The sequence below is a fragment of the Ruminococcus hominis genome, from assembly GCF_014287355.1.
In the GTDB taxonomy this organism is placed as follows: domain Bacteria; phylum Bacillota; class Clostridia; order Lachnospirales; family Lachnospiraceae; genus Schaedlerella; species Schaedlerella hominis.
In genome coordinates, this window is record NZ_JACOPE010000001.1 from 1,211,100 (window position 1) to 1,326,442 (window position 115,343).

Consider the following 115,343-nt stretch of genomic DNA (forward strand, 5'->3'; position numbering starts at 1 on the left):
GTCTGCATCAGTATCATCGATTCTTCTATCGCAAAATACTACATGAGAAATGGTGTAGATAACGTATCTATGGTTCGTCCAGATCCAGATGTATCTGATTTCGCTGAGGCAATCAAGATGGCAAAAGAGAACGGAAATGAAGGTCTGTTTATCGCTGATACAATCGAAGAGCTTGCTGAAAAAGCAGGTATCGATGTAGATAACCTTGTAGATACAGTAGAAGAATACAATGACTTCTGCGATGGCGTTGATGAAGAATTCTTCAAAGACAAGAGATACTTAAGACCAATCACAAAGGCTCCATTCTATGGTGCAAGAATCCGTCCAGGCGGATATGGAACAGTTGGTGGAATCCGTATCAACGAAAACTGTGAAGCTTGTAACAAAGACTTCGAGCCAGTTCCAGGACTGTATGCAGCCGGAGCAGATGCTTGTAACATTTATGATGACAGTTATATGTTCTTACTTCCAGGCAATTCTATGGGATTTGCTGTTAACACAGGACGTATCGCTGGTATGAGCGCAGCTGAATATGTTGAAGATGAAGAGTAATCAGTAGATTTTTATCGCAACATTAAATTGAATGAATAATGACAGAATAGAAGATGAGCAGAAGCAGGTAACATAGCTTCTGCTCATCTGGGATAAAAGGGTAATACTGGAGGAATTCAAATGAAAGAAACAATAACAGATATTATGAATCGCAGAAGTGTAAAGAATTATAAACCGGAACAGATTACAGATGAAGAGCTAATGACTGTATTAAAAGCAGGAATGAATGCTCCATCTGGTGGAAACAAGCAGTCGCCAATCTTTATTGCAGTACAGAATCCAGAATGGATCAAGAAACTGTGCAAACTGAATGCAGAGATAGCAGGAGCACCGGAAGGATTTGATGTATTTTACGGAGCACCGACAATTATCTTAGTATTGGCAGAAAAAGGTGTAGGTAATCCGGTAGAAGACGGAAGCCTTTGCCTTGGAAACATGTTCAATGCAGCATATGCACTCGGACTTGGCTCAAGATGGATTAACCGTATCCGTGAGACATTTGAGACAGATCTTGGCAAGGAATTATTAAAAGAGGCTGGATATGAAGGCGAGTACATAGGAGTTGGTTCTTGCATTCTTGGATATCCTGCTGATGGATTTCCGGGACCAATCGAAAGAAAGCCAGATTATTTTAAAATAATAAAATAAAAATGGAGGACAAAGACATGGAACAGAAAAATAAAGAAGTAATTCGGAAATTCTATCAGGAATTTTTTAATGATCATATCGTAGAATCTGCAGATAAATATGTGAGAGAAGATTATATTCAACATAATCCAGGTGTTGATCAGGGAAGAGAAGCATTGAAAACAGCGTTTGCTGACAAATTTGTTGAGCATCCAGATTTCCGTTTGAACATTCATATGATGATTGCAGAGAAGGATATGGTTGCTGTTTATTTGAAAAATGTTGATCCAGAAGGTAATACAAAATGCCGTGTTGTAGATATTTATCGTCTGGAAGATGGAAAACTTGCCGAACATTGGGATGTACTTCAGCCATGTTAAACATAAATAAGAAAAAAATAGCAGTCAGCATTTTCTTCACAGCATTTGCATTTGGATTAAACATTGTAGGAATTTCACCTGTACTTGGAATTGTCAATGAAAAATATCAGCAATATGGAACAAGTGCGATACAGCTTTTACAGACAATTCAGTACCTGCTGATCATGATTGGTTCACTGATGATCGGATGGCTGACAACAAAAATTAGTAAAAAGAAGATTGTACTGATAGGATTGGCAATTATCGGAATCTGTGGATTGATGCCATTTTTCTCAGACAACTTTTGGGTTCTGGTTGTATCCAGAGTATTGATTGGATTTGGATTTGGTATTACAGGTCCGATGAATACAGCAATCGCAGCAGAATTGATTCCGGAAGAAGAACGTGCAGGTTATATGGGACTTCACGTAGTCGGCATGGGAATCGGAACGATGGCAGGAAGTATGCTTGGCGGTACGCTGGCAGGATTCAGTTATCGAAACTATTATCTTGTTTATCTGATTCCATTCATCGCAATGGTTGGTGTTCAGGCATTTCTGGTAGAAACACCACCGACAAAGACAGAAAAGGCATCGGATATGAAGCTGAATAAGATGGTATATCTGATTTCATTCGCATCATTTGCACATACATTGTTTATTAATGCATACAGCACGAACATTGGAATTTACATCGCAGAGAATATATCAAATAATCCTGGACTGGCAGGTATGGTGACATCAGTAAATGCAGCATTTGCACTGGGAACAGGTATGATTTTCTCAAAGATATCTGCAGTGTTAAAAAACTTTACGTTACCATTTTCAATTTTGACTGCAGCAGTCGGATATGGACTGGTATTGACAGTACATGGCATGGCAGGAGTATTGATTGTGAGTGCGCTTTGCGGAGTGTCATTAAGTTGTTTTATGGCAACCGGATCTTATCTGCTTTCAATTTCTGTTGAACAGGAAGCAGTAGCAAAGGCAAGCGGGCTATTTTCCATTATCGGCGGAATCGGTGGACTGATCGCTCCAATCTTTATGGGAAATGCAGCAAGAATCGTATTAGGTGAAAATACAGCGGTGAATCAGTTTGTAATCGCATTCTTCGGAATGTTGAGTTTTGGAGTGATCGCAGCAGTGATCATGATGAAAAAGAAGGAGAATAAGTAAACTATGAAAAAATATGGTTTTGGTGTTGATATCGGAGGAACAACCTGCAAGATAGGTCTCTTTGATATGAGCGGAACAATTTTAGAAAAATGGGAAATTAAAACGAACACAGAAAATCATGGTGCAGCAATCTTAGATGACGTTGCAGCAGCTGTGTTAGGTAAGATGGAAGAGAAAGGCATCGTAAAAGACGATGTACAGGGAATCGGACTTGGTGTTCCGGGACCGGTTGACAGTGAAGGAACTGTTCATAAATGCGTAAACCTTGGATGGGACGTTATCAATGTAGAAAAAGCTTTAAATGAGAAGACAGGTCTCTTTGTAAAAGCAGGAAATGATGCCAATGTAGCAGCTCTCGGTGAGATGTGGCAGGGGGGCGGAAAAGGTCACCAGAATGTAATTATGGTAACACTCGGAACAGGTGTTGGCGGTGGTATCATCGTTGATGGTAAGATTATCGCAGGTTCACACGGAGCTGGTGGAGAACTTGGACACATTCACATGAATGATGATGAGACAGAAGCTTGTGGATGTGGAAATAAAGGATGTCTGGAGCAGTATGCATCAGCAACAGGAATCGTCCGTATGGCAAAGAAACAGCTTGCAAAAGAAACAAGAAATACAAAGCTGAAAGCATTTGAACCTTTAACAGCAAAAGATATTTTTGATGTTGCAAAAGAAGGGGATGAAGTAGCACTTGAATTAGTTAATGGACTTTGCACAATGCTTGGAACAGCACTGGCAAATGTTGCAGCAGTAGCAGATCCTGAGATTTTCGTTATCGGCGGCGGAGTATCCAGAGCTGGAGATATCTTGATTCAGGGAATCCAGAATAAATTTAAAGAGAAAGCATTTCATGCATGTCGTGCAACAGGTATTTCGCTTGCAACACTTGGAAATGATGCGGGAATGTATGGTTGTGTAAGATTATTATTTTAATAGAAACAGGAAAGAAATCTGTCGGGTTTGATTTGGATTCGGCAATTCCGATAAAACCATAAGGTTATGAAAAAGGAGGAAATTATGGCAGTTATTACAATTGATGGGAAAAAAATAGAAGTCCCAGAAGGTAAAAATGTCCTGGATTGTGCGTTAGATGCAGGCATTTATATTCCACATTTGTGTCACCATAAAGATTTGAGCCCACTTGGTTCATGTCGTATGTGTGTAGTAGAAGTAGAAGGGCAGGAGGGTGTAACAACTTCTTGTACATTAAAAGCAAAAGACGGAATGAACATTACTACAAAGAGTGATGAACTTGAACGTCTTCGTATGTTAGCATTAGAGCTTCTTTTAGCAGGTCATCCGGAAGATTGCTCAACATGTCCAAAATATGGTAACTGTGAATTACAGATGCTGATCCAGTATATCGGACCAAAGACAGGTCGTCTGAAATTACGTGCAAAAGGTTTCAAACAGAATGAAGAAAATCCATTGATCATTCATGATATGAACCGTTGTGTACTTTGCGGACGTTGTGTGCGTGCATGTAACGAACTTCGTGGAGTAAAAGTTCTTCAGTATCAGAAGAAAGAACTGGAAACATATGTAGGAACTGTACATAATAAACTGTTAAAAGATGCAGATTGTCGTTTCTGTCAGGCTTGTGTGGAAGTCTGTCCGACAGGTACGATTCGTGATAAACTGATGAATTCAGAAGTGAAGAAAGAGGATGCTGTAGTGCCATGCCGTCATGCATGTCCAGCACATACAGATATCCCTCGTTACATCAGACACGTGAAAAACGGAGAATATGATGAGGCAGCAGCCGTTATTCGTGAGAAAGTTCCATTCCCGAAGGCTCTTGGATATATCTGTAGCCACGTATGTGAATTACAGTGTAAGAGAAAAGAAGTAAGTGATCCAATGGCAATCCGTGACATCAAACGTTATGCAGCAGAGCATGATACAGGTGCTTACTGGAAAGGCAAAGGAAAACAGCTTGCAGATACAGGAAAGAAAGTATGTGTTGTAGGAGCAGGTCCTGCAGGTCTGACAGCAGCATATTACTTAAGAAAACAGGGATATGATGTAACATTGAAAGAAGCCCTTCCAACAGTTGGTGGTATGATGGCTTATGGAATTCCTGCATATCGTCTTCCAAGAGAAATCATTGCTGAGGAAGCAAAAGTAATCGAAGAGCAGGGCGTTAAGATTGAAGTAAATGCAAAAGTTGAGAAACCGGTAGATCTGTTGAATGAATATGATGCAGTATTAATGACAATCGGTGGACATAAAGGTGTTCGTCTTCCAATGGAAGGTAGTGAACTTGACGGAGTTATCCTGAATGCTGACTTCTTACGTAACTGCAGCATGGGTAAAGAAACAGGCATGGGCAAACGTGTTATCGTTCTCGGTGGTGGAAACGTTGCATTTGATTGTGCAAGATCTGCAAAACGTCTTGGAGCAGAGGAGATTCATCTGGCATGTCTGGAAGCAAGAGAAGTTATGACAGCCGATGATGAAGAAATCGAACAGGCAAAAGAAGAGGGAATCTTCGTACATCCTGCACAGACATTTGAGAGAATTACAGGAACAGATCATGTAACAGGTGTTGATTTCATGAATGTGAAATCATTTACATTTGATGAAAACCGCCGTGCAATCATTGAAAAAGAAGAAGGTTCAGAGCATCACATCGATGCAGATACAGTTATCTTTGCAGTGGGTCAGAGACCTGATATCACAGAAGAAGCAGGTCTTGAACTTGGAAGAGCAAACAGTATCGCAGTAAAAGATATTGAACATGATAAGACAACTTCTGTAGAAGGTATCTTCGCAGCAGGAGATGTTATTTACGGAACAAAATCAGTAATCATGGCTATCGAGTCAGGAAGAGAAGCAGCTTCTCAGATTGACAAGTATCTTGGCGGAGATGGAGACATTTCTGAAGTACTTGCTCCTGAGCAGAAAGCAGATCCATATATCGGACAGTGTCCTGGATTCGGATATGAAGAAAGAAAACATACACAGGTTGATCCGGCAGAGAGCAGAAGCGATAACTTTAAACTGTTTGATCACGGAATTTGTGACGCAGATATCTGTGCAGAAGCTGGAAGATGTCTTCAGTGTGACTTACGTCTGCAGATTTCCAGACCAAGTCTCTGGGGCGATTTCGTAGAAAATAAGGAGGCTGAATAAGATGAGTGCATTAGAGAACGCAAAAAATGGAAGCAGTCAGGATGTCCTGAATAAAATCCAGGAAGCAAATCTTTCTGAGTATGGTTTATGTGCACAGCCATTATTCGACCGTCTGATGGCAGCGAAAGAAGAAAGTGCAGAGGAACAGAAAGAATTAGGTATTGTAGCAGCACTGAATAATGCAGATACAGATCATGCATTACTGGCAGTTTTAAAAGAACAGCCGGAGCAGGTGATGGAAGGAATTTCCATTGCTGCTTATGCTCTGGGAACAGAGAAAAAATCATTACAGATTCCGGAAGAAGAAACAGACCTTTTCGAGAGCCTGAAAGAAACAGCAGAGAAATATGGCGTTGAGCTGGTAAGTGGTATTGTGAATGTCCGTGCAGCAAAAGGAAGCGCTGTACTTCATATCGTTACAGTGAAAAATCTTGCCGATCTGTTTGACGGAGCTTACGAAGATGGTGTTTATGTATCAGTAAACGGAGCAGACCTTCAGAAAGTTGCAAAAGATAAAAAAATTGCAGAACTGATTGATACAGATGATGTAAAAGCGTTATACTTTGGATATGAGTATCATACACCGGAAGCTGCTGAGACGACAGTCGGTGAAGCTGGAATCACAAACGGTGTTGTACGAGTTCTGACAAGCAAAGACTGTATCGTACAGGGAGCACAGAAAGAACTTCTTGCTTCCAGAAAGACAAGCTGTGGGAAATGTGTATTCTGCCGTGAAGGACTGATTCAGTTAGAGCATATGCAGAAAGAAATCACAGAAGGAAGAGGAAAGGTTGAATTTATCGATCTGACAAAAGAAATCGGTGAAGCAATGTGCTACTCTACACCATGTTCTATGGGACAGGTATCAGCAAAAGCTGCCTTAAGTGCAACAGAGCTGTTCACAAAAGAATATGAAGAACATATTAAGAAGAAAAACTGCCCGGCAGGAGCTTGTACTTCTTTCGTTAACATTTACATTGATCCATCACTGTGTAATGGTTGTGGAGAATGTATGGATGTATGTCCAAAAGACTGTATCGAAGGAAAAGCAAAATACATTCATATGATCGATGATTTCGATTGTACAAAATGTGGTAAATGTATGGAAGTTTGTGATGAAGATGCTATCGTACAGACAACAGGTAAGTTACCAAAACTTCCAAACAGATTAACAAAGGTTGGTAAATTTAAGAAGAGATAAAAAGATGTTAAAAGGGAACACTGCAAGTGAAAAATGGCAATATTTTAAAGATTATTATTTAAAGACAACAATTGTAATAGCTGCTGCAATTATTTTTGGAATTTATATATTGTATACAACTGTATTTGCATATAAAAGTCCAGTAGTGACGGTGCTTGTGATATCCTCAGAAGAACCGGATTGTGGTGGTCTTGAACAAGAACTTGAAGAGTTTTTGGATGTAGACTATGTTGCGGTAGAATGGATGAGTCAGGATGCATCAAACTTAGCAAGTGTTTTACCAACGCGTTTTGCAGCCGGGGATATTGATATATTGATCTCCCCGGATGCAATTTATAAAAAATATGCACAGGAGGGTGCGATGGAAGATGTGGATGGAGTTTCTGTGCAAACTTCAAAAGTAATAAAATCATATCTTTCGGATACGGACTCTCTGGTCATTGGAGTGGTAAAGAATTCCAATGATGTAGACGAAAAAAGGGCAACCTTCAATTACTTGATTCAACAATAGAGAAATGAGGTCAGATGCAAAAAATGCGTCTGACCTCATTTTCGTTGGTGCATTTCTTTTATTAATACTGATTTGTAATTTCCCACAGACATACATTATGTGGATAGATCGGAGAAGTAACCGTAAGTGTATGTTCAACTTGCATATAAAGTGCTCTTTCTTCCGGTACACATGCAGATAATAAATAGTTCATATCTTCTGGCAAGGGGGAAAGTTTTTCATAGAGAAAGGTCTCTTCATCAATATTTCCATTTATCAGTTCTCCAAGTCGGATATCCAGATAACTTCCGTGAAAACGATCGAGCAGATATCGCTTGATTCGATAAGTTCCGGATGGAATGTTATTCAGATGAAATGTCATCTGAAGCGGTGGCATATGTTCATAGTGCTTATACATATTCCGAAGAGAATGTTCTTCTGCATTGCTTAAAAAAGCAGAGCTTGAAAATGGAACACAATGCCAGGAGATAATCTGGTAATTTTTTTCGTCGATTTGTGTAATACAATAATTGTCGCCCTGCTCGATCAGACGAGTGCCAAGTTTACTTAGAAGCCGGAACGCATAGTATCCTGGTGTCCGAATCTGGTTTCCTGTAATCAGACCGATTCCGTTTATATGGTAGGATTCGGGACTTTCAATGTTGGATAGCGTGTCGGCAAGCATCCAGTAACCGGATAGTGGAGCCTGTTTATGGACTGCAAGTAAATTGTGACAGAGGAATGCAGCCTGATAACAGGAGTTGTTAATATAACTTCCCGGAATCAGGGAGGAATTATATTCCGTGATATACAATGGAATATCATGTCCGAAAATCTGCTTTATTTTTCGTTTCATCCAGGACACCTGAATCGAGAAGATGTTTGGATCCAAAAGCCGGATAAGTTTTTGTGTCTGTTCATGTAATAAATATTGTGCGGTAAACATATGAACGGAAATAAAATCCGGGGTAATCTGATTTTTTACAAATAATTCCAGATAATCGAGAAAGTCTGTCGAAGGCAGACCGGTATTATGTCCGGGACCACCAAATTTGGCAGAAGGAATATAAGTAAGAATCAGATTTTTCATAATTTTATAACCTTCGATATAAGTGTCAAGTGGTTCCGCAGGAGGATTCCACAGTTCGAAAATCCATTGATTGTACCATGTAGGTTCGTAATGGGTGGTCACATATTTTAGGAAAGCTTCTAAAAGCAGATGAAACTTTTTATTCGTACTGTATCCTCGAAAAATCCATTGATTGGAGTTATTTTGCAAATAGTTATAAGAGTTTTTACCAAGTTCGATAAAAGGAATCAGGTTCAAATGTTGTAACAGGTTTAAAGATTGCTCAATGGATGCAAAGTAAAAACCGTTCTGGTCAGCCAACCGGGGAATCATAGCATTGCTGATGAGTCCTTCTATGCGGACATATTTTACAGGAAGTTCCCGGACTGTTCGCGTCAATTGTTCCTGGAAAGAAACAGAGAGCAAAGTTTTGGCAAAACCAATATTTATCATAGAACACAAATTTTGCGAAAAAGCAGTTGTTGTTGAACAATCAACTGTAATATTACGTTCTTCCTTTTCTATATCCGTATTTAGGTAAACATTTCGCTCATTTATCTGTGGGGTTTCTTTATCTTGCAAAGAAATAAGCTGACTGTTTTTACGATATTCTTTTGGTGAACATCCATGTGTGGTCCGAAAATATTTATTGAATGTAGCTGCATTTGCAAATCCATGATTTAAGGCGATATCTGTCACAGATTCATCAGAGTAGCGCAGGTCATGTTCTGCGTGTTGAATACGCAGCAAATTTACATATTCACTAAATTTCATATGGAAACAGTCTTTGAACACCTTAGACAGATACTGGACGGACAAGTGTAAATGTTCGGCCAGTGTAGTGAGGGTGATCGGCTGGTTATAATTTTGACGGATATAGTCCTGAATTTCAAGGGAACGTTCCTTTTGCTTTTCGTTTTTATATTCAATAGAAAGCGGAAGATTTAAAGTGTATTCCCGTTTTAATAAATCCAGCAGTTCAAACAAAAGACTGTAGAGAGAAAGATCATAAACCGGACCATCAGCATGATATCGCCAGGAAATATTACTGATCAGGCGACGCACTGCAAGGTAACTTCGATTTGGTTCTAAGGTTGAATCACAGAATATAATCGAATCGGTGCCTAAGTATTTTTCAATAAAAGATGGCAGCAGACACATATGAAGTATTTCATTCTCTTCATTTGAGGAAAATGAGGCGGATTGGTTCGGATGTATGATTAAAACATCAGAGTGCTGGTAGGTGCGTGCATCATGATGATCGAGAGCTATTTTTATGCTGCCGGATAAAATGCAGAGAATGTCAAATGTATCATGACAGAATGTCAGCGGGGAGTCGACAGCGTATTGTGTTAAACTGGTGAGTGGAAAATTCTGTTTTACATTCATAAAAAATCCCTTTCATTAATTTTCTATATAATCAATTAGAACAAGTTTTACTTCGGACGGTTCGAGATGAACAGAAAAATCAAGAATGCCATCCTCCGATACTGTTTTGGTGTGCAGGTTTATAGCAGGTTGTGCGAGCTGTTTAAATGTCTGGAAATCCTGTTCTGATAAGTGCGTGAGAGAACGGCATTTTGCCCAATAAGGCAATAGATTTCCATGGAATGCATTCAAAGTATAGGTTTTTAAAAGGTAAGTGCCGGGAACTGCCTGTTCAATCTGAATATGTAACGGCTTTGTGCTTGAAGATTCAAACAATTGTTCCGGGGTATCTAATAACTTTTCGTTATGTTTACTGTAAGCTGCCTGTTCGTTAATGTGAACATAATTGGTAAAAAGTGCCTGAAACCGGTAATTGGAGTCGGTTGTGATCAAATAATCAGAAGTATGTCCAATGATTCGAGTTCCGAGTTCTCTGAAAAAGGAATAAACATGATAAACCGGTTTCGGAAGTCCGATGTAATTAAAAAGGCCATTTCCACCAAAAAATAAATTTCCGGAATCGGCATAATAAACACTTAAGTCGGACATGGTAAAAAATCCCATCCCTTTTACCAACTGCATAGTTTCACTCAGAAAAGATGCAAGAAAACAGCTTGAAAATACCATGTCATTTAAATAATTTCTGGAAGTATAGCAAAAGGTAAATTCTGTAATAAGTACCGGAAGTGCCGGAAAATAGTGATCGATCAACTTGGCGGCTTTACGAATCTTATCCGGCATATAATCAGAGTCAGTTGCCAGATGTACGTGAGAATCAGTCATGACCCCGCCATAGGCATTGATACCGATAAAATCCATGCGAACCTGCAGAGCATTGATAAGACGAAACTTATCTTCCCAAAAATCAAAAGATAAAAAAATATTAAAATCAGCTCCGCCTACTTTTGTCTCAGGAAGTATATCTTTGATCATAAAACGTATTTTCTGATAATAGTCAAGGTATTGTCGAAACGTAAGCGTCGATAGATGTTCGTGTTCTTCGATAAAATCGTAGTAAACAGAAAATTTCCAGGATGTTACAGTTTCAATGCCATAACGATTACAACATGCACGAAGAAAATCGGGTAAAATTTGAATGATTTTATCATAGTAGGAAAAGACTTCTTCATCCATAGTCAGAATTTGTGTCTCACGGAATTGTAAGTGAACTTTTGCATGCTTGTATCCAAGTTCGATGAATGGTGTTAAGTCCAGTCGGAGCATCTCATCGAGTAGTTGAAAAATCTGTTCAAAACCATATCGGGTTGCATGATTTATGATATGGACTGTTGTCAGATCAAGTAGTCTGCAAATACGACCATATCGAAAATAAACGGTCTGCTGAATATCTTTTAATTGTGCCTGCATGCGGTTATCATTGAATTGATAAGCGTATCCCATATTCAGAAGATAACGCCAGGAGTCAGGCATATTTTTTGAAGATTTTGGAGAAATTCTAAAAATCGTATCTTCTTGCTTAAGAACAGCGAGTACGGTCGATTCTTGATGCATGTCGGCGGAGAGCAGTGCATCATAATAAGGGGAAAGAGGTAGTTTATTTCTTTCATCCGGCAATAATATGGAATCAGGTTGTTGAAATTGTTCACGGTACTGAGTTGGGGATATTCCATCTAGTTCCAGCATCACCTGGTATAAGGCATCTGCATTTTTGAAATGAAATAGTTCAGCCAGAACTGAATCACTTAATGCAGTATAGCGAAGCCAAAGCTTTATCGATTCCAGTTTTTTTTGTTGAATATAGGTTGAAAATGTACAGTCAAAATTTTTCTGAAACCAGGAAGCAAGATATTGCGGAGTAAGTTCGAGTGCCTGTGCAGTTTCGTTTAATTTGAAAGACTCCTGAATATGAGCGTCAATATAAGTAAGAATGGCTGTCTTTCTTTTCTCTGAATGTCGTAGATTTTTGTCTGAAATCGAAGTAGACGAAAGGGAAGGAAACAAGGAATCTAAAACAATGTATAAATTACTGATAATTTGAAATTCGAACTCTTTTTTGTCTGTGATATACAGGTGAGACAGTTTCAAAAAGGAGTAAAGTGCCCCGGATGAAAATCGTGATGCAAGGTGAACAACCGGGAGAGAAGAAAGTCGGTCTAAAGAAAAAAGGTTCAACAAAAAAGCCGGATTGAGCCGGATAAGCAGGCAAACAGATACATCATCAGGAATTAATTTTATAGAGCTGCCTGTCTGAAAAACAAAAAAATCATGCGGATGAAGTTGAATGCACTGTGTATTTTCAGAATGATAAGTATCTGTATAGCGAATTTCAAGATTGTTTTCCAGAGGGCAGAGAACACAAAAGTCCGGAAGACAAAGAGACGTATCTGTGTAAAAGCGATATAGAGCCAGATCGGTGATCATATAATCTATGTGATTGTTTGAAAGCATAATAAATTCCTCCTCAAAAGTATTTATTGAGAAATAAAAGTTTAAAAATTAACCTTATTATAAAAAAAGAGGAGAAAAAGGTCAATAAACGAAAAGGAAAATATGAATAAAATAAATGATAAATTAAGAAAAAGGGAATACATGTAAAAATAAAAATGGAAAAATAGAAAAAATAGATGAAAATAGCAACAAAATGATGAAAAATAAAATAGAAATCTTGAATGAATGAGAGTTAAACTTTAATCTAGAAAAGTGGATAACGTGATAGGAGGAAAAATCTATGGGTGGAATTTTCAGTTATGACAATCCGATTATGTCTGCAATCAGTAAAATTGCAAATTGTATTTTATTGAATATGTTATTTTTGATCTGTTGTATCCCAATCGTAACGGCAGGTGCATCATTTACGGCAATGTATTATACGATAGAAAAAAACATTAAAAATAACAGAGGATATGTCTGTAGTTCCTTTTTTATATCATTTAAAGAAAACTTAAAAAAAGCCACTCCGGTATGGTTGCTTATACTTGGAATAGAAATTATCTTTTTGAGTGATTATTTTGTTGTAAATCACGTACGTCAGGCAGGAAATATGTTGGGAAATATTTATCCACTGTTTTTGGTTATGATGGTTCTGGTCGCTTTATATGCGGTGTGGTTTTTCGCGAATCTTGCGAGATTTGACAATTCGGTGAAGAATCTTATGAAAAACAGTTTGATCTTGATGATCCGTTTTCCGGGAACAACAGTTTTGATATTTTTTGCTTTGATATTTGCGTGTGTGATCACATATCTGATCCCGATTGCAGGTTTTTTAATGCCGGTCATTGCAGCATGGCTGTTCAGTGCACCGATCGAACATGTATTTTCAAAATGTATGAAATAATATAAGCAAACCTATATGGAACGATAGATGAAAACTCTCGGCAGTGATGAAATCTTAAATCACTGCCGAGAATTTTTTATATAAAAAAGAACCCTGTGGCTTAAGGGTAAGGCCTGCAAGGTTCTTAAAAAATATCTGTTATTCTCCAATCAATCGTGTCAACATCTCATGATGTCTTCGAACCTGTTCTACTTCATTTGGAAGGTATTCGATTCCACGATCCTGCTGATCTCGTTGTCCTTCATATTCGGAATCAATGTATCCGTCAAATCCGTGCTCTTTGAGGATACGGATCGGAGTTTCGTAATCAATGGCAAGATCTTCATAGCATCCCGGTTTTCCAGGAATCTCAGTCATGTTATAGAATTTTCCGTGAATACTCATGATATATGGAAGAATTTCCACAAGGTCATTCGGGTCAGCGGAAGATTCGTGAAGAGCCATACGTTCCAGGTTAGAACCATCGATTCCATGATTTGGATATTTCTCGTTCACAACTTTGATCATATCATCCAGGTCGTATTCTTTACTGTGTGCAAGAATAAAATCAACAGCTTCCGGAATCTCAGCATGACGTTTTACATAATCAATAGCGACCTGAGAAGGAGAGTGCTGGAAGATTCCAAAATCAGGAACCAGTCCTACATGCTTACTTCCTGTACGCTGTGCAAGATCAATAATCTGTTCTGACATACGGAAATCAAGTGCAGCAGCCATACCGCTGGTTGGTTGTTTTCTTGCTCTTGGTCGGATCGGAAGTGGAGCGTGGATCTCTTTTCCAATTCTGACATTGTATTTTTCAGCTGTATCCAGTGCCATCTCGATTACATCAATCGGAACAAGACAAAGCGGGCGCACATTCTGGAAACCAAGGCGCGCAGCAAGCTTGATATCATTTTTCAGACGTTCTGCAGCCTCTCGATGATTCATGATATGATCACGGAACTGGTGTACATCCAGATAAATGTCCATCGTTACCGGTTTCATTTCATAGCGTGCGATATAATTATTCCAATCAAAAATAAATTGTTCAGATGGAAATGGATAATCACGAATAGTCGCTTCGTCAATGATCTCTACTCCGTCAGTGTGTAGATTATCATGAATTTCCCGGACCATATCTTTCCAATCCATTTGTTTAAAGAATTGTGTCTGTTGATAACTGTATAAAGATACACCACGTTTGATACCCATAATTATTTATCTCCTTCCTGTAATTCTAATGTGAAAGAACAGATTGATGCAGTCTTTCCGGAACCGGCACCACTTCCAGGAACCGGTGGATTTTTAAGCCATTCCTCATCCCATGGCATGTATCCATATTGAGAGAGGATGGATTGTTGTAATTTGATGACATGTTTACCAGGTTCAAGTCCACCTTCTTTTGCAACATAGACATAACCTTCGTCGTCATAATTCCAATGTTCCCATACGCAGGTTTTTAGTTCCTCGAAATCTCTTGGCTCTTTTCCATTAATTTCAAATTTCTGTAATTCTCTCGGATACACAACACCATCACATTCAATATAGTATCCATTGTGAAGCGAGAGGAAGCAGCCACGGTAATCAGCAATACGTACTGCAAATTTGAAACCGGTAACTTTTCCATCTTCGACAGTATTTTCCAGACTGTCTTCTCGAATTAAATAAGAATCAAACATATTAAAGACCTCCTGTGTTTTTTGTTAGCTTTATTTTAATAGAAAAAATAGAAGAAAACTTATATAAAAAGACGTATTTTTGAGCAAAATACTGCAAATTTGAGGGAAAATAGAAAAGAAAGAGCAAAAATTGAACCTAAAAATTAATTTATTAGCAAAAATATTAAGAAATATGAAAATGCTTTACGATTTGTGCTGCCTTGTTTCAAAAAAAGTAAAGAAAATGAAAAAAATGAATAAAAATAGATGAATTCTAAGATGAACCTCTCACTTATAATAGAGCCAACAACAAACGAACCGAATAAAGGAGGAAAAAGTTATGAAGTTCAAAAAGTTAGCAGCATTGTTTCTTGTAGCAGCAATGGGTACAACGATGTTAGCCGGATGTGGTTCAAGTGAGGAAGAATCCGGAGGAACAGAGGCAGCCGCAGATTCAGGTGAGACAGATGAAATCACAATTGCATTGATGTGTTTAAGTCCAATGGATGAGAGTGCAACAGATCATGTGGAGGAGGCAATCAACGAGCAGTTGGAAGAAAAAGTGAATGTACATGCTGATATTAAGTGGTTTGACCCAAACACGTATGCAACACAGGTTCCAATGATGATTCAGGCAGGAGAAGATTTGGATCTGATGATGTTTACACCTGTTCCGGCAGCAGGATATCAGTCATTCATGAGTCAGAACCAGTTGATGGACATTACAGAGTACATTGATGAGTATGGAAAAGACATCAAAGATGTAATGGGAGATTATCTGGCTGCAACATCAAAAGATGGAAAGATTTACGGTGTAGGTAATATGACATCACTGTATGCAGCAGAAGCAATCTGTATGAATAAAGATACATTGGACGAACTTGGACTTACAGACAAAGCAGAAAAGATGACAACCTGGAGTGAATATCAGGATATTTTAAAAGAGGTAACATCAAAAACAGAGTTGAATGGTGTTGTAAACAGTGACCAGGAAGGCTCTTGTGTAAGCCCGCAGCCATATATCAACGGAGGAGACTCTTTCGATGATGCTGAATGGGTCGATGTATTGGGAGATAGTTATCAGTATGTATATGCTGATCCGGATACAGACGAAGTAAAATGCTATTTCGCATCTGATGAATGGTATAACAACATTAAGATGGCAAAAGAGATGTATGATGAAGGTCTTATCTATAAAGATGCATCTACTTCACAGGAGTGGGGCGAAAGCTTAATCAAGAATGGTGTTGGATTCTCTGATATCAAACAGATTGAAAATGGAAGCCTTGGAAGTTTTGAAGGAAGTTCAGGACACAAAGGATTACTTAAAGAGGTAACAACAGCAAAAGTAGCAACAAGTGCATTCCAGAAATTTGGATTTGCAGTTCCTGTAACAGCAAAGAGCCCTGAAGCAGCAATTAAAGTATTAAATCTTCTCTATGGAGATCAGGAATTTATCGATACACTGACATGGGGAGTTGAAGATGTTGACTGGGTTAAAAATGACGATGGAACATCGACATATCCAGAAGGTGTAACAGCAGATACAGTTCAGTATCATACAGCTGACTTCTTATATGGAGACAGATTACTTGTAACTCCATGGGAAGGTGATGGAGCAGACATCAGAGATCAGCAGAAAGCAGAGAATGAAAAAGTTGAAAAATCAAAATACTTTGGATTCTGTGTAGATCCTTCTGAAGTAACAAGTGAGATTACAGCTTGTAAAAATGTTGTAGACCAGTATAAACCACAGCTGGCAGCAGGTATTGTAAGTGATGTAGACGCAACATATAAAGAATTCATTTCTGCACTTTCCGCAGCAGGAATGGATAAAATCCTTGAGACTTATCAGTCACAGCTGGATGCATGGCTTGCAGAACAATAAAAGCAGTGTAGTAAATAGAATCGGTACCGGCGGAGTCTTCAGCGGTACCGATTTGTAGATTAGAGGTAACTGTTTTCATGCAAAATCAATGAGTGTAATGAACAGTTACAAATAGAGGAAGTTCAGGAGGGCAAGAAATGGAACAGAAAAAAACAAAGCTTGCATCGTTGGCTCTGCCAGAAAAAGAACATCGGATTATGTTTGAAATCTTGATTGCAGGTATTGTACTGCTTGCATCTGCAGTATTTCCATTTTTGAAATATTCGTATCAAGGGAAAGTATATGGATTATCAGGAATCAGCCTTCTTACCGGAAAAACAGTATGTGGAGGTAAGATTGTTCTGACAACCAGCATTCCAATGGTATTGATCATAATTGCAGGAATTGTTTTTGTAATATCAGCAGTAGCAACAGTAAAAGCAGGACAGAAAAAGACGATGCTGTCAGCCTGTATCGCATCGGTTGTCAGCTTTATTGCAAATCTGTATCTTGCAAGTTCAGCAGTAGATACATTATCCAGAGCAAAGAATGTACATGTAGGAGCAGGCAGTATTATCTGTATGTTGTGCTCCATCATCGTAGTGATCTGGACAATGTATATGTTATGGAAGTTAAAAGTAGCATCCGCACTGGATTTCATGGCAATTCCTGGAATGTTGTATTTTGTAGTTAACAACTATATCCCAATGCTTGGTATCGTGATCGCATTTAAAAAAGTAGACTATAGTGTTGGTATTATGAAGAGCCCATGGGCTGGGTTATCGAACTTTAAACAGTTATTCTCCAGCACATCAGGTAGTTTCCTGAACAGTGATGCATTTCTGATTACAAAAAATACAATATTATATAATGTCGTATTTATTTTACTTGGAACATTGATGGGTGTTGTAGTTGGTATTTGCCTGGCTGATATTTTCAGCAAAGCATGGCAGAAATTTTTCCAGACAAGTATCCTGCTTCCGCAGTTGATCTCATACGTTATCGTTGCATATATCGTATATGCAATGTTTAGTAATGATGCCGGTCTGGTAAATCATATGCTTGGAGAAGGAAACGAGATCAACTTCTATGCAGCACCGAAATACTGGCCGTTCATATTGATATTTATTTATGTATGGAAAATGGTCGGATACAACGCGATTATCTTCCTGTCATCAATCGTTGGAATTGACAGAAGTATTTATGAAGCAGCGAGAGTAGACGGTGCAGGAAAATTCAAACAGATTTTCTACATTACATTACCAATGTTAAAACCGACAGTGATCACACTTGTGATGTTAAATGTAGGACGAATCATGTACTCTGATTTCGGCTTGTTCTATCAGGTTCCGATGGATTCTGGAGCACTGTATTCGGTAACAAATACAATTGATACTTATGTATATCGTTGCCTGATGACTTTAAATAATATTTCAACATCGTCTGCGGCATGTACATATCAGGCAATTGTAGGATTTATCTTAGTTCTTGTTGTGAATACGATCGTACGTAGAAAAGACAAAGAGAACGCATTATTCTAGGAGGTAAGAGTATGGAAGATTCCAGTGTAAAATCAACAGGGGATAAAGCCTATCAGGTTTTGATCTTCGCGATACTGACAATTTTGGCATTATGTGCGCTGCTTCCGTTTCTGCTTCTGGTGTCATCATCATTGACAGAAAATGCAACGCTTTTAAAAGAAGGATATTCATTCCTTCCAAGAGACTTTACATTATATGCATATACATATTTGTTCAAATCAAATGCAACAAAAGTTTTCCAGGCATATGGAATTACATTTTTCATTACCATTGTCGGAACTGCAATCAGCCTTTTGATCGGTCCGATGCTCGGATGGGTATTATCAAGAAAAGATTACAAACGTGCAAAACCATTGACATTCATGGTATTCTTTACAATGTTATTCAATGGTGGAGTTGTTCCTTCTTATATCATGTACACACAGGTATTTCATATGAAGAACTCCATTCTGGCATTGTTAATACCGACATTGTTATTTAATGGATTCTATATTATTTTGTACAAGAACAATTTTGCATCCAACATTCATCCGGCATTGATAGAAGCAGCAAAGATCGATGGAGCTGGAGAGCTTTACATTTATTTCAAGATTGTATTACCACTTTCCTTACCAATTCTGGCAACGATCGGATTGATGGTAGGACTTGGTTATTGGAATGACTGGACAAATGGATTGTATTATATCAGTGATACAAAATTGTATTCATTACAACAGTTTTTGAAGAGTATCATTGATAATATCAATACACTTGCAACGATGGCAACCAGTGCAGATGCAGCAGCCGCTGTAGCAAAGATGCCGGGAACCAGTATTCGTATGGCAATGGCAGTAATTGGTGTTATTCCGATCATGGTATTGTATCCATTCTTCCAGAAAGCATTTATCGCAGGAATTTCTCTGGGTGGAGTAAAAGAATAAATATGGTTTTAGTTGAAAAGCAGGAGTGGTGACATTCCTGCTTTTGTTGATATAATTTTTGCTGTCTAAAAACCAAGAGGACAAGAAAAAGCGTATAATATTTGTTGTAAAAATAGAAATATAATCATGAAAAGGATATTTTTTGCAATATTTCGAACAAAATATTGCATAGATAGAGCGATATGAAAAAAATATAATGGTATCATAGAATTATTGGGAGGTACAAAAGAAGATGGATACAACAAGAAAGCTGATGCAGTTTCATTTTATAGCGCAGGCAGAAACAGCAACACATTATCATCAGAATCCGGAAATGTTTTATGTACTTCGTGGAAATCTGGATATCAAGATTGATGACAAAATGTACAAAATGCAAAGTGGGGATATTGTCCTTATCAATGCAAATAAACGACATACAGTAATTGGAAATGAAGAACTTTTAGGGGCGAGATTTGAGATAGATTTTCATTTATTGGCTGAATATATGGGATCTATGCAGTTGCTTTTCTGGTGTAATACAGTGGCGGATCGAAATCATGCTTATAGTAATCTTAGAAGACTGCTAGATCGAATTTTAACGAGATATTTTGAAAAAGATGACAAGAGTGCATTGTATTTGAATGCGTTATATTTTGAAACATTATATGTATTGACCAGTAACTTTCTGGTAAAAGCAGATGATGTGAGGTTAAATTTAGAGGATTCGCAGGACCGTATGAGAATCCGTCAGATTCAAAATTATGTACAGGCGAACTATCAAAGTCAGATCAGTTTAAATGATCTTGCGGATCGGTTGTATTTGTCAAATGCATATTTGTCCAAATATATAAAAAAGAATTTGGGTATGACATTTATGGAGTATCTGAATAACGTACGTTTATTTCATGCGGTGGACGAATTGATGTATTCAGATAAAAATCTGACACATATCGCGTATGATAATGGATTTCCGACATCGGCATCTTTTACAAAAGCATTCCGCGAGATTTACAATGAATCCCCTAGTGAATATCGGAAGAAAATACAGGATGAAAAGGAAAAAGATGAAAAAGAAAAGATGTTGCAGCAGGAAGAAGAACAACGTATATTGGAGTACTTAAAATTTCGTGCACACAAAGAAAATCCGCAATCGACGAGGAAAAAAGAATACATCATCAATGCAGGAAATGTGAAGGATACATTGACAGATTGCAGTAAAGCAATCAGTATTGGGGATGGTTATTTACTTTTACAGTCAGAAGCACAACATCAAGTTGAAAAAATTCAAAAACAGACAGGGGTAAAATATGCCAGAATCTGGAATATTTTATCAAGAGAATATTGTTTTAGTGAAAAAGAAGGATACAATTTTCGAAGACTGGATCAAGTATTGGATTTTCTTCTGGATCATCATATGAAACCATATCTTGAAGTGGGAAGCAAACCCAGTCTGTTTATGTATACGCCGGAACGTAGCATAAATATAGAAAAATCAAAGATGGATTCCTATGATTTCAAAACTTTTTCTGAAATCATACGGGAACTGTGTGTTCATCTCGTCAACCGATATGGTGTAGAAGAACTGGAAACATGGTACTTTGAATATTGGAATGATCCATCTCTAAACATCACAGAACCGGATGGGGAATATTATCAGAGATTTGATCTGTTATATCAAACAATGAAGAATTATTCAGAAGAAATTTCGGTTGGCGGAGCCGGATTTATATTAGGATATGAAACGCTTGTATGTAAAAAAATTTTTCCTATATGGAAAGCACGTGAAATTCATCCGGATTTTTTGTCAGTCTGTTCATTTCAGTACATAGCGTTGGTTGAAGAGGGAGGACGTCTCGGAAGAAAATCCATCGATTCGGAATATATGTTGAATCAGATTGAAATCATGAAAAATGTTATGGAAGAAACTGGATTTCAAATACCGGAATTTCATATTGATGAGTGGAACTTTACGATTTCAAACAGAAATGTATTAAATGACAGTTGTGAACAGGGAGCATACATTTTGAAAAACTGTATTGAAATGAATGGCGCAGTAGATATGATGGCATATTGGCATGCGTTGGATCTGTATTCGGATTACTATGATACGGATACAGTATTGAATGGAGATTCAGGTCTGATATCAAGGGATGGAATCTGTAAGCCATCTTTTTACGCATTTCAGTTTATGAATCGGTTATTGCCGAAAGTGTTGGAGAAGAATGACCACGCGATTGTTACAACAAATGGAAGAAATCGTTATGTGATTGCATGTCACAATTATAAAAGTTTATCTTCCCGTTATGTTTTTACAGATGAAGATGAAATTCAACTGGAAGATATAGAACAATATGTAGAAGATATTGATCCTATTAAGTTGAATTTTACAATTCAGAATGTAAAAGACGGAAAATATCTGGTGAAGATATATCGCGTGAACAGAGAATGTGGAAGTGTGCAGGACCTTTGGAAAAATCTGGATTATTCCAAAGGACTTATGCGTGATGAGGTAGATTATCTAAAGAGCAGTGCGATTCCAGGTATTGAAATGAAAACGATAGAAGTAGAAAATGGTGAGTTGTGTCTGACAAACAATCTGGAGATGCAGGAAATTCGCCTGATTGATGTTCAATATCGATATGATGTATAAAATTGTATATTGAAAGGGCAGGAAAATAACTGATTTTATTGACCCGTCCTTTTTTTTATGAGAAATAAAGGCAAATATTTACATATTTCAGGTAAAAAATATAAAAGTAAAGAGCACAAAAAACATGTATAGTAAATATATCAAATAAATAACTTGAAACGAGTTGTAAAATAAGTCAAAAGATGGAGGAAGAACATGAGTGAACGAAAAAAAGTATTGGGGTTGAATTTTGGACGTGTAAATGGAAATTGTAAAGGATTTTTAAAAGAAGCGATAAAAAATGCAGAGGCGCAGGGAGCAGAAGTTGAAATTATTGATACAATGAAAAAAGAAATCAAACCATGTATTGGATGTGGAGCCTGTTCCAGAATTCTTCAGAGCGGAAAGGGACAGATTAAATGTTGTCAGAAAGATGACTATGAAGAAATTTCCGATGCGGTATTGGCAGCAGACGCAATTATTGTTGCGGCACCGGTATATGTATTGGCTCCGACTGGACAGTTTAAAAACTTTGTAGACCGCTTTGGGCCTGCTCATGATAAGGCTTATATGTTATTTGAAAATGAGCTGCGTAAGGATACGAACGGCGAGGAATTAAATCCTGATTGTCTGAAGAGACATCTTGTATCTTATATTTCTGTAGGAGGAGCAACGACGCAGAACTGGGTGTCTTACGGAATTCCAGGTATGAATTTATTTGGTATGAGTCTGAATATGAAGGTGGTAGATCAGTTGGATGCATATGGTTCATATGTTCCGGACAATCATCAGAGATTATTAGAAAAGTCCGCAGAGATGGGAAAACATATCGTAGAAGCGTTAGATCAGAAAACAAGTGAGATTGAGTGGACATCAGATCCGGGAACATGTCCGGTATGTCATTGCAACGAAATGACCATGACAGGAACAACAAAAGTAAGCTGCCCGATTTGTGGTATTTACGGAAAACTTGTGGTAGATGGGGACGATGTAAAAGTTGAATTTTCGGAAGAAGAAAAGAGACGTAGCCGCTTGAGATTTACAGGAGTATTAGAACATCAGGTTGAGCAGGGAAGAAAGGACAGATATCCGAGATTTGATGAATATGTAAAGAAATTCCAGGCAATGCAGGATGAAATGTAAAACCAGATGATACTTTTATAAAAATTATTATCTGATAAAAGATGTAACAATTTTATACAAAGAAATTTTAAATTAAAAGAGGCAAGACAAAAATTGTTTGATAATTTTTGTTTTGTCTCTTTTTTAGAAAAAATCATGACAAAATTATGAACTGAGAAAGGATGATTTGGGAGAAGTAGAGTTTGTGAAATAATTATACAATAAATTCATCAATTAAGAGATGGAGGAGAAATATGAAAGTATTAGGAATTTCTTTCGGAAGAAAGAACCAGAGAAGTGATGTCATGGTTAAAGAAGCACTGTTTGCAGCAAAAGCAGCAGGTGCAGAAGTTCAGTTCATCAACACAGTAACATTGAACATCGGACATTGCCGTGCATGTGATTACTGTAGCAGAAACCGTGATAAAGGTGCTACAGAGATTCACTGCTGTATGAAAGATGATTACCATATTCTGGAAGAAGCATGTCTGGAAGCAGATGGTATCATCATCGGAGCTCCAGTTTATGCAGTTGGTATTGTAGGACAGTTCAAAAACTTTGTAGATCGTTTTGGACCATCCCACGACAGAGCAGCATTGATTGAAGAAAACAAGAAACGTATTGCAGAAGGTAAATCAGAAGATGAATTACTTGACCCAAGATACTTCAAAGACAGATATGTTGGTTACATCTCAGTTGGTGGAGCACAGACTCACAACTGGGTATCATTGGGACTTCCAATGTTAGACTTATTCAGCTTCTCATTCTGCATGAAATGTGTAGGACATGTAGATGCTTATGATCAGGGAAGAACAGGACATCCATTATTTGATTCTGCTTTGATGCAGAAATGTTCAGACCTTGGTAAAGCTGTAGCAGAATCTCTTGGAAAACCTTATGATGAGGTTGATACATGGGTTGGAGAAGAGGGCGTATGTCCAGTATGTCACAATCCACTGCTTAGCATGAACGGAACAACACATGTTGAGTGTCCAATTTGCGGTATCTGGGGAACATTGTCTGTAGATGGAGACAAGGTAAATGTAGAATTCTCAGAAGAAGAAAAGAACAGAGCAAGAAATACTACAATTGGTATTTACGAGCACTACAATGAAATTCAGAACATGATCAAGGTATGTGTACCAAAACTGGTTGCAAACAAAGATACACTTCCAAAGATGATGGAGAAATACAAAAACTTTGATAAAGAAATCGAATCTATGTAATAAAAAATTTGCATAGATTGCTGCCATAAAACCGGCAGAGGGTAGGAGATCAAAATGGGTGAAAAAAAATTAAATGAATACGGTATGACACCGTTAACAGGAAAACATTATTTTGTATACGGACTTGGTAACTTTGCATCACAGCTTTCATGGACAATGGTAAGTACATATCTTTCTATTTTCTATACAGATGTATTTGGACTTGGAACTGGTGCAGTAGCACTTTTGATGTTAATTGCAAAAGTATGGGATGGAATTAATGATCCAATGATGGGAACTCTTATGGAGCGTACTCATACAAAACACGGAAGATTCAGACCTTACATTTTTGTGGGAGCCATTTTCCTTGTAATCTTCACAATCCTGACATTTACAGTACCAGGATTCGGAAGCACAGGTAAATTGGTTTATGCTTACATTACATACATTGGCTTAGGTATGTCTTACACAATGACAAATGTACCATACCTTGCATTGCCTGTAGTTATGACACGTGACCCTAAAGAAATCAATAAATTAAATGCAGCTCAGATGATGGGTATGACAATCGGACAGATTGTTTTGAACCTGTTTGTATTAAAACTTGTTCTCTGGTTTGGTAAAGGAGATCAGGCTGCAGGATATCACTCAACAGCTATTTTACTTGCAGTTATTGCACTTCCTATGTTCTGGGCAGTAGCAATCCTTTCAAAAGAAAGAATCACTGTTAAGAAAGAAGACCAGGGTAAAGTAAGTGATGGTCTGAAAATGGTATTCAAAAACAAAAATCTTATGTGTGCAATGTTATACAGTTTCTTTAACATGTTTGGTATATTAGGACGTATTTCAGTAGCAGTTTACTTCTATCTGTATTGCGTACAGAACTTCGTATTCATCACAATTTTCATGATGATGCAGATGATCGTTGGAACAATCATTATGCCATTTACACCAAAGGTAATTGACAAACTTGGAAAACGTAATACAGCAATCCTTTCAATGGTTATTCAGGGCGCTTCATTGATTGTACTGTTTGTAGGTCCTTATGAAAATATCGTATTTGACTTTATTGTATTGATTGTATATGGTCTTGGATATGTTGCAGGTCCATGTGGTGCAGGTATGATGGTTGATGCAATCGATGATTTTGATGATAAATATGAAGCACGTAACGATGGTATGGCATTCTCATTCCAGGGATGTGCTATTAAAATCGCAACAGCTATTGCAAACTCATTGTTCCTGGTTGTTATGGGAGCATTCGGATATGCCGGTGGAGTTGATATGACACCACATATCCAGACAGGTATCAATATTGCAGCAAACCTTCTTCCTGGAATTGTATTCTTCGTAGGAATAATTCCACTTCTGATCTATGACCTGGATAAACCGGGACATATGGAAGCTGTAAGAGAAAGACTTTCAAAACGTGATAGAGAGAAAAAGGCTGCAGAGGCGGCAGCTAAGTAAGGTGGCTATACACGGTCCTTGCGAAAAAAAGATAGTTGAACTTCTAGTTCAACTATCTTTTTTTTGCAAGAACCGTGTATTGGAAGTGGAAGGAAAAATTTTCAGTTATCGAGTTGTTGAATATTGGATAAGATGAAGTTTGCTTGCTCCAAATCTTTCTTTAGTACTAATATCTTATATTGATACATTTGTTCAGAAGGATTTCCGATGCTTCCGGTACGACCTCGAAGTGAGCCATGTATTGCCCATTGTCCGAGTTCATTTTTGACTTTGTAACGATAAGGAATATGCCGGGTATCCAATTCATCATGAATCTGATTAAATATTCGCATGTTTGTTCCAATCCATAAAGTGTCTGAATTAAAAAATGTGAACATGAGAAATCCCTCCTTTTGAAAGAAAATGATATAAGTGTTAAGAGTAGAGTACCATATCTACGGCTCAATTACTACATTATCCGCAAGTATCTCCGGCTTATTTTTCATGCTGTCGGCTTCGGTAAGCTTACGGATTACTTTGCATGGAACTCCGGCGGCAAAGCTATTTGCAGGAATGTCATGGGTTACAACGCTTCCGGCGCCGATGACGCAATTATCTCCGATCGTAATGCCTGGGCATACTGTGACGGAGGCACCGAACCAACAATCGTTTCCGATATGAACCGGTTTGGCATAACATAAAAGCTTCTTTTCGCCAGTAGCGGTTAACAATTCTCTTCGTTCGTTGGCGAGCATCGGATGAATCGGAGTGACGATCGTTACATTCGGTCCAAAGTTACAGTTATCTCCGATGGTCACTTCTGCATCATCCTGAATTGTCAGGTTGAAGTTTCCAAAAAAATGTTTTCCGATTTTCGTGTGTGTTCCATAGTGAAAGAAAATTGGTCCCTGGATTCGGCTTCCTTCACCAAATTCGCCGATAATCTCGGAAAGAATAGAAGCTCTTTTTTCTATTTCATCTTCATATGTATTATTGTAATCTACATTGAGATTGTGAGTTTTTCTTTTTATAGCTACTAATTCTGGATCGCCAGGGCAGAATAAAATGCCTGCATTGATTTTTTCTTCTTCTCTCATAATAAACGCTCCTTTATAAGTCTGATTAAAAATAATATGAAATATCTATTAATAGAATTATACAAGTCAATGAAAAAAATATATAGTAGTTTTCTTGCTGTCTTATATATAAAATCTTATAAAAATTGGATAAGTATAAAGTGAGAGGAGCAAAAAAAACAGCGTTGTAATCTTTGGACGACTTATTATATTACGATTCCGATATTTGCTATGACTGCAAATGCATTTGCTGATGATCGTCAAAAGGCGTATGATGCTGGAATGAATGAACATCTGACAAAACCGCTTGAAACAGAGGCGGTGCTGAAAGCACTTTCTAAATATTGTGTGAAGAATAAGAAAAAGAATCAGAGTTAAAAAGTAAAATTACAATAGCCGAAATAAATCTGGAATACAGAAGTGATTCGGCTATTATAGATTAATAAGACTATGAAATTTGGTTTTGTGAAAAAGTTATTGAACAAATTTTTCCAGTGTATGGAGCAAAACTTCAACATCGATTGGTTTGGCAATATGTGCGTTCATTCCTGCAGCGAAAGCTTTTTTCTTATCTTCATCAAATGCATTGGCAGTCATTGCGATGATAGGAATTGTAGCACGTTGATTTTTCAGGTTTCGGATTAAGCGTGTGGTTTCATAACCATTTAAATTAGGCATTTGGATATCCATTAAGATTAAGCCATAATAATCTTCTGGTTTTTCCTGGAGGAGTGCTAAACATTGGCATCCATCTTCTACACAATCTACTTCAAATCCGTTTTCCTGAAGAATTGTCTCAGCAATCTCAGCATTTAATTTGTTATCTTCAGCCATTAAAATCCGTTTTCCAAGAGCGTGGTTAGTAACAAGATACGGTGAATATGTTTGACTCTCTTCAATCTGTTCCTGGGTGGCAATCAAAAATGGAATTTGAATCGTTGTTTTAGTTCCTTCATTTACTTTACTTTCAATCTGAATGGTTCCACCCATCAAGTCTACCAGAGATTTTACAATCGGAAGTCCAAGTCCGGTTCCGGCAATTTTATTTTCTGTACTGGTATGTTCGCGGGTAAACTCTTCAAAAATATGTGGCAGATATTCTTCACTCATACCGATACCGGTATCTTCAATAATCATTCGATAAGTTGCAACATCACTTCGCTCGGATGGAATTTCAGAAATATCCAGTCTTATATGTCCACCGCGAGGTGTATATTTGATTGAATTACCTACGATATTTAACAGAATCTCACTTGTTTTTGTTTTATCATATACAATGTATGGGTGTTGAATATCCAGGTGCGTAGAATACGTAAGTCCTTTTTCTTTTAAAGCCGGTTCAAAAACGGTTTGGAGAGAATCACGTAATTCCTGAAAGTGTCCGGTATCTAATCTTAAGTCAGCTTTTCCACTTTCAATTCGTGCCATTTCAAGCACATAATTGATTAAAGAAAGCAGTAAAGAACTGGAAGATTTAATCTTACCGATATAATAGGTTACTTTGTCTTTTTCATCAATGTGCTTTTCAAGCAATTCGGAAAATCCAATAATCGCATTCATTGGAGTGCGGATATCATGACTCATATTGAATAAAAAACGTGTCTTTGCTTCATTAGCAGCTTCAGCCTTCTGAGCTGTTTTTTCCATTTCTTCTGCATGGAGAATATCCTTCAGCCGACGCATGCTGGCCTGCCAATAACCAATTGCCAGAAGACTTGCAATGATCAGAGCAAAGAAAAGACCGAGTACTACCTGATGAACGGTTGCCCACCCTTCTTTCGGAACAATTTCAAAATACCAGGTATCATTTGGAACAGCACATGCTACTTCAAGGGTATCCGTAGGAAAATAGCTTTGGCTTTGTGCGATTACAATTTTTTCTCCGGTATTTGTATTTTCCTTCCAGATTTGATATTCATAGCCTGCATTTTCTAATTTGTTCAACTGAATTTCTTCCATGAACTGATTCCAGTCAATGACAAGAATCGAAAATCCCCAGAAATTTTTTTCTCCGTTTGTATCATTTGTGTAGATTGGATCAAAAAGCAGTGAACCGGTGCCACCTTGTACAAGTTCATAAGGTCCTGCAATGGTATATTCTCCGGTTTCTTTAGTAAGGTTAGCTTCTTTTTTTCGTTCTTTGTTTTCAAGCATATCCAAACCAATAGCAGCTTCATTGCTTTCTAATGGATAGACATAGGAAATGACACCATCCGGAGCAAGTTCGTAGGCCTTGATCACATGCTGTTTGTCCTGCATGAGTTCAGAAATAGTAGCAAATTGTTGCGTATCAATGTCTCGCCCGGATTCTACAATCTGCTTGATCAGATTGGATTCGGCCAGATATTTATTCAATTGAGCTTCTATATGGGTGATCGTTGATTCTGCGGTGTAAGCAGCTTTTGATTTTTCTTCCTTTTCCTGTGTCTGGTTTTGATAATCTGTCAAACCGGCAGCAAGAACAAATGTAATGAGAAAAACAAGCGCTGTCTTTATTTCTAAATTTCTTTTATTTACGTTATCTTTCATAAGTAGAAAACCTCATTTGTATTATGTTTGCAGTTACAATTATACGCATTATTTTAATGAAGTAAAGTGAAAAAAATATGAAATTTAATTAGCGTGGGATCATAATAACAACAGTAGTTCCCTTTCCAACTTTACTTCGAATGGAAAGTGTGCCATGGCACATAGAACTCAGACGGGATTATACATTTTTCAGTCCGACATGATTTCGTCCATCGGAAAGTCCATTTATGTTCTTGTATAAAAACTTGCAATATTTATATGAAAGGAAGATAATATCAAAGGTGACATTGTAAGAATAGAGAAAAAGTGAAAGGGATAGATATCAAATGAAACAACAACACATGTTTTCAAATCAGATGATTGCAGCGATTCTTGTTCCGGTAATATTGGAGCAGCTGTTGAATTCGGTTATGGGAACTGCAGATACAATGATGGTAAGTAATGTCGGTTCGGCAGCAATATCGGCGGTGTCGTTAGTTGATTCAATTAATGTTCTGGTAATACAGGCATTTTCTGCTCTGGCAGCAGGTGGAGCAATTATATGTGCACAGTATATTGGACAGAAGAATAAAGAGCGGGCAAATGAGTCAGCACGCCAGGTTTTGTTTATCATCACAGCAATTTCAATTGTAGTCAGTTTAATCTGTCTTATTTTCCAGAAGCCGTTATTAAGAGTGATCTTTGGTTCAGTTGAAGCAGAGGTTATGAGAGCTTCGGAAATATATTTCTTCTACACAGCATTATCATTTCCATTTATTGCGGCGTATGATGCAGCAGCATCCATCTTCCGTGCACAGGATAATACCAAAGGACCGATGATTATTTCGATAATTTCCAATGTAATGAATATTGTGGGAAATGCAATTATGATATGGGGCTTTCATATGGGGGTTGCAGGTGCAGCAATTGCTACGTTAGTTTCACGTATCTTTTGTGCAGTTGTAGTACTGATTCAGTTAAGAAAAGACAGACAGCCAATCGTAGTGAGAGATTATATGAAAATACGTCCAAACTGGAGTATGATACGAAAGATTCTTGGAATCGGAATTCCATCCGGTGTGGAAAACAGTATGTTCCAATTAGGAAAACTGGCAATCCAGTCAACGGTATCAACTCTCGGTACGGCGGCAATAGCAGCACAGGCTATGACTAATATTTTGGAAAATCTCAATGGTATTGCAGCAATCGGAGTTGGCATTGGACTTATGACAATCGTAGGTCAATGTATGGGAGCCGGAAGAAAAGACGAAGCGGTTTATTATATAAAGAAATTGTGTGTGATCGCGGAAGTTATTATTATTGTAAGTTGTCTGACAGTATTTGCGTTGACGAAACCGGTTACAATGTTAGGTGGAATGGAAAGAGTAAGTGCAGATATGTGCTTCCATATGGTGATGTGGATCACAATTGTAAAACCATTTGTCTGGGTTCTGTCATTTATTCCGGCATATGGTTTGCGCGCAGCAGGAGATGTGAAGTTTTCAATGATCACATCCTGCATTACGATGTGGGCATGTCGTTTTTGTCTTTGTGTATTTTTAATTCGTGTCATGGGATTTGGACCAATGGGAGTCTGGATCGGTATGTTTGCGGACTGGACTGTTCGTGGAATTATATTTACATGGAGATTCCATAGCCGGAGATGGCTGGAGCATAGGGTTATTTAATATAAAAAGAAAAACAGCTCCCCGGTGTTTGTGCCGGGGAGCTGTTTTTATAATTATGAGAAAGAGAGCTAAATTATAAAAAATTTTGGACGATTTTACATTCCGTCTTTGAGGATATCATGGTCTCTGAGTACCTTTTCAATAACATTTCCTTTGACAAGCTTCAGAAGCGGCTTTTTGAGTGCATTAAGCGGACCAGGAAGTGGAATTTCCAGTGGAGATTTTCCATCCATAAGTTTTACGCTGCTGTCTAGAAGTTCACGGATATCATAAACACTTCCCCATACTTCAGGGACACCTCTGTCGACTTTGAGAAGTCCATAAACAGCTTCCATAGCAGTACGTACAGAATACTCTGTTGTGAAAACGGTGTCGCGAGGAGTATCAGCAAACTGTCCGAGGAATGCAAAGTTGACACATCCGTCAGGAATGACATCCGGGCGGTCACCTTTTGTACGAGGCATAAAGAAAGCAGTAATGTAAGGCATCATTGTCGGTACACAGATCGCACTATTTTCTGCAAGATCCATAATCTGGTCTTCAGGTACTCCGAGATGATACAGCCATTCAGCAGTGATTTCTTTACCTGTACAATCTTTCATTGGTTTCTTGATATAGTCTCCAGGCACATCTGTAAATAAGCCATATACCCATACACATACCTGGTCTTTATCCTGATCTTTAAACTGTCCTTGTCGATTAATTGTCCAGCTAAGCAGCCAGCTTGAATCCTGACAACTTACGATACCTCCTGTTACAACATTTCCTGTGCGAGGGTCACGTTTGCAAATATCAGTGATATATGGGATGATCTTATCATCGAGAGTTGTAACAGTTGCAGATTCCCAGTTCGTTTTTGAAATGTCAGAACAGAATTTTTCCGGATGTCCAAAGGATGGATCCTGTCTGGCAATATTCTTCCAAAGATTCCATACACCGCTTGTACGGACTTCAGCATCTCCGTTCGTGGCATGATTCTGATCTCCATAAATGGTTCCCTCTGTACAACTTCCGTTCGTAACAAATACGAGATCATTTTCCGTCAAAACGATGCCGCTTTCTTTTCCATTTACCTTACATTCTATAGCAGAAGCAATCTTCTTATCTCCTTCAAATTTAAATACAACGTTTGTAACCTCTGTATTGAACTGGAAGTCAACACCAGCATCCTCCAAATACTTTTGCATAGGAAGAATCAGAGATTCATATTGATTATATTTTGTGAATTTCAATGCACTGAAATCAGGCAGTCCGGCAATGTGATGGATAAATCTCTGGAAGTAGAGTTTCATTTCAAGAGCACTGTGCCAGTTTTCAAATGCAAACATTGTTCTCCAGTATAACCAGAATGTAGAATCGAATACTTCATCATCAAATACATCTTCAATTGTTTTATCGTACAAATCCTCGTCTTTTGTCATAAAGAGTTTCATGATCTCCATGCAGCCCTTCTGACTCAAATTGAATTTACCGTCTGTATGTGCATCTTTACCACGATTGATGGTAGCACGACAAAGTGAGTAGTTTGGATCATGTTTGTTGAGCCAATAATATTCATCCAGTACAGAAACACCAGGTGTTTCAATAGAAGGAATACTGCGGAACAAATCCCACAGACATTCAAAATGATTTTCCATCTCGCGTCCTCCACGCATTACATAACCGCGGGAAGAATCGTAGATTCCATCACATGCACCGCCGGCAATATCCATTGCTTCCAGAATATGGATGTGAGAACCAGGCATTTGTGCATCACGTACAAGGAAGCATGCGGCAGCAAGAGAGGCAAGTCCGCTTCCTACAATATAAGCATGTTTGTCATCTACACCTTCCGGTTTTTCAGGATGAGCAAATGCTTCATAGTTTCCATTAGAATAGTAGATTCCCTTGCTGTTTCGCTTATATTTTCCTCGCTCTGTATTGCGATAATTGTTCTTAATGGAAATGTCATCAGTTTTCTTTTTACTGAACAAAGGTGAAATAGATTGAGATGCATCACCATTTTCAGATTTATTTTTTGCTTTCTGTGCGAGGTATATTGCAGTACCTGTTCCTGCTGCAACTGCTGAGATCATACCAAGTTTTGATTTTTTATTTGCCATAATATAACCACCTTTCTGTGAGCTATCCATTTGTTATGATTATAGTATGAGCATTTTTATTTGTTTTCAATTTACAAAAAGGGAAAAATGATAAAAAACTTATCAAATCATAAATGTCTTTAAAGTGATAATAGAAGGTCATACGGCTGATGCCGCAGTCTTCTGTCAAATATTAGAAAATATGATAAGGTATATACAAAAGATTGATAAATGAAGTATTTAAAGTAGTGCAAAAATGCGAAAAATGTAAATTTTTGAATTCTGTGTTGTATACATCCTGCATTTCTTGATATAATAAATCAGTTAAGGTTCGACTAAATTTTATGGAGGCTAAACTTATGAAACAGAAAAGTGGTTTTAGCGGGCAGATCGGTTTTGTGTTTGCCGCTGCTGGAAGTGCTGTAGGAGTTGGAAATCTCTGGAGGTTCCCATATCTGGCAGCAAAAGATGGGGGAGGACTTTTCCTGATTATTTATTTGATATTGGTAGTTACTTTTGGATTTACATTATTAACGACAGATATTGCCATTGGGCGTAAAACTGGAAAAAGTGCAATTTATGCTTATGAATCGATGCGTTCGAAGTGGAAATTTTTAGGAATTTTGACATTTCTGGTGCCGGTACTGATCATGACATACTATGCAGTTATCGGAGGATGGATTCTGAAGTATATAACAATTTATTTGTTTAGTTCAGGTAAAGAAGCTGTAGCAGATGGATGTTTCACGGGATTTATATCCTCGCCATCTTCGGTGTGGTTCAGTTTGCTGTTTATGTTTTTAACAGCACTGATTGTTTATAATGGAGTTGAAAAGGGAATTGAACGTGTATCAAAATTTATCATGCCAATACTTTTGGTGATGGTAATTGTGATTGCAATTTTTTCATTGACACTCAAAACAACCTTAGATGATGGAACTGTCCGTACAGGCTTACAGGGAATGATGATTTATTTGAAACCAGATTTGACTGGCGTTACAGTAGGGCGTTTTCTTCAGATTACGCTGGATGCGATGAGTCAGTTATTTTTCTCTTTGAGTGTATCAATGGGTATTATGATCACATATGGTTCTTATGTAAAGAAAGATGTTGATCTGAACAAGGCAGTATCCCAGATTGAATTGATGGATACAGGAGTAGCATTTTTAGCAGGTGTTATGATCATTCCAGCTGTATTTGTTTTCTCAGGACTTGACGGAATGTCAGCGGGACCTGGACTTATGTTCGTGTCTCTGCCAAATGTATTCTTTAGCATGGGAAAAATCGGAAGATTTATCGGAATTTTATTCTTTGTACTGGCGGGATTTGCAGCATTGACTTCTTGTATCTCAGTATTAGAGTCTATTACAGCAAACTGCATGGAGCTTTTCCATACGGAAAGAAAAAAGACAACAGGAGTTTTGTCTGTTATCTATTTGACAGCAACAGCAGTTATAGCATTGGGATATAGCATATTCTATGTAGAAGTGGCATTACCAAACGGAAGCACAGGTCAGCTGTTGGATATTATGGACTATATCAGTAACAGTTTCTTGATGCCGTTTATTTCATTGTTGTCGGCAATTCTGATTGGATGGATCATGAAACCATCATGGATTGCAGAAGAGATGGAATTAAATGGAAGCAAATTTAAACGTAAAAAGTTATATAATGCCATGATACGTTATATTATGCCGGTCATTATGTTGATTCTATTCTTACAGTCAACAGGTGTACTGAATTTAATTATTAAATAATAACTTCATATATTTTTAAAACGAACTATATCATTGAATGGATGACATAGTTCGTTTTTGTTATGCATATGACAAAAAGGTCCTGAGTATGGACCTTTTTTAGTTCCGGAAATTTATATTATGGATTACATTTTTTGCATGGCTCATACCCCATTTTAATTACATCAGCTCTTTTTCCGGTGTATTTTTTGCGATTTTTTTTCTTCATCTGTTTTACACTTCCGCAAGTTGGATAGTGGAATTTGTGGTTGTTTGTGTTTAGCACGTAGGTAGTGGAAGAAGATGAATTTTTGGTTGTTGAGCTGCTGTCGGAAGAGGTGTCGGCTTTGCTTTCTCCGGTAGCATAATCAATGGATACGCCAGACTGAACATTGTATACAAATATACAAAAAAGAATACCCTCCCCATTGTCTTCAACAGACATCGCTTCCATAACAACCCCAGACGCAACAAGATTATCTCCGTCATAAACAGGCGTTACCCGATATAATACGTGGTTGCCGGTTTCTTTTATATAATCAGCTGTCATATTTTCAAAAGGAAGCATACCTTGTACATTTAGATATCGTGTTCCGGTAATCAAGTTACGTTCATTGTCATTCTCACCAGTAAGCTGATACCCTATTAAATGACAACGATTATAGAGATATTTTCCATCAACGAAATCATATTTTACAGTATGCCATCCGGAAGGCTTGATTTTGCCGATAGCCCCTCGTTTTTCGGTTGGCATTAAATCTTTTCCGACATTTGCATATGCAACACCGCATCGGCCAAGCTTGTCTAGTGCACTGTACGTTTCAAAGGAAGTGGATACATTTAGTTCACTTTCAGTGAAATAAGGGGTGTTGTTATTAAGAACAACATAAGGGTCTTTAGAGTAAGTCGGAATGCCTGTCAGATCAAAAGAAGTCGAAGCTGCTTTTGCTGCAAACGTCTCGCTACAAACAGAAAGTGAGAGCAGGAGCACTAAAAATAGAGAGAATAATCCTTTGGAACGAAAAATAACTTTTTTCAATCTTTTCATTTTACATAAATCTCCTCTGTTATTTTATCGTGTGAGGAACCGACGAAATCTTCACTGGAAATTAGCTTCCATCCATGCTCAGACAGTGGAATATCAAAATAAAAATCAGCAGGATAGTCCCGGTTCCATTTATATAAGATTATCTTTTTAATTTTTTGCTCAAACGCAGCAACAGAACAGTCTTCAACAAAACATATATCATTGCAGGCAGCTTTACTTAGGAAATGCTCATCAATGTTATAATTTTGAGAATTGTTGATATAATTTTCGGAATCCTTAAATTGCTTTTTTGAATAGTGGTTCATCCAGAAAATTTTTCCAGAAGCCGATTTAAGGATTCTCTCTCTTAGAGTACGATCCTGACTCTGCCTTCTATGATTGAAAAGCATGCCCATATTGTTATCTACGCAAGTTATTAATATCATAATAGTGTATACCTCTTTCTATTGATAATTATATTATAGGGTTTTAGATAAAAATATCAATGCATTGTAAGAAAATGGTAAAAGGGAACAGCTATAGCTTTTCATATACCGAAATTCTATAGCTGTTCCCTTTATAGATGTCTTATAGGTTTATAGGAACCTTATTTTGATTTTACATAAGTGTTCAAATCATGAACACAATATTCGTTATATGGATATTTATCAGTTGTTACATATCCAGCCGGAGCATCAATTAACTGTGGAATACGGTTTACGATGGTAGCACAAGTCATTTCTACAGTCGCAGGTCGATTTACAGAAACAGTTGTTTCAGGTTCGCCGATAAAGGTCCAATCATTTCTGTCAAAGTCATCTGGTGCGAATACTTTGCCTACACATTCGGTTTCGAGAGTGATGCCTTCTTCTGTCTTAGTAGTAACAACAGCACGCATACCCGTCGGATCACCAGCTTTGATTGTAGCATTTAAAGTTGTAGAGAAAAGATCTGCGGTATGGGTAGTAGGATAACACTTCTGCGTCTGTGAAATAATATGAAGGTTCATTTTGCTGCAAAGCCAACCATTTTGATTCCACATATATGCAGGAACATACTGACCACTTTCAATAAGTTCTTTAAGTTCATCTGGTGACATAGTGTTAATATTTGCAATTTCTTTTTCGAAACGTTCTGGCGTAAATCCTGCACCATGACCTTCTGCAAGTGCGATACCATAATCTTCTACGTTATACCAACTGCTACCATGAATTTTTGTGATTTTGAATGAAGAACCGGCAAGATTTGTAACCATAGTACCCCAAACAAGATCACAGTAGCCAACACCAGTCAGTGTACAGTTGCCCTCTTTAGCAAGTTTGTCCAATTTGTGTGTAAGAGCAGGAGAAGAGTTCCATGGATATAGTGCTTCTTCACAGGTTGTAATCGCATTGATACCATGCTTTGCACAAATTGTAAAAATGTCTTCGAGTTCTGCGATGGTGCTTCTAGTAGCAATGATGCAGACATCCGGTTTCAGATTTCCAAGGATTTCATCTGCCTGGCTTGCATCTGCAATCTGAATTCCGGTAGCCGGATAGCCATCACCTGCAATCTCTGCTGCATCTTTACCTAAAATAGCAGGATTCACATCAAATGCGGCAACTAATTCTGCTCCTTTTTCAATTCCGTAACGAATCAAGTATTTTCCCATTTTACCACAACCGTATTGAGCGAATGTAATTTTTCTTTCCATAAGATACCTCCTTGATTAATACGTATTTTTTGAACTGTTTTGATATAATTATTCTATACCTTTCCAAGAGTCAGCGTCAAGGCAGGAAATCATTTCAAAAAAGTTTGTTTATTAATGTTAGCAATAAAAATGACTGCCTGGAAATTCCAAGCAGCCATTTTAAGAAAGAAAGTGTAAACTATTTGCAAAATAGATGTTTGACTAATGAAAGAAGACCGAAATGCTCAGATTTCATATAATCATTTACAAAATTGTCACAATACATATAACGTTCTGTTCGCATCCATTCTGGAAGAGAAAGTGAATCTAAAGAATTTGTATAAGTTACGAATCTCATAACAGTGCCCCCTTTTAATTTATTTCCGTTTCTTTTAGTTACTTATATTGTAGCACAAAAACAAAGAAAAACTATGGGAAATAATTCTAAAAGTAATGGGTAAAATATGTGTTGTCAGCACAAGAAGTGTGCTATATTAAGATTAGAAAAAGAGAACTATAAAAGGAGAGGGTGTATGAGTTTTACAATTGAAGATATGATGCTGACAGCGGAAAATAGGTATGCAATGAAGTTTCTGGCAGGGCAAAATGGCTGGGCTAATTCTATTAGCTGGGTGCATCTTTTGGAAGATACAACGATTATACAGAATTTCTGGGGAAAGGAGCTTGCAGTAACAACAGGGCTGGGATTTCCAGACAAAGAAGATTGGATGCAATTGGCGATACAGTTAAACAGACATCATGCATCAGGGCTGATCATTAATGTAGGGCAGTATATTCATGAGGTACCGGAAGAATTGAAAATGTATTGTGATGAAAATGATCTGCCACTCTTAACTGTGCCATGGGAAGTACATTTGTCAGATATGATAAAAGATTTCAGTATTCGTGTATTTTTGCAAGATAGTACAGATGAACAGATTGCTTCAGCATTAATCGCAGCTATTGAATCTCCGGATAATCAGGAGGCATATCGAAAAGATTTATTACAGTATTTTGATGTGGATGGAAGTTTTCAAGTGCTCTTACTTACTTGTGAAGGACTGGATGCTATGGATACAGTGGAACGAAGAAAATTATCTTATAGAATACAAATGTATCTGGAAGATATTACACATAATGCCAGTTTCTTTTATTACAACTCAGATTTTGTGCTGGTTGCCAATGCAATTACAGAAGAGTTTTTATGTCAGCTTGCAGAAGGAGCATTAAAAAGAGGAAAAAAACGAATGCCTGGGGTGGAGTTATGTGTAGGAATCGGAAGTAAATGCATGGACATATCACAGCTTTCGATAAGTTATCAGAGAGCGAAGGCGGCAACTTACATGGCAATGAGACATAAAAAGCAACTGGTAAAATTTGATGAGTGCGGGTTATATCGTCTTCTTTATATGGTCAAAGACGAGGGTATTTTAAATGAAATCGAAACGGAATGTCTGAAAGAGTTAGAAGAATATGATTATAAACATAATGCAGAGTATGTGGAAACGCTGCAGTCATATCTAAAACATAACGGAAGTATACAAGCGGTGGCGGCAGAGCTGTATACGCATCGGAATACAATATTATATAGAATAGGAAATATCAAGAAAATATTGAACAATGAGCTTAAAACACCGGATGAGAGATTGCCGTATCAGATTGCATTTTATATCAGAAGTATGCAGGAAGAAAAACAGGATTAAGAATTGTTCCGTGCATGATGCCACAGAATGATTGGCTTAGTGCAAATGCTCCACTTTCATGGGGAATCTATCGTAACGTTCCATTTGCATTTATGGGATTAATTATCATTGTTTTATTCTATAAGTGTGTAAAAGAAAATAATGACCAGTCTTTTAGTTGGATGTGGCTGACCATCGTTCTGAGCTTTGCTTTCTATATCCCAGTTGTGCTGTGGGCTGATGTCATTCCGATGATTGGTATGCTGATGATTCCGAAAACATGTGCATATGTATGGACTGTACTGATTGGTTACAAAGCAATGAAAAAAGAAGTCGCTTAAATAGTAGAAAAGCTGCGAACTAAGAAATTAGTGAGCGGCTTTTTTTAGTTGTTTTTTATGAATAGCATATGTTATACTAACACAAAGCATATTTCTTATGAATCTAAGGTGACAATTCACCATCTATTTTCTAATTTCATTTCAGAAGTCTATGCTTTAGATACCAATAGTTATGTAAAGCAGGAGGCGGCTGAAAAAAGAGTAGATAACCTCCTGCAAAAAGGAGGAAAAGTGAATATGTCAAAACGAAAGAATGCACAGAGAAGCAGAAAGTATTCTGTACGGAACCGGACGGTAAAAGCAACAAAGAAGTACAAAGATACCATTTTCCGCATGCTGTTTGAAAACAAGGAAAATCTGTTGTCGCTTTACAACGCAATGAACCACAAGAATTATACCGATGCAGATGCATTACAGGTAGTAACATTGGAAAATTCGATTTATATGGGAATGAAAAATGACTTGGCATTTATTCTGGATATGAATTTATATCTGTATGAACACCAGTCCACATATAATCCAAACATGCCGTTAAGAGACCTGTTTTATATCTCCAATGAATACCAGAAACTGGTTGTTCAGAAGTCGTTGTATTCGTCAGTGTTACAAAAGATTCCGGCACCAAAATTTGTTGTGTTCTATAATGGGACGAAAGAGATTGAAGACATTAGTGAATTCAGACTTTCATCAGCATATGAATGCCAGACAGATGATCCGGATTTGGAATTGCGAGTAACTGTGCTGAATGTTAATGAAGGTCATAATCAGGAACTGATGGAACACTGTCAAACATTAAAGGAATATGCTCAGTATGTAGCGAAAGTCCGTAAATATACTTCCTTAGGAGAGCTGTCATTGGAAGAAGCGGTAGAATGTGCCGTTGAAGAATGTATCAAAGAAGGAATATTAGCGGAATTTCTAATCCAAAATCGAGCTGAGGTGATTAGCATGAGTATATTCGAATATAACAAGGATGAAGAAGAGAAAAAACTGAGGAAGGCTGAATTTGAGGCTGGACGAGAGGCTGGAATCGAGGAGGGCCGAATGGCTGGACTGGAAGAAGGTCGAATGGAACTGCTAAAGCAACAAATCCAAAGAAAACTTTTCAAAGGAAAATCAATAGATGAAATAGCAGAAGAATTAGAAGAATCTGTTACCGTTATACAGAATCTTATAGGTGAGTGTGAAATAAAATAGTTTGAATGTTAGAAGAAGCTGCAAACTAAGAAATTAGCGAGCAGCTTCTTCTTTATATGAGCGCAGTTTTCATTTGAGATTGAAAGTTAATCTGTTTTCTTTTATAATAAGAGAGATAGTCACAACGGAGATAGATTGTGAACGAGCAGAGAAAAGGAGAAAGAATACAAAATGGAAAAGAATGTATTAGCAGTTATTGCAGGACGTGAGATTACAGAAGAGGAGTTGAACGCATTTATCCAGAGACTGCCTAGAGAACAGCAGATGTATGCGACAAACCCACAGTTTAGAGAGCACTGCAAAGAGCAGTTAATCGCGATGAATGTACTTGCACAGTGTGGAGTTGACGAAAAACTAGAGGAGACAGAAGAATTCCAGAAGATCATAGAAGATGCAAAAAGAGACATTTTAGCACAGCTTGTATTAAAGAATACATTAGATGCAGTAACAGTTTCAGATGAAGAAGCAAAAGAATTCTTTGAGAATAATAAGCAGCGTTATGCAAAACCTGCTACAGTAAGTGCAAAACATATTTTGACAGATTCAGAAGAAAAATGTAATGACATTTTAGAAAAAATTACAAGTGGAGAGAAAGAGTTCGAGGAAGCTGCGAAAGAATTTTCTACATGTCCATCAGGAGCACAAGGAGGAGACCTTGGAGAGTTTGGCAGAGGACATATGGTGAAAGAGTTTGAAGAAGCAGCATTTGCAGCAGAGGTTGGACATGTTGTAGGACCGGTTCAGACTCAGTTCGGATATCATTTGATCAAGGTTGAACAGAAGAATGATGCCAAGGAAGCAGATTTTGAAGAAGTCAAAGAACAGATTAAAGCAGAAGCTTTGAAACAGAAACAGGATAAAGCTTATTCGGATAAAGTAAATGAATTAAAAGCAAAATATATTCAGTAAGAATGCAGAGGCATTCTTGAAAAATAAGTATGTTTAAATTCTACTTATTCCCGTAAGATTATGAGAATATAATCAAAAATCAAGATAGTTAGTTAGATTGGAGAAAATATGAAGAAACGAAGTGCGATATTATTGGCTTTATTATTGAGTGTATCTATGATAAGCCCGGCATTAACCTATATGCAGGTCTATGCTGAAGACAGTGTGAATAATGTGATTGTAGAAAGCGAGGAGCCGATAAACATTTCGGGTACGGGTGAAGTAGAAACACAGCCGGAAGAAAGTGATGACAATGTGAACAGCGGGACTGACACAACAGATAGAGAGGATGCCGGACAAATCGAGGAAGATAAAGAAACTGGTGAGAATGCAGGCAATGGTGAGGATGAGAGTACAACTAAGAGTGATGAGTTGACAGGAGTAGAAGAAACGGTTTCAAAACCAGAAACAACTCCAACACCGGAGCCTGTACCAGAACCGGAACCAACACCTGAGCCAAATCCGGAGCCTACACCAGAACCGAATCCAGAACCGGGAGAAGATACAAAAGTTCTCGAAGATGGAACATATAAAGTACAGGTGACATCAAGCAGTGCTATGTTTAAAGTGACAGATTGTGTATTAACGGTAAAAGAGGGATTGATTAGTGCACAATTAACGTTGAGTGGAAAAGGATATGGATATCTGTATTCAGGTACTGCAAAGCAGGCAGCTGTGGCAGAGGCATCACAATGGGCACCATATGTAGTAAATGACAATGGTGGATACATGTATACAATCCAGATAAGTGGGCTGGATACAGAAATTCCGGTTGCAGCTTATTCTATAAAGAATAAAAAATGGTATGACAGAACACTGGTATTCCAGTCAGACTCTTTACAGAAACTGGAAGATGGAGGAAATGGTGACGGTGGAATTTTGCCAAATCCACCACAGCCTTCACAACCGATAACTCCGGTAACACCGACGGAGCCGACAACACCAAATGTTCCTACAGTGCCGTCACTTCCGGAAGCGTCAACACCTGGAACTGGAAATAATGGAAATACAGGAAATACAGACACAAATACGGACTCAAAATACGATTCTAATACAAGTGGTTCTACCTCAAAAGTAGAAAGTACAACAGCCTTGGCAGATGGAACATATACTCCGGATGGATTTAAGTGGTCAGGCGGAACCGGAAAAGTGCAGATTACATGTAATGAGATTACAATTCAAAACGGACAGGCATTTGCAACATTGGTATTTAGTAGTGACCATTATCAATATGTAAAAACAAACGGAAATACATATTATACGACAAAGGGTTCAGGAACTGCGACAGCGGTAATTCCGGTGGCATTAAATCAGAATAACCGCATTATAGCAATGACGGATAAGATGTCAGTGGCACATGAGATTGAGTATCACATTTATGTATATCTGGCAGCCGCTAACGGAAGTAATGCAAATGAAAGTAAAGCAATAGGAAGCGGCAATAATGATAGTAAGACACTCGATGAAGAAGCTCCGGAAATCATGGGGCTGGAATATCAGTCAGAAACAAAAGTAGAACATGCAGAATGTTTCAAGATTTATCATTATGAAAAAGGAATCGTTCTCTTAGAAGTAGATATGACAAAAAATACTGCCAGAGAGTCTGAAAAAGAAGAAGATAAGAAAACATCTGAAGATGCAACAGCAAAGCTTTATCAGGCAAATATTGTAAAGTATTTACTTGTTCCGGAAAATGTAAACATCCCGGTCGGACTTGACCAGGACATGATACTTATAAATATCCCGGCAGACAGAGCTTATGTAGCATCTGAAGAAATTTTGAAAACGATGGAGCAATTAGATTTGCTGGATTTGGTAGCTGCAGTTGGTTCTAAGAAAAAAGACTGTACAATTTCTGAAATCGCAGACAGAATGAGTAAAGGAAAAGATGGTAAATCAGCAGAAGTTGTATATGGAGGAAGCTATGATGCTCCAAAATATAAAACCTTAGTAAAACAAAAAGTAGACCTTGCGATCTTCCCGGCATCAATCCTTCCTCAAAAAGAGAGCGATACAAACAAAGATACGCTTACAGTAAAAGAACAGACAGAACGTTTTAATGAATATACAGAAAAATTTGCAATGCTTGGAATTCCATTTATCGTAGACTGTTCAGCAAATGAAAAGACTGAGCTCGCGAAAAAAGAATGGATAAAAGTATACAAAGTGTTATTCGGATGCGAAGAAGCCATTGGGGACGGGGAATAGTGGCTCTTCTGATACGGGAAGTGTACAAAACGACAGGTGAATGATATGAAAAGAAAATGGTATCAATATATTGTAGTTCTGCTTATATGCATATTTGCTTTAACCGGATGTGGTTCGTCGCAGGAGAAGGAGAAAGAAAATCAAGACTCAGCCCCTGAGATTGCCGGGCTTACCTATGAAAAAACAATGGATCTGACCTATGCAGAAGAATTTGATGTATACTATTACAAAGACGGATATAAGCTGATTAATATTCAAGAAAGCGGAAAATATTTAATCGTGCCGGAAGGAAAAGAAGCTCCGGAAGGATTGGATGAAGACATTAAAATAATCCAGCAGCCATTACAGCATGTCTATATGGCAGCCAGTGCCTCTATGTCCTTGATCGCCTCTATAGATGCGGTGGATTGCGTGAAGTTTTCCGGGTTGGACGAATCAGATTGGTATGTCGATGCTGCCAGACAGGCCATGCAGGATGGAAACATGATATATGCCGGGAAATACAGTGAGCCGGATTATGAAAATTTGGTAGACGGAGATTGTGATCTGGCAATTGAGTCGACGATGATACTGCACACACCAAAAGTACAGGAAATGATAGAAGATCTGGATATTCCGGTGCTGATAGACTATGCAAGTTATGAATCCCATCCGCTTGGAAGAACAGAGTGGGTAAAACTGTATGGAGCTTTGTTTAATAAAGAAACAGAAGCAGAAAACTTCTTCTCTGAGCAGGCAAAAATCATCGAAGATTTGGAAGGCTTTGAAAATACAGAAAAGACGGTGGCATATTTTTATATCAATACAGATGGAACCGTAGTAGTTCGAAAATCTGATGATTACATACCGGCTATGATCGAGATAGCGGGAGGACGATATGCATTTTCGGATTTAAAGAATCCGGATAATAATGCTCCATCAGTAAAACTGACAATGGAAGAATTTTATGCGACAGCAGTAGATGCAGATTATCTGATTTACAATGGAACAATTGTGGGACAAGTAAGCAGTATTAAAGAATTAGAAGCAAAAAACAATTTGTTTTCAGAATTTAAAGCTGTGAAAAACGGAAATGTCTGGTATACAGGAAAAAATCTCTATCAGTCAACGGACACAGTCGGTGAATTGATCCGAGATATTCATTTAATGCTGACAGAAGAAAATCCACAAAATATGACATTTTTACAGAAAATGGAATAATTAAGATAATGGTGAGATAAAAGATTGGTGAGAAAATATGGAAAATCATAGTTTTCAAATGGAAAATTTAAAAAGACGTTCCAGATATACGATGGTGTTTATCACAATGGCAATTCTATTTTTTATAATTGTAGTGTTAAATATCAATACAGGAAACGTACATATTTCGGTGGCGAAAATCTTGAAAATTTTATTTTTAAGAGACGGGGAAGCTGTAGAATATAATATTATATGGAAAATCCGGTTGCCGAGAATATTGATGGCAGCATTGCTCGGAGGAGCATTGTCATTGTCGGGATTTTTGCTGCAGACATTTTTCTCAAATCCAATTGCAGGACCTTTTGTGTTAGGAATATCCTCCGGTGCAAAGATGGCAGTGGCCATGACTATGATTGTTTTTTTGAAATATATAGGCACATTTTCTTCCTATACGCTTGTAATGGCTGCATTTATCGGGGCATTGATTTCGACAGGATTTATTTTGCTGATGTCAAAAAAAATACATCATATGGCTTCGTTACTTGTTGGAGGAATTATGATAGGATATATCTGTTCCGCAATCACAGATTTTGTAGTCACTTTTGCGGATGATTCGGATATCGTAAATCTGCACGGCTGGTCACAGGGAAGCTTTTCGGGAACCAGCTGGAGTAATATTGGGGTGGCTGCAGTGATTGTGGGAATTACGGTAATTTTCACATTTTTCCTGTCAAAGCCAATTGGGGCATACCAGTTGGGAGAAGGATATGCACAGAGCATGGGAGTAAACATTAAACTCTTTCGTGTGGCATTGATTTTATTGTCGAGTATCCTGTCAGCATGTGTGACAGCATTTGCCGGACCAATCTCATTTGTAGGAATTGCGGTTCCGTTTCTCACAAGAAAAGCATTTGGGACAGCAAGGCCACTCATTATTATTCCCGGAACATTTTTTGCGGGAGCGGTATTTTGTATGTTGTGTGATTTGATTGCGAGAATGGTACTGGCACCGACAGAGTTAAATATCAGCACAGTAACGTCTATATTAGGAGCTCCGATTGTAATTTATATGATGCTGAAGCGTGAGAAGGGAAGATAAGAGATGACAGATCATTATATCCGGCTGGATAATCTGGCGGTAGGCTATCAGGGAAAAGCGTTGATCCATGATATTAACATAGGGATTAACAAAGGTGAAATTGTAACATTGATCGGGCCGAATGGTTCGGGAAAGTCCACGATTTTAAAAAGCATTACAAGACAACTAAAGTGGATTGCAGGAAATGTGTTTTATGATGATACGTCTCTTTTACAATTGTCTTACAAGGAAATGGCTTCGAAGATGGCGGTGGTTTTGACAGAAAGAATCAAAACGGAATATATGACCTGTCACGATGTAGTAGCAATGGGACGTTATCCATATACCGGGCGGTTAGGAATTTTAACCGCTAAGGATGAGGAAATCGTCGAAGAAGCAATGGAGACGGTACATGCATTAGAGTTGGGAAATTGTAATTTTAATGAAATCAGCGACGGACAAAGACAACGTATTTTGCTTGCAAGAGCAATTTGCCAGGAGCCGGAAGTGATGATTTTGGACGAACCAACTTCCTTTTTGGATGTGAAACATAAGCTTGAGTTACTCTCGATTTTGGAGCGTATGGTGAGAGAAAAGCATATTACAGTTATTATGTCCTTACATGAAATTGAACTGGCACAGAAGGTTTCGGATAAGGTGATGTGTGTGAAGGGTGAGACGATCACTCATTATGGACAACCGGAGGATGTTTTTACAGAGCCGATTATCCGAGAATTATATGAGATAGAAAATGGATATTTTGATCCATTATTTGGAAGCATGGAATTACCGAAGATAGAAGGAAATCCAAAGATCCTTGTTATATCTTCAGGAGGAAATGGAATACCAATCTACCGGAAACTTCGAAAGGAGCAGATACCTTTTATAGCAGGAATTTTATATCAAAATGATGTGGATTACCAGGTGGCAAAGGTATTGGCGACACAAGTAATTGAAGAAACTCCGTTTGAGGAAATAAGCGAACGGGCGTATGAGGAGGCAATTAAGGCAGTACAAATGTGCGATACAGTGATCGATGCAGGAGTACAGATTGGCAGTGCGAACCGAAAGTTGTTAGATATCATCGAAGAAGCTAAAAGACTGGGGAAAATATGAAGCCCAGTTTTTTTCTAAGTAAAAACAGCTTAATAATAATATAAAGAAAACCTGCTTGAGTAAAGTACTCAGGCAGGTTTTTCTTTTGTAATCCAGAAGAATGTAAAAACAAAAATAATACCTTTTGCAATTGATGTAAGCGAGACTGCCCACCAGATTCCGTCAAGACCGAGTGTGCTCTGTCCAAGGACAATCGCAAGAGGAATACGTGCACTTGTAAATAAAATAGAAATAACACTGCAAAGGTGTGTTTTTCCAAGTCCGGATAATGCACCGATTGTAGTAAGCTCGACACACATAAAAGCTTCACTGAAGCCTACAATAACAAGGTATCCGACTGCGGTAGCAATGGCTTTTGGTTCATGGAAGAAAAGAGAGGCAATTGTGTTTGGAGCGAAAACAAACAACATTGTAATTAATAAGCCCCAGATACCAACCGTAAATAATGAGGCACGATACCCTTTCTTTACTCTGTCCATCTTACCGGCACCATAGTTTTGCCCGATAAATGCATTCAAAGCAGAAGCAAATCCATCAGCGGTATTCCATGAAACAGATTCAATCTGTCCGCCAACTCTTTGCGTAGCAATGGCTTCCGCCCCAAAGGCAGATACCATGCGGGTCAGTATCATAGAAATTGCACAGTAAGCCATTCCTTGAAGTGCAGTTGGAATTCCAATTTTACATATACCTGCAACATGTTCAAAATGCATTTTCGCAATTAACCGAGTCTTTTTCAATACGTTGTCTTTCTTTTGCTTTATAACGCCTAAAATCATAACGCTCATAACAACAAACTGAGCGGTAACTGTTGCAATAGCTGCACCTGCCACACCAAATTTAGGAAATGGTCCCGGTCCGAGAATTAGAACAGGATCTAAGATCATATTCAGTACAAGCCCAACCAAGTTGGCTAAAAAAGGTGTTTTTGAGTCACCTTGTGCAGTATAAATTCCTGTCATGGTTAATGTTAAAAATGAAAAAACAATAAGTCCACAGGCGATTTTAGTATAAGAGATGGCAGCAGTCCATGCTTCCGGATCGGTTAAATGGAAGAATCCTACCAACTGATTCGTAAACAATAAAGAAACAGCAGCATATAATAACCCCATAAAAGTAGATAATTGTATTGCTGTCTGTGCATAAGCATGTGCTTTTTTTCGGTCCCCCCGACCGATACATTGTGCCACCTGTACCTGACCACCCATTCTAGCCATAGAGGCTAATCCCTGTGAGAGCCAGGTGAACATACCACCGACACCGACACCAGCAACGGCCTTAGAGCCGAGCAATCCGATCCATGCCATGTCAGTAAGATTGTATAATGTCCCCAAAAAAGAAGATGCCATAATAGGAATGGCAAGCTTAGTTAATGTTTTTAAAATAGGACCTTTTGTTAAGTTCCCTTGTTCCAAAATTTCACTTCCTTATCATAAGTATTTTCATAGCGATGAATATCTATAGAATTATATCACCTCATCTATGTTTTGTCTAACAGTCTTCGCATGCACTTACATCTTTGATTACCGCTGGGTAGTTCCGTTTCTTAATCTGCACAATTGCTCCTTCTGCTGATTTATCCCACTTCATTTCAACTACTAATGCCGGAAGATTCGATATTTTTGGGGGAATATACAATATCTGCATAAATGCTTTTACATAAGCGTACATTTACTTCTAAATTTGCATGTGCTATGATGATATAGCTATGAAGAAAGAAGGTAATAGATATGGAAACAGAAAGATATTCGATTATATTTAGCAGTTCAACAGGGAATACAAAGGAACTTGCGGATACAATTTACGAGGTACTTCCAAAAGAAAAATGCGATTATTTTGGTGTGAGCAAAGAAGAACCACAGTCTGATAAAGTATATATAGGATTTTGGACAAATCAAGGAAATGCGGATAAAGAGACGTTAGAATTGTTGAAAAAACTCAAAAATAAGAAAATTTTCTTGTTTGGAACAGCTGGGTTTGGTGGCAGTCAGGAGTACTTTCAAAAGGTGCTTGGACAGATTAAAGAAAGCATTGATTCAAGCAACAAAATTATTGGTGAATATATGTGTCAGGGAAAGATGCCACAATCTGTGCGAGAACGCTATGTGAAGATGAAAGAACAGCCAAATTATATGCCAAATCTTGACATGATGATTAAAAATTTTGACAGTGCATTATCACATCCGGATAAAAATGATCTGGATAAGTTAAGAAAAATGGTTGAGGAATAGAAGTTTGTTAATATTTTCCTGAAAACAAAGATAATAGACTTTCTCCATTGTTAAAATTCTCTAGACATGTTATAGTATATCTCGTTACAAATCAGAAAAAATTGGAGGAAAAAACGATGAATTTAAGAGAGAAATACGGTGAATGGGGAATTATTCTGGGAGCAACTGAAGGAGTGGGAAAAGCCTTTGCAGAAAAAATTGCTTCTGAGGGAATGAGTGTTGTTCTTGTAGGAAGAAGAGAAGAGATGCTGCAGGAACTTGGAAAAAATATCAGTGAAACATATGGCGTAGATCATATGGTTATCCGTGCGGATTTTGCACAGTCTGACTGTACAGATAAGATTTTTGAAGCAACAAAAGATCTTGATATGGGATTTATGAGTTATGTTGCCTGTTTCCATACATTTGGAAAATTGCAGGATACTCCATGGGAGAAGCATGAGCAGATGATTAATGTTAACGTTATGACTTTCTTAAAATGCTTCTATCACTATATGGGAATCTTTGCAAAACAGGATCGAGGTGCTGTGATCAACGTATCTTCTTTAACAGCAATCAGCAGTTCGCCATATAATGCACAGTATGGTGCAGGTAAATCTTATATTAAAAAGTTGACAGAAGCTGTAGCAGCAGAATGTGAGAGTACAAATGTTGATGTGGAAGTTATTACTTTAGGTACAACAATAACACCAAGTCTGTTAAGCAACCTTCCGGGTGGACCGGCAGGAGAAGCTGTTATGAAGGCTGCTATGACACCGGAGGCTTGCGTTGAAGAAGCATTTGACAATCTCGGAAAATCTCTTTCTGTTATTGCAGGCGAACATAATAAAGCAAATGTTCATAATTGGCAGGCAAATAAAACAGATGATGAATATATCCGTTATATGGGATCATTTTATTCTAATAACTAATAAGATTTAAAGTGTTGGGCATTTATCAGATTAGCTGTTTTTCCTATTTGGAAAAGCAGCTAGTTTGCGCTTTTACTTTCTATTTTTATTTAAGACGATAAGAGCTGCTATTACAAGAATTAAAAAATTATAAGTAAATGATATGTTAAGAAGTAAGAAACATAATAACAAAAAGATAAGAAGAGGAGAAAAGAAAGATGAGTACAAAAGTAGAACATGCATTGGAATTGCATAACAGAGGATGTAATTGTGCACAGGCGGTAGCTTGTTCTTTTTGTAAAGAATTTGGTATTGATGAAGATGAAATGTTTCGTATAGCAGAAGGCTTTGGCCTTGGTATGGGATGCATGGAGATGTGTGGTGCACTTTCAGGAATGGCAATGATCATAGGGCTTGATAATAGCAAGGGAAGTACGGAAGAAGGTTCTAAAACGAAGGGGACTACATATAAAAAGATAAGAGAACAGGTAGAACGATTCGTTGGGAAAAATGGATCATGCATCTGTCGTGAACTGAAGGGTGTTGATACTGGAAAGGTATTGTGCAGTTGTTCTCAGTGTATTGAAGATGCAGTGAAATTGACGGAGAAGTACCTGGCTGAAAGATAAAAATATTTATCTCAGTCGAGAAGACTCCCACATCTTCAGGTGGTGAGTAATAGTAAATTTATCATCACATATACATAATCATAGATGACATAATCAAAAAGGTGTGGTATACTTTATCCTATTAAACTGATAAATTATGGAGGAAGAAAGATGAATATTGTATGTTTAGATCTCGAAGGAGTGCTTGTACCGGAAATCTGGATTGCATTCGCAGAAGAAAGTGGTATTCCGGAGCTCAAAAGAACTACAAGAGATGAACCTGATTATGATAAGCTCATGAACTGGAGAATTCAGATATTAAAAGAACATGGACTTGGATTAAAAGAAATACAAGAGACGATTGCAAAGATTGATCCAATGCCGGGAGCAAAAGAGTTCCTGGATGAGCTTCGTTCTATCACACAGGTTATTATTATAAGTGATACATTTACACAGTTTGCAAGTCCACTTATGGAAAAACTGGGATGGCCGACTATTTTCTGTAATTCACTTGAAGTTGCAGAAACTGGAGAAATCACAGGATTTAAAATGAGATGTGAACAGTCAAAGCTTACAACAGTGAAAGCACTGCAGTCTATCGGGTATGATACGATAGCAAGTGGAGACAGCCACAACGATTTGGGGATGATTCAGGCAAGTAAGGCTGGTTTTCTTTTTAGAAGTACAGATGCTATTAAGAAAGAGTATCCGGAACTTCCGGCATACGAGGAATATAGTGAGTTGCTTGCGGCAATTAAAGAGGCGTTGTAAAAATCCATATTTGACAATTGAAAAGTAATGAAACGACTACAATCTTCGAAATATGAATAGATGTAGTCGTTTTTTGTGGAATATGCAAGGAATGCAGAAACAAAGTAGGATAAAAATGAGACAGTTTGGAAAAAAGATAATAAAACATATAAAGAAAAGTAAAAAATTAAAACAACAAGTTATATTGATTATTGCGTATCTGACAGCTATTCTTTTTACAATGTGCGATGCATGGCTATATCACATCCCAATTGCAAAATTAACTGAAGTAGAAACAATGGAATCGGGTGAAACAAAAAGTACGCGTGGAACTATGGAAACAAAATATAAACAAAGTATTCGCGGAATTGTTCTTAATGGAAAAAGTAAGGGGAAAATGATAGGGGCATCAAATGAGTATACTTACACTGGGATGTTAAGTCAGAAATATCATAAAGGGGATAAAGTATTTTTAAATGGCACAAAAGATGATATCAAATTAGGAATAAGAGGTTTGAAGCGTGATACAGAATTAGTGAGTTTAATAGGATTTTTATTTGTTTTACTTGTAATGGTTACAGGAAGACAAGGAGTATTGACAATTATTACAGTATTGATGAATATCGTGATATTTATAATTGGATTTATATGTGCGGAAAATACTTCTAAGGTGTTGGAAATTTGTAGCAGGATGATAGTATTTTTTGCAGTTGCAACGCTGATTGGTTTAAATGGAATCAATAAAAAAACAATAGCGTCAATAGTATCGACAGTGATTGTCCTTGTAATAATCATGGGGGCATTTGATATTGTAATTACTTATGCACAAGAGGTAGACTATTCAACAATGGAATATCTTGGGAGTATAGATAATCCAGATGAAATTTTTCATGCAGAGATATTACTTTCTGGAATAGGTGCAATTATGGATGTGGCGGTTGCCATAGCTACAGCCTTGAGTGAAATCATTAGGAAGAAACCAGATGTGACATTTTTACAACTTTTTAAATCGGGAAGAGAAATAGGATATGACATCATGGGGACTATGATAAATGTATTGCTGTTTGTATTTGTATGTGGATTGATTCCAACATGTTTGATTCGAATGAATAATGAAATACGGTTTATGACAATTATTAAGTTGCATATTCCATGTGAATTATGTCGGTTTTTTATTGAAAGTACAGGAATTGTTCTTGCCATTCCGGTTTCTATTTTAATTACTTCATTAATAATGAAAATGACGATAAAGAGGAGAAAAATAACATGCTGATGGCATTGGGCGTAATTTTATTGATTTCTATTGTAGTTGTCGGTGGAGACAGAGGAGTAGTATCTCTGATAGCATTGTGCGGAAATCTGTTTGTGATAAGTTTGGCAATTTGGCTTATGGCATCTGGAATGCCAGTTCTTTTTACTACGATAGGAGCAGGTTTTTTGATTTCATGTATTACGTTGTTTTATCAAAATGGTTCTAACGTGAAAACGTGGAGTGCATTTATAGCGGTATTACTTACAATGAGTATATTATTTTTTGCTGTATATTTTGTAATATGGAAAAGCGAAGCAGGTGGATTAAATGAAATACAGGCAGTAGGAGAAGACGTATTTTATTATAATATGAATTTAGATATTAATATGCAAAAAGTTGCAGTGTCTGTGATTATACTTAGTACATTGGGAACAGTCCTTGATATGGCATTGACAGTTACAACATCAATATATGAAGTGAAAATGCATAGAGCAGATTTAAAAATGAAAGAAGTAATGGAAAGTGGAATTCAAATAGGAAGAGAAGTGATTGGGACAACAGTGAATACATTGTTATTTGCATATTTAGGTGAGTCATTATTGCTTTTTGCATATTTAAAAATCCAGGATTATTCAATAGAGATTATATTAAATTCTAAAATTCTATTTCAGAATTGTGTTTCAATGATTTTTGGAGCTATTTCATGTGTGATTGTGATTCCGATAGCGGCATGGTTAATGGCAAAATTTGTGTGAGAATAAGCCGTTAGCTAACTATGACCGTAATATAAATAAAGAATCCATTTGTTGCTGGTCACAGGTACTGTGAACAGCAACATCCATTTCTATGATTTCTATGATTGCACAGAGTCATCCTTTTTATATGATATAAATTGTGGTATACTCATTTATACGAGAAATATGGAGAGGGAACGATATGAAAAAGATATTGATGATAGGAACTGGGGGGACGATTGCTTCGAAACAAACAGAATACGGACTTGCACCCGGGCTTTCGCCGGAGGATATTTTGACTTATATACCTGCAGTTGCAAAGATTTGTGAAGTAGAGTCTATTCAAGTTTGCAATTTAGATAGTACAAATGTAACACCGGATCATTGGAAATTATTGGTGAAAACAATAGAAGAAAATTATAATGAGTATGATGGATTTGTAATTTGTCACGGAACGGATACTTTGGCATATACAGCAGCGGCACTGTCTTATATGATTCAGAATTCCAGAAAACCGATTGTTGTTACAGGCGCACAGAAACCGATAGAAATGGATGTTACTGATGCAAAGACGAATTTGCTGGATAGTTTTATATATGCTTCGGATAATGATTCTCAGGATGTGAATATAGTATTTGACGGGAAAGTTATTGTGGGAACAAGGGCAAGAAAAGAGAGAGCAAAGAGCTATAATGCATTTACAAGTATAAACTTTCCATATCTTGCAGTAATCCAAGATGGTGTTTTGGTACGTTATATTACAGAAATGCCGTACACAGGTCCAGTCAGATTCTATTATGAAATGAAAAACAGTGTGTATGTGTTGAAATTGATTCCGGGAATGAAGGCAGATATTTTACCTTACTTGTTTGAAAATTATGACTGTCTTGTCATTGAGAGTTTTGGAGTAGGTGGAATTCCGGAGAGTTTATTAGAAGAATTTTATGAAGAAATGAATAAATGGAAAGACAAAGGTAAAATTGTTGTGATGACTACGCAGGTTGCAAATGAAGGAAGCAATATGACTGTATATGAAGTTGGTAAGCGTGTAAAACTGGACTTTAAATTACTGGAAGCGTATGATATGACGTTGGAAGCAACTATTACGAAGATGATGTGGTTAATGGCATTGGGAGATCAGCGATATGAAGAAATGAAACGCGATTTCTATCGTTTGATCAATCATGACATTTTATTTACAAAGCGAGAATGGGATGAGAAATAGGAAGAGTGGTATATGAAGATAAAAATTGGAATTATAGGGACAAATAAAATCAGTCATAAATTTTGTGAGGCAGCTATACAAAATCCTCAAACGGAGTTGTTTGCAGTATATTCAAGGGCACAACAGACGGGAGAGTGCTTCGCTCAAAAGTATAATATAAAGCACGTATTTACTGATTATACAGATTTTTTGGATTCAGGACTGGATGCGGTTTATATTGCATCACCAAATTATATTCATTGCGAACAGGCCATACAGGCAATGGAATCCGGAAAGCATGTATTATGCGAGAAAGTTATGGCAATAAATGAGCAGGAAGCAGAAGCAATGATCGCGTGTGCAAAGAAAAACCATGTAATTCTTTTAGAGGCAATGAAGTCAGATTTTGATCCTGCTTTTGAGTTGGTGAAAGAGCAACTCCCTAGAATTGGAACATTGCGGAGAGTGGAATTTGAATTTTGTCAGTATTCCAGCAGATACGATAATTTCCTTAATGGAATTGTGGAAAATGCTTTTGATCCGGAGTTGTTAAATTCAGCGGCACGTGATATTGGAGTATATTGTATCCATGCAATTGTTCGTTTGTTTGGAGAACCGGAAAAGGTAGAGGCATATTCTACATTTCTCTCAAATGGATTTGAGGGCAGTGGGGTTGTTTTGATGAAATATCCGGATTTTCTGGCACAGGCAGTATATTCGAAAATTACAGCTTCGGTTAATCCAAGTGTGATTCAAGGAGAAAAAGGTTCTATTTTGTTGAATCATATTGGCAGTCCGACAGAAATCGAGATAAGACTGCGCAAAGGAGACCGGGACGGACTAGAAGATGGAACGTGTGAAAAACTACCATATAAGCCGGTAGAAAATAATATGATTTATGAGATTCAGAAATTTTATGACCTTATAAAGGAAGAAAATGTAGAACACCCATATCTGGATATTTCCCTGAATACAATCCGAATTATAGATCAGATTCATAAATCTGATAAAATTGCTAGGAAAAGTTGATGAAATTTGCTAGAATTTATGTATGACTTAAGAAAAGGAGACAAGTGATAATGAGAGATGAAACAAAATGCCTGCATGCAGGCTATACACCTAAAAATGGAGAACCACGAGTGCTTCCAATTGTACAGAGCACGACCTATGTATATGATTCAGCAGCAGAAGTAGCTGCAATTTTTGATGATCCGACAAAAGGGCTTTGCTATTCCAGATTCGGAAATCCAACAGTAATGGCAGTAGAAGAAAAGATTGCTGCACTAGAAGGTGGAGTAGGTGCAATGTGTACTACGTCCGGTCAGGCAGCAACATTGCTTTCTATTTTAAATATTTGTGAGGCAGGAGACAGCATTATCAGTGTTCCACAGATTTATGGAGGAACGATCAATCTGTTTTCATTTACATTAAAAAAACTTGGAATTGAGTGCATTTACGTAGATGCAGCTTCAAGTGATGAAGAGATTAAGGCAGCATTTAAGCCAAATACAAAACTTGTTTTTGGAGAGACACTTGCCAATCCGGCGTTAGTTGTATTTGACATTGAACGTTTTGCTAATATTGCACATGAAATGAATGTACCGCTTATCGTTGATAATACATTTGCAACACCAATTTTGTGTAAACCATTTGAATTTGGTGCAGATATCGTGGTTCATTCGACAAGTAAATATATGGATGGACACGCAGTTCAGATTGGCGGTGTAATTGTTGATAGTGGTAAGTTTGATTGGACAAATGGAAAATTCCCGGGACTCACAGAGCCAGATGAATCTTATCATGGAATCTCTTATACAGAAAGTTATGGAAATATGGCATATATTATCAAAGCCAGAATGCAGTTGATGCGTGATTTTGGAGTGTATCCGGCAGCACATTCCGCATTTCTATTGAACATGGGATTAGAGACGCTTCCTGTTCGTATGAAACAGTATTGTGAAAATGCAATGACGGTTGCAAAATATCTGGAAGCATCTCCGGCAGTAGAGAAGGTAAATTATCCAGGGTTAGAATCCGATGTATGTCATGCACTTGCAGAAAAATATTTGAAAGGATGCAGTGGAGTTATTTCCTTTATAATTAAGGGTGGCCGTCCTGCAGCTGCTAAATTTATGGATTCATTACATCTGGCATCCAATGAAGTACATGTGGCCGATATTCGTACGTGTGTGCTTCATCCTGCATCAGAGACACACCGTCAGCTGACAGATGAACAGCTTGTGGCAGCGGGAATTGATGGTGGAATGATCAGAATTTCAGTTGGTCTTGAAAATATTGATGATATTATTGAAGACTTAGAAGCAGCATTTGCGGCAGTTATGAAGGAGTTTTAGGATACTTCGTCAGCTTGTTTTAATGAGAATATAAAAAGAACGTTGTCGTGTATTTAGAAATACGGTATACGATAACGTTCTTTTTGTCTGTTTAATGAGAGTGTGAATGCAAAATATTAAATGAAAGTTACATGATACCTGCATTATCAAAAAATGTGACATCAGTAGGATATACATAACTGTCACCGATTGTATGTAACAGTACAACATTCAAATGATTATTTAAATTCTTTTTATCTAATTTAATTGCACCGGTCAAATCTTCAATTGGAAGATTACATGAAAAAGGAAGACCATATGTTTGGAGAAGCTGCTTGATTTCATCGGAACAGCCATCTTTAGTTAATCCTTTTTCTTCAGCGATTTTACTAATCTGATACATACCGATTGCTACGGCTTCGCCATGACTTTCACGCTCATAATGATAATATTGTTCAATTGTGTGTGCGAGTGTATGACCAAAATTTAATAGCATACGTTCTCCGGTGTCGAACTGGTCATGTTCGACAACAATACGTTTGATATCTACGCATCGTGCAATGATAGAAGCAAGTTCCGGTTTTAAATCCTCAAAAGAAATATGGTTTTTCAAGGTATTAAAAAGCGTTGCATCTTTAATGCAGCCATATTTAATCACTTCACCCATTCCGTCATTGATATATCGCGTAGGTAATGTGTTTAATACATCTGGATCAATAAGAACCATTTTTGGATGGAAAAACGCACCGACCAGATTTTTCCCCTGTGGAAGATCGACAGCGACTTTTCCACCGACTGAGGAATCAACCTGAGCCAGAAGAGAAGTTGGGATCTGAACCAGTTTTACGCCTCGCAGGAAACTGGAAGCTGCAAATCCTGCGAGGTCTCCGATTACGCCGCCACCAAGAGCAATGACAAGATCGCTTCTGGAAATTTTCGCGTCAAGCATAGCGGAATAGATCTTAGGTAAAGATTCAAAACTTTTTGTTGGTTCTCCATGTGGTAAGACGAGTGTATGGCATTCATAATTTTGCAGAGAATTCAATACTGTTTCGCCATATAGTGGAAATACATTATCATCGGAAATCAAGATGATTTTTTTCCCTTGATAGAATTTTGAAATATATTCTCCGGCGTGTGGAAGAATACCATTTTCAATATAAATAGGATAACTGTTTTCTCCTAAGTTTACTGTTAATTCCATAGTTTGTTCTCCTTGAAACTAGATTCTTTTATCTACGACAGCAGCAATCTGACGGATCTGTTTCATTAGTGCGTCAAATTTCTCTGGTTTTAATGATTGTGCACCATCACAAAGAGCACTGTCAGGATCATTATGTACTTCAATCATCAATCCGTTTGCTCCGGCAGCGATAGCAGCTTTTGCCATAGGTTCTACAAGCCACCATTTTCCACCGGCGTGACTTGGGTCAATGATAACAGGAAGATGAGTTTTGCTGTTTAATACAGGAATGCTCTGAAGATCCAATGTGTTTCTTGTGAAGGATTCAAAAGTACGGATACCGCGTTCACAGAGAATTACATTTTCATTACCGGAAGCCATAATATATTCTGCTGACATGATCCATTCTTCATAAGTAGCGTTAAGACCACGTTTCAGAAGGATAGGACGGTCAACCTTCCCCAGTTGTTTTAATAAATCAAAATTCTGCATGTTTCTTGCACCAATCTGGATTAAGTCAACCTTTTCGTTGAAGACATCCAGATAATCCGGTGACATTAATTCTGTTACAATAGGGAGACCTACTTCATCACGTACTGCACAGAGAATATCAAGACCTTCAAGACCCAATCCCTGGAAAGAATAAGGGCTTGTTCTAGGCTTGAAAGCACCGCCACGGATCATATTTGCACCGGAAGCTTTAGCGGCTTTAGCAATTTCCAGTACCTGTTCATAAGATTCAACAGAACAAGGACCTGCAATTACTGCAAGATGCTCTCCGCCGACTTTAACACCGGACACATCAATAATAGAATCATCCGGATGGAAAGCACGGTTTGCAAGCTTGTAAGGCTCCTGGACATGCATGACTTTGTCGACTGCAGAATCAACTTCAAAGAGTCGGGAGTCAACGGCAGTAGTATCTCCGATACAACCGATGATTGTCATCTCTTCGCCACGTACAATGTGGGCCTCCAGTCCTTTTTTCTTGATTAATTCTTCAACACGAAGAATTTGATCTTCAGAAGCGTGTGGTTTTAATACAATAATCATAATTTTTACCTCTCAATCATTATAAAAATAATCCTACTATTCATTAGCTAATTAAAAAATATATATTTGCACACTGTGATGTTTTAATTCTTTAAAGTGCGAAAATCACTCTTATAATAGAACATACAAGAGAGAATGTCAATAAAATCAAATATACTATTATGAAAAATTATAACTTTACTACGAAAAAAATCAATAGTAATTTGATTGACAATTTTTTTCCTAAGGTGTAATGTAGCTTGGGGTGATTTAAAATGAAAATTATTAAACAAATAGGAATCTTTTTTACTGTATGTTGGCTTAGTCAGATAGTGGCAGCGTATTTACCTTTCTCATTTCCATCCAGTGTGATTGGAATGATTTTGTTATTTATCTGTCTGCTGACAGGTATTTTGAAAATTGAGCATGTTCAGGAAAAAGCAGATTTTTTAATGGAAAACATGGCATTCTTTTTTGTGCCGGCAGGGGTAAGTGTTATGAATTATTTCGATATTTTAAAAAGTACACTTGTTCCGTTTCTTATTATCTGTATTGTTTCTACGATTATTACGTTTGCGGCAACTGCATACAGCGTACAATTTGTGATTAAGCTGATGAACAGGAGGAAGAAATAATGCGTGAATTATGTAGCTCAGAATATTTTGGTGTAGCAATAAGTGTTATTGCGTTTTGGATTGGTGTGAAGATTCAGAAAAAAACAAAGTCGCCAATCTGCAACCCATTGATTATTGCGATTGTATTGATCGTAGGTGTGTTAGAAATATTCCATATTTCGTATGAAGCATATGATGTGGGAGGAGCGATTATTAATATGTTCCTGGCACCGGCCACAGCATGCCTGGCAGTTGCGATTTATTCAAAATTTGATATCTTGAAAAAATACTGGCTTCCAATTCTGGTAGGATGTGTTGTCGGTTCTGCTGCATCCATGTTCAGTGTATATGGCATGTGTAAATTATTTGGTCTTGAGCAGAGTATTACAGTATCATTAGTACCAAAATCTGTGACAACTCCGATAGCAGTCAGTATCTCAGAAGGAAATGGCGGCGTTGTACCAATCACTGTAGTGGCCGTTATTTTTACAGGAATATTAGGAAGTATTCTTGCTCCGTTTTTAATTAAGATATTCCGTGTAAATGATTCTATAGCAGCAGGGCTTGCAATTGGTTCATGCAGTCATGCAGTTGGTACTTCAAAAGCAATTGAAATTGGCGAAGTAGAAGGTGCAATGAGTGGATTGGCTATCGGAATCTGTGGTATTGTCACAGTGCTTATATCTATGATACTATTATAACTAGAAAAAATAGGATGAGGTGTGAGCTGTGGAAAAAGAAAGTGAAAGAACGCTATTTGATAAAGGGAAAATATTAATTTATTACTATTATGAAAGAACCCGGAGGGACGTAAATAATTTTTTGAAATGGCTTGCACTTGCAGTGTTAACCGGTCTGGTGGTCGGTGGGGCCAGCAGTGTCTTTGCAGCTTGTATAAAATATGCGATAGAATATAGGGACAGCCATTTATGGGTGTTCCTGCTTTTGCCTATAGCAGGTTTAATGATTGCATTTTTATATGAAAAGATGGGAAGGCAAGATGGAGGTACGAATCAGGTATTGGCAACAATCCGTTCTAGAGATAAGGTTCCGTTTCGTTCAGCACCATTGATTTTTGTGGCAACCTTGCTTACTCATTTAACAGGTGGTTCGGCAGGCCGAGAAGGTGCGTCAATTCAATTTGGAGGAAGTATCGGAAGTTGGCTTGGAAAACTTGTACATCTCGATGAATTTGACCAGCATGTCATAATCATGTGCGGAATGAGTGCGGCATTTGCGGCAGTATTCGGAACACCGATGGCAGCAGCGGTATTTGCAATGGAAGTAGTAAGTGTAGGGGTTATGTATTATGCAGCCTTACTTCCATGTGTGACAGCATCAATCATAGCGGCAGAGTTTGCAACCGGTATGGGGATTTTTCCGGAAACATTTCCGGTAGACAGAATTCCGGTGCTTACGATTGAAAGTGGCATTAAAATGGGAATTATTGCGGCATTATGCGGAGTGCTCAGTATTTTATTTTGCGTCTTATTAAAATGGACAGGACAAATTTATGGTAAATATTTAAAAAATCCATATATCCGTGTTGTTGTGGCGGGATGTCTTGTTATTGTAATTACAGTTTTATTACAGACGAAAGATTATATGGGAGCAGGAAATGAATTGATTGCGCGAGCTATTGCGACGGGAGATGCACGCCCGCTCGATTTCTTATGGAAAATGATATTAACAGCTATCACGATGCGTGCCGGATATCGAGGAGGAGAAATTGTACCGGCATTTGCAATTGGAGCGACGTTTGGCTGTGTGATGGGAAATATACTTGGAGTGTCACCGGAGGTGGCTGCAGCAGCAGGTATGGTGGCTTTGTTCTGCGGAGTGACGAATTGTCCGATTACTGCAATGTTAATTTCATTTGAATTGTTTGGATTTGCCGGTGCTGCATATTATTTGATCGCAATTTCTATTAGTTATGCAGTGTCAGGATATTACAGTTTGTATAAAGATCAGACGATTGTATATTCAAAATATAAAGCAAGATATATTAATCGAAGAACCAGGTAGAAAACCATATAAAGAAGAACGATATATACATGACAAAATAGAAAAGATATGATATACTTCAATTTATAAATCTAAATATAGAAAAATGATAAATTATTTTTCTATCGGAATACGTTAAGGAGCAGATTGTTATGAAAAGAGTACTCTTAAAACTTAGCGGCGAAGCACTTGCCGGAGATAAAAAAACAGGGTTTGATGAGGCTACTTGTATCGGAGTGGCAAAACAGGTTAAAACTTTGGTTGATGAAGGTTATCAGATTGCAATTGTAACAGGCGGAGGTAACTTCTGGAGAGGTCGCACAAGCGAAACAATTGACCGTACGAAAGCAGATCAGATTGGTATGCTTGCAACAGTTATGAACTGTATTTATGTATCAGATATTTTCAGACATGTAGGTATGAAGACTGAGATTTTCACACCATTTGTATGTGGAGCATTTACATCATTATTCTCAAAAGATGCAGCACTTGCTTCATTGGAAGAAGGCAAAGTAATTTTCTTCGCAGGCGGTACAGGACATCCATATTTTTCAACAGATACAGGTGCAGTACTTCGTGCAATCGAGATTGAAGCAGATGCAATGCTTCTTGCAAAAGCAATCGATGGAATTTACGATAGTGATCCGAAGGTGAATCCGGAAGCGAAAAAGTATGATGAGATTTCAATTCAGGATGTTATTGATCAGAAGCTCGCAGCAGTTGATATGACAGCATCCATTCTTTGTATGGAGAATAAGATGCCGATGCTTGTTTTCGGACTGAATGAAGAGAATAGTATTGTTGAGACAATGAGTGGAACATTTACAGGAACAAAAGTAACTGTATAAGAAAGGAATTAATAAGATATGAACGAACAATTGAAAGTATATGACGACAAGATGACGAAATCAATCAACAGCCTGAACAGTGAGCTTGCTACAATCCGTGCAGGACGTGCGAATCCACATGTATTGGATAAGCTTGCAGTAGACTATTATGGATCACCAACACCAATCCAGCAGGTTGCTAACGTATCTGTACCAGAAGCTCGTATGATTCAGATCCAGCCTTGGGAGAAGAGCCTGCTTAAGGAAATCGAAAAAGCAATCCTTGTATCTGATATCGGAATTAATCCTACAAATGACGGAACAAGCATTCGCTTGATTTTCCCAGAGCTTACAGAAGAGCGAAGAAAAGAGCTTGCAAAAGATGTTAAGAAAAAGGGAGAAGGCGCAAAAGTTGCAATCCGTAACATTCGTCGTGATGGAAACGATGCGTTCAAGAAATTAAAAGGAAGCGATATTTCAGAGGATGAGATTAAAGATCTGGAAGAACAGCTTCAGAAATTAACAGATAAATACATCAAAGAAATTGATGTAGCAGTAGATGTGAAGACAAAAGAAGTCATGACTGTCTAATTATATGGAGGGGCGCAGTTATTGCAGCCCCTCTTATGCTGTATGTACTTAGCAAGGAGGAAAACTATGAATGTACCACAACATGTAGCCATTATTCTGGATGGAAATGGGCGTTGGGCAAAGGCAAAAGGAATGCCTAGAAATTATGGACATGCACAGGGAAGCAAGAATGTAGAGCGTATCTGTGAAGAAGCGTGGAGAATGGGAATTAAATATCTGACTGTTTATGCGTTTTCTACAGAGAACTGGAATCGCCCAAAATCAGAGGTCGATGCTTTGATGACATTACTTCGTAATTATATGAAAACATGTCTGAAGACAGCGAAGAAAAACGATATGAAGATTCGCGTGATCGGAGATATCGCCCCTTTAGATGATGATATTAAAAAACGTATCCTTGAATTGGAAGAAGCAAGTAAAGATAATGGAGGATTGAACTTTACAATTGCATTAAATTACGGAAGCCGTGATGAAATTGTCCGTGCTGTGCGAAAAGTAGCTCAGGATTGTGTAGATGGTAAAGTTAATCCAAAAGATATAGATGAAAAATTGTATAGTTCATATTTAGATACCTGGGATATTCCAGATCCGGATTTATTGATCCGTACAAGTGGAGAACAGCGTTTGTCAAATTATCTGTTATGGCAGCTTGCTTATTCAGAGTTTTATTTTACAGATGTTCCTTGGCCTGATTTTACAAAAGAGGAATTGATCCGTGCAATCGAACAATATAATAATAGAGATCGTCGTTTCGGAGGAATAAAGGAGGAACAGAATGTTTAAGACACGTTTGTTAAGTGGAATATTATTAGTGATCATTGCATTAATCACAATTATTTCAGGTGGAAATATTTTATTTGGAACTGTTTTAGTCATCAGTCTGATCGGGCTGAGTGAACTTTACAAGGTGTTCAAAATTGAAAAAAAACCATTGGGAATATGTGGGTATTTATTTACCATAGGATATTATGTTTTGTTATACATGAGTTCCTTGTTATCAAAAAGTAATCATGACTGGTTTATGATGTTGTTCTTAGGATATTTAATCTGTCTTATGGCAATTATGGTTTTCGCATATCCAACATATCATGCAGATCAGTTGATGGCCGCATATTTTGGATTGTTCTATGTTGCTGTTATGCTTTCATATATCTATCAGATTCGAATTGAAGTTGGCGGAGTATTTAAAGTATGGCTTGTGTTTATTTGTGCATGGGGATGTGATACATGTGCATATTGTGTCGGCATGTTAATCGGAAAACATAAAATGGCCCCGGTACTAAGTCCAAAGAAATCTGTAGAAGGCGGAATCGGTGGAATTGTCGGAGCAGCATTGATTGGAGTTCTCTATGCACTCGCAATTAATAAATGGGGCGGTGCAGGCGTTGGTGTTGCTGAATTTGCAATTATCGGAGCGGCAGGCGGTGCAATTTCACAGATTGGTGATCTGGCAGCTTCTGCGATAAAGAGAAATTATAATATTAAAGATTATGGAAAGCTGATACCGGGGCATGGTGGTATCTTGGATCGATTCGACAGTGTTATTATTACAGCACCATTGATATATTTCTTGTCTAATATTTTGTAAATATAAGAAAAAGTATGTAGCATATGTGAGATATAATTTAGATATAAAGAGAATAATAGGTGAGTATAATGAAAAAAATAGCAATATTAGGTTCAACAGGTTCTATAGGTACACAGACATTAGAAGTGGCAAGAACAAATGGAGATCTTGACATCGTTGCTTTGGCAGCCGGGAATAATATAGAGCTTTTGGAAAAGCAGATCCGAGAATTTCATCCAAAGCTGGCTGCTGTGTGGAATGAAAAGAAAGCAGCTGAATTAAAGAATAATATTCAGGATTTGAATGTTAAGGTTGTAACAGGAATGGATGGTTTGCTTGAGGTGGCGGCAATACAAGAATCGGAGATACTTGTAACAGCAATAGTAGGGATGATAGGAATCCTTCCTACTATCGAAGCTATTAAAGCCGGAAAAGATATCGCGCTTGCCAATAAGGAAACTCTTGTTACAGCAGGACATATTATCATGCCTCTGGCAAAAGAACATGGGGTATCAATTTTACCTGTAGACAGTGAACATAGTGCAATATTCCAGTCTCTACAAGGAGGACAGGAAAAGGCATTACACAAAATCTTACTGACTGCTTCCGGAGGTCCGTTTAGAGGAAGAAAGCGTGAGGAACTGGAGCATATTCAGGTTGAAGATGCATTAAAACATCCGAACTGGGCGATGGGAAGAAAGATTACAATTGATTCTTCAACCATGGTCAATAAGGGGCTGGAAGTTATAGAAGCAAAATGGCTGTTTGATGTAAGTGTAGATCAGGTGCAGGTGGTTGTACAGCCACAAAGCATTATTCACTCAATGGTAGAATATGAGGATGGAGCGGTGATCGCACAGTTAGGTACACCGGATATGAAGCTTCCAATCCAGTATGCATTATATTACCCGGAGAGAAGATATTTACCGGGGGAAAGATTGGATTTTGAAACATTGACTCAGATTACATTTGAGAAACCGGATATGGAAACATTTTATGGATTGAAGCTTGCTTATGAAGCAGGAAGAATCGGTGGTTCGCTTCCGACAGTACTCAATGCTGCGAATGAAAAAGCGGTTGCAATGTTTTTAAATCGTGAGATTCGATATCTGCAGATTCCAGAAATCATTCAGGATTGTATGGAGCATCATAAAAATATTGTAAATCCAACAATACCGGAAATTCTGGCTACAGAGCAGGAAACATATGAATATATTTTAGCAAAATATAAAGGTGGTAACTAAATGGGTATAATCATTGCGATTTTATTGTTTAGCGCAATTGTAATTTTTCATGAATTAGGTCATTTTTTGCTTGCCAAAGCAAATAAAATCCGAGTTGATGAGTTCTCCTTGGGTATGGGACCGACATTGATCGGGAAACAGATCGGAGAGACAAAATTTTCTCTGAAATTGCTTCCTCTGGGTGGTGCATGCATGATGGGAGAGGACGATGCGGATGATACAGCGGAAGGAAGTTTTAATAGTAAATCCGTATGGGCAAGAATTTCTGTTATTGCAGCAGGACCGATATTTAATTTCATACTGGCATGGATCCTTTGTATTATTATGGTTGGATGGATTGGATATCATTCACCGGAAATAGGTGCGGTAGAAACAGGGTATTCTGCTGCGGAACAAGGTTTACAGGCAGGAGATGTTATTACGAAGATCAATGGTCATAGCATTCATTTGTGGGAAGAAATTACATTGTATAATTTTTCAACAAAAGAGGGCGATGCATTGTCTGTCACATATGAACGTGATGGAAAAACGCATACCGCAGAACTGCTGGCAAAACAATTGGAAAATGATTCCTATGCCAGACTTGGTATCGTAAGTATTGGTGAGCGTACAAAACCGGGAGTTTTCGGTACATTAAAGTACGGTGCCTATACAGTGAAATACTGGATATCTTATACTTTCGAATGTTTAAAAATGTTGCTTAGCGGACAGGTTGGAATCAATCAGATGTCAGGGCCGGTCGGAATCGTATCGGTAGTAGACAATGCATATCAACAGGCAAAACCAGCGGGAATGCAGGTGGTATGGCTGAATATTTTAAATATCGGGATTTTGTTGACAGCAAACTTAGGGGTGATGAATCTCATACCATTTCCTGCATTAGATGGTGGACGCTTGATATTTTTGTTTATTGAAGCTATTCGAGGAAAACGCATTCCGCCGGAAAAAGAAGGAATGGTTCATTTTGCAGGATTCGCATTGTTAATGATATTAATGGTGATTGTTATGTATAATGACATTATGAGAATTTTTTAAAAATTGAAAATGATGGGACTCATGGACAATACGAAAAGGTTGTCTATGAGTTTTCTTATGTTCAAACGAAAGAAGAGGAATAAACCAATGAACATTTTAGAGCTTTTTATTTTAGCAGTTGGCCTTTCTATGGATGCTTTTGCAGTATCGATTTGCAAAGGGTTATCGCTGGGAAAGATCCAGAAGAAACATATGGCAATTGCAGGGGCGTGGTTTGGATGCTTTCAGGCATTGATGCCATTGATCGGATTTTTTGCAGGTCGTTTTTTCGCTGAAAAACTGACACAGTATGATCACTGGGTTGCATTTATACTATTGTTGTTTATCGGCGGAAGTATGATAAAAGAATCATTGGGTGAAGAGGAAGAGTCAAATGATGCAATGGATATAAAAACAATGTTTTTGCTTGCGGTTGCGACGAGTATTGATGCTCTGGCAGTTGGTGTGACATTTGCTTTTCTGAAAGTTGCAATTTTACCTGCAGTTGTATTTATCGGAGTTGTAACATTTGTTTTTTCAGCAGCAGGAATCAAAATCGGAAGTATATTTGGAACAAAATATAAATCAAAAGCAGAATTATGTGGTGGAATCATTTTGATATTAATCGGGTTGAAGATTCTGCTAGAAGGAACTGGAATTTTATAGAGGTAGACAAATGAGATCAGAACAAGGAAAGAATAAGAAAAAATCAACAGAACAGGCAGTCTGTCCAATTTCTAAAAAATGTGGAAGTTGTCAGTATCAGGGGATGGCATATCATAAACAGTTGCAGAAAAAACAAAGACAAGAGGAATCTTTACTGGGAAGTTTCGGTAAAGTAGAACCAATTATAGGAATGAAAAATCCATATTATTATAGAAATAAAGTACATGCAGTGTTTGATCGTGATCGAAGGGGAAATGTCATTTCCGGAACATATGAAGCGAAAAGTCATCGGGTTGTAGCGGTAGAAAACTGTCTTATTGAAGATCAGAAGAGTCAGGAAATCATTCATACGATTAAAAACCTACTGAAATCTTTTAAAATCAAAACTTATGATGAGGATACAGGGTATGGATTGCTTCGTCATGTTATGATCCGTAGAGGGTTTAAAAGCGGGGAAATTATGGTAATCCTTGTTTTAGGTTCTCCAATTCTTCCATCAAAGAATAATTTTGTGAAAGCACTTCGAAAAGAACATCCGGAGATTACAACGGTTGTATTAAATGTGAATGATAAAAAGACAAGTATGGTTTTAGGTGAAAAAGAAAAACCGATTTATGGACCTGGATTTATTAAAGATGAACTGTGCGGATGTACATTTCGTATTTCACCAAAATCATTTTATCAGGTCAATCCGGTGCAGACAGAAATTTTGTATAACACAGCAATTGAATATGCAGGATTGAAAGGAAAAGAAACAATTATTGATGCTTACTGCGGTATTGGAACAATCAGTTTGATCGCAGCAAAGCATGTAAAGAAAGTGATTGGGGTAGAGCTAAATAAAGATGCCGTAAAAGATGCCAAAATCAATGCAAAAGAAAATCATATCACAAACGCAGAATTCCGACAGGGAGATGCAGGTGAGTTTATGGTGAAGATGGCAGAGAATGATCAAAAGGCAGATGTAGTTTTTATGGATCCTCCTAGAGCAGGAAGTGATGTGAAATTCTTATCATCTGTTGTGAAGTTGAATCCGAAGAAAGTGGTATATATTTCATGTGGACCCGATACGTTGGCACGAGATCTAAAATATTTAACGAAGCATGGATATCAGGTGAAACGTATTCAGCCTGTGGATATGTTCCCATTTTGCAATCATTGTGAAACAGTAGTGCTTTTAGAACGAAAATAGGTGGGAAATTGTAGATAGTGATAAACTATTTACATCGGAATGGGACGAAGACGTCAATTGTTTTTTGGGGAAAGTGAGAGAATCATGACAAAAAAAGAATTGTATGAAATTTTAAAAGAGCGTTTTGAACAGGTTTTAAAAGAACATCAGATTGAAAATGACCATTTATCTGTTTCTTGTCATGCATTGACACCGGAAGAAGCAATCGGGAAGACAAAACGGACAGATTATCCAATCCTCACAGGGAAGGATGTAATGATCCAGGCAGAATATAAAGGTGTCAAAGGGCAGGCGTTTACAGATGCTCCATCGACATTTGAAGGAATGCTGGAAGATATTTTGCAGATGGATATTGAACATAATCCTCATGACAGAGGCATTTTTATTGCAACCATGAATGCAGTTTTGGTATCTTTGGGAATGTGTAAGGGAACAGTCCATTGTCGCAAGGAAGGACCGGAGCTTTGTGCACAAGATATGAAACAGTTTTTAGAAACCAATTATCCGGATGTTCAGAAAATTGCTTTAGTGGGATTTCAGCCGTCTTTGTTGGAGATGCTTTCAAAAAGCAAATATGAAGTGCGGGTAATGGATTTGAATCCGAATAACATAGGTCAAGTCAAATTTGGAATTTGCGTGGAAGATGGAAATGTTATGAAGGAAGAAATCAGGGATTCTTACGCTGAATTAATTTTATGCACAGGAAGTACTCTTTGCAATGGGTCAATTGTAGATTATCTGAATCTTGATACAGAAGTATTATTTTTCGGAACAAGTGCTTCCGGAGCCGCAGCTTTGCTTGGATTAAAGAGGGTTTGTTTCGCTGATAAATACGAATAATATGGGAGAGGTAGAGAAAGTAATGCAGACTTATACATATGTTTCAAAAGGAAAATTTGAATTAAAAGAAAAGCCAAAACCTTTGCTTATGCATGAACGCGATGCCATTGTTAAAGTGACACTCGCAAGCATTTGCTCAAGTGATTTACATATTAAACATGGAAGTGTTCCTCGTGCGGTTCCTGGAATAACGATCGGGCATGAGATGGTGGGAGTTGTCGAAGCGGTTGGAAATGCTGTCACGCATGTAAAACCGGGAGACCGAGTAACTGTAAATGTAGAGACTTTTTGTGGAGAGTGTTTTTTCTGTAAGAAAGGATATGTAAATAACTGCACAGATGAAAATGGCGGCTGGGCACTTGGATGTCGTATAGATGGAGGACAGGCAGAATATGTGCGAGTTCCTTTTGCAGACCAGGGATTAAATAAAATACCAGATGAAGTTACAGACCGACAGGCCTTACTGGTAGGGGATGTTCTTGCTACCGGCTATTGGGCAACACGTATTTCGGAAATTACAGAGGAAGATACGGTGTTGATCATAGGCGCTGGTCCTACAGGTATCTGTACATTGCTTTGCGTTATGCTGAAGAAACCAAAACGTATTATTATGTGTGAAAAAGATAAAGAACGTATTCATTTTATTAAGAAACATTATCCCGAAGTGCTTACTGTTTCACCAGAAGAATGTTTCGATTTTGTTAAAGCTAACAGTGAGCATGGCGGAGCGGATGTGGTTCTTGAAGTTGCAGGAGCAGAATCAACATTTCGTCTGGCTTGGGAATGTGCAAGAGCGAATGCAATTGTAACAGTGGTTGCACTTTATGACAAAGCGCAAACGTTACCGCTTCCAGATATGTATGGAAAGAATCTTATCTTCAAAACCGGTGGTGTAGACGGATGTGACTGCGAAGAAACTCTGAAATTAATTGCAGAAGGCAAGATTAATACAGAACCGCTTATCACACATACATATCCTCTTAGCAGAATTGAAGAAGCATATGAGCTTTTTGAAAATAAAAGAGATGGTGTGATTAAAGTAGCGGTGGAGTGTTGAGGCAGAGAACTTTACGAGGTACAAAGAGATGGAACCAATGAATTTGTCAATTTAGCAAAATGAAATAGGAAAACAGATTAAGAAACTGCGTGCAGAAGTTCGGTTTCAAGCATAGATTGTTAGAAATTATTATACGCAGAGTGTTTTTGGATCAGCGTGAGCTGGTCCTTTTTCAATTGACGATGACACAATAGAAATATATAATTAGTTGTATAATATAATTTTCAAATAAGATAATTAAATTGGCGGTGGACATTACACCAAATATATATAACTGGAGAATTAGAAGATGATTACAGGAGAATTGAAAAATAGAATAGACAGTCTATGGGAGATTTTTTGGACTGGCGGTCTCACGAATCCATTAGATGTTATTGAGCAGATGACATATCTTATGTTTATTCATGATCTGGATGTGTCTGATAATATACATGCAAAGGAAAGTGCCATGCTTGGTCTTCCTTACGAAAGCGTGTTTTCTAAAGAAGTAAAAATCGGCGAGAGAATAATTGATGGAACTCAGCTTAAATGGTCCGTTTTTAGGGACTATCCAGCTGACAGAATGTATTCAGTAGTACAGGAAATGGTATTTCCATTTATTAAAAATCTTCACGCAAACAAGGAAAGCGCTTTTTCTAAATATATGGATGATGCAATTTTTAAGCTTCCTACACCACTGATGCTTTCTAAAGTTGTCGATGCAATGGATGATTTATATACACAAATGGCAAAATTAAATGATTCAGATGCCAGAGGAGACGTATACGAGTACCTACTTTCGAAGCTTGCAACTGCAGGAGTAAATGGTCAGTTTAGGACTCCTCGACATATTATTAAGATGATGGTTGAACTTATGGATCCTAAGGCTGATGATATTATTTGTGATCCAAGTTGTGGTACAGCAGGTTTTTTGGTGGAATCAGGAGAGTATTTATGGGCAAATAAAAAAGATGAAATTTTCTATGATAAGCAGAAAAAAGATCATTTTATGAATCATATGTTCCATGGTTTTGATATGGATAGAACAATGCTTCGTATCGGTGCTATGAATATGATGAATCATAGAGTAGAAAGTCCATTTATTGAATACAGAGACAGTTTATCTGATCAGAATCCAGATACCGATAAATACTCATTGATTCTTGCCAATCCACCGTTTAAAGGAAGTCTTGATGCAGATATTGTATCGTCGGATTTATTGAAGGTGTGCAAGACAAAGAAAACAGAGCTTCTTTTCCTGGCATTATTTGTTCGTATGCTAAAAGTTGGTGGAAGATGTGCATGTATTGTTCCTGATGGAGTATTATTTGGTTCATCGAAGGCTCACAAGGATATTCGAAAAGAAATAGTTGAGAATCAGAGATTAGAAGCAGTTATCTCAATGCCTTCTGGTGTATTTAAACCATATGCCGGAGTGTCAACAGCAATACTTATTTTTACAAAAACAAATTATGGCGGAACAGATAATGTGTGGTTTTATGATATGCAGGCAGATGGATTCAGTTTAGATGATAAACGTTCAGCTGTAACTGAAAATGATATTCCAGATATTATTGAAAGATTTCGTAATCGTGATGCAGAAATGGAAAGAAAGCGTACAGAAAAATCATTCATGGTTCCAAAACAGGAAATTGTTGATAATAGTTATGATCTTAGCATAAATAAGTACAAAGAAGTTGAGTATGTGGCTGTCGAGTATCCACCAACATCTGAAATTATGGCTAATATCCGCAAACTTGAGATGGAGATCAGTAAAGAAATGGAAGGATTGGAGCAATTACTGAATTTATAAGGAAGGAAATATAAATCTGATAAATTCGGATTTGTAGGGATGATGTAGATGGAAGTAATGATGAAAGAACTTGGTGAAATTATCACAGGTAATACACCAAGTAAAAAGACTGAAGCGTTTTGGAGTTCAGAAGATATTTGCTTTATAAAGCCAGATATTATTGCAGATGATGGAATTAACGAGATTGTGGATTCAAATGAATATATATCTGAAGATGCAAGAAAAAAGGCAAGAGTTGTTGGTAAAAACTCAATCTTTATTACTTGTATTGGTAGTATTGGGAAAATTGGAATTGCTTCAGATGGAGAATATGCATTTAATCAGCAGATAAATGCAATTATTCCAAATAATAGGGTACAACCTAAATATTTGGCATATAATTTGTTGTTCAATAAGCCAAGACTTGTTGCCATAGCAAATGCTCCTGTTGTTCCGATAATAAATAAGAGTCAGTTTGGAGAGTTTGCTGTAAATATTGAAACTGATATTGATAGACAGTGTGAAATTGTCGATGTTTTGGATAAACTTACACAGATTATTCAGCAAAGGAATAAAGAAATATCTGCTTTAGATGAGCTTATCAAAGCCCGATTTGTCGAGATGTTTGGAACTCTTCATGACAATGAAAATGGATTTGAGGTAGTTACTATTGAAGACGTTTGTTCTTTGATAAAAGATGGTACGCATCAAACTCCTCAATATACTGAAAACAAAGAAGAGGGATTTAAGTTTTTATCTTCGAAGGATGTAATGTCACAGAAGATAGATTGGACAGATATAAAGTATATTCCAGCAGAGTTGCATGAAAAATTATACGCCACAATTAAACCACAGAGAAACGATATTCTGATGTCGAAGAATGGCGTTAATTACGGGGTTGCGGCAGTTAATGATACAGACGAGATCTTTGATATATATGTTAGTCTTGCATTGCTTAGACCGAAGGAAGAGATAGATCCTGTTTTCTTGAGGTGTGTAATAAACAATCCTGAAACAAAGAGGCAGTTTGATTCCAGTATAAAAGGTATTGGAGTTCCTAATTTGCATTTAGGAGAGATTAGGAAAACAAAGATTTTTCTTCCGCCAATAGAACTTCAGAAAGAGTTTGTATTATTTGCGGAACAAATCACCAAATCAAAAGTTGCAGCGCAGAAAGCACTTGATGAAACAAAATTATTATTTGATAGTTTAATGCAGCAGTATTTTGGATAAGGAGTGTTGCAAGATGGGAATGATGACAGTATATCATGGAGGATATCAACCGGTAGACAAGCCAGAAATACGGAAGGGCCGTAATACCAAAGATTTTGGAACAGGTTTCTACTGTACCGTGATTAAAGAGCAGGCAGAACGATGGGCAAGGCGCTATGATACGAAAGTAGTTTCTATTTATGATGTGCGTTTGAATGAAAAATTGAATATAAAAGAATTCAAAGAGATGACCGAAGAATGGTTAGATTTCATTATAGAGTGTCGAAGTGGAAAAAGCCATACTTATGATATAGTAATTGGTGCTATGGCTGACGATCAGATATATAATTATATATCCGATTATATGGATGGTGTGATTACAAGAGAGCAGTTTTGGGTATTAGCAAAATTCAGATATCCAACACATCAGATAGTTTTTTGTTCTGATAATGCATTACAGTGCTTGAAATATAGAGATTGCGAGGTGCTTTGATGATAGGTGAAGGTAGAGAAAGTAAAAAAGATAATGATCTTTTTTATACGTGCAGTTTAATTGATTACATTGCACGAAAGACAAAGAATACACGTGTTGATGTTGTAAATACCCTTGGGAAGAAAAATCTTGATAAAATTTATGATTTAGCAGATGTATATCATTGCGATAATATAGATAATGTGAGTGGAGAATTTGTTGAAAAATGCAATATTCAAGAAGGAAAATTTGATAATGTCGGAGAATGTAAATATGCAATCCCGACATATTGGGATATCGGGAAAGTATATAAAAGATTAATAAAAAAAGTATCGGAAAGCGAAGGGATTACAGTGATAGATGCATTGATAAAGGTTTACAATTCGTTTATTAGTGAAAAAATCGATGATTATAACAGTAGTGTATACTACGAAAATCCGTCATATATATATGAGTCATATAAGGAAAATAAAATACTTTAATAAAAATGGATGAAGGATGTTGGTATAAAAGGAGAAAACCAACATGGAAGAGAAAATCGTAAAAGTATTGAATGAAATGTCAGAGTATTTGACAATTGCGCAAATGAAAAAATTGCAGGAAGTTATATTAGAAGCTTTTTCAGAAAATGAGATAGAGAAATCCAGTATATCAAATGACGCTTTTTTGCAAATGTTTTTAGATGCAAAGAAAATAGAAGGGTGTTCTGAGAGAACATTGCAGTATTATTATACAACGGTAGCACACATGCTTTCTAAAATGGAAACTCCGGTTAGAAAAATAACAACAGAAGAAATAAGAACATACTTATCTGAATATCAGGGCAATAGTCATTGTACAAACGTAACGATAGACAATATCAGAAGAAATATTTCCAGCTTCTTTTCTTGGCTTGAGGAAGAAGATTATATTTTGAAAAGTCCTATGAGACGAATCCACAAAATAAAAACAAAAACAGTAGTGAAAAGTGTGATATCAGATGAGGGGATTGAAAAACTTAGAGACCACTGCACAGAAAGTCGAGATTTGGCTATTATTGATTTGCTTTATTCGACAGGGATAAGAGTAGGCGAACTGGTTAATTTAAATAAAGACGATATTGATCTAGAAGCTCGAGAATGTGTTGTATACGGAAAAGGTAATAAGGAACGGCGTGTATATTTTGATGCAAAGGCCAAAGTACACCTGAAAAATTATATGGAAAAAAGAAATGATGATAACAAAGCCTTGTTTGTTACACTAGATTTTCCGTATGATCGCTTAAAAATCAGTGGTGTAGAAATTAGATTACGAACTCTAGGAAGAAAACTGAATTTAGAAAGAATACATCCGCATAAATTTCGAAGAACTATGGCAACAAGAGCCATAGATAAAGGAATGCCAATAGAACAAGTTCAAAAAATATTAGGGCATTCACAAATTGATACAACAATGCAGTATGCGATGGTGAACCAGGCAAATGTTAAATCTTCACATCAAAGATTCATGAGTTAGTATTAGCAATTCGGATTTGTAGGGATGATGTAGATGGAAAAGATTAGATTAGGAGATGCCTGTGAAATCCTAAATGGTTTTGCATTTAAAAGCGAAAACTATGTCGATTCAGGTATTCGAGTTATCAGAATTGCTAATGTACAGAAAGGATATATTGAAGATAACACACCAGCATTTTATCCATTGGGTTCAGTGGGATTAGATAAATACATGCTGGAAGAAGGGGATCTGTTAATATCCTTGACAGGCAATGTTGGTAGAGTTGCAATTCTTGAAAAGGAGTTTTTGCCAGCTGCTTTGAATCAGCGTGTTGCCTGTTTACGTTTGAAAACGAGTAGACTAACAAAGGGATATTTGTTTCATATTTTGAATGGTAATCTCTTTGAGCAACAATGTATTCAATCATCAAAAGGTGTTGCACAAAAGAATATGAGTACAGAATGGTTGAAGAATTATGAGATTCCACTGTATTCAAAAGAAAAACAAGATATAATTACGAAAATTCTTGACAAGACATACAATGTAATATCTTGTAGACAGCAGGAAATTCAAAAATTTGACGATCTTATCAAAGCCCGATTTGTCGAGATGTTTGGTGATATAAAGATTAATGAGTATGGATGGAAAAAATGCACATTTAAGGATGTTAGTACAAAGATTACAGATGGAGAGCATGGCACAGTCCCAAGAGTAGATGAAGGCGAAGGATATCTCTATTTCATGGCTCGTAATATTACAAAAGAAGGTGAAATTGATTTATCTGAAACATCTTTTGTTCCACCAGAGATCCATGAAAAAATATATAAAAGATGTAATCCGGAAAAGGATGATTTGCTTCTGGTATGCGTAGGGGCGACAATAGGAAAATGTACATTAGTTTCGGAAATAATGGGTGAGTTTAGCATGGCGCGTAGTGTGGCATTGATTAAACCTAATAAAGAAATGGTTACAAGTAATTTCTTGATAAATTTATTAAGAAGTGAAGCAATTGAGAATGATATTGATCATTGTTCACATGCGGCTGCACAGGCTGGACTATATACAAATATGATTAATAGTTTGGAGGCTTTTGTGCCACCTATGGATCTTCAGATTGAGTTTGATACGTTTTGTAAACAAGTCGACAAATCAAAATTGAAAGAATAGAAGGAGTGAACCGAATGTCACAGAAAGATAAAGTTATTGATGCAATGAGGCGAAATGGTGGTTATGCCACATTTCAACAATTAAATCAACTTGTGGATTTTAGTACATGGAAGACCCAAACGCCACAGGCGAATATCAGACGGATTGTTCAGGTGCATGACGAGTTCTTTCGTATAAAGCCTGGTTTATGGGCATTGTCAGAATGCAAAGAAGATGTATTGAAGCGTTTTGACATAGTAGAGAATGACACTAAAAGTGACGATTTATTCACTCATTCCTATTATCAGGGAATTATTGTAGAACTTGGTAATATGCATAATTACAAGACATATGTTCCAAATCAGGACAAGAACAAGAAATTTTTAGAAAGAAAACTATGTGAGCTTACTACTGAGTCTGAATTACCGGAGTTTACATATGATAAGATAGCAAAAAGAGCTAAGACTATAGATGTCATTTGGTTCAATGAAAGAAGAATGCCTTTCAGATTTTATGAAGTAGAACACTCTACCAATATTACCAATTCTTTAGATAAATTCTATGAATTGCAGGATTTTAGAGCAGATTTTTATATTATTGCTGATGAAAGTCGTAGAAATCAGTTCGATAGGTTACTTGAAAGAAATATATATAGCAGTATACGTAACTATGTAAAATTTTTTAATTATGAGAACCTAATTAATCAATATACAAAAGAAAGTTCATTAATGATGATGGATAGGATATAAGAAATACTGAAATGGGAAAGGTGTGCCATATGATAACCAACTTTGACTATTTAAAACAAGAAGCCAGATTTAATAGTTTTTCAGATGTAGCAGTAGCAGCAGAGAAAATTCTTAAAATTGACAAAGAATCCAGTGTGATTAACTGTCGTCGTGCTATGGAGTTTGCTATCAAGTGGATGTACTCCGTAGATAAGTCGTTGGAGATGCCATATCAAGATAATCTTGTGAGTCTTATGAGTACCGAGGACTTCCATGATTTGGTTGATGATGCATTATGGAAACGTCTCGATTTGATTCGCAAGATTGGTAACAGAGCTGCACATAATGGTAGAAAGATAACAGAAGATGAAGCGATACTTTGCTTACAGAATCTGTTTATCTTTATGGACTACGTGTCATATTGCTATTCGGATTTCTATGAAGAGAGGCAATACGATATAAGCTTGCTTAATGAATCGACAGAAGAAACTGCTGTGGCTAAAACTTCAGATGACGATGTGGATTTAAAGGCATTAATTGCTGAGAACAAAGCTCTTAAGGAAGAACTTACTGCAAAACGAACAGAACAGCAACAAACATATGTTCCAAAACCATTGGAGTTGTCTGAATATAAGACAAGAAAAATCTATATTGATTCTATGCTTTTGGATGCAGGATGGACAGAGGGAAAGGATTGGATTAATGAAGTCGAGTTACCGGGAATGCCTAATAAATCAGAGATTGGATATGCGGATTATGTTCTTTACGATGATATGCACAGACCGCTTGCGGTAGTTGAGGCAAAGAGAACCTGCATGGATGTCGCGAAGGGAAGACAACAGGCAAAACTTTATGCCGATTTATTAGAGAATCAATATAATAGAAGACCAGTGGTTTTTCTTACCAATGGTTTTGAAACAAGAATTATAGATAACCAGTATCCGGAGAGAAAGGTTGCTGTTATTTATTCCAAGAGAGATTTGGAAAAGCTTTTTAATCTTCAAACAATGAAAATAAGTCTTAAGCATATTGTTGTAGATAAAGGTATAGCAGGTCGTTATTATCAGGAAGGTGCAATTAAGGCAGTGTGTGATACATTTGATAATCGCAATCGCAGAAAAGCATTGCTTGTGATGGCTACAGGTTCAGGCAAAACAAGAACAGTAATTGCATTATGTAAGGTCCTTTTGGACAAGGGATGGGCTAAAAACATATTATTCCTGGCAGATCGTAATTCTCTTGTTACGCAGGCAAAAAGAAATTTTGCAAATCTTTTACCTGATTTGTCATGCTCCAATCTTGTAGAGGAAAAAGAAAACTATACAGCACATTGCATTTTCTCTACATATCAGACCATGATGAATTGCATTGATTCGGTCAAGGATGTAAATGGAAAGTTATTTACTTGTGGACATTTTGATCTCGTAATCTGTGATGAAGCACATAGATCCATTTATAACAAGTATAGAGATATATTTAATTATTTCGATGCTCCATTGGTAGGGCTCACAGCAACCCCTAAGGATGAGATTGATAAAAATACTTACGGGATTTTTGACTTAGAAAATGGTGTACCAACATATGGATATGAGCTTTCTCAAGCAGTAAAGGATGGTTACCTTGTAGACTTTGTGACTGTTGAAACAAAACTGAAATTCATTGAAGAAGGTATTGCTTATGATGAGTTATCCGAGGAAGATAAAGCTACATATGAAGAGACCTTTGAATTTGAAGATGGAAAATTACCGGAGCGAATTAATTCATCGGCACTAAATACATGGATATTTAATGAGGATACAATCAAACAGGTTTTGCATGTACTTATGAAAGATGGGCTTAAGGTGGATTATGGGCAGAAAATTGGTAAGACAATTATTTTTGCTAAGAATCATGACCACGCGGAGAAAATTCTTGAAGTATTTAATAAGCAGTATCCAGAATATAGTAAAAAAGGGAAGCCATTTGCTAAGGTAATTGATAACCATATGACCTACGCTCAGAGTGCAATTGACGAGTTTTCGGATCCAAAGAAAATGCCTCAGATTGCAATTTCTGTTGACATGCTTGATACAGGTATTGATGTGCCTGAAATATTGAACCTCGTATTTTTCAAAAAAGTTATGAGTAAGGCGAAGTTCTGGCAGATGATTGGTCGTGGTACTAGACTTTGCTCAGGACTTATAGATGGACAGGATAAAGAAAAATTCTATATCTTTGATTTCTGTGGAAACTTTGAATTTTTCCGTATGAATCAAGGAAAACCAACAGCAAATATGGTTGCTTTGCAAGGAGCTATTTTTTCTCTTAAATTTGAAATTGCCTATAAACTGCAGAATCTTGAATATCAAATTGACAGACTTATTGCGTACAGAAGTAAACTTGTTGAGGCAATGGTAGAAAAAGTGCAGGAATTGAATCGTGAAAATTTTGCGGTAAGACAACATTTGAAGTATGTTGATACGTATTCTGTTGAAAATAATTATCAATCAATTACGTTTGAAGACACATTAATGGTTCGTGAAGAATTAGCACCACTTATTATGCCTGACGGAGAAGAAGCAAGTGCAGTTCGTTTCGATGCTTTGATGTATGGAATGGAATTAGCATATTTAGCGGGCAAAGGATATGGTCGTCATAAAAGTGATCTTTTCAAAAAGATTGAAGGTCTTGCTGGGGTAGCAAATATTCCGGAGATTCAGAAACAATCAGAACTGATTAATAAAATTCTTCATACAGACTATATAGATAATGCTGGAATTGATGAATTTGAACATATTAGGATAAGCCTCCGAAATCTTATGAAGTATTTGCCTCAAGGAATAATTAAATACAATACAGATTTTACGGATGAAATCCTGTCTACAGAATGGAATGATTCTGAACTTGAGAATGATGAATTGAAGAATTATAAGGCTAAAGCTGAGTTTTATGTTCGTCAACATCAGGATAATATTGCCATTGCAAAACTTAAGACAAATCAGCCTCTTACAGAAATGGATGTAGAAAGCCTAGAACAGATTCTTTGGAAGGAAGTTGGCTCTAAAGATGATTATGAGAAAGAATATGGTCATAAACCTTTGGGGGAATTTGTACGTGAAATTGTTGGACTTGATATGAATGCTGCAAAAGAAGCATTTTCAGAGTTTTTGAATGATATAAATCTTGATAGCAGACAGATTTACTTCGTAAATCAGATCGTAGAGTACATTGTACATAATGGAATGATGAAGGATCTGTCTGTACTTCAGGAATCACCATTTACTGATAAAGGAAGTGTGGTAGAGTTATTTACGGATCTGACAGTATGGATGGGAATTAGAAAAGTTATTGATCGAATTAATGCTAATGCAGCAGCGTAAAAGAAAAAAATTATATATTAAATGTTGGTGCTGATTTTGGACAAATGGATAAAAAATATAATCAAGTAAACGGACATGCAGCGATATTAAATTTAAATGTAAATTACAACAAGATTAAGTTAATGGAGGAAAAACAAATGTTAGGAAAACCTAGGTTCAAGAGAGAAGATTTAGTGACTTTTAATTTCAATATCGAGGGAGAAATTCAAAAAATTGATGGGGTGATATATATCGTAGATGCATATGGAACATTTGAGCAAAATGAAGAACCTTCATATGATATAGAAGCATTATATAAAGGCGAAGTTACGTTGTTTAAGCATGTACGTGAATCGGAAGTTTCAGAGAGGGGAAATTAGAGTCGTCTTATGGTTATAAATGAAAAGTGTAAAATATGTCAGATAAAACGAAATAATAATAGATATCCGGTTGGTGCAACAGAAGAAAAAATAAAAGAATATCAATATAAAGTTAATGAAATTGTAAAAAATAGTGATGGTTTAACTACACCACAGGTTGCTGAGCAAATGGATAATCTTCGTAAAGAACTCTTTGGTAACACAATGGATTACACAGAAATCAAACAGCATTATAATAAATTAATGCTGGATTATTTTCCATACATGGAAAATAAAGTTAATACATCTGAAAATCATTTGAAAATGGCAATACAGTATGCAATGGTTGGAAATTATATTGATTTCGGAGCATTGGAAAATGTGAATGACATTGAATTGAAAGATAAATTGGATGAAGCAGTAAATATACAAATAGATTCTAATCTATTGACTGATTTTCACAAAGAGATAGTCAATGCTAACAGATTGGTATATTTTACAGATAACTGTGGAGAAATTGTAACAGATAGGTTATTGATTGCAACCCTTCGAGACATCAATCCTGATTTATATATATCCGTAATTGTAAGAGGAAAGCCGGTTTTAAATGATGCTACGTTAGAGGATGCAAAATATGTGCATATGGAAGATGTTGCACAAAAGGTAATTGGAAATGGTACGGGAATGCCAGGTAATGTTATCGGAGCAATATCTCAGGAAGCAATGGATGAGGTTGAGAACGCTGATTTGTTGATTTCCAAAGGACAGGGAAATTTTGAAGGATTAAGCGGTTGTGGATTAAATATTTATTATTTTTTCCTATGCAAATGTGAAATGTTTATGAGACGTTTCGGTGTTGAACAGTTTACAGGGATTATGACAAAAGAGTAGGTTCTTAAATAGTGAAAGAAGAAAAGTAGTGTGGATGGGACTATCAGAATTTTTTGATTATTTGGAGGTAATTCAATGAATATATTGTTGATTCATGGAAGCCCCAAGGGGAAGCACAGCAATTCTTTAAAGCTTGCAAGGGCATTTATCCAAGAGGAGAGAAAGTAAAATGGTGAATTGTATTATAGTTGGAATGGGAGGATTTTTTGGAGCGATAGCTCGTTATCTAATTGGGATGATTCCGATAAATCCGCAAAGTGGATTTCCTATAAAAACATTACTGATTAATATTGTAGGAGCATTTTTAATAGGGGTTGTAGTAGCTATTGGAGTAAAGAAAGACTGGAATCCGCAATGGATTTTATTTTTAAAAGTTGGCATTTGTGGAGGGTTTACAACATTTTCTTCTTTTGCATTGGAAACGAATCAACTATTGGAACGAGGTGCAGTTTGGTGGGCAATGCTTTATGTTGTATTGAGTGTAATCGGAGCAATGTCAGCAGTGTATATATCGCAGTACGTAGTGATAAGATGAAGAGTTGAAAAAACAGGCGGATTAACCGCCTGCTGTTGACATGCAATTTATTGTCAGATTATTTGTACTGAAAATTCACTCAAGAAAATAATATATCATGAGTGCATTGTATATCTCTTGGCTCTGATATCTGTTTGTAAAACTCTTTCCCGTAGTAACAGTTCACCCGAAGGCTGAACTGTTACATAACTTATCTTAATACGAAAAATCAATTTGACAATCTGGCTTTCTGTGGTATAATTTTCATGCTGTGAAAACAGCCGACAGTTCATTTGTACCTTCCTGTCGAAAAATAAAACCGGGGCTAATCATGAGGATTTTAGGCTCTGCGTGCGAAGATGTACGCAGAGCTTTTTGTATATTAGATATGGATTTTCTGATATATAAAAACTGCTCCATTTAGGATGCATAGCTCTTAATAGGTACATACATTTCACATAAAGGAGAGTTGAAATATGTATTATTTACAAACAAAAGCCAGTTTTGATGCAGCACATTTTCTATGGAAATACGAAGGAAAATGTAGAAACATCCACGGACATCGTTGGAATGTTGTTGCAAAAATCAAGAGTCAGGAGTTAGAACAAGAAGGACAAACACGAGGAATGGTAGTGGATTTTGGTAATCTGAAAAAAGACCTGAAATTACTTTGTGATTACTTTGACCATAGTCTGATTTACGAGACAGGATCTCTGAAAGCAGAAACAGTAGCTGCACTTCAGAATGAAGATTTCCATTTGGAAGAAGTCTCATTTCGTCCTACAGCAGAAAATTTCGCATATTATTTCCACAAAAAATTAACGGATTTAGGGTACGTAATTCATTGTGTGGAAGTATATGAGACACCTAATAATTGTGCAGTTTATGAGGAAGAGTAGATGAAAGTAGTAGAGAAATTTACCAGTATTAACGGGGAAGGCGTGTGTGCAGGAGAACTGGCAGTTTTTGTTCGTTTTAAAGGGTGCAACCTGCGATGCAGTTATTGTGATACGATGTGGGCTAATGAACCTGAGTGCCTGTATAAAGAGGAAACACCGGAAGAAATTTTAAATTATGTTCTTGGAACAGGAATTCATAATGTGACACTGACAGGAGGAGAACCGTTGTTGCAAAAAGACATCAGGGATTTAATCCATCTTCTTTTACAAGCGGGACTGCAAGTTGAAATTGAGACAAATGGAGCAGTCGATTTGGCTGCATTTTGTGAAGAGCGTCCGGTATTTACGATGGATTATAAGTTGCCATCAAGCGGGTGCGAAGAATATATGATAACAAAGAACATGGAACTTCTTGGAAAGGATGATACTGTAAAATTTGTATCTGGCAGTCAGGAAGATTTATTAAAAGCATTGGAATTGATTCGGTCTTATGATCTGACAAATAGATGTCATGTTTATCTTAGCCCTGTTTTTGGAGCAATAGAACCGGTGCAAATAGTAGAATTTATGTTGAAACATCGATTGAATGGTGTGCGGTTGCAGATACAGATGCATAAAGTGATCTGGGATCCCGATGAACGGGGAGTATAAATAGTGAGGTGATAGAGATGAAAGCATTAGTTCTTTTTAGTGGAGGAATTGATTCAACAACGGCATTGGGACTGGCAATCAAAAAATATGGGAAAGACCAGGTTATTGCTCTTTCGGTTTCCTATGGACAAAAGCATGATAAAGAAATTAAAGCTGCAATAGCAGTTGCCCAATATTATGGCGTGGAGCATTTGTTCCTGAATTTAAGTAAGATATTTCAATATAGTAACTGTTCACTGCTTCAACAGTCTACAGAAGACATTCCGGAGGAGAGTTACGCAGAACAGATTTCAAAAACAAATGGCGATAAACCAGTAAGCACATATGTACCGTTCCGAAACGGATTATTTCTTTCTTCGGCGGCAAGTATTGCACTGAGCAAAGACTGCGAAGTAATTTATTATGGAGCTCATGCAGATGATTCTGCAGGTTTTGCATATCCGGATTGCTCACCGGTATTCAATCAGGCTATGAATGAAGCAATATGGGAAGGCTCTGGACATCAGCTTAAAATAGAAGCACCTTTTGTTAATGTATCCAAAGCCGAAGTGGTAAGGATTGGATTAGAACTGGGAGTCCCTTACGAGTTGACCTGGTCCTGTTACGAAGGTGGAGAGAAGCCTTGCGGAAAATGTGGAACATGCATTGATCGTGCAGCGGCATTTCAGGCAAATCATATGGAAGATCCGGCGTTGAGATAGAGGAGGAAGAGATGAGAGAAAAAGAAAATTTAACACTATTGGGAAATCAGCAAACAGAGTACAGTATGGATTATAATCCATCCGTATTAGAGGCATTTCAGAATAAACATCCTGAAAATGATTATTTTGTCAAGTTTAACTGCCCTGAATTTACAAGCCTGTGTCCGATTACCGGACAGCCGGACTTTGCAACGATCACGATTTCGTATGTTCCGGATGAACGGCTTGTGGAGAGCAAATCCTTAAAATTATATTTGTTCTCATTTAGAAATCATGGAGATTTTCACGAAGATGTGATTAATATAATTATGAAAGATTTGGTCAAGCTTCTCAAACCAAAATATATTGAAGTATGGGGAAAATTCCTTCCGAGAGGAGGATTGTCCATTGATCCGTATTGTAATTACGGAAAGCCGGGTACAGATTGGGAGCAGGTTGCCTGGAATCGCATGAGTAATCATGATATGTTTCCGGAGAGGGTTGATAATCGGTGAGAGTTGTTATAAGAAAGGAACACAAATGAGAAAAGCAATTGTATATGCATCTGTGCATCATGGAAATACAGAAAAATTAGTAAAAAGCATAGCAGAAGAGTGCCGTGTTGATTTGATTGATGTTGTAAAACAGCCAGATGCAGATCTAGGCAGTTATGATATGATTGGATTTGCATCAGGAATCTATTTTTCGAAATTTCATCAGTCGATATTAGATTTTGCAGAGAAGAATCTGCCAGACAACAAAAAGGTGTTTCTGCTTTGTACTTATGGCGGAAGTGCAAATTATAAATCCATAGAGCAGATTTTACACAAGAAGCATTCTAAAGTGTTTGGAAAATTCGGATGCAAGGGTTATGATACATTTGGTCCATTTAAATTGGTTGGCGGAATTGCAAAAGGTCATCCAGATGAAGACGACATAAAAAATGCAGTTGAGTTTGTAAATGGATTGTAAATATTAGCTCCAGTATTTTGAGGTAAAAAAAGAAACAGAAGTAATCTGATCATAAAGCCGATGCAGGATTTTTGAATCCTGTATCGGCTTCGTTGATTCCACAGAGATTTGAAGAAATTTATTTGTTGTAATTCATCAGTGTTTTGATGTCTTCTTCCGGCGTGGTGATAGGTGCTATACCGTAATTTTCTACCAGAAAATTCAAAATATTAGGAGACAAAAATGCCGGAAGAGAAGGACCAAGACGAATGTTCTTGATACCCAGGTGTAAAAGTGTTAACAGGATGCAGACGGCCTTCTGTTCGTACCAGGAGAGAACGAAGGAAAGCGGAAGTTCATTTACGGAGCATCCAAATGCATCTGCAAGTGCTACAGCAACCTGAATCGCACCATAAGCATCATTACACTGCCCCATATCCATCAGTCGCGGCAGACCACCGATTTCTCCAAGATCGAGATCGTTGAAACGGAATTTTCCGCATGCCAGAGTAAGGACAATACTGTCAGAAGGTGTCTGTTTTACAAATTCTGTGTAATAGTTTCGTCCAGGTTTAGCACCATCACAGCCGGCAACCAGAAAGAAATGACGGATTGCACCTGATTTTACTGCTTCAATTACAGTGTTTGCATGGGACAGGATGGCTGCATGACCAAAACCGGTTGTCACTTTTGTACCGCCATTGATGCCGGTGAGTACCTGATCTTCCTTGTAACCACCAAGTTCCAGCGCTTTTTTAATAACCGGCGTAAAATCTTTCTTCTCATCAATATGAACAGCACCGGGGAAGGCAACCATTTCTGTTGTAAATACTCTGTCAGCATAACTGCTTTTTGGTGGCATCAGACAGTTGGTGGTGTAGAGAATCGGAGCTGGAAGATGATCAAACTCTTTTTGCTGATTCTGCCATGCGGTTCCAAAATTCCCTTTTAAGTGTGAGAATTTTTTTAAGAGTGGATAGGCATGGGCAGGGAGCATTTCGCCATGAGTATAGATGTTGATTCCCTTGCCTTCTGTTTGTTCAAGTAAAATCTGCAGGTCTTTCAAATCATGTCCGGTTACAACAATAAATGGTCCCTTTTCTATTGTAAGAGTAACATTGGTTGGTTCTGGTGTCCCATAGGTTTCTGTATTTGCCTTATCAAGAAGTGCCATACACTTCAGGTTGATTTCTCCTACTTTTAGTACTGTAGGAAGCAGTGCATCTGCACTTTCTTCATAACCAATCTTAAATAATGCTTCACAGAAGAATCGATTTACTTCAGTATCTTCATAATTCAGAACATTTGCATGATAGGCATAGGCAGCCATTCCGCGAATTCCGAAAAGAATCAGAGACTTCAAAGAGCGTATATCTTCGTTGGCATTCCACAGCTGTTGCATATCGTATTCGTCTGTTTTACCGCAAGGTGACTGACATTTGCTGCAGTCAGGAACTAGTCTTTCTTTCTCAGCTCTGACTTTTTGTATCATGTTTTCAATTGAGGCATCGTCAAAATTTACATTTGTAACTGTGGTAAACAGCCCTTCAATTATGACCTGTCCGGTTCTTTTGGAAATAGCTGTTGTACTATCGACAGCTCTTGCAAGACCAACCAAGGCACCTGTCAGTTCATCCTGTAATCTGGCTGTATCTGCCTTTTTTCCACAGACACCGGCATTTCCTGTACATCCGGCGCATCCGATGGTCTGCTCACACTGAAAGCAAAACATTTTCTTATCCATTATTGTATTCTCCTTTTTTATTCTATAGTTTTCCCATCAATACTTATTGTTATAACCTGCCATGGTAAGAATTTTCCACTATCCTGAAGCGCCTTTTTTGCTGCCATTTCCAGACCACCACAGCAAGGAACTTCCATTCTTACAATTGTTACACTTTGAATGTTGTTATTTTGAATAATTGCAGTCAATTTCTCGCTATAATCTACCTGATCTAATTTAGGACAGCCGATTAATGTTACCTTATTCCGAATAAAATCCTGATGAAAGCTTGCATATGCATAAGCAGTACAATCGGCTGCAATCAATAGTTTTGCGCCGTTAAAATATGGGGCACTTACAGGTGCCAGTTTAATCTGTACTGGCCAGTTCTGAAGTTTTGATAGCTGCTCTACGCTTGGAGCTGATTTTATGGTTTCAGGTGTTTCGAATCGCTGAATTTGCATACTTCTAGAACCAGGACAGCCGGTGTGTGTAGACATTGCCTGATTTTTGGCAAATACTTTTTTCTGCGCTTTTTTTACGGCTTCTTCATCATATGCAGGAGCCTCTCTTTCTTCAAAAGAAATGGCTCCTGTAGGACATTCCGGGAGACAATCACCAAGCCCGTCACAGAAATGTTCTCTTACCAATTCTGCTTTTCCGTCAATGATATCAATGGCACCTTCATGACAGGCATCTGCACAGGCACCGCATCCATTACATTTTTCTTTATCAATTCGAATAATCTTTCTTATCATTTTTACCCTCCGTCTATAGCATAAAATTTTTATTTCTGTTAGAATCATAGTATAATAAATGCAACTTGTATGTTTGATTTCCAACAGGAGGAACAATTTTGAAAAAATTTTTACCTATTTTAAGGAACAGTCCTTTCTTTAAAGGTCTTACTGATGACGAAATATTATCCATATTGCACTGTGTAGAGGCAACAACAGTTTCAAAAGAGAGAGATTCTTATATTTTCAGAGCAGCAGATTCTACAGAAGTAATGGGACTTGTGGTGTCAGGCTGTGTTCTTGTTATCCAGGAAGACCTCTGGGGGCATCGCAATATTTTATCAAAATGTCATGCCGGTGATTTTTTCGGAGAACCATATGCGGCAAGTCCGGGTGCTGTTTTGAATATCAGTGTGGTAGCAGATGAGGACTGTGAAATTATTTTCCTAAATGTCCAGAAGCTTCTGGTTACTTGTCCAACTGCATGCGAGCATCATCAGAAGTTGATCCGTAACCTGGTCAGTGTCCTGGCAAATAAGATACTGATCTTGAACGATAAGATCACACATGTTGGCAAGCGAACGACAAGAGATAAACTATTGTCATATCTGTCAGCCGAATCCATCAGACATTCATCTTTATCCTTTGATATTCCTTTTGACCGGCAGCAGTTAGCAGATTATCTTTGTATTGACCGTGCAGCAATGTCTACGGAAATATCAAAGTTACAAAAAGAAGGTTTTATAAAAACAAATCGAAATCATTTTGAATTAATGGTTTCTAATGATGTGGATTCAACAAGGAAAATGTGATGTATATCAAGGAAAATATAGGATTAATTTGAGAATTATTATAATGTGCAAGAGGAGGAATTTTAGATGATAAATAAATTACATTTAGCAATGATTGAGTTATATAGAGGAGATTCAAAGAGAATTCAACATTTTTGTAAAGTGCATAGTTATGCAAAATTGATAGCAGAAACGGAAAATGTAGATAAGAAATGTTTGTTTACCATTGAAGCAGCAGCTTTGACACATGATATTGGAATTCATTTCTGTGAAGAAAAATATGGTGATTGCAATGGAAAACTACAAGAAAAAGAAGGTCCTGCAATAGCAGAAAAGCTGCTTAGAAAATTAGGATTTGAACAAGAGGTATCTGAGCGTGTGCAGTATTTGATTGCACATCATCATACGTATAATAATATTGATGGTATAGATTATCAGATATTGGTAGAGGCTGATTTCCTGGTCAATATTATGGAAGATGGTTTATCGAAAGAAGCGGCTTTAAAAGCCTATCATAATATTTTCAAAACATCATGTGGAAAAATGATTTGCAGGGAAATGTTTGATATAACAAGATAGAGCATGATAAACGAACAGTAGATAAATGTTTTGCAGAAGAATGAGAATGGATGGAGGTAAAAATGATTATTAGAAAAGCGAAAGAAAAAGATATTCCGAGAATTTTAGAGTTATTAGAGCAAGTGTTACAAATTCATGCAGATATAAGGCCTGATATTTTTATTCCGGGCACGACCAAATATACGATAGACGAATTGAGAGAGCTTTTGAAACATAAAGAAAAGCCAATATATGTTGCGGTGGATGAGGATGATGTTTGTGTAGGATATGCATTTTGTCAATTACAAGAGCAACCTTTTTCAAACAACATGGTTCCGTTTAAGACGTTTTTTATTGATGATCTTTGTGTCAGTCAAGAGGTTCGAGGTCAGCATGTTGGCGAAAGTCTGTTTGAATATGTAAAAAATGAAGCGAAACAGATAGGGTGCTATGAAGTGACATTGAATGTATGGGCAGGAAATACTCCAGCAGAGAAATTTTATGAAAAAATGGGAATGCGAACGAAAGAAAGACAAATGGAATATATATTAGTAGAAAAATAATATGCAGAAATAGAAAACATGGAAATAAGACTATTACGATATTTTTTCGAATGATCATATACAAACATTTGTTCGAAAAACACTTGCATTACCGAACGAATGTTTGTATAATGAAAATATGAATACAGATATTAGGAATAGTAATTATACAACACAAGAAAAGCTGCAGATTCTTGCTGACGCAGCAAAATATGATGTGGCATGTACATCAAGCGGGTCAAGCCGGCGGGGAAAGAAAGGAGAGCTCGGCAATGCAGAGGCATGCGGCATTTGTCATAGTTTTGCGGCAGATGGCAGATGTATCTCCTTGCTTAAGATTTTAATGACGAACCATTGTGCTTATGATTGCAAGTATTGTATTAATCGCAAGAGCAATGATGTAAAGCGGGCTACTTTTACTCCGGAAGAAATCTGTGACTTAACAGTAGAGTTTTATAAGCGTAATTATATCGAGGGTCTGTTTTTAAGTTCCGGAATCTTAAAGAATCCGACTTATACGATGGAGAAGATGTGCGAGACGTTATTGTTGCTTCGGACGAAATATCATTTCAATGGTTATATTCATATCAAGACGATTCCGGGAGCTTCGGACGAGTTACTTGCAGCAGCAGGTTATCTTGCAGATCGTATTAGTGTCAATCTTGAATTACCAACGGAAGAAGGATTGCATATGTTGGCTCCGAATAAGACCATGAAGAACATTCTGAATCCTATGGGGAAGGTGCAGAGTACGATTGCATCTCATAGAATGGCAATTGGAAAGTCAGCTTATATGGAGCGAAGTGGTGGGAATAAGTTTTTGAATGCAGGTATTTTTTCTAATGCTTCGAAAAAGCATTTTTCTGAGTGCTTGAATGCTCAGAAGAATGATACAGCAATTTCTCAAGATTCTCAGATGAATCGATTAGAGTCTTATAAAAGATATACCTCACTGGATCATGCACTGACATGGGAGAATGCGAATCAATTGGCACCGCGTGACATGTCGCAATTGAAGCGCAGTTTCGCTCCAGCCGGACAGAGCACGCAGATGATCATTGGTGCGACAGGTGAGAGTGACTATACGTTGTTGCAGACGACTCAGGCATTGTATCAGGGGTTTGATTTGAAACGTGTCTTTTATTCAGCATACATTCCTTTGAACGAAGACAAGGTATTGCCGGAGATCGGAACGCCACCACCGCTTTTACGTGAGCACAGATTATATCAGGCTGATTGGCTGCTTCGATTTTATGGGTTTCAGGCAGGAGAATTATTGTCTTTAGAGCAGCCGAATTTCAATGAAATGATTGATCCGAAGTGCGATTGGGCATTGCGCCATTTAGAGCAGTTTCCGGTAGAAGTAGAAAAAGCAAATTATGCTACACTGCTTCGTGTTCCGGGAATCGGGCCTAAATCAGCGAGTCGTATCACCTATGCAAGGCGCTATGGCAGACTTGATTATGATAGTCTAAAGAAGATGGGAGTAGTATTAAAGCGTGCACATTATTTCATCACGTGTGGTGGGAAACAGTTGTATCATACTCCTATTGAGGCATCTTATATTACGCGTCAACTAATTAATGTAGACAAGAAGGATATATGGAACACACAACATGTGAATGAGTCGTTTACTCAGATGACGTTGACAGATTTTGGAGTATGCTAATGAAGATTTTTACTTGTAAAGACCGTTTGGAAGATATCATGACCTGTATCTATGATGCTTGGTCTGAAGCCTTGCGGATTGGCCATGACCAAATACAATTAAAGAAAGAACCAGTATTTCAACAAACGATATTTGATGAATATATTCATATAGACCAAGATCTTTCCAAAGCAGAAAAGGTAATTCGTTCGATTCGGAGAGAGATTTCGGATGAGGCATATCTGAATATCTATCTGGCGACTTTGTCTGTTGAGGAAGATGCACTGCAGGCAATTTATAATTTCCTTCGTGTCGGATTCAAAACTGGAGAGAGTGTACTACAGCAATATGCGAATCCGTATGTGATGCGGATACTGGAATTGCGTCGTAAAGTGTCCAATGAGAGCCATCATTTTAGAGAGTTTGCACGATTTGAGCGGTTGAACTCAAGCAATGTTTATGTCAGTCATCTAGAGCCGAAAAGTGATGTCATTATGCTGGTAGGCAGACATTTTGCAAATCGTATGCCTTCAGAGCATTGGATGATTATAGACGATAATCGCAAAACGGCCTGTGTTCATTCAAAAGACGGAGAGAACTACCTGCGATATCTGACAGATGAAGAATTTCAGACATTGAGAAAGACAGAAGATTACGAGGATGAGTATACAGATATGTGGAAGACCTTCTTTCAAGCGATTGCGATAGATGAACGAAAGAATTATGTATGTCAGCGTAATTTATTTCCGTTGTGGAAAAGAAAACATGCAGTGGAATTCAAAAAATAGATTGGAAATTTGTTGATATTACAGTAAGAATTTATAAAAACATAATCTTTTCTTGTATATTTTTACTTGTAACTCGTAAGGTGGAAACGTATAATGTAAGAAAGTTGTGATTGATATACGATTCTTTTCATGAACGGAGGTTATTAAAATGCCGTATGATTTATCAAAACCTCTTGTAATAGGGATTAGTTCAAGAGCTTTATTTAATCTTGAGCAGGAGAATAAAATATTCGAAGAACAAGGTGTTGAAGCATATGAAGCTTATCAGGTAGCACATGAGAATGAGATTCTTCAAAAGGGTGCAGCATTTCAATTGATCAAAGCATTTTTAGAGCTGAATAATACAGAATTTGGAAGACTGGTGGAAGTGATTATTATGTCTCGAAATAATGCCAATACATGTCTTCGTATTTTTAATTCTATACAGCATTATGGCTTGGATATTACGAGAGCTGCGTTGACAAGCGGTGCAGAAATAGCTCCTTATTTAAAGGCTTTTAAGACAGACTTGTTTTTGTCGGCGAATTCAGATGATGTACAGTCGGCAATCAATGATGGGATTGCTGCAGGTCGTATTCTTACGGGTGAAGCACATGCTGATCCGAAGCAAAAGATTGATCAGATCCGTATTGCTTTTGATGGAGATGCAGTACTATTTTCTGCTGAATCTGAAAAGATTTTCCAGAAGAATGGAATACAGGCATTTGAAGAGCATGAGAAAGCAAATGCGAACACGCCGATGGCGAAAGGTCCTTTTGCTAACTTCCTGACAAAACTGTCTTATGTGCAGCAGATGTTTAAAGAAAAAGATATTCAGCCGATCCGAACAGCACTTGTCACATCAAGAAATGCTCCTGCGCATGAACGTGCAGTGAAAACACTTCGCAATTGGGGTGTATCCATTAATGAAGCATTTTTCCTTGGTGGGGTCAGCAAGACAGAAGTGCTTGCAGCATTTGGGGCACATATCTTTTTTGATGATCAGGATATACATACAGAGCCAGCTTCGGCGGTTGTTCCGGCGGCAACAGTGCCTTATCGGGATGGAGATAATCCGAAAGAGTAAAACGCTTTATAGAGCCAAATCCCACCTTTAGGTGTATAAAAATACAAGAAAATAACATAAAATTGATGAAATATGTAAATTTTTAGTTAGATTTTGAGTATTCTATGGTACACTGATATAGCATATCAAAAATGGGAGGAGACTCAAAAATGAGCAAAAAAGAAGGAAAAGGGTTAAAGTCTTTTAACAAGGGATTTCAAGTGCCTGACACCTACATTATTATTTTTCTGGTAGTTGTTGTCGCAGCACTTCTGACTTTCCTTGTACCAAAGGGATTTTACGAAACACAGGATATTTCGTACATGATCAATGGTGTTGAGAAAACCCGTACAGTAATCAAAGACGGAAGTTTCCAGTATCTGACAGACGATGCAGGGAACGTAGTAACGGAAGGAGTAGCACTTTTTAGCGGAGATGGCGGAACAGGATTCTTTAATTATATGTATAACGGAATCGTAAGCAGTTCTGCAATCGAGATTATCGCATTCCTTATGGTTGTAGGTGGTGCATTTGGTATCATGATACGTACCGGTGCAATTGAATCCGGACTGATCGGATTGATCCGTAAGGCAAAGGGAGCCGAGAAACTGCTGATTCCAGTACTTTTCGTACTGTTTTCTCTTGGGGGAGCAGTTTTCGGGATGGGAGAAGAAGCACTTCCGTTTACTATGATTCTTTGTCCATTATTTGTAGCAGTTGGATATGATTCAGTTATCGCAGTTCTTGTTACCTATGTTGCAACACAGATTGGTTTCGGTTCATCTTGGATGAATCCATTCTCGGTAGGTATTGCACAGGGTATTGCAGGTATTGATGTATTCTCCGGGGCAGGATTCCGTATGGTAATGTGGGTAGTATTTACAGCACTTGGCTGTGGAATGACTATGTTCTATGCATCAAAGATCAAAAAGACTCCGACGATCTCAATCGCATATAAGACGGATTCATATTTCCGTGAGCAGAATGAAAAAACAGGAATTGACGAAGGACATTCATTTGGTGTTGGACACATTTTAGTTCTTTTGACACTGGCTGCTACAGTAGTATGGGTAATTTGGGGAGTTATGACTCAAGGATACTATATGCCAGAGATTGCTACACAGTTCTTCATTATGGGAATTGTTTCTGGTGTGATTGGAGTTATCTTTAAGCTGAACGATATGAGATTGAATGATATTGCAACTTCTTTCAAAGATGGAGCAAAAGACCTGATCGGTGCAGCACTTGTTGTTGCTATGGCTCAGGGTATCATGCAGGTTCTTGGTGGATCTGATCCGACAACACCTACAGTTATCAATACAATTATGTATAATATTTCAAATGCACTGTCTGGAGTTTCCGGAGCAGTTGCAGCAGTACTTATGTATCTGTTCCAGTCCATATTCAATTTCTTTGTTGTATCCGGAACAGGACAGGCTGCGATCACAATGCCAATCATGGCTCCATTGTCAGATCTGTTAGGTGTTTCACGTCAGACAGCGGTAGTTGCATTCCAGCTTGGTGATGCATTTACAAACCTGATCGTTCCTACATCCGGATGTCTGATTGGATCTCTTGCGATTGCAAAGATTGAGTGGTCTAACTGGGTTAAATTCATGTGGAAATTCCTTGGCGTCTTAATGATAGGTGCAATCATTACAATTCTTATTGCAGTTGGAATTGGATTCTAAAATATGCATTTGGTAATTGGGAGTGATTTATGATGAAATTAATTCAGAATATTGATGTTTATGCCCCAAAGCATCTGGGGAAAAAAGATGTACTTACAATCAATGATAAGATTGTCAAGATTAAAGATGCAGGTTCTATATCCGCAGACGGATTTCTTTCTGAGGCAGAAATAATCAATGGAGAGGGGTTGCTTTTAACTCCAGGATTCATTGATAGTCATGTTCATGTACTCGGAGGCGGTGGCGAAGGCGGATTCGCCAATCGTACTCCGGAAGCAACTATGGAAGGAATTACGAAGTTTGGAGTAACAACAGTTGTTGGCTGTCTTGGAACAGATGGAATCGGCCGTGATATGTGCGCACTGGTTGCAAAGACAAAAGGATTGAATGAGCAGGGAATGTCTGCATACTGTTATACAGGCAGTTATCAGATTCCGGTTCGTACGTTGACTGACAGTATTGTAAAAGACATTATGATGATTCAGGAAATTATTGGAACCGGAGAAATCGCGATCTCTGATCATCGTTCTTCACAGCCGACTTTTGAGGAATTTACACGTGTTGTTGCGGATACGAGACTTGGTGGTGTTCTTTCCGGGAAAGCTGGTATTGTAAATGTTCATCTTGGCGACAGTCCGAGATGCTTAGATCTTATTGAGCGAGTAGTAGATGAGACAGAGATACCGGCTTCTCAAATCCTGCCAACACATATTAATCGAAATGAGATGCTTTTTGGCAAGTCGATTGAGTATGCACTAAAAGGCGGAGCAGTAGACTTTACCGGAAATGAAGATATTGATTATTGGGAAACTATCTGTGATGAGGTACGTGTATGCAATGGCATCAAACGGATGTTAGATGCAGGTGTAAATCCTGACCGCATGACAATTTCTTCTGATGGACAGGGAAGCCTTCCTATGTACAGTAGTGATGGCGAATTCCTTGGAATGGGCGTTGGACAGTCCAGCTGCCTTCTGAAGGAAGTAAAGGAATGTGTATTTAAAACAGAAATTCCTTTAGAAATAGCTATTTCTACAATTACATCAAATCCAGCAGATATTCTTCGTCTTAAAGGAAAAGGTAAGATTGAAGAAGGCTATGATGCTGATCTTTGTATTCTTGACCAAGAACTTCAGCTTGTTGAAGTAATTGCAAAAGGGAATACAGTTTATACAAAATAAAGAGTCAGGTCTTATCGCGACGAAAAACGTTGGCTAGAGAGCTGGCTTGGTGACTATATGAAGTTCCATCAGACCGCTGATGGTAAGAAAGTATTTTTGTCAATCGATAGCAGGGTAACCAGGCACAATCCGCTTTGTTTTGGAACTGGATGCAACATGATAGAAAAGCTGTAAGATTTTGAAAAGAAAATCTTATGGCTTTTTTTTGCAAACGAATAGAAGAGGAAAAAGTTATTGACATACACTACAAATATAGTTATAATTCTAAATATTCGAATTATAATTGTTTGAATTATAAGCATTATATAATAAAAGAAGGAGATGAATAATAAATGGATGATTCTTTTCACTACATGTCTATGATAAACCATATGACCATCCAGAAAAAACTAATGGAACAGCTGAAAGATACAGGACTTACCTTGGGACAGCCCAAAGTATTGGATTACCTGAAAGATCACGATGGTGTCAGCCAGAAAGAGATTGCGGCAGGATGTCTCATCGAGGCAGGATCTTTAACGTCCATTTTGAACCGTATGGAAGAAAAAGACCTGATTGAAAGAAAAATGCTCAATGGAAACCGTCGTACTTTTCATATTTTTATGACAGAAACCGGAAAGAAAAATCAGAAGCTTGTGGAGGAGGCTTTTAAAAAAATAGAAAAAACTGCATTAAATGGTATTTCCGAAGAAGAGCAGAAGCTGTTTATGGAAATTTTTTGCCGGATCTACCGAAATCTTGCAGATATGAAATGAGCTGACGATAAAAAACTATGAAATGAGGAGAAAATAAAAAAGAATGGAGACACTAAAACGATATTTAATATTTCTGGTGGGATTGTTTGTAAACTCCCTGGGAGTCAGTCTGGTCACAAAGGCAAACCTAGGAACATCCCCGATTTCATCAATTCCTTACGTATTAAGTCTTAATTTTCCATTTACACTTGGAAATTTTACCATCTTTTTCAGTATATTTCTGATCGTACTGCAGCTGATTATTTTGAGAAAGAACTTTAAATTGGAACACATCCTTCAGATTCCGGTATCCATCATATTTGGATATTTTATTGATTTTGCCATGATTCTTTTGTCCTGGGTCAATCCGGAAGAGTACCTCATGAAGATTGTATATCTTCTTATCGGATGTCTGATTCTTGGCGTAGGTGTATATATGGAGGTCTTGGCAGACGTTGTCATGCTTCCAGGAGAATCTTTTGTCCGTGCTATTGTTCTTATATGGAAAACAAATTTCGGAACAACCAAGATTTGTTTTGATGTATCCATGTCAGTGATTGCTGCTGTACTTTCTTTCGTATTTGCAGGAAGACTGGCTGGTGTAAGAGAAGGTACCGTTATTGCTGCCCTTCTGGTAGGCTTTATCGCCAGACTCATCGGTAAGAAACTTGCATTCCTGAAAGATATGATTTTCCCGGAAAGTGTATCTGCAGAAAGCGAGAACGAAGCAAAAGAACAGACAGCAGGAATCTATGGAAAAAATGTTATCGCCATTGGAAGACAATTTGGAAGTGGTGGCCATGATATTGGCAAGGTTCTTGCAGAAAAATTGGGATATGATTTTTATGATGCTGAGATTATCCAGATGACAGCAGGAACCACCGGATACACACCGGAATTCGTTAAGAAAAACGAGGAAATCATGACAAATAGTCTTCTCTATGATCTGGTCAATCAGATGTACTTGAATACAGATAGGCAGGATGAAGCGCCGAAGGATAAAATTTTCGAGGCAGAATGTCAGGTTGTACGCAATCTTGCGAAAAAAGGCAACTGCGTGATAGTAGGCCGTTGTGCAGATTACGTTCTCAGAAATTCTGAAAATTGCCTGAAAGTATTTTTTTCAGCGCCTCTTGCGAGCAGAATTAGAAGAGTGGCACAGAGACAGAATATCTCCGAAGGAGAAGCAAAAGCTACGGTTCAGAAAAATGAAAAACTCCGTGCAGATAACTACCGCTATTACACCCGCCGTATGTGGGGTGCAGCCGGAAACTTTGATCTTAGCCTGAATACAGATTTGGGAGAAGAATTTATTGAGAACTGCATCCGCAGTGCTATGAAACTGTAAAAATATATAAAGCCTTATAATATTGGTTGTAAATGATATAGACCCTTAAGGAACAGTTAATCTAAGCGACTGGGGATGGCAGATCGATCCAAAAGTACGTCGTTATATTCTGAATAGAATGAATACAACAAAAAAGTGCAGGAATATAAAGATATGGAATTAAGATTATTACGCTATTTTTTAACAGTAGCAAAAGAACAGAGCTTTACAAAAGCAGCAGAACAATTGCATATTACCCAGCCAACGCTATCCAGACAAATGGCGGCATTTGAAGAGGACCTGGGAATAACATTATTTATTCGAAACGGGAAGAAAATATCACTTACTGATGAGGGAATTCTATTAAAAAGGCGTGCCTTGGAGATCCTCAATCTTGAGGAAAGGACGCTTGAGGAACTGAAAGGAAAAGAAGAGGTTGTAGAGGGAAGTATAACCATTGGATGTGGTGAATTTGCGGCAGTAGAAACATTGGCGAAAATATGCAAAACATATAAAGAAAAATACCCACTGGTTCAGATTGCGCTTCATACTGCAACAGCAGATACGGTGTATGAGATGATGAATAAAGGTCTTGTAGATATTGCGTTATTTCTGGAACCGGTGGACACTGAAGGAATGGATTATATTCGGATTTCGGATTGTGATCACTGGTGTGTCGGAATGCGGCCGGATGATCCGCTGGCAGGAAAAAAGTTTATAAAAAAGGAAGATCTTATTGGAAAACCATTGATCCTGCCGGAAAGAATGAACATTCAAAGCGAACTTGCCAACTGGTTTGGAAAAGACTTTTCAAAACTTCAGATTGCTTTTACAAGTAATCTTGGAACAAATGCCGGAGTCATGGCGGCAAATGGACTGGGGTATCCAATATCAATCGAAGGTGCTGCAAAGTATTGGCGTGAGGATATTCTTGTACAGCGAAGAATTTCTCCTGAAATCACGACAAGCACTGTGATTGCCTGGAGACGAAATATCCCATATTCGCTGGCAATCCGTAAAATGATAGAAGAAATAAATGCTTTTCAGGCATAAAACAAAATTCAATATAAGCATTAGACATAATGAAGTGATAGAGCTTAAAATAGATGTGTAAGATGAATGTAAATCTTATACATCTATTTTTTCTGTGAAAAAATACGTAAGGAAAGAGGTTTTGTATTATGTGTAAAAAATTAGTCGCATTTTTCAGTGCAAGTGGAACAACAAAAAAAGTAGCAGAGATGATCGCAGAGGAAGCAAAAGCAGATTTATTTGAGATTGAGCCGAAGATTCCATATACAAAAGCTGATCTTGACTGGATGGATAAAAAATCCAGAAGCAGTGTGGAAATGAGTGATAAGAAATACAGACCAGAGATTATGAAAAAAGAAATGGATATGAGTTCTTATAATGAGATCCTTCTTGGATTTCCAATCTGGTGGTATGTGGCCCCGACAATCATCAATACATTTTTGGAAACTTATGATTTTAGCGGTAAAAAGATCGTGCTTTTTGCAACATCCGGTGGAAGTGGATTCGGTAATACTATAAAGGAATTACAGCTGTCCGCGCCAGATGCAGTTATCATAGAAGGCAGCATGTTAAATCGTGGAACAAAACAGGAAATCAGTGATTGGGTAAAATCTATATAAATAACAGTGCTATGGAGGGATACATAATATGGGAAAAATAATACAGACAGCAGGAAGAAATGCACTTGGCGAATTCGCACCGGAGTTTGCACATTTTAATGATGATGTGCTTTTTGGCGAAAACTGGAATAACCAGGATATTGATGTAAAAACAAGAACTATCATCACAGTGGTTGCGCTGATGGCTTCTGGAATTACAGATTCTTCTTTAAAATATCATCTTCAAAATGCAAAAAATCATGGTGTAACACAAAAAGAGATTGCTGCAGTGATCACACATGTCGCATTCTATGTAGGTTGGCCAAAAGCATGGGCTGTTTTCAATCTTGCAAAGGAAGTGTGGGAAGCAGGCGAAGGAGATTTGCCATACGAAGAGGAAGCGATGCGTGCGCATGCAAAAGAAATGATGTTTCCGATTGGTGCACCAAATGATGGGTTTGCACAGTATTTTTCCGGCAGAAGTTTTCTTGCACCGATCTCCACTTCTCAGGTTGGAATTTTTAATGTGACATTCGAACCTGGATGCAGAAATAACTGGCATATTCATCATGCAAAAAGTGGGGGAGGACAGATCCTGGTATGTGTTGCCGGAAGAGGATATTATCAGGAAGAAGGGAAAGATGCTGTAGAAATAAAGCCAGGCGACTGCATCAATATTCCGGCAGAAGTGAAACACTGGCATGGCGCCGCATCGGATGAATGGTTTTCACATCTGGCAATAGAAGTTCCGGGCGAAAATAGTTCCAATGAATGGCTTGAACCGGTAAGTGATGAAGAATATAGAAAACTAAAATAGGAGGTAGATGAAATGTTTGATAGAAGTATTGTATTGAATAATGGAGTGACAATTCCACAGCTTGGTCTAGGAACATGGTTTATTGATGATGATAAGGCTGCTGACACTGTAAAAGCAGCAGTAGAGATTGGATATAGACATATTGACACTGCACAGGCATATGGAAATGAGCGTGGCGTTGGTGAAGGAGTAAGAACCTGTGGTATTCCGCGTGAGGAGTTGTTTGTTGTATCAAAGGTTGCCGCGGAGCATAAGACATATGAAGAAGCGATGGCAGGAATCAATGAGACGCTTGAAAAGATGGGACTGGATTATCTTGATATGATGATTATTCACAGTCCACAGCCATGGGCAAAGGTTAATCAGTGCGAAGACAGATACGTAGAGGGAAATCGAGCAGCATGGAAAGCTCTTGAGGATGCTTATAAGGCAGGAAAACTTAAGGCAATCGGAATTTCCAATTTTCTGATTGAAGATATTGTAAGTCTTCTTGAAACAGCAAAGATTAAGCCAATGGTAAATCAGATTCTTCTTCATATCAGTAATACACCAATGGAGTTAGTAGAATATTGCCAGAAGAATAATATTGTTGTAGAAGCATACTCACCAATTGCTCATGGTGAAATATTAAATCAACCGGAGATAACTACGATTGCAAAGAAATATGGTGTGACTGTTCCACAGCTCTGCATTAGATATACTCTTCAGCTTGGTGCCATTTCTCTGCCAAAAACAGGTAATCCTGAACATATGAAGAGTAATGCAGAACTAGATTTTGAAATTAGTGCTGAAGACATGGAACTGTTAAAAAATTTTAAGAAAATTAAGAGCTATGGTGACAGTGGAATCTTCCCTGTTTATGGCGGAAAGATGTAGGAAATTTAACAAGGAACTGCTAATAAGATTTGATAGTAACTTAAAAAAGAATCACCATCTAGCAATAATGAACCAAAATAATAGGAGAAAGGGACTTTCTGTTTTAAGACCAGAATATATCATTCTTTTTAAAGCAAAAGCGAAAAAGATTTAGGCGAAAAGTGGATTCGTAATTCTCAGAAGAGTGTGGTTAAATGCCACACTCTTCTTTGTGTGTGTGGCATAAATGGCAACAGAGGTAGCTAAGAAAAACGCAATACGACAAGGTATTATGGAAGAGACTCCTGCATTTACTTATGGACAATAGGATAACAATACATAGTTTTAACCATGATATTCTGAAAAATTTATAGGAATGCACTATTATCAAATTGACATAGGAATATGGTAGCGTATAATTAGAATTGAATACACTGAAAAAATGGAGGAATTACATGAAAGCGCATAAATATTGGTCAGTAGGAGCATTGATCACAATGCTTGGAACTTTTTACACTGGATATAAAAAGCAAAAATCAAGTCACAAATACTTTGCTTTAAGTTCTATGTTATGTATGGTAATGGCGATATATACAGGTCATAAAATGATTACCGGGAATAGGAAGAAAAAGGCGAATAAAGAGAAAGATACAGAAAGTGAGGGATAAATAATGTTGGAAGTAGGGGTTAAGGCACCGGATTTTGAGTTGCCAGATCAAAATGGGAAAATACATAGATTATCGGATTATATAGGAAAAAAAGTGATTTTGTATTTTTATCCAAGGGATAATACACCAGGATGTACGAAGCAGGCATGTGGTTTTTCCGAGAGATACCCTCAGTTTACCGAAAAAGGTGCAGTTATTCTTGGAGTCAGTAAGGATTCTGTAGCGTCTCACAAGAGATTTGAGGAAAAATATGGATTGGCATTTACACTTTTAGCAGATCCAGAGCGGAAAGTTATTGAAGCTTATGATGTATGGAAAGAAAAGAAAAATTATGGCAAAGTCTCTATGGGAGTAGTAAGAACCACATATCTTATTGATGAACAAGGGATTATTATAAAGGTAAATGATAAAGTCAAGGCTGCAGATGATCCTGAAAATATGCTTAAGGAATTAGATTAATGAAGATAATATTATCCCCTGCTAAAAAGATGATTACAGATACTGACAGTATTGAACCGGATGCATTGCCTGAATTTATTGAAAAGACGACAGAGATACAAAGCTGGTTGAAAAGTAAGTCAAAAGAGGAACTGAAAGGCATTTGGAAATGTAATGACAAGATTGCAGAACAAAATTTCAATAGATTGAGAAATATGAATCTTTATCAGATGCTCAGTCCGGCTGTTTTATCATATGAAGGAATTGCTTTTCAATATATGGCACCATCTGTGTTTGAAGATATGCAGCTTGAGTATGTGCAAAATCATTTGAGAATATTGTCTGCATTTTATGGTGCTCTGAAACCAATGGATGGTGTGACACCTTATCGTTTGGAAATGCAGGCAAAGATCAGGATTGGAGATGCCAAAAATCTGTATGAGTACTGGGGTGACTTGTTATACCGATCAGTAATAGATGACAGCAGGATTATCATTAATCTTGCATCAAAAGAATACTCAAAATGTATAGAAAAGTATTTGACACCACAGGACAGATATATTTCGGTTACATTTTGTGAAGTTTCTGGAGATAAAATGGTAACAAAAGGTACATATGCCAAGATGGCTCGTGGTGAAATGGTCAGATTTATGGCAGAAAATAATATTGAGAATCCGCTGGATATTAAGAAATTCGACAGATTTGGTTATTCATTCCGTTCTGATTTATCATCAGAAACTGAATATGTTTTTGAACGAAAAATAGAACAATGATTTAGATTAAAGATGCTCAGCATGGGCATCTTTTAGTAATAATGAGAATTATTACTATATTATTTACAATATAATAATATGATATATAATCCCGTCTTTTATTTGATAATTATGCAGATAAAGATTTGCCTGTTATTTTTGCATAAATAATAATGAAACCTTTTTTATATAAATTTTTTGTGATAAAATAACAGTCAGATATATGATACAGACAGGAGACAAAAGGGTATGAAATTAGATGTTTTGGGATTGTTGGGAGCGTGTTCCTATGCATTGGACTGTGTGGAAGCAGAGTTAGTGCATGTAACATATAAGCATGCGAAGCGTGTTGCATATATGAGTGTCTGCATGGCAGAACAGATGGGAATTCAGGGGGAGAGTCTGCAGGATCTGACAGCCGGTGCGTTGTTACATGATAATGCACTGACTCAATATATTCAGGAAGAATTACACAATGATATTGCAAGTTCAATAGGTTCGGCGATTCCACTGGAGCTGGGAATTCACTGTGCGGCAGGTGAGAAGAACATGAAAGACATTCCATCCCATACGGATATAAAGAATGTCATTTTGTATCATCATGAGAATGCAGATGGAAGTGGACCTTTTGGAAAAAAATGGACAGAAGTACCGGTTTTTGCACGAATTATCCATCTATGTGATCTGCTTGACCAGGTCTGCTGCAGTGATTCTTTTGATTCAGGCACCTGGCAGAATGTAGAAGCATTTCTTCAGGAAATCACAGGTTCTATAGCGGATGAAGAATGTATAGAAGCATTTAGACATGCTTTTTCTGAACAACATTTTCTGTCACTTGGAGAAAAAGATGTGGAGACTCGTTTATGGAACAGAGTGCCGCGTACAAAACAAGATCTTAGCTTTGAACAGATTAAAGTACTGGCGAAATTTTTCGCACGCATCGTAGACTATAAATCACCATTTACGAGTACACACTCCATAGGTGTGGCGGCAGATGCTGAGAAATTATCCAGATTTATGGGATTTGATGAGGAGACAATGCAGAAAATGTATCTTGCAGGAGCGCTGCATGACATTGGAAAGGTTGCCATAGGTAACAAAATTCTGGAGAAGCCGGGAAGACTGACGGATGATGAGTTTGCAGTTATGAAACACCATGCAGCATATACTTATTCTATTCTGTCAGAAATCGATGATTTTGAAGAGATACGTGACTGGGCTGCCTTTCACCATGAAAGACTGGACGGGACAGGCTATCCATTTGGAAAAACAGCTGCTGAATTAAACACACAGGAACGCATCATGGCGTGTGTCGATATTTATCAGGCACTGACAGAAAGCCGCCCGTATAAACAGGGAATGCCACATGAAAAAGCTTACGGTATTTTAAATGATATGGTAGAAAAAGGATGGCTTGATGGAGAAATCGCTTCACAGGTTGATGCTTGTTTTGATCAGAAAATGACAGACATAATTCATGAGGAGAAACAGCTTGGAGAATAAAAAATTATTCCAGATTGGTGATGTGGCAAAAATGTTTCATATCAGTGTTGGCAGCCTGCAGCATTATGAACAGGCAGGTCTGTTGAAACCAGAATACACAGATCCGGAAACAGGCTATCGCTATTATAGTGCACGTCAGTTTGAGGTTTTAAATACGATTCGTTACTTGCGCGTTTTGGATATGCCATTGGGTCAGATTGGAGAGTTTTTGGGAAACAGAGACATCGACGTGATAGAAGATAAGTTGTTAAATCAGAAAAAACTGATAGAAAAAAACGGCGGGAGTTGGAAATAATCGAACGCAAGATATAAAAGCAGCATATCCTACAATCGGAAAAGGAACTGTATATAGAAATCTTGATATATTGGTAGATGAGGGTTCGTTAAGGAAGGTTGAAGTTCCGGATGGAGCGAATAGGTTCGATTTTTCATTGAAAAATCATTACCATGTCAGGTGTACAAAATGCGGTGAAGTTTCAGATGTGGATATGGATGAAATACCGGATTTGCTGGAAAGAATTCATAACACTCATGGAATCGAATTTTGGGATTATGATATTTCATTTAAAGGTATTTGCCCAAAATGCAGGGAGAAGGTAAAGGAGGAAAAAAATGGATAGGAAAGCAATGTATAAGTTGAGTTATGGATTGTTTGTACTGACTGCCAGGGAAGATGAAAAAGACAATGGATGTATTATTAATACAGCCATTCAGGCAGCTTCAGAACCGAACCAGTTAAGTATCTGCGTCAACAAAGCAAATTACACGCATGACATGATTCAGAGAACTGGAAAATTCACAGTATCAGTCTTAAGTCAGAAGGCACGGTTTGAATTGTTTAAACATTTTGGCTTCCAATCAGGAAGGGATACCAATAAATTTGAAGCATTTGAAAAGTGTGCTAGGGGTACAAATGGTATTTATTATATTACAGAAGATACAAATGCATACATTTCTGTAACAGTTAATAAAACGGAGGACTTAGGATCACATACAATGTTTATCGGTGAGATAACAGATATGGAAGTTTTAAGTAATGTTCCTTCTGTCACATATGATTATTACCAGAATAATATTAAACCTAAGCCACAGGCAGTCGGAAAAACCGAGGATGGGCAGACAATATGGCGTTGCAGAATTTGTGGATATGAATATGTAGGAGAAGAATTACCGGATGATTTTATATGTCCTTTATGTAAGCACCCAGCATCAGATTTTGAAAAAATAGTAAAGAAAACGGAGGAAAAAGAAATGGCAGCAAACAAATACGTAGGAACACAGACTGAGAAAAATTTACAGGAGGCATTTGCAGGGGAATCGCAGGCAAGAAATAAGTATACCTATTTTGCTTCTGTAGCGAAAAAGGAAGGCTACGAGCAGATGTCAGCATTGTTTTTAAAAACCGCAGATAATGAGAAAGAACATGCAAAGATGTGGTTCAAGGAATTAGCAGGAATTGGTGATACAAAGGAAAACCTGGCGGCAGCGGCAGAAGGCGAAAATTATGAGTGGACAGATATGTATGAAGGCTTTGCTAAAACAGCTGAGAAAGAAGGATTCCCTGAGCTTGCAGCAAAATTTAGGGCAGTAGGCGAGATTGAGAAGCACCATGAGGAAAGATATCGTGCACTTCTTAAGAATATTGAAACTGCTAAAGTTTTTGAAAAGAGTGAAGTTAAAGTATGGGAATGCCGTAACTGCGGGCATATTGTGGTAGGAACTAAGGCACCTGAAGTATGTCCGGTATGTAATCATCCACAGAGCTATTTTGAAGTACATGAAGAGAATTATTAAGGGGATGAGATTATTACGAGAGTGAAATGTGTGAAATGCGTGGACATTACAAGCACAAGGAAAACACGGCAGAAATAGCTACAGCAGTCAAGAACAGTGCTTATGAGATTATAAACAAAAGGCACGCTACATATTATGGAATCGCAATGTCTGTAAAAAGAATCTGCGAAGTGATTATGAGAGATGAAAAATCAATACTCCCAGTATCTCATATGATTCATGGAGTATATGACATTGACGGAGTATCGTTAAGTATGCCGGCTATTGTAGGTGCAGATGGCATTGAGTCTGATATACCTATTAATTTAAGTGGAGAGAAAGCGTTAAAGCTTAAGGAATCCGCAGATTCTTTGAAAAAGATTATAGAGACAATTGGATTATAAATTTTACACATGGAAGGAGATAAAAGCATGGAAGTAAAGTATTATATATGTAAGCATTGTGGAAACATTGTTGAAAAGGTAAAGGATAAGGGGGTACCTGTAATTTGTTGCGGAGAACCTATGCAGGAATTAAAAGCCGGAGTGACAGATGCTGCTGTTGAGAAGCATGTACCTGTATATACAGTGGACAAGCAGCATGTACATGTTGTGGTCGGTGAAACAAAACATCCAATGCTTGATAATCATTTCATTGAATGGATTACACTAAATACAAATCAGGGTATTTATAGAAAACAGCTGATTCCAGGACAGGAACCTATTGCGGATTTCTGCCTCTGTGATGGAGAATATGTAGAAGAAGTATACGCATACTGCAATCTTCATGGACTCTGGAAATGCTAAAAACACTTGACTTTCGTGCTAAGATTACAAAATAATTCAGATACAACAGTAATATATGCTGTGTATTAATATATTTATAAGGAGGAACAAACTAATGAAATATGTATGTGACGTTTGCGGATGGGAATATGATGAAGAGGAAGGTTATCCTGAAGGTGGTATTGCACCAGGAACAAAGTGGGAGGACGTTCCAGAAGATTTTGAATGCCCATTATGTAATGTTGGAAAAGATCAGTTTTCAGAAGTTGAATAAAATTCTGATTATTTAAATACGGATAGATAAACAAAAACCCTGGTGCGTGTGAGCAACAGGGTTTTTTATTGCGATAGTTTGTGATGATATCACAGAAAATGATTTACCTTTTGCTTATAATGTAACTACAAACAAAGTAAGGAGGTAGTCTAAATGAGATTAAAAGATAAAGTTGCAATCATTACGGGTGGAAGCCGTGGTATAGGATTTGCTACAGCTGATAAATTCTTGAAGGAAGGTGCTTCAGTTGTGTTGGCAGCAAGTTCACAGGAATCGGCAGACGTTGCTGTAGATAAATTAAAAGAAAAATATCCCAATGCAATAGTTGCTGGAATTAGTCCAAATCTGGCAAGCATGGAGTCTGTTAGAAAGGCTTTTAAAGAGGCAACTGAAAAATATGGATGTGTCGACATACTGGTAAATAATGCAGGGATTTCAGAAAACACCTCATTTATGGATTATACAGAGGAGACTTTTGATAAAGTCATGGATCTAAATGTAAAAGGAGTATTTAATACTACTCGTGTAGCAGCAGAATGTATGGTGGTAAGAGGCAAGGGGGTCATTCTCTCAACTTCTTCCATGGTGAGTATTTCGGGACAGCCAAGTGGGTTTGCTTATCCGGCATCGAAGTTTGCAGTAAACGGATTGACTGTATCATTAGCAAGAGAACTAGGACCTAAAGGTATTTGTGTTAATGCTGTTGCACCTGGAATTACAGAAACTGATATGATGAAGGCCGTGCCAAAGGAAGTTATCGAACCTATGATTGAAAGAATTCCATTGCGTCGTCTTGGACAGCCAGAAGATATTGCCAATGCATTTGTGTTTCTTGCTTCAGATGAAGCGAGTTATATTACAGGTGTTATACTAAGTGTAGATGGTATGGCAAGAAGTTAAGGCAATGTGGTATGGTGATGTCATCACAGAAAAGAAATAAAATTCAGATTATAATAAAGCCACAAAGAAATGATAAGGAGGATTATAAAATGACTGCAATTAATATCAATAAAAATAATTTTCAGAACGAAGTACTGAATTCCGATAAACCCGTTCTTTTAGATTTTTGGGCATCTTGGTGTGCGCCTTGCCGCATGGTAGTACCTATTGTAGAGGAGATTGCAAGTGAGCATAGAGATATTAAAGTTGGAAAGATTAATGTAGATGAAGAGCCTGAACTGGCAAATAAGTTCAGTATTATGAGCATTCCGACTTTAGTGGTTATGAAGAATGGGAAGATTGTACAGCAGGTTTCAGGGGCGAGACCTAAGAATGCGATTTTAGAAATGCTTTAGGGAGGTGTGCTAATGGGATTTTTTGATCTCTTTAAACAGTCGAATATTAATCAAGGCATAGAAGAATATAAAAGGACTGATGATGCAGTTCTGCTGGATGTACGTACACCGCAGGAATATCAGGAAGGACATATACCAGAAAGTAAAAATGTGCCGTTGCAGCAACTTGACAATATTGCTTCTGTAGCGAAGAATAAGGATATCCCACTGTTTGTATACTGTTATTCCGGTTCACGAAGCCGCCAGGCAACTGGGATACTGCAACGAATGGGATATTCTAAAGTAAATAATATCGGTGGCATTGCAGCTTACTCAGGAAAGGTGGAAAAATAAGATGAAGGTAATAATTGTAGGAGGTGTAGCCGGAGGAGCTACAGCTGCAGCAAGAATACGCAGACTGAATGAACATGCTGAAATTACTGTGTTTGAAAGATCCGGATACATATCCTATGCAAATTGTGGACTTCCATATTATATTGGAGACGTGATCACAGACCCGGAAGAACTTACACTACAGACACCAGAGAGTTTTTTTAAACGCTTCCGTATTAACATGAAAATTCATCATGAAGTTATCTCCATACATCCGGAACGTAAAACGGTTTCAGTGAAGAATTTAGAAAACGGTGAAATATTTGAAAAAAATTACGATAAACTAATCCTTTCTCCAGGTGCAAAACCAACACAGCCGAGACTCCCTGGAGTAGGCATTGATAAACTTTTTACACTTCGTACAGTAGAAGATACTTTTCGGATAAAGGAATATATAAATAAGAACCATCCAAAATCGGCTGTATTGGCAGGTGGTGGCTTTATTGGTCTGGAACTGGCAGAAAATTTGAGGGAGCTTGGCATGGATGTTACAATTGTCCAGCGGCCTAAGCAGCTGATGAATCCTTTTGATCCAGATATGGCATCCATGATTCATAGTGAAATGAGAAAACACGGGATAAAACTGGTACTGGGCTATACAGTGGAAGGATTTAAAGAAAAAGACAATGGAGTAGAGATCCTATTGAAAGATAATCCATCCCTTCATGCTGATATGGTAGTACTGGCAATCGGCGTTACACCAGATACAACATTAGCAAAAGAAGCTGGTCTGGAACTTGGCATCAAGGAAAGTATTGTAGTGAATGATAGAATGGAAACTTCTGTACCAGACATTTATGCTGCAGGTGATGCAGTTCAGGTAAAACATTATGTTACTGGCAATGATGCATTAATCTCTTTAGCAGGACCTGCCAATAAACAGGGAAGGATCATTGCGGATAATATTTGTGGTGGTGATAGTCATTACTTGGGTAGTCAGGGAAGCTCCATTATCAAAGTGTTTGATATGACAGCAGCCACTACAGATATAAATGAAACCAATGCTAAAAAGTTAGGATTAGAGGTAGATACAGTAATTCTTTCTCCTATGAGTCATGCCGGTTACTATCCTGGTGGAAAAGTGATGACCATGAAAGTAGTTTTTGAAAAAGAGACTTATCGTTTGCTTGGTGCTCAGATTATTGGATATGAAGGAGTTGATAAACGTATCGATGTGCTTGCAACAGCAATCCATGCAGGGCTGAAGGCAACCCAGCTGAAAGATTTGGATCTCGCATATGCACCTCCTTATTCCTCTGCCAAGGATCCTGTAAATATGGCCGGATTCATGATAGACAATATAGCAAAAGGAACCTTAAAACAATGGCATTTGGAAGATGTGGATAAGATTTCTAAAGATAAAAATGCTGTGCTGCTGGATGTGAGAACGGTAGGTGAATTTAGCAGGGGCCATATTAATGGATTTAAAAATATTCCTGTAGATGAACTGAGGGAACGTATCAATGAAGTTGAGAAAGGAAAGCCTGTATATCTGATATGCCAGAGTGGGCTGCGCAGTTATATTGCGAGCCGTATTCTGGAGGGAAATGGATATGAAACATACAACTTTTCCGGCGGATTTCGCTTCTATGATGCAGTGGTTAATGACCGTACGCTGATCGAAAGGGCATATGCATGTGGTATGGATTATTAGAAATAAACAAAAATATTTTTATGATTTTTTTGTAGCATAAAAAGATCCCCCATTTATTAGAATGACTTTCATAATTCTGATAAATGGAGGATTTTTAGATATTATAGAAAAACAGTTTTATGATCTTTGTAGTGTTTCAAGTCTTTTCGAATCAAGGATTGTGATTTTGCCGCGGGAGAGTCTGACAAGCCCCTCGCCTTGAAAGTATCGAAGCATTCGAGTGATAACTTCCCTGTGGGAACCAAGATGATTGGCGATAGTTTCGTGAGTGATTTTCAATTCATTTGCACCTTCAATAGAGGTCTCTTCTAAAAGAAATGAAGCAATACGCTTATCCAAGCTCTTCCACATGATTTGTTCAATCAGCCACATGACATCAGAAAAACGGGTGGCTATTAACTCATTGGTATAGTTTGCGACGGGAGCAGATTCCTTCATAATGCCCTTATAGATTTCAGCAGGGATGATCCAAAGATCAGTATCTTTTTCTGCTTCAATGGTTACTTCAAATTGAATGGAGCGTATGATACATGAGGCGGATAAAAGACACATATCCATATCGAACAGACGGTAAAGTGTAATCTCTCGTCCTTCATCTGAAAGTATGTAGGTTCGAAGCTGCCCGGATTTAACCAGTAATAATCCAGTGCAATCCAGGTTTCCATTGTGAATGATTGTCCCTTTTTTTACATACTGTGTGATTAAATTGTCTGAAATTATTTTTTTCTGTGTTGTGTTTAAGTCATTCCATAGTGGAAAACAATTTTCGAAGTTCATAACCGTTATCTCCTTTACGAACATAGTATACTTGCTTTTTTTAGATGCGTCAATTATGTAACTGGCATATGCCATAAATAGAAATAAAAAGAAGTGTAATAAAGTAAATTATCTTTTCTGTGATATCATCACAGAAGCAAGATCTTTTATGCGATATATTAAGTTCAAACAGGAGAAGGAGTTGAAAAATATGACATCAATAAATATAAATAAAGAAAAGTTTGGACAATTAATTCATAAAGAAAAACCGGTTTTGGTTGATTTCTGGGCACCTTGGTGTGGTTATTGCCGTAGAATTGGAGCGGCTTATGAAAAAATAAGTGAAGAATACAGCGATATTCTTATTGCTGGAAAAGTAAATATTGATGAAGAACCACAGATTGCAGAAGCTGAAAAGATTGAGATAATTCCTACGCTGGTTTTATATCGGGATGGAAAGGCAATAGATTCTATTGTTGCACCTGAATCAAAAATAATGATAGAGAATTTTATTAATGAAGCATTGGAAAAATAAAAGGAGGACTGCTGTATGAATGAAAATCATATTTACGATATGATTATCGTGGGGGGAGGACCTGGAGGGTATACTTCAGCATTATACGCAGCCAGAGCAGGATTTGATACAATTGTTTTAGAAAAATTATCTGCAGGTGGTCAGATGTCATTGACCTGGCAGATTGATAACTATCCTGGTTTTGAAAATGGAATTGACGGATTTTCATTGGCAGAGAAAATGCAAAAACAGGCGGAAAAATATGGTGCTAAAAGTGAATATGCAGAAGTTTTTAATATGGATTTAGCAGGAAAGCTTAAGAGAGTAGAAACCAGTTCGGGAATTTATATTGGGAAAACAGTAGTGATAGCTACAGGAGCAAATCCAAGAGAACTTGGTCTTGATAAAGAAAAAGAATTGATAGGTCATGGAGTTGCTTATTGTGCCGCCTGTGATGGTATGTTTTATAAAGATAAGATTGTGGTTGTTGTTGGTGGTGGAAATTCTGCTATATCAGATGCTACTCTTTTAAGTCGAATTGCTAAGAAAGTTATCATTGTTCATCGAAGGGATACATTACGTGCAACAAAAATTTACAATGACCAGCTGATGAAAACTGAAAATATAGAGTTTCGATGGAATAGTACAGTAAAAGAACTGCTTTATGGAGAACGATTGACTGGTGTGCGGTTGAAAGATACAGTTACAGGAGAAGAAAACATTATAGAATGTGACGGCTTGTTTGTGAGTATAGGAAGAAAACCGACAATAGATTTTTTAGATAATCAGATAGAACTGGATAATAAAGGATATATTGTGGCAGGTGAAAATACTGAAACGAGTATTCCAGGTGTTTATGCTGTAGGAGATGTCAGAACAAAGTTACTTCGTCAGATAGTAACAGCTGTTGCAGATGGGGCTGTGGCAGTACATATGGCAGAAAAATATATGGGGAAAATGTAAAGTGAATTACGCCTTTTTGCATAGGAATTGTTTTGTTAAGTTAAACAATGAAACAGAAAATAGTCATTTTGATAGACCATATTTACTATAAATAATCAGAATTTGAATAGTGAACTTTTTATACTGAAATATGTATGATTTCAATAATGACATGAACTTATGGGAATGTATTGCGGATACTTTGTGAACTTTATCCTGATACAATGATTATGCTGATAAAAATAGCCCACACAAAGGGGCTGGGGAGTTGAAGTGTCGAAGACACTTTTTTAAAAGAATTTCAGGGAAAAATGAATATTTCTGAAGGTATACTGGTTCTTGAAAAATTTGTAGGAATATAAAAATATAGATGTATAAGAGAAAATCAAATCTTGTACACCTATTTTTATACAAGAAATTCGTAAAGTAAGGGGTCATTATTATGAGTAAAAAATTAGTGGCATTTTTCAGTGCAAGCGGAACAACAAAAAAGTAGCAGAAATGATTGCAGAGAAAGTAAAAGCAGATTTCTTATGCAAGGCAGGGAAAATTAGAGATGCCGGCGATCCAAGAGGGTGCGGATGCCAGAAAAATTGATGAGAAATTTCAGAATGGGCAGACACAATCAGCGTCATGGAAAGTGATGGAAAACCAAATCATAAAAAGACAAAATGTACTGTTGAAGAAAATACAGATTTATAAGTCTGCTTCAAGAGTTTGTGACAGGTGCAGATTCTTTCGGACAATTAAGCAATAGAATCTCAAATAGTATCATGATGGCGATAATGAGTACAGCTATTGCAATCTACTTCGGAAAATGGATAAAATCAATCATTCCGATGAACCTTATTCTACTATTACTTCTTGTGCACGTGGTCTATATCGGAATCCGAAGTTATGTGAAAGACTGGCGGGAGGAACGAGGCTATTACTAAAACAAAAAGAGAACAGGAAGATTTTGTAAAGTATCTTTCTGTTTTTTCTAAAGCAGACTATTGATTGTATTTATATTAAGTTTTCAACAACAATGTAACCATTGAAATTACATCTGTTTTTTGATATGATTACTGTCAAAGAGAGGTGTTTATAATGCAGATTTCAAGCAGATTTACAATGGCAATCCATATGTTTGCCTGTATAGATACATTTTCGGATCAGAAGATGACTAGTGATTTTATGGCAGCAAGCATTGGAACTAATCCGGTGATTGTTCGTAAAATATTGCAACAATTAAAGGCTGCTGGTCTTATTGAAGTTGCAAGAGGGACAGGCGGTGTGACAATTACCAGACCATTGGAGCAGATTACATTCCTTGATGTGTATAAAGCAGTGGAATGTGCACCAGATGAAGAACTGTTTCATTTTCATGAGAATCCCAATCAGAAATGTCCGGTAGGAAAGA

The 115,343-nt window shown here is 37.5% G+C and carries 116 protein-coding genes and 3 pseudogenes (2 of these 119 cut by a window edge); 99 read left to right on the plus strand and 20 right to left on the minus strand.

All coding sequences use genetic code 11. From position 1 onward, the window contains the following. From H8S40_RS05225 to H8S40_RS05260, 8 genes are all read left to right on the plus strand, one after another. Positions 1–552, plus strand: the end of a protein-coding gene (locus tag H8S40_RS05225) for an FAD-dependent oxidoreductase (protein ID WP_366482272.1). It extends 921 nt beyond the left edge of the window; the window shows 552 of its 1,473 coding nt (coding positions 922–1,473); its start codon lies off the left edge, out of view; it ends in the stop codon at positions 550–552. A gap of 120 nt (positions 553–672) precedes the next feature. Continuing rightward, positions 673–1,200 (plus strand): nitroreductase family protein, encoded by a 528-nt coding sequence (locus H8S40_RS05230; RefSeq protein ID WP_186864759.1) that lies wholly within the window; start codon positions 673–675, stop codon positions 1,198–1,200. Positions 1,201–1,217: 17 nt separating this feature from the next. Next, a complete protein-coding gene (locus H8S40_RS05235) occupies positions 1,218–1,559 on the plus strand; it encodes a nuclear transport factor 2 family protein (RefSeq protein ID WP_121055982.1) in 342 nt (113 codons plus the stop codon). After that, a complete protein-coding gene (locus H8S40_RS05240; RefSeq protein ID WP_186864760.1) occupies positions 1,553–2,713 on the plus strand; it encodes an MFS transporter in 1,161 nt (386 codons plus the stop codon). Before H8S40_RS05235 ends, H8S40_RS05240 begins: the two co-directional genes overlap by 7 nt. A gap of 3 nt (positions 2,714–2,716) precedes the next feature. Beyond that, a complete protein-coding gene (locus H8S40_RS05245; protein WP_118724602.1) occupies positions 2,717–3,652 on the plus strand; it encodes an ROK family glucokinase in 936 nt (311 codons plus the stop codon). Between the two features lie 84 nt (positions 3,653–3,736). Next, complete coding sequence (locus H8S40_RS05250; protein ID WP_186864761.1) at positions 3,737–5,854, plus strand: FAD-dependent oxidoreductase; 2,118 nt, start codon at positions 3,737–3,739, stop codon at positions 5,852–5,854. 1 nt (position 5,855) lies between these two features. Continuing rightward, the gene (locus H8S40_RS05255; protein WP_118688185.1) at positions 5,856–7,055 is read left to right on the plus strand and encodes an NADH-ubiquinone oxidoreductase-F iron-sulfur binding region domain-containing protein; all 1,200 of its coding nucleotides are present in this window, start codon (positions 5,856–5,858) and stop codon (positions 7,053–7,055) included. Positions 7,056–7,059: 4 nt separating this feature from the next. Next, the gene (locus H8S40_RS05260; protein WP_118688184.1) at positions 7,060–7,566 is read left to right on the plus strand and encodes a hypothetical protein; all 507 of its coding nucleotides are present in this window, start codon (positions 7,060–7,062) and stop codon (positions 7,564–7,566) included. A gap of 61 nt (positions 7,567–7,627) precedes the next feature. On the opposite strand, the gene H8S40_RS05265 is transcribed toward H8S40_RS05260, so the two are convergent. Together H8S40_RS05265 and H8S40_RS05270 are read right to left on the minus strand one after the other, a co-directional pair. Further along, entirely contained in the window at positions 7,628–10,003 is a 2,376-nt protein-coding gene (locus H8S40_RS05265) for a GH39 family glycosyl hydrolase (protein WP_186864762.1), read from the minus strand. A gap of 15 nt (positions 10,004–10,018) precedes the next feature. After that, a complete protein-coding gene (locus tag H8S40_RS05270) occupies positions 10,019–12,451 on the minus strand; it encodes a GH39 family glycosyl hydrolase (protein ID WP_186864763.1) in 2,433 nt (810 codons plus the stop codon). 280 nt (positions 12,452–12,731) lie between these two features. On the opposite strand from H8S40_RS05270, the gene H8S40_RS05275 reads away from it, so the two are divergent. Further along, the gene (locus H8S40_RS05275) at positions 12,732–13,337 is read left to right on the plus strand and encodes a YesL family protein (protein ID WP_186864764.1); all 606 of its coding nucleotides are present in this window, start codon (positions 12,732–12,734) and stop codon (positions 13,335–13,337) included. Positions 13,338–13,475: 138 nt separating this feature from the next. Here the strand turns inward: H8S40_RS05275 and H8S40_RS05280 are convergent, their stop codons facing one another. Next, positions 13,476–14,531, minus strand: coding sequence for an apurinic/apyrimidinic endonuclease family protein (locus tag H8S40_RS05280; RefSeq protein WP_186864765.1), 1,056 nt, complete (start codon positions 14,529–14,531; stop codon positions 13,476–13,478). A 2-nt stretch (positions 14,532–14,533) separates the two neighbouring features. Then, positions 14,534–14,998, minus strand: a complete 465-nt coding sequence (locus H8S40_RS05285) for a C-glycoside deglycosidase beta subunit domain-containing protein (RefSeq protein WP_118688180.1) — start codon at positions 14,996–14,998, stop codon at positions 14,534–14,536. Between the two features lie 319 nt (positions 14,999–15,317). Here H8S40_RS05285 and H8S40_RS05290 point away from each other — a divergent pair, with 319 nt between their 5' ends. From H8S40_RS05290 to H8S40_RS05320, 7 genes are all read left to right on the plus strand, one after another. Next, positions 15,318–16,865 (plus strand): ABC transporter substrate-binding protein, encoded by a 1,548-nt coding sequence (locus tag H8S40_RS05290; protein WP_186864766.1) that lies wholly within the window; start codon positions 15,318–15,320, stop codon positions 16,863–16,865. Positions 16,866–17,002: 137 nt separating this feature from the next. Beyond that, the gene (locus H8S40_RS05295; RefSeq protein WP_243238188.1) at positions 17,003–18,385 is read left to right on the plus strand and encodes an ABC transporter permease; all 1,383 of its coding nucleotides are present in this window, start codon (positions 17,003–17,005) and stop codon (positions 18,383–18,385) included. An 11-nt stretch (positions 18,386–18,396) separates the two neighbouring features. Further along, positions 18,397–19,305: a carbohydrate ABC transporter permease gene (locus H8S40_RS05300; protein WP_118688178.1), complete on the plus strand. Its 909-nt coding sequence runs from the start codon at positions 18,397–18,399 to the stop codon at positions 19,303–19,305. A gap of 232 nt (positions 19,306–19,537) precedes the next feature. Then, positions 19,538–21,934, plus strand: coding sequence for a GH39 family glycosyl hydrolase (locus H8S40_RS05305; RefSeq protein ID WP_186864767.1), 2,397 nt, complete (start codon positions 19,538–19,540; stop codon positions 21,932–21,934). Between the two features lie 195 nt (positions 21,935–22,129). Further along, entirely contained in the window at positions 22,130–23,056 is a 927-nt protein-coding gene (locus H8S40_RS05310; protein WP_118737896.1) for a flavodoxin family protein, read from the plus strand. A gap of 233 nt (positions 23,057–23,289) precedes the next feature. Next, the gene (locus tag H8S40_RS05315) at positions 23,290–24,261 is read left to right on the plus strand and encodes a flavodoxin family protein (protein WP_117989740.1); all 972 of its coding nucleotides are present in this window, start codon (positions 23,290–23,292) and stop codon (positions 24,259–24,261) included. 54 nt (positions 24,262–24,315) lie between these two features. Then, the gene (locus tag H8S40_RS05320) at positions 24,316–25,710 is read left to right on the plus strand and encodes an MFS transporter (RefSeq protein WP_118688176.1); all 1,395 of its coding nucleotides are present in this window, start codon (positions 24,316–24,318) and stop codon (positions 25,708–25,710) included. 101 nt (positions 25,711–25,811) lie between these two features. Here H8S40_RS05320 and H8S40_RS05325 read toward each other — a convergent pair whose 3' ends face one another. Then, positions 25,812–26,087, minus strand: coding sequence for a hypothetical protein (locus H8S40_RS05325; protein ID WP_186864768.1), 276 nt, complete (start codon positions 26,085–26,087; stop codon positions 25,812–25,814). A gap of 57 nt (positions 26,088–26,144) precedes the next feature. Beyond that, positions 26,145–26,786 carry a sugar O-acetyltransferase gene (locus H8S40_RS05330; protein WP_121055971.1) on the minus strand — a complete coding sequence of 214 codons (642 nt, stop codon included), beginning with the start codon at positions 26,784–26,786 and terminating at the stop codon, positions 26,145–26,147. A gap of 210 nt (positions 26,787–26,996) precedes the next feature. Between H8S40_RS05330 and H8S40_RS05335 the strand changes: the two genes are divergently transcribed. Beyond that, the gene (locus H8S40_RS05335; protein ID WP_118688174.1) at positions 26,997–27,143 is read left to right on the plus strand and encodes a response regulator; all 147 of its coding nucleotides are present in this window, start codon (positions 26,997–26,999) and stop codon (positions 27,141–27,143) included. Positions 27,144–27,239: 96 nt separating this feature from the next. Here the strand turns inward: H8S40_RS05335 and H8S40_RS05340 are convergent, their stop codons facing one another. Then, complete coding sequence (locus H8S40_RS05340; protein ID WP_186864769.1) at positions 27,240–29,294, minus strand: ATP-binding protein; 2,055 nt, start codon at positions 29,292–29,294, stop codon at positions 27,240–27,242. Positions 29,295–29,620: 326 nt separating this feature from the next. Here H8S40_RS05340 and H8S40_RS05345 point away from each other — a divergent pair, with 326 nt between their 5' ends. Continuing rightward, positions 29,621–30,961 (plus strand): MATE family efflux transporter, encoded by a 1,341-nt coding sequence (locus H8S40_RS05345; protein ID WP_118737892.1) that lies wholly within the window; start codon positions 29,621–29,623, stop codon positions 30,959–30,961. A 95-nt stretch (positions 30,962–31,056) separates the two neighbouring features. Here H8S40_RS05345 and H8S40_RS05350 read toward each other — a convergent pair whose 3' ends face one another. Then, complete coding sequence (locus H8S40_RS05350; RefSeq protein ID WP_186864770.1) at positions 31,057–33,063, minus strand: oleate hydratase; 2,007 nt, start codon at positions 33,061–33,063, stop codon at positions 31,057–31,059. A gap of 99 nt (positions 33,064–33,162) precedes the next feature. After that, positions 33,163–33,232: pseudogene (locus H8S40_RS16425) on the minus strand (dihydroxyacetone kinase transcriptional activator DhaS); the annotation flags it as partial. Positions 33,233–33,401: 169 nt separating this feature from the next. Here H8S40_RS16425 and H8S40_RS05360 point away from each other — a divergent pair. Next, complete coding sequence (locus tag H8S40_RS05360) at positions 33,402–34,799, plus strand: sodium-dependent transporter (protein WP_186864771.1); 1,398 nt, start codon at positions 33,402–33,404, stop codon at positions 34,797–34,799. A gap of 118 nt (positions 34,800–34,917) precedes the next feature. Here the strand turns inward: H8S40_RS05360 and H8S40_RS05365 are convergent, their stop codons facing one another. The 4 genes from H8S40_RS05365 to H8S40_RS05380 all read right to left on the minus strand — a co-directional run bounded on the left by H8S40_RS05365 (position 34,918) and on the right by H8S40_RS05380 (position 37,838). After that, positions 34,918–35,826, minus strand: coding sequence for a DNA/RNA non-specific endonuclease (locus tag H8S40_RS05365; protein WP_186864772.1), 909 nt, complete (start codon positions 35,824–35,826; stop codon positions 34,918–34,920). After that, positions 35,823–36,251 (minus strand): ribonuclease Z, encoded by a 429-nt coding sequence (locus H8S40_RS05370; protein ID WP_186864773.1) that lies wholly within the window; start codon positions 36,249–36,251, stop codon positions 35,823–35,825. Before H8S40_RS05370 ends, H8S40_RS05365 begins: the two co-directional genes overlap by 4 nt. Before the next feature lie 161 nt (positions 36,252–36,412). After that, positions 36,413–37,501 (minus strand): NAD(P)H-dependent amine dehydrogenase family protein, encoded by a 1,089-nt coding sequence (locus H8S40_RS05375; RefSeq protein ID WP_186864774.1) that lies wholly within the window; start codon positions 37,499–37,501, stop codon positions 36,413–36,415. A 178-nt stretch (positions 37,502–37,679) separates the two neighbouring features. After that, entirely contained in the window at positions 37,680–37,838 is a 159-nt protein-coding gene (locus H8S40_RS05380; protein WP_022074550.1) for a hypothetical protein, read from the minus strand. A 175-nt stretch (positions 37,839–38,013) separates the two neighbouring features. Between H8S40_RS05380 and H8S40_RS05385 the strand changes: the two genes are divergently transcribed. The 8 genes and pseudogenes from H8S40_RS05385 (at position 38,014) to H8S40_RS05420 (ending at position 47,229) form a co-directional block, all read left to right on the plus strand. After that, the gene (locus H8S40_RS05385; RefSeq protein WP_186864775.1) at positions 38,014–39,183 is read left to right on the plus strand and encodes a PucR family transcriptional regulator; all 1,170 of its coding nucleotides are present in this window, start codon (positions 38,014–38,016) and stop codon (positions 39,181–39,183) included. Next, positions 39,180–39,503: pseudogene (locus H8S40_RS05390) on the plus strand (hypothetical protein); the annotation flags it as partial. The gene H8S40_RS05385 and the pseudogene H8S40_RS05390, both read left to right, overlap by 4 nt. A 237-nt stretch (positions 39,504–39,740) precedes the next feature. Continuing rightward, positions 39,741–40,700 (plus strand): RpnC/YadD family protein, encoded by a 960-nt coding sequence (locus tag H8S40_RS05395; RefSeq protein ID WP_186864776.1) that lies wholly within the window; start codon positions 39,741–39,743, stop codon positions 40,698–40,700. A gap of 171 nt (positions 40,701–40,871) precedes the next feature. Next, the gene (locus tag H8S40_RS05400) at positions 40,872–41,609 is read left to right on the plus strand and encodes a peptidylprolyl isomerase (protein ID WP_022075653.1); all 738 of its coding nucleotides are present in this window, start codon (positions 40,872–40,874) and stop codon (positions 41,607–41,609) included. A gap of 108 nt (positions 41,610–41,717) precedes the next feature. Further along, positions 41,718–43,856, plus strand: coding sequence for a hypothetical protein (locus tag H8S40_RS05405; RefSeq protein WP_186864777.1), 2,139 nt, complete (start codon positions 41,718–41,720; stop codon positions 43,854–43,856). A gap of 45 nt (positions 43,857–43,901) precedes the next feature. Continuing rightward, positions 43,902–45,056, plus strand: coding sequence for an ABC transporter substrate-binding protein (locus H8S40_RS05410; RefSeq protein WP_186864778.1), 1,155 nt, complete (start codon positions 43,902–43,904; stop codon positions 45,054–45,056). A gap of 37 nt (positions 45,057–45,093) precedes the next feature. Continuing rightward, the gene (locus H8S40_RS05415; protein ID WP_186864779.1) at positions 45,094–46,134 is read left to right on the plus strand and encodes a FecCD family ABC transporter permease; all 1,041 of its coding nucleotides are present in this window, start codon (positions 45,094–45,096) and stop codon (positions 46,132–46,134) included. Between the two features lie 3 nt (positions 46,135–46,137). Then, positions 46,138–47,229 (plus strand): ABC transporter ATP-binding protein, encoded by a 1,092-nt coding sequence (locus tag H8S40_RS05420; protein ID WP_186864780.1) that lies wholly within the window; start codon positions 46,138–46,140, stop codon positions 47,227–47,229. 68 nt (positions 47,230–47,297) lie between these two features. On the opposite strand, the gene H8S40_RS05425 is transcribed toward H8S40_RS05420, so the two are convergent. Next, on the minus strand, positions 47,298–48,644 hold the full coding sequence (locus H8S40_RS05425; RefSeq protein WP_243238190.1) for an MATE family efflux transporter: 1,347 nt from the start codon (positions 48,642–48,644) through the stop codon (positions 47,298–47,300). Between the two features lie 76 nt (positions 48,645–48,720). Continuing rightward, entirely contained in the window at positions 48,721–48,900 is a 180-nt protein-coding gene (locus H8S40_RS05430; RefSeq protein WP_118688163.1) for a hypothetical protein, read from the minus strand. Between the two features lie 59 nt (positions 48,901–48,959). Here H8S40_RS05430 and bilS point away from each other — a divergent pair, with 59 nt between their 5' ends. From bilS to H8S40_RS05475, 9 genes are all read left to right on the plus strand, one after another. After that, positions 48,960–49,460: a flavodoxin family protein BilS gene (gene bilS / locus H8S40_RS05435; RefSeq protein WP_186864781.1), complete on the plus strand. Its 501-nt coding sequence runs from the start codon at positions 48,960–48,962 to the stop codon at positions 49,458–49,460. Between the two features lie 116 nt (positions 49,461–49,576). Continuing rightward, a complete protein-coding gene (locus H8S40_RS05440; protein WP_186864782.1) occupies positions 49,577–50,371 on the plus strand; it encodes a 7beta-hydroxysteroid dehydrogenase in 795 nt (264 codons plus the stop codon). Positions 50,372–50,568: 197 nt separating this feature from the next. Continuing rightward, positions 50,569–50,979: a C-GCAxxG-C-C family protein gene (locus H8S40_RS05445; RefSeq protein ID WP_022075660.1), complete on the plus strand. Its 411-nt coding sequence runs from the start codon at positions 50,569–50,571 to the stop codon at positions 50,977–50,979. A gap of 150 nt (positions 50,980–51,129) precedes the next feature. Further along, complete coding sequence (gene thrH, locus H8S40_RS05450) at positions 51,130–51,729, plus strand: bifunctional phosphoserine phosphatase/homoserine phosphotransferase ThrH (protein ID WP_118688161.1); 600 nt, start codon at positions 51,130–51,132, stop codon at positions 51,727–51,729. A gap of 115 nt (positions 51,730–51,844) precedes the next feature. Further along, a complete protein-coding gene (locus H8S40_RS05455; protein WP_186864783.1) occupies positions 51,845–52,981 on the plus strand; it encodes a YibE/F family protein in 1,137 nt (378 codons plus the stop codon). Then, positions 52,975–53,715, plus strand: coding sequence for a YibE/F family protein (locus tag H8S40_RS05460; protein WP_186864784.1), 741 nt, complete (start codon positions 52,975–52,977; stop codon positions 53,713–53,715). Before H8S40_RS05455 ends, H8S40_RS05460 begins: the two co-directional genes overlap by 7 nt. Before the next feature lie 181 nt (positions 53,716–53,896). Further along, positions 53,897–54,919: an asparaginase gene (locus H8S40_RS05465; protein ID WP_117989765.1), complete on the plus strand. Its 1,023-nt coding sequence runs from the start codon at positions 53,897–53,899 to the stop codon at positions 54,917–54,919. Between the two features lie 12 nt (positions 54,920–54,931). Continuing rightward, positions 54,932–55,927: a Gfo/Idh/MocA family protein gene (locus H8S40_RS05470; protein ID WP_186864785.1), complete on the plus strand. Its 996-nt coding sequence runs from the start codon at positions 54,932–54,934 to the stop codon at positions 55,925–55,927. Between the two features lie 50 nt (positions 55,928–55,977). Next, positions 55,978–57,252 (plus strand): O-acetylhomoserine aminocarboxypropyltransferase/cysteine synthase family protein, encoded by a 1,275-nt coding sequence (locus tag H8S40_RS05475; RefSeq protein ID WP_186864786.1) that lies wholly within the window; start codon positions 55,978–55,980, stop codon positions 57,250–57,252. Between the two features lie 127 nt (positions 57,253–57,379). Here H8S40_RS05475 and aroB read toward each other — a convergent pair whose 3' ends face one another. Together aroB and aroF are read right to left on the minus strand one after the other, a co-directional pair. Continuing rightward, positions 57,380–58,435: a 3-dehydroquinate synthase gene (gene aroB, locus H8S40_RS05480; protein ID WP_186864787.1), complete on the minus strand. Its 1,056-nt coding sequence runs from the start codon at positions 58,433–58,435 to the stop codon at positions 57,380–57,382. Positions 58,436–58,453: 18 nt separating this feature from the next. Beyond that, on the minus strand, positions 58,454–59,467 hold the full coding sequence (aroF, locus tag H8S40_RS05485; protein WP_186864788.1) for a 3-deoxy-7-phosphoheptulonate synthase: 1,014 nt from the start codon (positions 59,465–59,467) through the stop codon (positions 58,454–58,456). A 254-nt stretch (positions 59,468–59,721) separates the two neighbouring features. Here aroF and H8S40_RS05490 point away from each other — a divergent pair, with 254 nt between their 5' ends. The 30 genes from H8S40_RS05490 (at position 59,722) to H8S40_RS05630 (ending at position 86,168) form a co-directional block, all read left to right on the plus strand. Beyond that, positions 59,722–60,081, plus strand: a complete 360-nt coding sequence (locus H8S40_RS05490) for a CidA/LrgA family protein (protein WP_121055926.1) — start codon at positions 59,722–59,724, stop codon at positions 60,079–60,081. Then, a complete protein-coding gene (locus H8S40_RS05495) occupies positions 60,081–60,761 on the plus strand; it encodes an LrgB family protein (protein ID WP_186864789.1) in 681 nt (226 codons plus the stop codon). Before H8S40_RS05490 ends, H8S40_RS05495 begins: the two co-directional genes overlap by 1 nt. 28 nt (positions 60,762–60,789) lie before the next feature. Next, positions 60,790–62,085: a chloride channel protein gene (locus H8S40_RS05500; RefSeq protein ID WP_186864790.1), complete on the plus strand. Its 1,296-nt coding sequence runs from the start codon at positions 60,790–60,792 to the stop codon at positions 62,083–62,085. A gap of 125 nt (positions 62,086–62,210) precedes the next feature. Next, complete coding sequence (gene pyrH / locus H8S40_RS05505; RefSeq protein ID WP_494545940.1) at positions 62,211–62,912, plus strand: UMP kinase; 702 nt, start codon at positions 62,211–62,213, stop codon at positions 62,910–62,912. An 18-nt stretch (positions 62,913–62,930) separates the two neighbouring features. Continuing rightward, positions 62,931–63,482 (plus strand): ribosome recycling factor, encoded by a 552-nt coding sequence (gene frr / locus H8S40_RS05510; protein ID WP_022075443.1) that lies wholly within the window; start codon positions 62,931–62,933, stop codon positions 63,480–63,482. Between the two features lie 66 nt (positions 63,483–63,548). After that, the gene (gene uppS, locus H8S40_RS05515) at positions 63,549–64,265 is read left to right on the plus strand and encodes an undecaprenyl pyrophosphate synthase (RefSeq protein WP_186864791.1); all 717 of its coding nucleotides are present in this window, start codon (positions 63,549–63,551) and stop codon (positions 64,263–64,265) included. Further along, positions 64,258–65,070 carry a phosphatidate cytidylyltransferase gene (locus H8S40_RS05520; protein ID WP_186864792.1) on the plus strand — a complete coding sequence of 271 codons (813 nt, stop codon included), beginning with the start codon at positions 64,258–64,260 and terminating at the stop codon, positions 65,068–65,070. Before uppS ends, H8S40_RS05520 begins: the two co-directional genes overlap by 8 nt. A 68-nt stretch (positions 65,071–65,138) precedes the next feature. Next, on the plus strand, positions 65,139–66,293 hold the full coding sequence (locus tag H8S40_RS05525) for a 1-deoxy-D-xylulose-5-phosphate reductoisomerase (protein ID WP_186864793.1): 1,155 nt from the start codon (positions 65,139–65,141) through the stop codon (positions 66,291–66,293). After that, entirely contained in the window at positions 66,294–67,328 is a 1,035-nt protein-coding gene (rseP, locus tag H8S40_RS05530) for an RIP metalloprotease RseP (protein ID WP_186864794.1), read from the plus strand. Positions 67,329–67,415: 87 nt separating this feature from the next. After that, positions 67,416–67,973, plus strand: coding sequence for a manganese efflux pump MntP (locus tag H8S40_RS05535; RefSeq protein WP_186864795.1), 558 nt, complete (start codon positions 67,416–67,418; stop codon positions 67,971–67,973). Between the two features lie 10 nt (positions 67,974–67,983). Further along, positions 67,984–69,165, plus strand: coding sequence for a 23S rRNA (uracil(1939)-C(5))-methyltransferase RlmD (gene rlmD, locus H8S40_RS05540; protein ID WP_186864796.1), 1,182 nt, complete (start codon positions 67,984–67,986; stop codon positions 69,163–69,165). A gap of 84 nt (positions 69,166–69,249) precedes the next feature. Continuing rightward, on the plus strand, positions 69,250–70,005 hold the full coding sequence (locus H8S40_RS05545; protein ID WP_121055916.1) for a Rossmann-like domain-containing protein: 756 nt from the start codon (positions 69,250–69,252) through the stop codon (positions 70,003–70,005). 22 nt (positions 70,006–70,027) lie between these two features. Further along, on the plus strand, positions 70,028–71,062 hold the full coding sequence (locus tag H8S40_RS05550; protein ID WP_186864797.1) for an alcohol dehydrogenase: 1,035 nt from the start codon (positions 70,028–70,030) through the stop codon (positions 71,060–71,062). A 289-nt stretch (positions 71,063–71,351) separates the two neighbouring features. Further along, complete coding sequence (locus H8S40_RS05555; RefSeq protein ID WP_186864798.1) at positions 71,352–72,854, plus strand: class I SAM-dependent DNA methyltransferase; 1,503 nt, start codon at positions 71,352–71,354, stop codon at positions 72,852–72,854. A 48-nt stretch (positions 72,855–72,902) separates the two neighbouring features. After that, positions 72,903–74,066 (plus strand): restriction endonuclease subunit S, encoded by a 1,164-nt coding sequence (locus H8S40_RS05560; protein ID WP_186864799.1) that lies wholly within the window; start codon positions 72,903–72,905, stop codon positions 74,064–74,066. A 13-nt stretch (positions 74,067–74,079) separates the two neighbouring features. After that, complete coding sequence (locus H8S40_RS05565; RefSeq protein ID WP_186864800.1) at positions 74,080–74,538, plus strand: DUF3990 domain-containing protein; 459 nt, start codon at positions 74,080–74,082, stop codon at positions 74,536–74,538. Beyond that, complete coding sequence (locus H8S40_RS05570) at positions 74,538–74,999, plus strand: hypothetical protein (RefSeq protein ID WP_117989776.1); 462 nt, start codon at positions 74,538–74,540, stop codon at positions 74,997–74,999. Before H8S40_RS05565 ends, H8S40_RS05570 begins: the two co-directional genes overlap by 1 nt. A 43-nt stretch (positions 75,000–75,042) precedes the next feature. Further along, a complete protein-coding gene (gene xerA, locus H8S40_RS05575; protein WP_186864801.1) occupies positions 75,043–76,011 on the plus strand; it encodes a site-specific tyrosine recombinase/integron integrase in 969 nt (322 codons plus the stop codon). A 33-nt stretch (positions 76,012–76,044) separates the two neighbouring features. Then, the gene (locus H8S40_RS05580; protein ID WP_186864802.1) at positions 76,045–77,157 is read left to right on the plus strand and encodes a restriction endonuclease subunit S; all 1,113 of its coding nucleotides are present in this window, start codon (positions 76,045–76,047) and stop codon (positions 77,155–77,157) included. A gap of 14 nt (positions 77,158–77,171) precedes the next feature. Further along, entirely contained in the window at positions 77,172–77,885 is a 714-nt protein-coding gene (locus H8S40_RS05585; protein ID WP_186864803.1) for a type II restriction enzyme NmeDI-related protein, read from the plus strand. Positions 77,886–77,914: 29 nt separating this feature from the next. After that, entirely contained in the window at positions 77,915–81,223 is a 3,309-nt protein-coding gene (locus H8S40_RS05590) for a DEAD/DEAH box helicase family protein (protein ID WP_186864804.1), read from the plus strand. 44 nt (positions 81,224–81,267) lie between these two features. Further along, positions 81,268–81,582, plus strand: a complete 315-nt coding sequence (locus H8S40_RS05595) for a hypothetical protein (protein ID WP_207723249.1) — start codon at positions 81,268–81,270, stop codon at positions 81,580–81,582. Positions 81,583–81,591: 9 nt separating this feature from the next. Next, entirely contained in the window at positions 81,592–82,452 is an 861-nt protein-coding gene (locus H8S40_RS05600; RefSeq protein ID WP_022075433.1) for a damage-control phosphatase ARMT1 family protein, read from the plus strand. 75 nt (positions 82,453–82,527) lie between these two features. Then, positions 82,528–82,620, plus strand: a complete 93-nt coding sequence (locus H8S40_RS16085; RefSeq protein WP_243238191.1) for an NAD(P)H-dependent oxidoreductase — start codon at positions 82,528–82,530, stop codon at positions 82,618–82,620. Between the two features lies 1 nt (position 82,621). After that, positions 82,622–82,987, plus strand: coding sequence for a fluoride efflux transporter CrcB (gene crcB / locus H8S40_RS05605; protein ID WP_186864805.1), 366 nt, complete (start codon positions 82,622–82,624; stop codon positions 82,985–82,987). A 455-nt stretch (positions 82,988–83,442) separates the two neighbouring features. Further along, on the plus strand, positions 83,443–83,865 hold the full coding sequence (locus H8S40_RS05610; RefSeq protein WP_118688140.1) for a 6-pyruvoyl trahydropterin synthase family protein: 423 nt from the start codon (positions 83,443–83,445) through the stop codon (positions 83,863–83,865). Then, positions 83,866–84,516: a putative 7-carboxy-7-deazaguanine synthase QueE gene (gene queE / locus H8S40_RS05615; RefSeq protein WP_186864806.1), complete on the plus strand. Its 651-nt coding sequence runs from the start codon at positions 83,866–83,868 to the stop codon at positions 84,514–84,516. 17 nt (positions 84,517–84,533) lie between these two features. After that, positions 84,534–85,217 (plus strand): 7-cyano-7-deazaguanine synthase QueC, encoded by a 684-nt coding sequence (gene queC / locus H8S40_RS05620; RefSeq protein WP_186864807.1) that lies wholly within the window; start codon positions 84,534–84,536, stop codon positions 85,215–85,217. Between the two features lie 11 nt (positions 85,218–85,228). Next, a complete protein-coding gene (gene queF, locus H8S40_RS05625) occupies positions 85,229–85,711 on the plus strand; it encodes a preQ(1) synthase (RefSeq protein WP_118310058.1) in 483 nt (160 codons plus the stop codon). A 25-nt stretch (positions 85,712–85,736) separates the two neighbouring features. Next, positions 85,737–86,168: a flavodoxin family protein gene (locus H8S40_RS05630; RefSeq protein WP_186864808.1), complete on the plus strand. Its 432-nt coding sequence runs from the start codon at positions 85,737–85,739 to the stop codon at positions 86,166–86,168. Between the two features lie 118 nt (positions 86,169–86,286). On the opposite strand, the gene hcp is transcribed toward H8S40_RS05630, so the two are convergent. Both hcp and H8S40_RS05640 read right to left on the minus strand, forming a co-directional pair. Next, positions 86,287–87,891 carry a hydroxylamine reductase gene (gene hcp / locus H8S40_RS05635; protein WP_186864809.1) on the minus strand — a complete coding sequence of 535 codons (1,605 nt, stop codon included), beginning with the start codon at positions 87,889–87,891 and terminating at the stop codon, positions 86,287–86,289. 17 nt (positions 87,892–87,908) lie between these two features. Next, positions 87,909–88,628: a 4Fe-4S binding protein gene (locus H8S40_RS05640; protein ID WP_186864810.1), complete on the minus strand. Its 720-nt coding sequence runs from the start codon at positions 88,626–88,628 to the stop codon at positions 87,909–87,911. Between the two features lie 98 nt (positions 88,629–88,726). On the opposite strand from H8S40_RS05640, the gene H8S40_RS05645 reads away from it, so the two are divergent. From H8S40_RS05645 to H8S40_RS05780, 29 genes and pseudogenes are all read left to right on the plus strand, one after another. Then, positions 88,727–89,419: a Crp/Fnr family transcriptional regulator gene (locus tag H8S40_RS05645; RefSeq protein ID WP_118688135.1), complete on the plus strand. Its 693-nt coding sequence runs from the start codon at positions 88,727–88,729 to the stop codon at positions 89,417–89,419. Positions 89,420–89,485: 66 nt separating this feature from the next. Next, positions 89,486–89,977 (plus strand): HD domain-containing protein, encoded by a 492-nt coding sequence (locus H8S40_RS05650; protein ID WP_005341360.1) that lies wholly within the window; start codon positions 89,486–89,488, stop codon positions 89,975–89,977. A 62-nt stretch (positions 89,978–90,039) separates the two neighbouring features. Continuing rightward, positions 90,040–90,519, plus strand: coding sequence for a GNAT family N-acetyltransferase (locus H8S40_RS05655; RefSeq protein WP_118737066.1), 480 nt, complete (start codon positions 90,040–90,042; stop codon positions 90,517–90,519). Between the two features lie 118 nt (positions 90,520–90,637). Beyond that, positions 90,638–92,167 (plus strand): putative DNA modification/repair radical SAM protein, encoded by a 1,530-nt coding sequence (locus tag H8S40_RS05660; protein ID WP_186864811.1) that lies wholly within the window; start codon positions 90,638–90,640, stop codon positions 92,165–92,167. Further along, positions 92,167–92,934 (plus strand): TIGR03915 family putative DNA repair protein, encoded by a 768-nt coding sequence (locus H8S40_RS05665; RefSeq protein WP_186864812.1) that lies wholly within the window; start codon positions 92,167–92,169, stop codon positions 92,932–92,934. The genes H8S40_RS05660 and H8S40_RS05665 overlap by 1 nt, the downstream gene beginning before the upstream one ends. 148 nt (positions 92,935–93,082) lie before the next feature. Continuing rightward, positions 93,083–94,000, plus strand: a complete 918-nt coding sequence (locus H8S40_RS05670) for a 5'-nucleotidase (RefSeq protein WP_186864813.1) — start codon at positions 93,083–93,085, stop codon at positions 93,998–94,000. 149 nt (positions 94,001–94,149) lie between these two features. Continuing rightward, complete coding sequence (gene yfcC / locus H8S40_RS05675; protein ID WP_186864814.1) at positions 94,150–95,670, plus strand: putative basic amino acid antiporter YfcC; 1,521 nt, start codon at positions 94,150–94,152, stop codon at positions 95,668–95,670. A 32-nt stretch (positions 95,671–95,702) separates the two neighbouring features. Then, the gene (gene iadA / locus H8S40_RS05680; RefSeq protein ID WP_186865625.1) at positions 95,703–96,851 is read left to right on the plus strand and encodes a beta-aspartyl-peptidase; all 1,149 of its coding nucleotides are present in this window, start codon (positions 95,703–95,705) and stop codon (positions 96,849–96,851) included. A gap of 332 nt (positions 96,852–97,183) precedes the next feature. Beyond that, a complete protein-coding gene (locus tag H8S40_RS05685) occupies positions 97,184–97,606 on the plus strand; it encodes a MarR family winged helix-turn-helix transcriptional regulator (protein WP_186864815.1) in 423 nt (140 codons plus the stop codon). Between the two features lie 43 nt (positions 97,607–97,649). Beyond that, positions 97,650–98,933: a cytidylate kinase family protein gene (locus H8S40_RS05690; RefSeq protein ID WP_186864816.1), complete on the plus strand. Its 1,284-nt coding sequence runs from the start codon at positions 97,650–97,652 to the stop codon at positions 98,931–98,933. A 153-nt stretch (positions 98,934–99,086) separates the two neighbouring features. Then, complete coding sequence (locus H8S40_RS05695; protein WP_186864817.1) at positions 99,087–99,965, plus strand: LysR family transcriptional regulator; 879 nt, start codon at positions 99,087–99,089, stop codon at positions 99,963–99,965. Positions 99,966–100,093: 128 nt separating this feature from the next. Then, the gene (locus tag H8S40_RS05700; protein ID WP_118737046.1) at positions 100,094–100,564 is read left to right on the plus strand and encodes a flavodoxin; all 471 of its coding nucleotides are present in this window, start codon (positions 100,094–100,096) and stop codon (positions 100,562–100,564) included. A 28-nt stretch (positions 100,565–100,592) separates the two neighbouring features. Continuing rightward, complete coding sequence (locus H8S40_RS05705; protein ID WP_118737045.1) at positions 100,593–101,360, plus strand: carboxymuconolactone decarboxylase family protein; 768 nt, start codon at positions 100,593–100,595, stop codon at positions 101,358–101,360. Positions 101,361–101,372: 12 nt separating this feature from the next. Further along, a complete protein-coding gene (locus H8S40_RS05710; protein WP_118724712.1) occupies positions 101,373–102,236 on the plus strand; it encodes an aldo/keto reductase in 864 nt (287 codons plus the stop codon). Positions 102,237–102,670: 434 nt separating this feature from the next. Beyond that, positions 102,671–102,883 (plus strand): DUF6219 family protein, encoded by a 213-nt coding sequence (locus H8S40_RS05715; RefSeq protein ID WP_118724713.1) that lies wholly within the window; start codon positions 102,671–102,673, stop codon positions 102,881–102,883. A 3-nt stretch (positions 102,884–102,886) separates the two neighbouring features. Continuing rightward, the gene (bcp, locus tag H8S40_RS05720) at positions 102,887–103,342 is read left to right on the plus strand and encodes a thioredoxin-dependent thiol peroxidase (protein ID WP_118724714.1); all 456 of its coding nucleotides are present in this window, start codon (positions 102,887–102,889) and stop codon (positions 103,340–103,342) included. Further along, on the plus strand, positions 103,342–104,094 hold the full coding sequence (yaaA, locus tag H8S40_RS05725; protein ID WP_186864818.1) for a peroxide stress protein YaaA: 753 nt from the start codon (positions 103,342–103,344) through the stop codon (positions 104,092–104,094). Before bcp ends, yaaA begins: the two co-directional genes overlap by 1 nt. A 228-nt stretch (positions 104,095–104,322) precedes the next feature. Beyond that, entirely contained in the window at positions 104,323–105,576 is a 1,254-nt protein-coding gene (locus H8S40_RS05730) for an HD-GYP domain-containing protein (RefSeq protein WP_118724716.1), read from the plus strand. Beyond that, on the plus strand, positions 105,566–105,871 hold the full coding sequence (locus H8S40_RS05735; protein WP_240576926.1) for a MerR family transcriptional regulator: 306 nt from the start codon (positions 105,566–105,568) through the stop codon (positions 105,869–105,871). The genes H8S40_RS05730 and H8S40_RS05735 overlap by 11 nt, the downstream gene beginning before the upstream one ends. A 13-nt stretch (positions 105,872–105,884) precedes the next feature. After that, entirely contained in the window at positions 105,885–106,196 is a 312-nt protein-coding gene (locus tag H8S40_RS05740) for a Fur family transcriptional regulator (protein ID WP_186865626.1), read from the plus strand. Between the two features lie 7 nt (positions 106,197–106,203). Then, positions 106,204–106,785 (plus strand): annotated as a pseudogene (locus H8S40_RS16525) (flavin reductase family protein); the annotation flags it as partial. A gap of 42 nt (positions 106,786–106,827) precedes the next feature. After that, on the plus strand, positions 106,828–107,370 hold the full coding sequence (gene rbr / locus H8S40_RS16530) for a rubrerythrin (protein ID WP_240577012.1): 543 nt from the start codon (positions 106,828–106,830) through the stop codon (positions 107,368–107,370). 26 nt (positions 107,371–107,396) lie between these two features. Next, complete coding sequence (locus tag H8S40_RS05750; RefSeq protein ID WP_330638824.1) at positions 107,397–107,753, plus strand: Rossmann-fold NAD(P)-binding domain-containing protein; 357 nt, start codon at positions 107,397–107,399, stop codon at positions 107,751–107,753. 27 nt (positions 107,754–107,780) lie between these two features. Further along, on the plus strand, positions 107,781–108,155 hold the full coding sequence (locus H8S40_RS05755) for a desulfoferrodoxin family protein (RefSeq protein ID WP_186864819.1): 375 nt from the start codon (positions 107,781–107,783) through the stop codon (positions 108,153–108,155). Positions 108,156–108,249: 94 nt separating this feature from the next. Further along, entirely contained in the window at positions 108,250–108,408 is a 159-nt protein-coding gene (locus H8S40_RS05760) for a rubredoxin (RefSeq protein WP_005339874.1), read from the plus strand. Between the two features lie 153 nt (positions 108,409–108,561). Continuing rightward, a complete protein-coding gene (locus H8S40_RS05765) occupies positions 108,562–109,308 on the plus strand; it encodes an SDR family NAD(P)-dependent oxidoreductase (protein ID WP_186864820.1) in 747 nt (248 codons plus the stop codon). Positions 109,309–109,397: 89 nt separating this feature from the next. Then, positions 109,398–109,703, plus strand: a complete 306-nt coding sequence (gene trxA / locus H8S40_RS05770; RefSeq protein WP_186864821.1) for a thioredoxin — start codon at positions 109,398–109,400, stop codon at positions 109,701–109,703. 12 nt (positions 109,704–109,715) lie between these two features. Continuing rightward, complete coding sequence (locus H8S40_RS05775) at positions 109,716–110,036, plus strand: rhodanese-like domain-containing protein (protein WP_005421613.1); 321 nt, start codon at positions 109,716–109,718, stop codon at positions 110,034–110,036. Between the two features lies 1 nt (position 110,037). Continuing rightward, on the plus strand, positions 110,038–111,729 hold the full coding sequence (locus H8S40_RS05780) for an FAD-dependent oxidoreductase (RefSeq protein ID WP_186864822.1): 1,692 nt from the start codon (positions 110,038–110,040) through the stop codon (positions 111,727–111,729). 117 nt (positions 111,730–111,846) lie between these two features. Here the strand turns inward: H8S40_RS05780 and H8S40_RS05785 are convergent, their stop codons facing one another. Beyond that, the gene (locus H8S40_RS05785; RefSeq protein ID WP_366482298.1) at positions 111,847–112,581 is read right to left on the minus strand and encodes a Crp/Fnr family transcriptional regulator; all 735 of its coding nucleotides are present in this window, start codon (positions 112,579–112,581) and stop codon (positions 111,847–111,849) included. Positions 112,582–112,696: 115 nt separating this feature from the next. On the opposite strand from H8S40_RS05785, the gene H8S40_RS05790 reads away from it, so the two are divergent. The 4 genes from H8S40_RS05790 to H8S40_RS05800 form a co-directional block, all read left to right on the plus strand. Then, positions 112,697–113,020, plus strand: coding sequence for a thioredoxin family protein (locus H8S40_RS05790; protein ID WP_005330449.1), 324 nt, complete (start codon positions 112,697–112,699; stop codon positions 113,018–113,020). Positions 113,021–113,035: 15 nt separating this feature from the next. After that, positions 113,036–113,962, plus strand: a complete 927-nt coding sequence (trxB, locus tag H8S40_RS05795) for a thioredoxin-disulfide reductase (RefSeq protein ID WP_117989810.1) — start codon at positions 113,036–113,038, stop codon at positions 113,960–113,962. Positions 113,963–114,717: 755 nt separating this feature from the next. After that, complete coding sequence (locus H8S40_RS16110) at positions 114,718–114,876, plus strand: DUF6040 family protein (protein WP_371297956.1); 159 nt, start codon at positions 114,718–114,720, stop codon at positions 114,874–114,876. 154 nt (positions 114,877–115,030) lie between these two features. After that, positions 115,031–115,343, plus strand: partial view of an Rrf2 family transcriptional regulator gene (locus H8S40_RS05800; protein WP_009243644.1) — the 5' portion only. It continues 122 nt past the right edge of the window; the window shows 313 of its 435 coding nt (coding positions 1–313); the start codon lies at positions 115,031–115,033; the stop codon falls past the right edge of the window.

What these genes read in the sequence shown, in the direction of transcription:
- H8S40_RS05690 (WP_186864816.1), top strand. Translation starts at nt 97,650, where the DNA reads ATGGAGACACTAAAACGATATTTAATATTTCTGGTGGGATTGTTTGTA.
- H8S40_RS05440 (WP_186864782.1), top strand. Translation starts at nt 49,577, where the DNA reads ATGAATTTAAGAGAGAAATACGGTGAATGGGGAATTATTCTGGGAGCA.
- H8S40_RS05595 (WP_207723249.1), top strand. Translation starts at nt 81,268, where the DNA reads ATGGATAAAAAATATAATCAAGTAAACGGACATGCAGCGATATTAAAT.
- H8S40_RS05565 (WP_186864800.1), top strand. Translation starts at nt 74,080, where the DNA reads ATGGGAATGATGACAGTATATCATGGAGGATATCAACCGGTAGACAAG.
- H8S40_RS05775 (WP_005421613.1), top strand. Translation starts at nt 109,716, where the DNA reads ATGGGATTTTTTGATCTCTTTAAACAGTCGAATATTAATCAAGGCATA.
- H8S40_RS05325 (WP_186864768.1), bottom strand. Translation starts at nt 26,087, where the DNA reads ATGTTCACATTTTTTAATTCAGACACTTTATGGATTGGAACAAACATG.
- H8S40_RS05330 (WP_121055971.1), bottom strand. Translation starts at nt 26,786, where the DNA reads ATGAGAGAAGAAGAAAAAATCAATGCAGGCATTTTATTCTGCCCTGGC.
- H8S40_RS05240 (WP_186864760.1), top strand. Translation starts at nt 1,553, where the DNA reads ATGTTAAACATAAATAAGAAAAAAATAGCAGTCAGCATTTTCTTCACA.
- H8S40_RS05655 (WP_118737066.1), top strand. Translation starts at nt 90,040, where the DNA reads ATGATTATTAGAAAAGCGAAAGAAAAAGATATTCCGAGAATTTTAGAG.
- H8S40_RS05375 (WP_186864774.1), bottom strand. Translation starts at nt 37,501, where the DNA reads ATGGAAAGAAAAATTACATTCGCTCAATACGGTTGTGGTAAAATGGGA.
- H8S40_RS05260 (WP_118688184.1), top strand. Translation starts at nt 7,060, where the DNA reads ATGTTAAAAGGGAACACTGCAAGTGAAAAATGGCAATATTTTAAAGAT.
- rlmD (WP_186864796.1), top strand. Translation starts at nt 67,984, where the DNA reads ATGAGATCAGAACAAGGAAAGAATAAGAAAAAATCAACAGAACAGGCA.
- H8S40_RS05685 (WP_186864815.1), top strand. Translation starts at nt 97,184, where the DNA reads ATGGATGATTCTTTTCACTACATGTCTATGATAAACCATATGACCATC.
- bilS (WP_186864781.1), top strand. Translation starts at nt 48,960, where the DNA reads ATGGAAACAGAAAGATATTCGATTATATTTAGCAGTTCAACAGGGAAT.
- H8S40_RS05300 (WP_118688178.1), top strand. Translation starts at nt 18,397, where the DNA reads ATGGAAGATTCCAGTGTAAAATCAACAGGGGATAAAGCCTATCAGGTT.
- H8S40_RS05750 (WP_330638824.1), top strand. Translation starts at nt 107,397, where the DNA reads ATGTGTGAAATGCGTGGACATTACAAGCACAAGGAAAACACGGCAGAA.
- H8S40_RS05420 (WP_186864780.1), top strand. Translation starts at nt 46,138, where the DNA reads ATGACAGATCATTATATCCGGCTGGATAATCTGGCGGTAGGCTATCAG.
- H8S40_RS05255 (WP_118688185.1), top strand. Translation starts at nt 5,856, where the DNA reads ATGAGTGCATTAGAGAACGCAAAAAATGGAAGCAGTCAGGATGTCCTG.
- H8S40_RS05315 (WP_117989740.1), top strand. Translation starts at nt 23,290, where the DNA reads ATGAAAGTATTAGGAATTTCTTTCGGAAGAAAGAACCAGAGAAGTGAT.
- H8S40_RS05310 (WP_118737896.1), top strand. Translation starts at nt 22,130, where the DNA reads ATGAGTGAACGAAAAAAAGTATTGGGGTTGAATTTTGGACGTGTAAAT.
- H8S40_RS05230 (WP_186864759.1), top strand. Translation starts at nt 673, where the DNA reads ATGAAAGAAACAATAACAGATATTATGAATCGCAGAAGTGTAAAGAAT.
- H8S40_RS05460 (WP_186864784.1), top strand. Translation starts at nt 52,975, where the DNA reads ATGCTGATGGCATTGGGCGTAATTTTATTGATTTCTATTGTAGTTGTC.
- H8S40_RS05345 (WP_118737892.1), top strand. Translation starts at nt 29,621, where the DNA reads ATGAAACAACAACACATGTTTTCAAATCAGATGATTGCAGCGATTCTT.
- queC (WP_186864807.1), top strand. Translation starts at nt 84,534, where the DNA reads ATGAAAGCATTAGTTCTTTTTAGTGGAGGAATTGATTCAACAACGGCA.
- H8S40_RS05785 (WP_366482298.1), bottom strand. Translation starts at nt 112,581, where the DNA reads ATGGCATATGCCAGTTACATAATTGACGCATCTAAAAAAAGCAAGTAT.
- H8S40_RS05475 (WP_186864786.1), top strand. Translation starts at nt 55,978, where the DNA reads ATGAGAGATGAAACAAAATGCCTGCATGCAGGCTATACACCTAAAAAT.
- H8S40_RS05600 (WP_022075433.1), top strand. Translation starts at nt 81,592, where the DNA reads ATGGTTATAAATGAAAAGTGTAAAATATGTCAGATAAAACGAAATAAT.
- H8S40_RS05790 (WP_005330449.1), top strand. Translation starts at nt 112,697, where the DNA reads ATGACATCAATAAATATAAATAAAGAAAAGTTTGGACAATTAATTCAT.
- H8S40_RS05550 (WP_186864797.1), top strand. Translation starts at nt 70,028, where the DNA reads ATGCAGACTTATACATATGTTTCAAAAGGAAAATTTGAATTAAAAGAA.
- queF (WP_118310058.1), top strand. Translation starts at nt 85,229, where the DNA reads ATGAGAGAAAAAGAAAATTTAACACTATTGGGAAATCAGCAAACAGAG.
- H8S40_RS05705 (WP_118737045.1), top strand. Translation starts at nt 100,593, where the DNA reads ATGGGAAAAATAATACAGACAGCAGGAAGAAATGCACTTGGCGAATTC.
- aroB (WP_186864787.1), bottom strand. Translation starts at nt 58,435, where the DNA reads ATGGAATTAACAGTAAACTTAGGAGAAAACAGTTATCCTATTTATATT.
- H8S40_RS05410 (WP_186864778.1), top strand. Translation starts at nt 43,902, where the DNA reads ATGAAAAGAAAATGGTATCAATATATTGTAGTTCTGCTTATATGCATA.
- H8S40_RS05520 (WP_186864792.1), top strand. Translation starts at nt 64,258, where the DNA reads ATGTTTAAGACACGTTTGTTAAGTGGAATATTATTAGTGATCATTGCA.
- H8S40_RS05630 (WP_186864808.1), top strand. Translation starts at nt 85,737, where the DNA reads ATGAGAAAAGCAATTGTATATGCATCTGTGCATCATGGAAATACAGAA.
- H8S40_RS05665 (WP_186864812.1), top strand. Translation starts at nt 92,167, where the DNA reads ATGAAGATTTTTACTTGTAAAGACCGTTTGGAAGATATCATGACCTGT.
- frr (WP_022075443.1), top strand. Translation starts at nt 62,931, where the DNA reads ATGAACGAACAATTGAAAGTATATGACGACAAGATGACGAAATCAATC.
- H8S40_RS05350 (WP_186864770.1), bottom strand. Translation starts at nt 33,063, where the DNA reads ATGGCAAATAAAAAATCAAAACTTGGTATGATCTCAGCAGTTGCAGCA.
- crcB (WP_186864805.1), top strand. Translation starts at nt 82,622, where the DNA reads ATGGTGAATTGTATTATAGTTGGAATGGGAGGATTTTTTGGAGCGATA.
- H8S40_RS05570 (WP_117989776.1), top strand. Translation starts at nt 74,538, where the DNA reads ATGATAGGTGAAGGTAGAGAAAGTAAAAAAGATAATGATCTTTTTTAT.
- H8S40_RS05710 (WP_118724712.1), top strand. Translation starts at nt 101,373, where the DNA reads ATGTTTGATAGAAGTATTGTATTGAATAATGGAGTGACAATTCCACAG.
- rseP (WP_186864794.1), top strand. Translation starts at nt 66,294, where the DNA reads ATGGGTATAATCATTGCGATTTTATTGTTTAGCGCAATTGTAATTTTT.
- aroF (WP_186864788.1), bottom strand. Translation starts at nt 59,467, where the DNA reads ATGATTATTGTATTAAAACCACACGCTTCTGAAGATCAAATTCTTCGT.
- bcp (WP_118724714.1), top strand. Translation starts at nt 102,887, where the DNA reads ATGTTGGAAGTAGGGGTTAAGGCACCGGATTTTGAGTTGCCAGATCAA.
- H8S40_RS05765 (WP_186864820.1), top strand. Translation starts at nt 108,562, where the DNA reads ATGAGATTAAAAGATAAAGTTGCAATCATTACGGGTGGAAGCCGTGGT.
- queE (WP_186864806.1), top strand. Translation starts at nt 83,866, where the DNA reads ATGAAAGTAGTAGAGAAATTTACCAGTATTAACGGGGAAGGCGTGTGT.
- H8S40_RS05495 (WP_186864789.1), top strand. Translation starts at nt 60,081, where the DNA reads ATGCGTGAATTATGTAGCTCAGAATATTTTGGTGTAGCAATAAGTGTT.
- H8S40_RS16085 (WP_243238191.1), top strand. Translation starts at nt 82,528, where the DNA reads ATGAATATATTGTTGATTCATGGAAGCCCCAAGGGGAAGCACAGCAAT.
- H8S40_RS05275 (WP_186864764.1), top strand. Translation starts at nt 12,732, where the DNA reads ATGGGTGGAATTTTCAGTTATGACAATCCGATTATGTCTGCAATCAGT.
- H8S40_RS05465 (WP_117989765.1), top strand. Translation starts at nt 53,897, where the DNA reads ATGAAAAAGATATTGATGATAGGAACTGGGGGGACGATTGCTTCGAAA.
- hcp (WP_186864809.1), bottom strand. Translation starts at nt 87,891, where the DNA reads ATGGATAAGAAAATGTTTTGCTTTCAGTGTGAGCAGACCATCGGATGC.
- yaaA (WP_186864818.1), top strand. Translation starts at nt 103,342, where the DNA reads ATGAAGATAATATTATCCCCTGCTAAAAAGATGATTACAGATACTGAC.
- thrH (WP_118688161.1), top strand. Translation starts at nt 51,130, where the DNA reads ATGAATATTGTATGTTTAGATCTCGAAGGAGTGCTTGTACCGGAAATC.
- H8S40_RS05585 (WP_186864803.1), top strand. Translation starts at nt 77,172, where the DNA reads ATGTCACAGAAAGATAAAGTTATTGATGCAATGAGGCGAAATGGTGGT.
- H8S40_RS05455 (WP_186864783.1), top strand. Translation starts at nt 51,845, where the DNA reads ATGAGACAGTTTGGAAAAAAGATAATAAAACATATAAAGAAAAGTAAA.
- H8S40_RS05715 (WP_118724713.1), top strand. Translation starts at nt 102,671, where the DNA reads ATGAAAGCGCATAAATATTGGTCAGTAGGAGCATTGATCACAATGCTT.
- H8S40_RS05490 (WP_121055926.1), top strand. Translation starts at nt 59,722, where the DNA reads ATGAAAATTATTAAACAAATAGGAATCTTTTTTACTGTATGTTGGCTT.
- H8S40_RS05470 (WP_186864785.1), top strand. Translation starts at nt 54,932, where the DNA reads ATGAAGATAAAAATTGGAATTATAGGGACAAATAAAATCAGTCATAAA.
- H8S40_RS05780 (WP_186864822.1), top strand. Translation starts at nt 110,038, where the DNA reads ATGAAGGTAATAATTGTAGGAGGTGTAGCCGGAGGAGCTACAGCTGCA.
- H8S40_RS05305 (WP_186864767.1), top strand. Translation starts at nt 19,538, where the DNA reads ATGGATACAACAAGAAAGCTGATGCAGTTTCATTTTATAGCGCAGGCA.
- H8S40_RS05365 (WP_186864772.1), bottom strand. Translation starts at nt 35,826, where the DNA reads ATGAAAAGATTGAAAAAAGTTATTTTTCGTTCCAAAGGATTATTCTCT.
- H8S40_RS05670 (WP_186864813.1), top strand. Translation starts at nt 93,083, where the DNA reads ATGCCGTATGATTTATCAAAACCTCTTGTAATAGGGATTAGTTCAAGA.
- H8S40_RS05755 (WP_186864819.1), top strand. Translation starts at nt 107,781, where the DNA reads ATGGAAGTAAAGTATTATATATGTAAGCATTGTGGAAACATTGTTGAA.
- H8S40_RS05250 (WP_186864761.1), top strand. Translation starts at nt 3,737, where the DNA reads ATGGCAGTTATTACAATTGATGGGAAAAAAATAGAAGTCCCAGAAGGT.
- H8S40_RS05535 (WP_186864795.1), top strand. Translation starts at nt 67,416, where the DNA reads ATGAACATTTTAGAGCTTTTTATTTTAGCAGTTGGCCTTTCTATGGAT.
- H8S40_RS05730 (WP_118724716.1), top strand. Translation starts at nt 104,323, where the DNA reads ATGAAATTAGATGTTTTGGGATTGTTGGGAGCGTGTTCCTATGCATTG.
- trxA (WP_186864821.1), top strand. Translation starts at nt 109,398, where the DNA reads ATGACTGCAATTAATATCAATAAAAATAATTTTCAGAACGAAGTACTG.
- H8S40_RS05270 (WP_186864763.1), bottom strand. Translation starts at nt 12,451, where the DNA reads ATGCTTTCAAACAATCACATAGATTATATGATCACCGATCTGGCTCTA.
- uppS (WP_186864791.1), top strand. Translation starts at nt 63,549, where the DNA reads ATGAATGTACCACAACATGTAGCCATTATTCTGGATGGAAATGGGCGT.
- H8S40_RS05405 (WP_186864777.1), top strand. Translation starts at nt 41,718, where the DNA reads ATGAAGAAACGAAGTGCGATATTATTGGCTTTATTATTGAGTGTATCT.
- H8S40_RS05245 (WP_118724602.1), top strand. Translation starts at nt 2,717, where the DNA reads ATGAAAAAATATGGTTTTGGTGTTGATATCGGAGGAACAACCTGCAAG.
- H8S40_RS05360 (WP_186864771.1), top strand. Translation starts at nt 33,402, where the DNA reads ATGAAACAGAAAAGTGGTTTTAGCGGGCAGATCGGTTTTGTGTTTGCC.
- iadA (WP_186865625.1), top strand. Translation starts at nt 95,703, where the DNA reads ATGAAATTAATTCAGAATATTGATGTTTATGCCCCAAAGCATCTGGGG.
- H8S40_RS05560 (WP_186864799.1), top strand. Translation starts at nt 72,903, where the DNA reads ATGGAAGTAATGATGAAAGAACTTGGTGAAATTATCACAGGTAATACA.
- H8S40_RS05525 (WP_186864793.1), top strand. Translation starts at nt 65,139, where the DNA reads ATGAAAAAAATAGCAATATTAGGTTCAACAGGTTCTATAGGTACACAG.
- H8S40_RS05640 (WP_186864810.1), bottom strand. Translation starts at nt 88,628, where the DNA reads ATGATAAGAAAGATTATTCGAATTGATAAAGAAAAATGTAATGGATGC.
- H8S40_RS05235 (WP_121055982.1), top strand. Translation starts at nt 1,218, where the DNA reads ATGGAACAGAAAAATAAAGAAGTAATTCGGAAATTCTATCAGGAATTT.
- H8S40_RS16110 (WP_371297956.1), top strand. Translation starts at nt 114,718, where the DNA reads ATGGCGATAATGAGTACAGCTATTGCAATCTACTTCGGAAAATGGATA.
- H8S40_RS05290 (WP_186864766.1), top strand. Translation starts at nt 15,318, where the DNA reads ATGAAGTTCAAAAAGTTAGCAGCATTGTTTCTTGTAGCAGCAATGGGT.
- H8S40_RS05280 (WP_186864765.1), bottom strand. Translation starts at nt 14,531, where the DNA reads ATGGGTATCAAACGTGGTGTATCTTTATACAGTTATCAACAGACACAA.
- H8S40_RS05545 (WP_121055916.1), top strand. Translation starts at nt 69,250, where the DNA reads ATGACAAAAAAAGAATTGTATGAAATTTTAAAAGAGCGTTTTGAACAG.
- H8S40_RS05265 (WP_186864762.1), bottom strand. Translation starts at nt 10,003, where the DNA reads ATGAATGTAAAACAGAATTTTCCACTCACCAGTTTAACACAATACGCT.
- xerA (WP_186864801.1), top strand. Translation starts at nt 75,043, where the DNA reads ATGGAAGAGAAAATCGTAAAAGTATTGAATGAAATGTCAGAGTATTTG.
- H8S40_RS05370 (WP_186864773.1), bottom strand. Translation starts at nt 36,251, where the DNA reads ATGATATTAATAACTTGCGTAGATAACAATATGGGCATGCTTTTCAAT.
- H8S40_RS05395 (WP_186864776.1), top strand. Translation starts at nt 39,741, where the DNA reads ATGTCAAAACGAAAGAATGCACAGAGAAGCAGAAAGTATTCTGTACGG.
- H8S40_RS05430 (WP_118688163.1), bottom strand. Translation starts at nt 48,900, where the DNA reads ATGTACGCTTATGTAAAAGCATTTATGCAGATATTGTATATTCCCCCA.
- H8S40_RS05590 (WP_186864804.1), top strand. Translation starts at nt 77,915, where the DNA reads ATGATAACCAACTTTGACTATTTAAAACAAGAAGCCAGATTTAATAGT.
- H8S40_RS05380 (WP_022074550.1), bottom strand. Translation starts at nt 37,838, where the DNA reads ATGAGATTCGTAACTTATACAAATTCTTTAGATTCACTTTCTCTTCCA.
- H8S40_RS05555 (WP_186864798.1), top strand. Translation starts at nt 71,352, where the DNA reads ATGATTACAGGAGAATTGAAAAATAGAATAGACAGTCTATGGGAGATT.
- H8S40_RS05400 (WP_022075653.1), top strand. Translation starts at nt 40,872, where the DNA reads ATGGAAAAGAATGTATTAGCAGTTATTGCAGGACGTGAGATTACAGAA.
- yfcC (WP_186864814.1), top strand. Translation starts at nt 94,150, where the DNA reads ATGAGCAAAAAAGAAGGAAAAGGGTTAAAGTCTTTTAACAAGGGATTT.
- H8S40_RS05760 (WP_005339874.1), top strand. Translation starts at nt 108,250, where the DNA reads ATGAAATATGTATGTGACGTTTGCGGATGGGAATATGATGAAGAGGAA.
- H8S40_RS05335 (WP_118688174.1), top strand. Translation starts at nt 26,997, where the DNA reads ATGACTGCAAATGCATTTGCTGATGATCGTCAAAAGGCGTATGATGCT.
- H8S40_RS05660 (WP_186864811.1), top strand. Translation starts at nt 90,638, where the DNA reads ATGAATACAGATATTAGGAATAGTAATTATACAACACAAGAAAAGCTG.
- H8S40_RS05610 (WP_118688140.1), top strand. Translation starts at nt 83,443, where the DNA reads ATGTATTATTTACAAACAAAAGCCAGTTTTGATGCAGCACATTTTCTA.
- trxB (WP_117989810.1), top strand. Translation starts at nt 113,036, where the DNA reads ATGAATGAAAATCATATTTACGATATGATTATCGTGGGGGGAGGACCT.
- H8S40_RS05285 (WP_118688180.1), bottom strand. Translation starts at nt 14,998, where the DNA reads ATGTTTGATTCTTATTTAATTCGAGAAGACAGTCTGGAAAATACTGTC.
- H8S40_RS05295 (WP_243238188.1), top strand. Translation starts at nt 17,003, where the DNA reads ATGGAACAGAAAAAAACAAAGCTTGCATCGTTGGCTCTGCCAGAAAAA.
- H8S40_RS05340 (WP_186864769.1), bottom strand. Translation starts at nt 29,294, where the DNA reads ATGAAAGATAACGTAAATAAAAGAAATTTAGAAATAAAGACAGCGCTT.
- H8S40_RS05320 (WP_118688176.1), top strand. Translation starts at nt 24,316, where the DNA reads ATGGGTGAAAAAAAATTAAATGAATACGGTATGACACCGTTAACAGGA.
- H8S40_RS05700 (WP_118737046.1), top strand. Translation starts at nt 100,094, where the DNA reads ATGTGTAAAAAATTAGTCGCATTTTTCAGTGCAAGTGGAACAACAAAA.
- H8S40_RS05385 (WP_186864775.1), top strand. Translation starts at nt 38,014, where the DNA reads ATGAGTTTTACAATTGAAGATATGATGCTGACAGCGGAAAATAGGTAT.
- H8S40_RS05580 (WP_186864802.1), top strand. Translation starts at nt 76,045, where the DNA reads ATGGAAAAGATTAGATTAGGAGATGCCTGTGAAATCCTAAATGGTTTT.
- rbr (WP_240577012.1), top strand. Translation starts at nt 106,828, where the DNA reads ATGGCAGCAAACAAATACGTAGGAACACAGACTGAGAAAAATTTACAG.
- H8S40_RS05415 (WP_186864779.1), top strand. Translation starts at nt 45,094, where the DNA reads ATGGAAAATCATAGTTTTCAAATGGAAAATTTAAAAAGACGTTCCAGA.
- H8S40_RS05650 (WP_005341360.1), top strand. Translation starts at nt 89,486, where the DNA reads ATGATAAATAAATTACATTTAGCAATGATTGAGTTATATAGAGGAGAT.
- H8S40_RS05695 (WP_186864817.1), top strand. Translation starts at nt 99,087, where the DNA reads ATGGAATTAAGATTATTACGCTATTTTTTAACAGTAGCAAAAGAACAG.
- H8S40_RS05445 (WP_022075660.1), top strand. Translation starts at nt 50,569, where the DNA reads ATGAGTACAAAAGTAGAACATGCATTGGAATTGCATAACAGAGGATGT.